Genomic DNA, 111,715 nt, shown 5'->3' on the forward strand with positions numbered 1-111,715 from the left:
TACGGTGTACGTTCCACCCATCACCCCCTGCGCCCCCCCCTCGGGTTTGGGGGACCCCCCCGCCCCGGCCCCCCGCAACCGTCCGGCCCCCCCCCGCGGTTCTCCGCGGGGGGCGACGTCCGTTCCGGCGGCGCGCGGGGTTCGCGCGTCCGGGTCAGTCCTCCTGGCGGGCGGGAGCCGGACCGGGGAGGGCCACGCCGGCGGGGGCGTCCTTACGGCCCTTCCCCTTCCCCCTCCCCGGCAGCGCCGCCCCCACGGTCCGCAGGGCGAGCAGCAGGGCCCCGACGTCGTCCAGGTACACCGGGTCGGGGACCAGGTCGGCCGGGAGCACCAGATAGGCGACCGCACCCCAGAACACCCACCGCGGCCCGGTCGGCAGCCCGGCCCGGCGCAGCGCGCGGCGGGTCCGCACCAGCCGCACCAGCAGCCGCACCGCGACGGCCAGCAGCACCACCGCGACCAGGGCCACGGCCACGATCAGCACCAGCGTCGTCCGCTCGTCCACCGCACACCTCCAGAGCGAGGAGGGCGTCGCGGGTGCGACGCCCTCCTTCTCCAGCTTCCCCGACCGGAGGCCCGTACGGCCCCCGGCGTGGCCGAGGTCACGCCACCCGGCCGCCCAGCGCCTCCAAAACCCGGTCCGGGCTCAGCGGCAGCTCCCGCAGGCGGACGCCCACCGCGTGATGGAACGCGTTGCCGACGGCGGCGGCCGTCCCGACGATGCCGATCTCGCCGATGCCCTTGCCGCCGACGGGGTTGAGGTGCGGGTCGTCCTCCTCGATCCAGTGCGCCTCGACCGACGCCACGTCGGCGTTGACCGGCACGTGGTAGGCGGCCAGGTCCCGCTCCGCGAAGTCGCCGAAGGCCGGGTCCAGCACGGAACCCTCGGTGAGGGCCATCCCCAGCCCCATCACCATCCCGCCGACGAACTGCGAACGGGCGGTCCGCGGATTGAGGATGCGGCCCGCGGCGTACACCCCGAGCAACCGGTTCACCCGGACCTCGCCGCTGACGGTGTCGACGCCGACCTCGGCGAAGTGCGCGCCGAAGGCGTGACGGGCGTAGTCGCTCTCCGCGTCGGCGGTGCCGGCGGTGTCCGCGTGCTCCTCCAGCCCTTCGTCGGGCAGCGTGCCCTGGTTCACGGCCAGCCTGCGGGCGAGCCGGGTGCACGCCTCGTGCACCGCCCACCCCCAGGACGCCGTCCCGGAGGAGCCGCCCGCCAGGGGCGCCGCGGGCAGGTCGCTGTCGCCGATCTCGATCCGCACCCGGTCACCGGGCGCGCCCAGCGCCTCGGCGGCCACCTGACCCAGCACCGTGCGCGCGCCGGTGCCGATGTCGGTGGCGTTCACCCGCACCAGGAACGTCCCGTCCGGCAGCGCCCGCGCGGTGGCGGTGCTGGGGGAGACCAGCACCGGGTAGGTCGCCGACGCGACACCCGTGCCGGTGAGCACCTGGCCGGCGCGGCGCACCCCGGGACGCGGGTCCCGTCCCGCCCAGCCGAAGCGGCGCGCTCCCTCCCGCAGGCACTCCACCAGGTGCCGGCTGCTGAACGGCTTGCCGGAGTCGGGCTCGACACGGCAGTCGTTGACCACCCGCAGCTCCACCGGGTCCATGCCCAGTTCCCCGGCGAGCTCGTCCATCGCCGACTCCAGGGCGTACATGCCCGGCGTCTCCCCGGGAGCGCGCATCCACGACGGCGACGGCACGTCCAGCCGCGCCACCCGGTGGACGGTCCGGCTGTGCGGGGAGGTGTACATCGTCCGGCCCGGCACGGCGGCCTGCTCCACGAACTCCTTGATCCGCGAGCTGTACGTGGTCACCTCGTGCGTCAGCGAGCGGATCACCCCGTCCGGCCCGGCCCCCAGCCGTACCCGGTGCAGGGTCGGCGCACGGTGCCCCACCAGGGCGGGAAGGTCACGGCGGGCGAACGCCAGCGCGACCGGCCGCCCGGTGTGCAGCGCCGCCATCGAGGCCAGCACCACGTCCGGACGGGGCGTCCCCTTGGAGCCGAAGCCCCCGCCGACGTGCTCGGCGCGCACGGTGACGGCCGCCTCCGGCACCCGGAACATCGCCGCGAGGGTCTGGCGGACCTTGGTGGTGCCCTGGCTGGAGCACCAGGCCTCCAGCCGGCCGTCCGTCCAGCGGGCGGTGGAGGCGTGAGGCTCCATCGGATGGTTGTGCAGCGGCGGCACCCGGTAGGCGGTGTCCACGCGGACCGGCGCGGCGTCGAACGCGCCGTCCGGATCGCCGTGCTCCCGCAGCGCCGGATGGCCGCCGTTGGCCTTCTCCGGCACGTACGCGTCGGGGCGGTCCGGCGTCAGCAGCACGTCGTGCTCCTGCGCCAGGTAGTCGACCCGCACGGCCGCGGCGCCCTCACGGGCGGCCTCCGGCGTCTCGGCGACCACCAGCGCGACCACCCAGCCCCGGTGCGGGACGTGGGCGTCCTGCAGGACCGCCAGGGTCGGGTCGTCGGGATCCGCCAGGCGGGGCGCGTTCTCGTGCGTGAGGACCGCCAGCACGCCCGGGGTCGCCAGGGCCGCGGAGTCGTCGACGCCCAGCACCCGCCCGCAGGCAACCCGGGCGGGAACCGGCCAGGCGTGCGCCAGGCCGGGCAGGCGGTGCTCGACGGCGTAACGGGCCCGGCCGGTGACCTTGTCGCGGCCCTCCCGCCGGACGACGGGGGCGCCCAGCGCGGCGGGGGCGTCAGCCATGGAATTCCTCCGTGAGGTGGTTCTGGGGGCCGCCGGTGCGACGCGCCCCGCTCACCCGGCGGACCGGGCGGCGAGACGGGTCAGGACGTCGACGGTCAGGGAGCGGGCCAGCGGCACCTTGTAGCCGTTGTCCCGCAGCGGTTCGGCCGCCGACAGCTCCCGCTCCAGCGCGTGCGCGAAGGCGGCGCCGGTGGGGGCGGCGCCGGTCAGCGCCTCCTCGGCCCGGCGTGCCCGCCACGGCCCGTGTGCCACGCCCCCCAGGGCGATCCCCACCCGCGCGACGACGCCGTCCTCGACCTTCAGGACGACCGCCGCGGAGGCCAGCGCGAAGGCGTACGAGGCGCGGTCGCGGACCTTCCGGTACGCGGACGGCAGCCCCCGGGTGGCGGCCGGCAGCACCACGGAGGTGACCAGTTCGCCGGGGCGGACCACGGTGTCCAGGTCCGGGCGGTCGCCGGGCAGCCGGTGGAACACGTCGGCGGCCACCTCGCGCGCGCCGTCCGGGCCGTCCAGTTCCACGCGGGCGTCCAGGGCGGCCAGCGCCACCGCCATGTCCGACGGATGGGTGGCGACGCAGTGGGGGGAGTGGCCCAGCACGGCGTGGTCGCGGTGCACGCCCTCGCGCGCCCCGCAGCCGCTGCCGGGCTCCCGCTTGTTGCACGGCTTGGACAGGTCCTGGAAGTACGGGCACCGGGTCCGCTGGAGCAGGTTGCCGCCGGTCGTGGCCGCGTTGCGCAACTGCCCCGAGGCACCCGCGAGCAGTGCCTGGGACAGCGCCGGCCAGCCCTCCCGGACCAGCGGATGGGCGGCCAGGTCGCTGTTGCGGACCGTGGCGCCGACGCGCAGCGACCCGTCCGGCAGCTCCTCCACCGTGTCCAGCGGGAGCCGTGAGACGTCCACCACCGTCGCCGGGCGCTCCACGCCCAGCTTCATCAGGTCGACCAGGTTGGTGCCCCCGCCCAGGTAGCGGGCGTCCGGTGCGGCGGCGTGCGCGGCGGTGGCCTCCTCGACCGTGCGGGCGCGGACGTACTCGAAGGTCCTCACGGGATCACGTCCTCCACGGCCTCGACGATGCGCGGATAGGCGCCGCAGCGGCACAGGTTGCCGCTCATCCGCTCCCGGATCTCCGCCGCGCCCAGCGGTACCGGCTCACCGGCCTCGGTGCCGGGACCGGTGACGGCCGACGGGTGCCCGTCCGCCGCCTCGGCCAGCGCGCCCACCGCCGAGCAGAGCTGGCCGGGCGTGCAGTAGCCGCACTGGAAGGCGTCCCGGTCCAGGAACGCCCGCTGCAGCGGGTGCAGCTCGCCGTCCGGACCGGCCAGGCCCTCCACGGTGGTGACCTCGCTGCCGTCGAGGGCGACGGCGAGCAGCAGGCAGCTGTTCACCCGCCGCCCGTCGACCAGCACCGTGCACGCCCCGCACTGGCCGTGGTCGCAGCCCTTCTTGGCGCCGACCAGGTCCAGGTCCTCCCGCAGCAGGTCCAGCAGCACCCGCCGGTTGTCGACGGTCAGCGTGTGCTCCCGGCCGTTGACGGTGAGCGTCGTACGGGAGGCGGGGGCGCCGGGCGTCGGGGGCGCCGGGTGTGCCGGAGGCGTAGGGGGCGTCGTCATAGCGCCCGCTCGTCCTCGTCCGGCACGCGGTGCACCGCGGCCTCCTCGGCGGAGGCGGCGCCGCCGCTGATGCCCACGTCCTCCGCGAGCATGTCCTTCTCGGCGTCCTCACGGGCGCCCTCGTCCGGGGCGACCAGGCGTCCGGCACGTTCGTCGCCCACCTGGTCGTCGAGGGGCTCGCCCTCCCCGCCCGGCAGGTCGCCCACCCCGTCGCCCTCGGCGGCCGCCTCGGCCGCCGGGTCGGGGCGCTCCTCGGCCAGCCGCTCGTCCAGGCTCTCGCCCTCGCGCTGCTCACGGGCCGTGGTGCCGTGCTGCTCCACCCCCAGCGGCCGCTCGGGGGGCGAGTAACCCTCGTCGTAGGGCTCGGTCTCCCGCTCGTTGAGGGTGTCCTCCGGGTCCAGGATGCCGTCGTCCTCGCGCCCCTCCGCGCCGTCCTGGGGCTGGTAGACCTCGTCACCGAAGTCCTGGCCGCCGGAGTTGCCGTCCATCGCGTCTTTCGGGTCAGTCATGGGACCCGCGTATCCAGCCCCGGTCGCCTGACACCCCCCGGCCCGGGCCGCCACCCGGACGCGCGGCCCGGGGCCCGATCGATCACGAAGCCGAAGCGATCCGAATACGTGCATGTTCCAAAGGAAAATGCCAAAGGCCCGAACCGGGGGCGGCACATTCCGTAGTCTCTGGTCGGATTCGCGGACAGGCGAGCAGTGGGGGAGGGGATACGGCGTGCCCGGAATCGACGAGAGCCTGCAGGAGGCCGTACGGCTGCCCGGGGCACGGGGCGCCGCACTGGTCGACTGGATCAGCGGACTCTCCCTGGGCTCGGTCGGTGAGGCGCCGGGCAAGGACCCGGAGACCGCGGCCGCCGAGATCGCCGAGGTCGCCCGGATCAGCGCCGAGCACCGCGTCTTCGCCCCGGCGGACGCCCTCACGGACGGGGGCCCGGGACGGCGGACACCGGGTGAGCCCGGGCACGAGCCGCCGGTCGAGGACGTGATCGTGACCACCGCCTCGGCCTACCACGTGCTGCGCTTCGTACCGACCGCCTTCGACGGCAGCGTCTGCCTGCACCTGTGGCTGGACCGGACCGAGGGCAACCTCGCGATGGCCCGGATCCGGCTGGCGGAGGTCGTGGAGCGGCTGGTGCTCGGATGAGGCGGCCGGGACGGCGTCGCACCGGCGGCGAACCCCCGGAGGCGGGTGCGGAAGCCGGCCCGGGGGCCGCGGTGAGTGACGAAGAGCTTGACGGGCGAGGCGAAGGGAGCGGGCCGATGACCGGCGCGGCAGGGATCGACGAGGCCGAGATCAGGGAGGAACTGCGCGGGCTGCGCTCCCGCGTGCCGGAGCTGACCGGGGCGCTGCTGGCCAGCGCCGACGGGCTGGTGCTGGCCCACGAGACCCCGCCCGGCACCGAACCCGAAGGGCTCGCCGCGCTCACCGCGGCCGCCCTGGGGGTCGGCGCCCGGCTCACCGACGCCGGGCGGCGCGGGGACTTCCGGGAACTGCTGGTGCGCGGCTCCGCCGGCTACGTCGCCACCTACGCCGCGGGACCGGCGGCGGTGCTCACCCTGCTCGCCGGCGACCGGGTCAACGTGGGCCGCCTCCACCTGGAGGGGCGGCGCGCGGGCATCCGCATCGCGGGCCTGATGCCCACCGCGCCCGTGCCGGCCGCCCCGGACCGGGCGCCGGCGGAGGCGGGGGCGGGGGCGGTGGAGCAACCGGCCGCGCTGCCGGTCCGCTCGCCGGGGTCGACGCGCGCCGGCCGCGCCCGCGGCAACGGGCCCCGCTCCTCCGGCTCGCGTTCCACCGCCTGAGGTTCGGCGCGTTCCGCCGGCTGAGCGCAGGCGCGCGTCCAGCCGCCCGAGCTCCGGCTCGCGGTCCACCGTCTGAGCCCTGGCGCGCGTCCAGCCGCTCCGTCCGGGGCTCCGGGGGCCCGGCTCGTCGTGCGCCGCTCGGGGTCAGCCCTCCTCGCCCGGCCCGGCCAGCCAGGACGCCACCGCGTCCGTGATGGGCTGCCCCGTGTCGAGCTCGACGAAGGCGAACTGCCCGGACTGGTTGCACTCCAGGAACCACCAGGTGCCCTCCGCGTCCTCGGCGAAGTCGAAGGCGCCGTAGGCGAGGCGGGCGGCGTGGAGGTAACCGCGCACGCCCGCCGCCACGGCGTCGGGCACGCCCACCGCCCGCCAGGCGTGGGCGGACGGGGCGAAGCGGACGTCCACGTCCTCGGGCGCGGCGTCGGGCGCGACCTCCTTCCGCGCGGCCAGCAGCCGGTCGCCGACCGCGGTCAGCCGTATGTCCGCGCGCTTGACGACCAGGCGCTGCAGCAGCGTCGGCCCCAGCGCCACCGCGTCGAAGTCGGCGTCCGGGCCCACCCTGCTGGTGGGCACCACCAGGGGCGGGTCCTGCGGGTGCGTCCCCGACACCGGCTTCACCACCAGGTCGCGGTGGCGGTCGGCGAAGGCACGGGCCGCGCGCGGCACCGTGGTGATCAGCGTGGCGGGCACCGGGAGCCCGGACTCCTGGGCCAGCCGCAGCTGCCACGGCTTGTGCCGGGCCATGAACGCCGCCTCCGGCGGGTTCATCCAGCGCGCCCCGGTGCCCCGCAGCATGCCGTACAGCGCCTGCGACGCCTCCTGGACGAGCCAGTCGGACGCCTCCTCGGCGGCGCTGCCCGGAACGCCGGGCCTGCGGACCCAGACCGACCGCAGGACGTCGAGCCCCACCCGCCGGCCGCCCACCGAGAGCGCGCCGCGGAGCCCGAACTCTCCGAACTCGCCGAATTCGCCGAACTCGCCGGAGAGCCCGACCGTGCCCGGAAGATCGGCCGGATCCATGCGGAGGACCGGAACACCGCGGGCGTCGAGCCGTTCGATCACCAGGTCCGCCGTCACATCCTGTGTACATGTCAGGATCAGAACGGTCATCGCTTCGCGTCCGCGGGGCGGCGTCAGTCGTCGAAATGCGTCTTGGAACCGGCGGTCGAGGTGGTCGCCCCCAACTCCCGCAGCAGGTCCCGGTCGTGGGCGGCTATGCGCCCGTCGTCGAGGACGTTGAGCTGCAGGAGCGGGTCGTATCTGTAGGGCGCGGTGGTGGTGACCTCGGACTCCTCCGCCGGGCGGGCGTATTCGAGGGCGAACATGCGCATGGGTCTCTCCCTGGGACGGTCCGTCACATACCTCGCTCGGACACGACCCGCCCGGCCCCGCGACGGGGTTGCCGGACGCTCCGCCTCCAGGGACTTATACGTGCCGGGCCGGTGATTGGTTTCCTCACGCTCCGTGACCACCCGAGGGGGTGGCGAGAAAAGTTGGTTTGACGTGGCGCGCACGGAACATCCGATGAAAGGACAGATAACCTGGATGACTGTGGAGGAATGGTGGGCATCATCGCCTGGATCCTGATCGGCCTGATCGCCGGCGCCATCGCCAAGGCGCTGCTTCCGGGGCGCGACCCCGGCGGCATCATCATCACCATGCTGATAGGCGTGGTCGGTGGTCTGCTGGGTGGCTGGCTGGGCAAGGTCATCTTCGGCGTCGACTCGATCGACGGCTTCTTCGACCTTTCCACATGGGTCGCCGCCATCATTGGCTCGGTGATCCTCCTGCTGATCTACCGTGCCTTCACCGGCGGTCGACGCACACACCGTCACGCCTGACCCGAGCGGTCACACCGCTACCAATCGTCGGCGCCCGCACCGGATTCCGGTGCGGGCGCCGACGTGTGTGCGGGGCACCGCCGGGGCGCAAGGCTGAACTCCCGCGCAGCCGCTCGGTGTTACGTGCCCTCGCGAGGGGAGCGGGGCGGGCCGGGTCGCGCTCGGCCTCGCGCGGGTGGTGTCGTGAAGGCGGATGCCGCCGCCGTCCACCGCGGCCCGACCCCCGTACACCGCCGACCTCTGCAGGCCGGCGTCACTCCGCGTGGCGGTGAAGCGGCAGGCGCCCACGTCGTGTAGCAGCCGGTCCGGGGGCCGGTCCGGTCCGGCCGGCCCGGCCGCGAGGGCAACCGCCAGGACGTCGGCGACGGTCGGCAGGGCCTCGGGCGGCGCACCGGCGGCCCCCTGACGGCGCCCCGGCCCCGTACCGACACCGGTGATTTTGCCGATGTACGCGCCCGGCGGGCGGCCCGACAGTGGCGTTGCCAGTCAGCGGCAGCACCGCCGGCGGCGCGGACACGTCAGGACGACGCGTGCCGCGACCGCGAGGGCGACTGCCTCGTCAGAGAGGACGACCCGTCGTGCAGCACTCGCAGAGCAGCCCGTCCACCGACGCTCTCCCCACGCCGGCCACCCGTCGGCGCCGCCTCGGCCGCGTCGCCGGCCTGTCCGCCTCCGTGGCCGCAGCCGTCGCCTTCAGCACCCTCGCCGCCCCGGGCGCCACCGCCGCGGACAACCCCTACGAGCGGGGCCCGGCCCCGACGAACTCCAGCATCGAGGCGCTCCGCGGCCCGTACTCGGTCTCCAGCACCTCCGTCTCCTCCCTGCTGGTGTCAGGGTTCGGCGGCGGCACCGTCTACTACCCGACCACCACCAGCGACGGCACCTTCGGCGCCGTGGTGATCACCCCGGGCTTCACCGCGTACGAGTCGTCCATCTCGTGGCTCGGCGAGCGCCTCGCCTCCCAGGGCTTCGTGGTGTTCACCATCGACACCAACACCACGATGGACCAGCCCGACTCCCGCGGCGACCAGATGCTGGCGGCGGCCGACTACCTGACGCAGCGCAGCTCCGTCCGCACGCGCGTCGACGCCACCCGGGTCGCCCTGATGGGCCACTCCATGGGCGGCGGCGGCACCCTGGAGGCGGCCAAGGACCGGCCGTCCGTCAAGGCCATCATCCCGATGACCCCGTGGAACCTGGACAAGACCTGGTCCGAGATCCGGACGCCCACGCTGATCTTCGGCGCGGAGAACGACAGCGTCGCCTCGGTCACCAGCCACTCCGAGCCGTTCTACACCAGCATCCCGTCGACCACGGAGAAGGCGTACCTGGAGCTGAACGGCGCCTCGCACTTCGCGCCCAACACCTCCAACACGACGATCGCGAAGTACAGCATCTCCTGGCTGAAGCGGTGGGTCGACAACGACACCCGCTACTCCCAGTTCCTCTGCCCGGGCCCCAGCACCGGTCTCCTCAGCGATGTTGAGGAGTACCGCAACACCTGCGCCTTCTGACCCGGGGGACCCTGACGGCGGCCGCGCCCCGGGCGCGGCCGCCGTTCGGCGTGCCCGCAACCGCCCCGCGCCCCCTTCCGGGCGCCGGGCCCCGCACCCGGAACGTACGGACGTGTGCCGCCGCACAGCCGGCCGCCTTGGCCCGTGGACGGGCACACACCCGCGCACCGGGCCCGGACCGGAGGCTTCCGGCAGGCTTTACTCCTCCGTAACATCGCGGGAATGACCGGACAGACGACCGTCATCAACCCCCCACGGACGCACGGCCGCAGCGAGGAACTGCGCGCGGCCGCCGCGACCCTGACGAACCGTCTGGAGGACGACAGCGCCGTCCTCCTCCTCGCCGGCGAGCCGGGCCTCGGGCGCACCACCCTGCTCGAGGACGTCGCCCGCTCCTTCACCGTCGGCCCCGTCCTGCGCGTCGGCGCCGCCGCCGCGGAGTCCCGCCTCCCCTACAGCGGCGTCCACGCCGTACGCTGCGCCGCCGCCCGCACCGTGGGCGGCCTCCCGCGCACCCCCAGGACCCCCGAGGGCCTGCTCGACCTGCTCGGAGCAGCCGCCGCGGGCGGCCCCCTCCTGCTCTGCGTCGACGACGCCCACCTCTGGGACGCCCCCTCCCGCGCCGCGCTCGGCTTCGCCGCCCGGCGCCTGCACGCCGCCGGCCGGGTCGGCCTGCTCGTCTCCGTCACCGGACACCGCGCCGCCGACCCCGACTTCGCCGGACTCCCCGTCCTGCGCCTCGGCCCGCTGTCCCGGCCCGCCGCCCAGGCACTGCTGGCCGACCTCCTGCCCGGCGGCGTCGACCCCGCCGTCCGGGAGGAACTCCTCACCGAGGCCGACGGCAACCCCTCCCTCCTGCACGCCCTGGTCCGCCGCCTGACGCCCGACGAGCTCTCCGGCGCCGCCCCCCTGCCCCGGCCCCTCGCTGACGCCGACGTGCTGGCCTGCGTGGTCGGCGAGAGCCTGACCGGACTGCCCGCCGGACTCGACGACCTGCTGCTCACCGCCGCCGCGGCCCACGAGACCGCCCCGCCCGACGGACGGGCCGGGGTCGACGCCGACCTGGTGCTCCGCGCCGCCGGCCGACTGGGCGGAACGGCCGCCCCGCCGCCCCGCGCCGAACGTGCCGTGGACCTGATCGCGGTCGCCGACGGCCGCCTCCGCTTCACCGGCACCCTGGTCCGCCGTGCCGTCCACGCGGCCGCCCGCCCGGCACGGCGCCGCGCCGCACACCGGGCGCTGGCCGCCGTCCTGACCGCGGACGGCCACCGCCTCGCCGCGCTGCTGCACCTCGCCCACTCCGTCAACGCCCCCGACGCCGCGCTCGCCGACGACCTGGCCCGCACCGCACTCGACCCGGCGACCGACGCCACCCACCTCCGGCGGGCCGCCGCCCTGGCCCGGGCCGCCGACCTCACCCCCGGCGCCACCCTGCGCGCCGAGCGCCGCACCGCCGCCGCCGAACAGGCCCTGCTCGCCGGACGACCCGCCCAGGCCCGCGGCCTCCTCGCCGACGCAGGCGGCCCCGAGGCCCGGGCCACCGTGCGCGGCCGCGCCGAGATGCTGCGCGGCGTGATGACCCTCGGGGACGGCCCCGTGGCCGACGCCCACGCCTCCCTGCTGTTCGCCCGCTCCCTGCTGGCCGGTGAGGCGCCCGCCCTGGCGCTCGCCGCCACCGTCGCCGCGGCGGACGCCGCCTGGGCCGCGGGGGACATGACGGGCTGCCTGTCGGCGCTCGCCACCGCCTCGGCCACCGCCCCCGCCCCCGAGCCGGGACGTCCCGACCCGGTCCGCGACTACCTCACCGGGATGCGCGCCATCCTCGAGGCCCGGCTCGCCGACGCCGCCCGCCCGCTGCGCCGCGTCCTCGACCACGGCTGGACCCAGGACGAACCCGATGCACTGCACCGCGCCGCGACCGCCGCCCTGCTGCTCGGCGAGGTGGACACCGCCTGCCGGGCCGGGGCCCGCGCCCTGGCGGCCGCCCGCGCCCGCGGCTACGACGCCTTCGTCCCGCAGACCCTCGAATACCTGGCCTACGCCGAACTCCGGGCCGGCCGCCACGCCCGGGCGCGCGCCCACGCCGAGGAAGGCCTGCGCTGCGCCCTCCACTCCCGGCGGCGCAACACCGCGGCCCATCACCGCGCCATCCTCGCCCTCGCCTCCTCCATCGAGGGCGACGTCGACGAGGTGACCGCGCAGGCCGCCGCGGCCCTCGAGACCGCGCGCAGCCACGGCCTGGCGCAGACCGCCACCCTCGCCGAATGGGCCGCCGGACGCGCCGAGCTGGGCCGCGGCCGCCCCTCCGAGGCGGCCGCCCGGCTCGGCCCGCTGGTCAGACCCGGCCGCACCGGGGGCCACTTCGCCGTCCGGGCCCTGGTGATGCCCTGCTTCGTGGAGGCGGCCGTCCTCGCCGACCGCGCCGACGAGGCCCGCATCGTGGTCGAGGAGTTCGAACTCTGGGCCGACTTCGGCGCCGACGCCCAGGCGCCCGCCCAGCTCGCCCGCTGCCGCGCCCTGCTGGTCCCGCCGGACGACCCCGGCACCGCCGACACCCTGTACCGGCAGGCACTGGAACTCCACGAACAGGCGGGCGGCGACTTCGAGCAGGCCCGCACCCAGCTCCTCTACGGCAAATGGCTGCGCCGCCGCCGGCGCCCCCGCGAGGCCCGCGGCCGGCTCCGCGACGCCCTGCACATCTTCGACCGCTGCGGCGCGCGGGTCTGGGCCGACCAGGCCCGCGCCGAACTGCGCGCCAACGGCGAGGCCCCGGCCGCGCCCCAGGACGGCGCGCTCGCCCGGCTGACGCCGCAGCAGCAGCGGATCGCCCGCTGCGTCGCGGCCGGGGACACCAACCGCGAGGTCGCCCAGCGCCTGTCCGTCAGCACCCGCACCGTCGACCACCACCTGCGGAACATCTTCGCGGCGCTGGGCGTCCGCTCCCGGGTCGAACTCGCCCGCCTGGTCGGTCAGGAGCTCTGACGGCGGGCGGCCTCCAGGGCGACCGGCGGCGGCAACCCGCCCGCCACACGCACGGCACCGCTCGGTAACAAATGAGCAACTGCCCGCACACCCCTAGGGACCGACCGGACGGTATGTCATTCTGCGTGGCAGGACGAGTCAGGCGACGGCCGCACCGCGGCCCCCGGACCCCGGGGGCCGCCGACACGGCCGCCGCGTGCGTACTGCCGGGGAGCCGACCTCGGAGGAGGAACGCGATGTACCAAGCCGTACGGTCACGAGGAGCCCTGCGCCCCGCGACACCCGCCGCACCACGGCCGCGCCCGCCACGCTTCCGTTCGCTGACCGACGCCGAGGCGCTCCGCGTACTGCACCGCGCGGCGCGGGTCATCCAGGACGACCTGCCGGACCTCACCGACCGGCTGGTGGCCGCGCTGCGCGAGCAGGAACCCGTCTACCGGGCGGCCATGGAGACCGAACCCACCGGCACCTGGCAGGAGGCCCACGGCTCCCTGCGGCACAGCGTCGCCTCCCTGCTCGACCCCCGCACCGCCCGCGAGGAGGCCCGCCGCTGCTCGTGGAAGATCGGCGCCACCCGCGCCGAACAGGGCTTCCCGCTCGACGCCCTGCTGCACGCCTTCCGCCTCGGCGGATCCCTGGTCTGGCAGGCACTCGTCGAGGAGACCTCCCGCACCTCCCCCGAGGAGGTCCGCCTCCTGGTCCACGTCGCCGCCGACGTCTGGAACTTCGTCGACGAACACTGCACCCTCGTCGCCGACGCCTACCGCCAGGTCGAACGACGCCTCGCCTGGCGGCGGGAGAACCGGCTGCGCCTGCTCACCGCCGCCCTCCTCGACGGCACCAGCCGCATCGCCGACCTCCCCGAGGCCGCCGAGGCGCTGGGACTGCCCGAACAGGGCCGGTACGCCGTCGTGGCGGTCAGCGCGGGCGCCGCGGCCGAGAGCGCCGCGGCCCGCGCCGCCGCCGTCCCGGCCGGCATGCGGGTGCACTGGCACACCGGCGTCGACCTCGACCACGGCATCGTCCTGCTCGAGGACGACCAGGCGCTGCGCCGCCTGGCCACCGGACCCGACGTGCCCGGGGACGCCCGCATCGGCGTCGGCCTCGCCGTCGACGGCCTGGCCGCGCTCGGCGACGCCCGCCGGCACGCCGACACCGCCCTCACCATCTGCCCCGACGAGGGCGGCAGCGTCCGCCTCCACGAACAACTCCCCTCCGCCCTGCTGCTCTCCCGGCCGGAACTCGGCCGGGCCCTCGCCGAGGAGGTCCTCGGCCCGCTGCTGCGGCTCGAACCCGCCGACCGCGACGTCCTCCTGGACACCCTCGCCGCCTGGCTGGAGTGCGACGGCTCGGCCCAGCGGGCGGGCACCCGCCTCTACTGCCACCGCAACACGGTCCTCAACCGGCTCCGCCGCTGCGAGCAGCTGACCGGCCGCTCCCTCACCCGGCCCGGCGACGTCGTCCAGGTCAGCCTGGCCCTGGCCGCCCGCCGCCTGCTGCGCCCCTGAGGGCCGCGGGCCCCCCGAAGGCCCCCGCGCGCCCCTGTGCCCCGGACCGCCCGACCGCGGTCCGGGGCACAGCCGTGTCCGCCGCCCGCGGCCGTCCCCGCGGCGGACTGGGCACCCGCACAACCCGCCGCCACCAGCGTTGGTGCACCGCCGCGAGCTCGGGTTTTCCGCTGTACCGCCCCCCTTCGCGCGTGTTGGTCTGAGCACCACTTCCGCACGGAACATCCAGGCGGATCCCCGCACGGACGAACGACGATCCCCGTGCCCAGGCCCCGGTCCCGACAGGGCCGGCCACCATCGGCCCCCGCCCCGGCCCCGGTCGCGCGGCACGCAACCAAGGAGCAGTGATGCCCCGAGCATCGGACGAGGCGTCCACCCTCAGGGTGGAGGACCTCGACGTGACCTACGGACGCGCGGTCTCCGCACTGCGCTCCGTGAGTCTGGACGTACCGCCCGGCAGCGTGGTCACCCTGCTCGGCGCCAACGGCGCCGGCAAGACCACCCTGCTGCGCGCCGTGTCCGGCACCCTGCGCCTGCACCGCGGAGCCGTCACCGCGGGCGGCATCCGCTACGGCGACACCGTCCTCGACGGCCAGGACCCGGTCGCGGCGGTGCGCGCCGGGGTCGTCCAGGTGCCCGAGGGCAGGCGGGTCTTCGCCGGCCTCACGGTGGACGAGAACCTGCGCTCCGGCGGCCTCGGCCTCGGGCGGCGCAGCCCCGAGCGGATCACGGAGGGCCGCGACCGCGTCTTCGCGCTCTTCCCGCGCCTGGCCGAACGCACCCGGCAGCAGGCCGGCCTGCTCTCCGGTGGCGAGCAGCAGATGCTCGCCATCGGACGCGCCCTGATGGCCGCCCCCAAGCTGCTCCTGCTGGACGAGCCCTCCCTCGGCCTGGCCCCGCAGATGGTCGAGCGGATCGCCGAGGTGATCCGCGAGATCAACGGCCAGGGCACCTCCGTGCTGCTGGTCGAGCAGAACGCCGGCATGGCCCTCGCCCTCGCCGACCACGCCCACGTCCTCGAGGTGGGCGAGGTCCGGCTCTCCGGACCCGCCGACGAGCTGGCCCGCACCGACGCCGTCCGCCGCCTGTACCTCGGCGAGACCGACGAGCCCGCCACGACCGACGGCGCCGCCCCGGGCGGCCCGGAGAGGGGCGCCGCGTGAACCCCAGGCCCTCCGGCACGTCCCCCGTGACCTCCGCGGCCCCCGAGCCCCTCGAGGTCGACGGCGTCACCGTCCGCTTCGCCGGCCTCACCGCGCTCGACGACGTCTCCTTCACCGTCGCCCCCGGCACCGTCCACGCGGTGATCGGCCCCAACGGCGCCGGCAAGTCCACCTGCTTCAACGTCCTCTCCGGCCTCTACCGGCCGGCCTCGGGCACCGTCCGCTACGGCGAGCACCGCCTCACCGGCCTCGCCCCGCACCGGATCGCCGCCCTCGGCGTCGCGCGGACCTTCCAGAACATCGTCACCACCGAGGGCACCGTCGGCGACAACCTGATGCTGGGCCGGCACGCCCTCACCCGCGCCGGTTTCGTCTCCTCCGCGCTGCACCTGCCGCACGCCGTCCGGGAGCAGCGCACCCACCTCGCCCGGGCCCGCGAGATCGCCGAACTCGTCGGCCTGGAGCGCCACTTCGACCAGCCCGTCGCCCTGCTGTCCTACGGCGACCGCAAGCGCGTGGAGATGGCGCGGGCCCTGTGCCTGGAGCCCCGCGTCCTCCTGCTGGACGAGCCCGTCGCCGGCATGAACACCACCGAACGCGCCGCGGCCGTCGAGGTCATCCGCACCGTGCGGGAGCAACTCGGCCTGTCCATCGTGCTGGTGGAGCACGACATGGGCCTGGTGATGCGGCTCGCCGACGAGGTCACCGTCCTCGACTTCGGCCGGCGCATCGCCCACGGAACCCCCGACGCGGTCCGGCAGGACCCCGAGGTGCTGCGCGCCTACCTCGGCACCGCCGCCGGGAGCCCCGGCCCCGAGGGCCCCGGCCCGGCCGGCCCCGGCCCCGAAGGCGCGGGCTCCTCAGCACCTGGAAAGGAAGCGGCATGACAGGCCTGCTCGACACCCTCCTGGCGGGCCTCGCCCTCGGAGCGGTCTACGCCCTGGTGGCGCTCGGCTTCGTCATCATCTTCAAGGCGTCGCACGTCATGAACTTCGCCCACGGCTCGATGCTCCTCTTCGGCGGCTACCTCACCGCCGTGCTCCACGAGGACCTCGGCTTCGCCGGCGCGCTGGCCGTGGGCGTGCTCGCCACCGCCGTGCTGGCCGGAGTCGTCGACCGGGTCCTGCTGCAGCGCCTGCCGCAGGACCCCAAGGCGGCCCACGTCGCCACCATCGTCACCATCGGCGTCGACATCCTGATCGTCACCGACCTGGCCCGCCGCATCGGCGGCGACCTGCTGTCGCTCGGCGACCCGTGGGGCGACAAGGTCCGCACCTTCGGCCCCGTGACCGTCCCCGACAGCCGGCTGGCCGCCATCGCGGTGTCCGCCCTGGTCATCGGCGGCGTCTTCGCCCTCTTCCGGTACAGCCGCTGGGGCCTGTCGCTGCGCTGCGCCGCCGAGGACACCGAGGCCGCCGCCCTGCAGGGCGTACGGCTCGGACGGACCCGGATGCTCGCCTGGTGCCTGGCCGGCGCCCTCGCCGCGCTCGCCGCGGTCTTCCTCGCCGCCTTCCCGGCCACCGGCCTGGAGCGCACCACCGGACAGATCGCCCTCAAGGCCTTCCCGGCCGCCATCCTCGGCGGCCTCGCCTCACCGGTGGGCGCCCTGGCGGGCAGCCTGGTGATCGGCCTGACCGAGGCCTTCGTCATCACCTACCAGAGCGACCTGCACGTCCTCGGCGACGGGCTCAGCGACGTCGCCCCGTACGTGGTGATGGTCCTGGTGCTGCTGGTACGGCCCAACGGACTCTTCGGAGCGAAGGGAGCGGCCCGTGTCTGACGCCGCCAAGCCCCTGCTGCGCCTCGGCGGGATCCTCGTCCCGCTGCTGATCCTCTGCGCGCTGCCGCTCTACCTGGAGGCGTACTGGCTGCGGATCGGGCTGTTCTCCATGGCCGCCGCCATCGGCGCCATCGGGCTGAGCCTGCTCTCCGGGACCGCCGGCCAGCTCTCCATGGGCCACGCCTTCTTCCTCGCCGTCGGCGCCTACGGGTACGTCTGGTTCTCCGGCGACCCCGGCCTCGGGCTGCCCCCGGTGATCGCCATGGTGCTGGCCGTGCTGCTCGCCGGAGCGGCGGGCGGCGTCTTCAGCCCCGTCGCCGGCCGGGTGAAGGGCATGTACCTCGGCATCGCCACCCTGGCGCTGGTCTTCATCGGCCACCACCTGATGCTCACCATGGACGGCGTCACCGGAGGCTTCAACGGCCGCTCGGTGGAGCCGATGGAGATCGGCGGACTCGTCCTCGACTCCGGCCACGACGACCTCGGCCTGTTCGGCGTCCCGTTCGGCGCCGAGGAACGCCTCTGGTACTTCGGACTGGTACTGCTGGCCTTCACCTGGTTCACCGCCCGCGGCCTGCTGCGCGGACGCCCCGGCCGGGCCCTGGTGGCCCTGCGGGACAGCGAGACCGCGGCGTCCGTGATGGGCGTGCCGGTGGCCCGCTACCGCTCGTCGGCGTTCGTGGTCTCCTCCATGTACGCGGGCCTCGCCGGCGTCCTGCTGGCGCTGTCCTTCCGGCGCGTGGTGCCCGACTACTTCGGGCTGGTCCTCTCCATCGACTACCTGGCCATGATCGTCATCGGCGGTCTGGGCTCGGTCGCGGGCGCGGTGGCGGGAGCGTTCTTCGTGACCGCCCTGCCGCTGGTGATGGCCAAGTACGCCGACCAGCTCCCACTGGTCGCCGCCCCCGGCTCCCCGGACGGATCGCTCGGTCCCACCGAGGCCGCCCGCTACCTGTACGGCGCCGCGATCGTCGTGATCCTGCTGTGGGCCCCCGACGGCCTGCACGGACTCGTCCGCCGGCTCCGGCTGCGGCTGCGGCGCAAGCCGTCCGCGCCGCCCCACGACACCGGGCTCGCCGAGCCCGTGACCACCGCACCGTCCGCCGTTCCCGTCGTCACCGTCAAGGAGCACACCCCGTGAACGCAACGCCTTCCGCGCACCGTCGCGCCACCCGCATCACCGTCGCCGCGGCCCTGTCGGCGATGCTCGTCGCGGGCTGCAGCACCAAGGCCGAGGACTCCAAGGGCAAGGAGGGCGCCGGCGGCATCAAGGGCGGCCCGGGCGTCACCGACACCACCATCAAGATCGGTTCGCTGACCGACCTCACCGGCCCGTACGCCACCCTCGGCGAGTCCATCACCAACGCCCAGAAGATGTGGGCCGACGAGGTGAACGCCGACGGCGGCATCTGCGAGCGCAAGATCGAGATCACCGTCAAGGACCACGGCTACGACGTCCAGAAGGCCGTCGCCGCGTACTCCGAGGTGGCGCCCGACTCCGTCGCCCTCTCGCAGGTCATCGGCTCCCCGGTCGTCGCCGCGCTGGTCGACGACATCGGCAAGGACCAGATCCTCACCTACCCGCAGGCCTGGTCCGCCTCCCTGCTGGGCATCGACCCCGTCCAGGTCACCGGCACCACCTACGACGTCGACATGATCGCGGGCGTCGACTTCCTGACCCGGACCAAGGGCATCGCGAAGGGCGACAAGATCGGCCACGTCTACTTCGAGGGCGACTACGGCTCCAACGCCCTGGAGGGCTCGACCTGGGCGGCCGGGAAGGCCGGCGTGGAGATCGTCGAGCAGAAGATCAAGCCCACCGACCAGGACCTGTCCGCCCAGGTGGCCGCCCTGCAGAAGGCCAAGGTCAAGGCGATCCTGATCAGCGCCGGTCCGGCGCAGACCGCCTCCCTGGTCGGTGTCGCGGCCTCCCGCGGCCTCCAGGTGCCGGTCGTCTCCAACATCCCGGGCTACTCGCCGCAGCTGATGGCCTCCGAGGCCGCCCCGGCCCTGGAGGGCATGCTGCACATGATCAGCGCCGCCCCCGCGGTCAACGCGGACATCCCCGGCGTCAAGGACATGGTGGCCAAGTACCAGAAGGCCTACCCGAAGGCCCCGGTCGACACCGGCGTGCTCTCCGGCTACAACGCCGCGCAGCTCCTGGGCCTGGCCCTGGAGAAGGCCTGCGAGAACGGCAGCCTGGCCCGCGAGGACATCGTCAAGGCCCACCGCCAGCTCACCGACGCCGACACCGGCCTGGGCACCCCGCAGGACTTCAGCAACGTCAAGCGCCCTGCCTCGGTCGAGAACTACGTGCTCAAGCCGTCCAAGGACGCGCTCGGCGGCGCCGAGATCGTCGAGGAGCCCCGGGTCGCCCCCGGCGTCGAGGAGTACCTGAAGGAGAAGGGCCGCGCCTGAGCCCCGTCCGCAGCGAACGGCCCGCGCCCGGGAGGGGCGCGGGCCGTTCCGCGTCGCGCGGGGGAGCGCCTTCACGTGCCGTCACACGGGTGCGGTCCCACGGCTGCGCTCCCACGCGTGCGGTCAGCCGGAGGCCTGGTCGGTGTCGCGGAACGAGCCCCAGCCGTGCCAGCGGTCGATCTCGATCCAGGCGTTGACCCGGCCGCGGCTCCGCTCGGAGTAGGGCCCGCCCATGTAGTGGCGGGACAGCCGGTCGATGCCGGACAGGTCGCTGTCGTCGCTCATCTCCACCACCCGCCCGATGAGGGTCACGTGGGTGTACCAGTTGGCCTCGTCCAGGACGGTGAGCGTCACCCGGGGGTCGTTGCGGATGTGCTCCAGCCGCTTGCGGCCCTCGTCCATGTTGACCAGCACCCGGCCCTCGTCCCAGGCGTACCAGGTGGCCGTGGAGACCGGCTGGCCGTCCGCCCGCAGGGTGGTGATCACCGCGGGGTTCGGCTTCTCCAGCATGGTGATCGCTGCTTCGGGAAGCGGCGGCTTCGACATCGTCTCTCCTCTTCTCCGCGCGACGGTCCGCCGGGCGGGGTCGTGTGACGGGGCGTCACCCGGTCACGCTGCCACATCGGGCCCCCGTGGTCCCGCACCGCCTGCCCCGAGTCCGCCGTCCGGACACGCCGAAGGGCCCCCGGCCCGAGCCGGGGGCCCTTCGTGGGGCGACGGGGCCCGCGAGGGAGCCTCGGAGCCCGCGAGGGAGCCGCGGGACGCGCCGGTGCCCGGAGCGGGCAGCGCGCCGGTGCCGTCAGGCGCCGCTGGCCCGCAGCATCTCCTCGCGTTCCACGATCTTCACGCGCTCGCGGCCCTGCGGCTCGCCGAGCGCCTTCTCGGCGGCGTCCAGCCGGTACCAGCCGTCCCAGGTGGTGAACCGCACCTGGCGCTGGGCCAGGAACTCCTCCACGGCCTCGGGGGCGGGGGAGGCGGGCGTCAGCAGCCGGCCGTTGGCGTAGTCGTCGAGCAGGTTCGCGACCGTCTCGTTGGCGTCGCCCTTGGTGTGCCCGATCAGGCCGATCGGACCGCGGCGGATCCAGCCGGTGACGTAGGTGGAACGCAGGTGCTCGCCGCTCTCGATCACCCGGCCGCCCTCGTCCGGAACGGTGCCGCTGACCTCGTCCCAGGGCAGCTTGGGCAGCGCGTCGGACAGGTAGCCCACCGCGCGGTAGACGGCGCCGATCTCCCAGTCCTTGTACTCGCCGGTGCCCTTGACGTTGCCGGTGCCGTCCAGCGCGGTGCGCTCGGTGCGCAGGCCGACGACCTTGCCGTCCTCGCCGAGGATCTCCACCGGCGACTCGAAGAAGTGCAGGAACAGCTTGTGCGGGCGGTCGCCGACGTCGCGGATCGCCCAGTTCTCCAGGGTCTTGGCGACCATGTCCGCCTGCTTGTTGCCCCGGCGGGTGGCGATCGAGCCCTCGTCGTAGTCGATGTCCTCGGGATCGACGATGACCTCGATGCTGGGGGAGTGGTCCAGCTCGCGCAGCTCCATCGGGCTGAACTTCGCCTGCGCGGGCCCACGGCGGCCGAAGACGTGGATCTCCTTGGCCCGGTTGGCCTTGAGGCCCTCGTGGACGTTGGCCGGGATCTCCGTCGGCAGCAGCTCGTCGGCGGTCTTCGCCAGGATGCGGGCGACGTCGAGCGCCACGTTGCCGACGCCCAGGACGGCGACCTTCTCGGCCGTCAGCGGCCAGGTGCGGGGCACGTCCGGGTGGCCGTCGTACCAGGAGACGAAGTCGGCGGCGCCGTAGGAGCCGTCCAGGTCGACGCCCGGGACGGGCAGTGCGCGGTCGGCCGTGGCGCCGGTGGAGAAGATCACCGCGTCGTAGAAGGCGCGCAGGTCGTCCAGGGTGATGTCGTTCGGGTAGTCGACGTTGCCGAAGAGGCGGATCTGGGGCTTGTCGAGGACCTGGTGCAGCGCGGTGACGATGCCCTTGATGCGCGGGTGGTCCGGCGCGACGCCGTACCGGATGAGGCCGAACGGGGCGGGCATCCGCTCGAAGAGGTCGATGGAGACGCCGGGACCGGCGGCCACCTCGGACTTGAGCAGCGCGTCGGCGGCGTAGATGCCGGCGGGACCGGCCCCGACGATGGCTACCCGCAGGGGGCGGGACATGTGCGATTTCCCTTCGAGCGATGAACTGACTCGTCGGGAAGCCTAAACTAAGGCAAACCTAACCATGAATACGGGTCCGCTTTATGGACCCATAAGCCGGCCTTATGCGAGGCGCGCCCACAGGGACGGCGTGATCATCCTACCGCCAGTCGGCCCGAGCGCGGCTCGAGCGCCGACCGCGTCCCGAGCGACCGCCGGCGCCCGGCGGATGGCTGCATGCGGAAATCATCTTGGGTGAATTCATGTTTTGGTCTGTCGCTCCGTGTCACCAGTTGAGGAGGTCCTGCCGCCTCCGGCGGCCCGCGACAGGCGAGAGCGAAGGAACTGACCAGGCATGAGCGAGAGCAACCCCCTCAAGAGGGCCGCCCAGAAGATCACCGGCGACGACCCCGCCGTCACCGGCCCGAAGGACGGCGTGCCCGGCAAGCCCGGACCGGAATCGCCGTCGGTGGCCGAGCCGACCGAGCCCAGGGAGCCGCTGCCGCCCAAGCCCGACCAGCGTGGCCCCGCCACGGTCTCGCCCACCGGGCAGGCCACCGGCGTGGACCAGGCCAAGGTGGCGCAGGGCGGCGCCTACCTGACCACCGCGCAGGGTGTGCGCCTCCACGACACCGACCACTCGCTCAAGGCGGGCCCGCGCGGGCCGGTCCTGCTCCAGGACCACCACCTGCGCGAGAAGATCATGCAGTTCGACCACGAGCGCATCCCGGAGCGCGTGGTCCACGCCCGCGGCGCCGGCGTGCACGGCGTCTTCCAGTCCTACGGCACCGCCGCCTCCGTCACCAAGGCGGCCTTCCTCGCCAAGGACATCGAGACCGAGGTCTTCGTCCGGTTCTCCACCGTCCTCGGCTCCCGCGGCTCCTCCGACACGGTCCGCGACACCCGGGGCTTCGCGACGAAGTTCTACACCACCGAGGGCGTCTTCGACCTGGTCGGCAACAACATTCCGGTCTTCTTCATCCAGGACGCGATCAAGTTCCCGGACATCATCCACGCCGGAAAGCCCCACCCGGACCGGGAGATCCCGCAGGCCCAGAGCGCCCACGACACCTTCTGGGACTTCGTCAGCCTGCACACGGAGGCCACCCACCACACCCTGTGGAACATGTCCGACCGGGGCATCCCGCGCTCCTACCGGATGATGGAGGGCTTCGGCGTCCACACCTTCCGCCTGGTCAACGCCGCCGGTGAGACCACCCTGGTGAAGTTCCACTGGAAGCCCAAGCTGGGCGTGCACTCCCTGGTGTGGGAGGAGGCGCAGATCGTCAACGGCGTGGACCCCGACTTCCACCGCCGGGACCTCTTCGACGCCATCGAGTCGGGCGCCTACCCGCAGTGGGAGCTGGGCATCCAGACCTTCCCCGACACCCCGGACCAGATGTTCGAGGGCATCGACCTGCTCGACCCGACCAACATCGTTCCCGAGGAGCTGGCCCCGGTCCAGCCGATCGGCCTGCTCACCCTCAACCGCAACACCTCGAACTTCTTCGCCGAGACCGAGCAGGTCGCCTTCCACGTCGGCCACCTCGTCCCCGGCATCGACGTCACCGACGACCCGCTGCTGCAGGGCCGGCTCTTCTCCTACCTGGACACCCAGCTCACCCGGCTGGGCGGCCCCAACTTCAACCAGATCCCCATCAACCGGACGCACGCCCCGGTCAACGACATGCAGCGCGACGGCTTCCACCAGACCGCCGTCCACCGCGGCGTCGCCCCCTACCGGCCGAACTCGCTCGACGGCGGCTGCCCCTTCACCGCGGGCGCCGACGCGGGCGCCTTCGTCGACGTGCCGGTCGAGCTGCCGGCCTCGGTCAAGGTCCGCGCCCAGTCGGAGACCTTCGACGACCACTACAGCCAGCCGCGCCGCTTCTGGCTGTCCATGACCCCCGTCGAGCGCGAGCACATCATCGCCGCGTACACCTTCGAGCTCGGCAAGTGCTACGAGCAGGCGATCAAGGAGCGCAACCTCCAGATCCTCGCCAACATCGACCCGGTCCTCTGCTCCAAGGTCGCCGAGGGCCTGGGCCTCCCCGCGCCCGAGCCGACCGTGCCGCTCGCCGACGTGCAGCCCAGCCCGGCGCTCTCCCAGGTCGGGCAGACCTGGCCGGCGGACGGCCGCATGATCGGCATCGTCGCCGCCCCCGACGCCGACCTCGAGGGCGTCGCCGCGGTCCGCGAGGCGGTCCTCGGCGCGGGCATGGTGCCGCTGATCATCGCCCCGACCGGCGGTCCCCTCGGCAGCGGCGGACTGAAGCCCCAGCGCACCTTCGTCACCGCCCGCTCCACCGAGTTCGACGCCGTGATGGTCGTCGGGACGCCCGCCGTCGGCAACGACGCCTTCGGCGCCCGGGACGCCAAGGCCACTCCCACCGCGGGGCAGGCCGGCCCGGTCGACCCGCGGGTGGTCCTGCTGCTCGCCGAGGCCTTCCGGCACGGCAAGGCGATCGGCGCGTGGGGCGGCGGCGACGCCGCCCTGGCGTCCGCCGGGGTCCCGGCCGACGCCCCCGGCGTCGTGGTCGGCGAGAACGGCCCCGCGACCCTCGAGAAGCTGAGCCGTCTCCTGGGCGCCCACCGCGTCTGGGAACGCTTCCCGACCACCGTCTGACCCTTCCGACGCGTGACGGCGGCGGCCCCGCGGCCCGCGGGGCCGCCGCCGCTCGTACACCGGCCGTGTACCCGCGCACCGTCCTCGCGGCCACCATCCCATGGTGGCCCACCGGAGGAAAACGGGACGAATGGGATCGCCCTGCCGGGGCACGAGGCCAGCATCACCCCACGATCACCAGAGGAGGCACCACCGCCATGGCCACCGTTCCCACCCCGAAGTACACCGTCCCCGGCCTGAGCACGGACGACGCCCGCACGCTGATCGACCTTCTCCGCCTGCGGCTGCACGCTCTCAACGACCTCCACCTGACGCTCAAGCACGTCCACTGGAACGTCGTCGGGCCGCACTTCATCGCCGTCCACGAGATGCTCGACCCGCAGGTCGACCGGGTCCGCGACATGGCCGACGACGTCGCCGAGCGCGTGGCGGCGCTGGGTGGTGTCGCCCAGGGCACCCCCGGCACGCTGGTCAAGGAGCGGACCTGGGACGACTACTCCATCGGCCGCGCCGACGCGATCGCCCACCTCGGCGCCCTGGACGTCGTCTACACCGGCGTCATCGAGGCGGTCCGCAAGGCCGTCGAGACGGCCGGCGAGATCGACCCCGCCACCGAGGACCTCCTGATCGAGCAGCTGCGCGACCTGGAGCAGTTCCAGTGGTTCGTCCGCGCCCACCTGGAGAGCGCCGGCGGCACCCTGGCGACCGCCGACGCCTCCACCGAGAAGGACGGCGCCTCCGCGGGCGGCGACGTCTCCTGACCCCCCGCCGCGGCGGCGCCGGCCCCCGCGGACGCCCCGCCGCTCAGCGGCGCGGCGTCCGCAGACGGGTCAGCAGCCGCCGCGCCTGCGCCCGGTTGCGCGGATCGGCCGCGGCCCGGCGCACCTGATCGATGGTCCGCCGTCCCTGCGGGGTGGCGGACCACTGCTTGAGCCGGCGCAGCATCGTCGACATAGCCATCACATGTCCTCCTGTACGGGTGAACCCGGGGGCGTCGCGCCCCGGACAGCGGGTACCCCGCCGCCACCACATCGACCTCACCCACCGTACCGCCCTGGTCACCGGCTCCTCCCAGGGCATCGGCGCCGCGATCGCCGCCGGTCTGGCGCGCTCCGGGGCGACCGTCGGCGTCAACGGCCGCGACGCGGAACGTCTGGAGCGCGCGGTCGCCGGACTGCGACGCCAGGTGCCGGACGGGCGGTTCGTGCCCGTGGCGGCCGACGTGGCCACCGAGGAGGGCGCGGAGACGGCCGCACGGGCCCTGCCCGACGCCGACATCCTCGTCAACAACCTCGGGATCTTCGGCGCACGGCCCGCCCTGGAGATCACCGACGACGAGTGGCGGCGCCACTTCGAGGTCAACGTCCTCGCCGCCGTCCGCCTCACCCGGGCCCTGCTGCCGGTCATGAAGGAACGCGGCTGGGGCCGGGTGATGTACATCGCCAGCGACTCCGCCGTCGCGGTCCCCGCCGAGATGATCCACTACGGCACGACCAAGACCGCGCTGCTCGCGGTCGGCCGCGGTTTCGCCAAGGAGGCGGCCGGCACCGGGGTGACCGTCAACTCCGTGATCGCCGGGCCGACCCACACCGGGGGAGTGGAGACGTTCGTGCGCGAACTGGTCGACCCCGCGCTGCCCTGGGACGAGGCCCAGCGCGTCTTCATGCGCGAGCACCGGCCGCAGTCCCTGCTCCAGCGGCTGATCGAGCCGGAGGAGATCGCCAACATGGTCGTCTACCTCGCCTCCGACCAGGCGTCGGCCACCACGGGCGGCGCGCTGCGCGTCGACGGCGGCTACGTGGACGCGATCCTGCCCTGACCCGCGCCCGCCCACCGCTCCTCCCGGAGGCCCACGAGGCCCACGAGGCCCGCGCAGCCCGTGAGGCCCCGCAGGACCCTCGCAGGCCCGTGTGGCCCTCGGGCCCGTGAGGCCCCCGGGCCCCGCGGGGCCCGCGGGGCCCGCGGGGCCCACGAAGGTCACGGCAGCGGCTGGGCCGCCCAGATGATCTTGCCCTCGGACGTCCACCGCGTGCCCCACCGCTCCGCGAGCTGCGCCACCAGGAACAGGCCGCGCCCGCCCTCGTCGAAGTTGGCCGCCTGCCGCAGCCGCGGAGCGGTGCTGCCCGCGTCGAACACCTCGCAGATCAGCTCGCGTTCCCGCAGCATCCGGACCCGGACCGGCCCGCTGCCGTGCCGCAGCGCGTTGGTGACCAGCTCGCTGAGGATCAGCTCCGTCGTGAACGCCTGCTCCTCGAGCCCCCACTCGGTCAGCAGCCGCGCGGCCGCCGCCCGGATCTCGCCCACCGCCGAGGGGTCCTGGGGCACGTCCCAGGTGCGGATCCGGTCCGGCCCGATCGCCCGGGTCCGCGCCACCAGCACCGCGATGTCGTCGGTGGGGCGCGGCGCCACGCCCTCCAGGACCCCCAGGCAGGTCTCCTCGGGCGACTCGCCGGCCCGCTCCAGCGACTCCCGGAGCAGGTCGAGACCGGCGTCGATGTCCCGGTCCCGTTCCTCCACCAGCCCGTCCGTGTACAGGACCAGCCGGCTGCCCTCCTCCAGCTCGACCTCGGCCGTCTCGTGGGGCAGCCCGCCGAGCCCCAGCGGCGGACCGGCCGGGACCTCCAGGAAGTCGACCCGGCCGTCCGGCCGCACCACCGCGGGCGGCAGGTGGCCCGCGCGGGCCATCACACAGCGCCGCGAGACCGGGTCGTACACCGCGTACAGACAGGTCGCCCCGGTGATCTGCGCGCCGGCGCCGGTGTTCTCCTCCTGGTCGATGCGCGCCACCTGCTCGTCCAGCAGCCCCAGCAGCTCGTCCGGGGGCAGGTCCAGGGCGCTGAAGGTATGCACGGCGGTCCGCAGCCGCCCCATGGTGGCCGCCGCGTGCAGGCCGTGGCCCACCACGTCACCCACGACCAGCGCCACCCGCGCCCCCGACAGCGGCAGCACGTCGAACCAGTCGCCGCCCACCCCCGCCTGGGCCGGCAGGTACCGGTACGCGACGTCCAGCGCGTCCTGGTCCGGCAGCCGGCGCGGCAGCAGACTCCGCTGCAGGGTCACCGCCATGCCGTGCTCGCGCGTGTACCGCCGGGCGTTGTCGATGGCCACCGCGGCCCGCGTCACCAGCTCCTCGGCGACCGCCAGCTCCTCCTCGTCGAAGGACTCCTTCCGGCGGTCGCGCCAGAACCCGACCACGCCCAGCACCTGACCGCCGGCCCGCACCGGCACCGCGATCAGCGAGTGCACGCCGTGCTCGAGCAGGTCCGTCCACTGTTCCCGTTCCTGCCCCCACCACTGCTCCGACTCCTCCAGCCGCGGCACCAGCAGCGCGTGGCCGGACCGCAGCACCCGCGCCTGCGGGGAGGAGCCGTCCGGCCGGATCTGGGCGTCCAGCGGGAAGAGCGGGGCCCGGTCGACCCCGGCCAGGGCCGTACGGCGCAGCGCCGCGCCCGGGTCCGGCCGCGCCGACGGCTCGTCGCCGTCCAGGACCGAGTCGAACAGGTCGACCGTCGCGTGGTCCGCGAACCGGGGGACCACCAGGTCCGCCAGGGCCTCCGCGGTCCGGCGCACGTCCAGGCTGGTCCCGATCCCCAGACCCGCCGCGTAGAGCAGGTCCAGCCGCTCCCGCGCGGCCTCCGCGCGGCCCGAGAGCGCCCGCAGTTCGGTGGAGTCCCGCAGCGTCGCCACCGAGCCCGACGGGCCGCCGCGCAGCCGGGTCGGCCGCTGGTTCACCACGACCAGGCGGTCCCCGACCGGGTGCACCTCGTCGGTGGCCACCCGCCCCGACAGCAGCAGGTCGGCCACGTTCGGGTCGAGGCCCATCTCGCCGATCCGGCGGCGCCCGGTGTCCTCGGGCAGGCCGAGCAGCCGCTGCGCCTCGTCGTTGGCGAGCAGCACCTCGCCGTCCGCGCCGACGATGACCACGCCCTCCCGCACGGAGTGCAGGACCGCGTCGTGGTGCTCGTACATCCGGGTCATCTCGCGCGGGCCCAGGCCGTGCGTCTGCCGCAGCAGCCGGCGGCCGGCCACCGCGGTGCCCGCGGTGGCCAGGACGAGCGCGGCCGCGGCGGCCCACAGCAGCAGCGGCAGCTGGCGGTCGGCGGTGTTGCCGACGTTCTCCACGGTGATCCCCGCCGAGACCAGCCCGACCACCCGGCCCTGCGGGTCTCGCACCGGCACAATCGCCTGGACCAGCCTGCCGATGGTGCCGGTGATCTCCTCGACCACCGGCTCGCCCCGCAGGGCGGGCCCGATCCTGCCGACGAACTGCTTGCCGATCCGGTCCTGGCGGGGGTGGGTGTAGCGGATCCCCTCGGTGTCCATCACGACCACGAAGTCGACCGGCACCGCCCGCCGCACCTCCTCGGCGCGGGGCTGCAGCACCGCCGTGGGATCGGGGGCGCCCAGCGCCTCCCAGGTCCCCGGCGCGTCGGCGAAGGAGACGGCGACCGCCAGCGAACGGTTGCGGGCCTCCTCCTCGCTCGCGGCCCGCCCCTGCAGCACCAGCGCGGCCACCGCGGCGATCACCAGCAGCAGGACGATGACCACGTGTACGACAAAGACCTGCGCGGCGACGCTCCGCCGCGCCAGAACGCCTGATCGGCCCAGTGGTCGCATAGGCCTCAGTTCTACCCGCAGCGTCCGGGAGCAGCCCACCCGACATGACGGTGGAACATCACGATTCCGCCCAGGTGTCGGGGCCTCCGCCGCGCCACTCGATCAGGTCGGAGCCGGCCACGTCCAGTTCGTCCCATCCCTGGAGGCCGGCCTCCTGGAGGAACGCCGTGACGTCGCGCAGCGAGTAGGCGGTGCCGAGCGCGCGCCCGTCCACCCGTACCCGCCGGCCGCCCGACGGACCGGGGGGCCCGACGACGACCCGCGTTGCCTCTTCGGACATGGGTCCAGCATCGTGCGCCGGGCCCCGGCCCGCATCCGGAGGGCGCCCGTTTCCGAGGCGGGCCGTGGGCAACCCGGACCGTGCCACCGAACACCGCGGACGGAAGGAGGCGATGACCATGGGTGACCGCCGGGATCCGGAACTGGACGCCCTGTGGAACGAGTTCCACAGCGTGGTCAACATGACGTCCCGAGAGCTCCAGGAGTGGCTGATGACGCGCTCCGCCGGCGAGCGGACCGAGGCGCTCCCGGACCAGGCCGGCACGGACAACGGCCGCCGGGTGCTGGAGATCCTGGGCAAGCGCCGCGTGGACCTCACCGGCGACGACCTCCGGGTGATGCGGAAGGTGGTCGACACGGTGACCGCCGAACGGGGCGTCGACATGGAGCCCACCGCGGGCCAGTCGAACTGGCGCCACCGGTTGATGACTCTGGGCCACGACCCGCTGAAGCCGGTCTCCACCTGAGGTCTTCACCTGAGGTCTTCACCTGAGGCGGCCCCGGACGCCCCGCGTCGTCGGGTCCCGGCGGACGGCCGCGCCCGGCCGTCGCGGCTGGTAAGCCCCGCGCCATGGGCGACGCCCGGCCTCCAGGAGGGGAGACCGGGCGTCGCCGCGCGCCGTGCGGCGGGGTGGGCCGGACGGCGGCGGGGTGGGTCAGACGGCCGCCCAGCCGCTGTCGACCGGCAGGATCGCGCCGTTGATGCCGGCGGCGGCGTCCGAGGCCAGGAACACGATCGCGGCGGCCTGGTCCTCGGCGGAGGTCACCGAGCCGATGTTGCCGAAGTACGGCGCGATGGTCGCCGGACCGTGGGCGCCCTGCTCCGCCTCGACCTTGATGTTGGTGGCGACGCCGCCCGGCGCCACGGCGTTGGCGCGGATGCCCTGACCGCGGTACATCACCGCGAGGTTCTTGGTCAGGCCGACCACGCCGTGCTTCGACGCGGTGTACGCGGCGCCGGCGGCACTGCCGCGCAGCCCCGCCTCGGAGGCGGTGTTGACGATCGCGCCCCCGCCGGCGGCCAGCATGTGCGGCAGCACGGCCCGGGTCAGCAAGAACGGCGCGGTCAGGTTCACGCGGATCACGCGCTCCCACTCGCCGTCCGTCACGTCCGCCGCGGCGGACATCCGGTCCATGATGCCCGCGTTGTTGACCAGCACGTTCACCGTGCCGAACTCCGTGACCGCCGTCTCCACGACCCGGTCGACCACGGCCTGGTCGCTGAGATCGCCGGTGACCGCGACGGCGGTGCCGCCCGCCGCGGCGACCAGTTCCACGGTCTCCCGCGCGGTCTCCTCGTTCAGGTCGGCGACCAGCACCTTTGCGTCCGCCGCCGCGAACCGCAGGGCGGTGGCCCTGCCGATGCCGGAACCGGCGCCGGTGACGATCACGCTCTTGCCGGCCAGGCCGGTCACGTTGCTCATTGCTTGGTGCTCCCTCACAGCGCACGCCGCCCCAGCGGCGACGCGCACGGAACGACCGTACAACTTCTTGGCGCGGTGTGCCATAAAGGCGTACGGTGCCAGAAAATGGTGACGTAAAGTGACAGCTCCACGACACGACCCGCGGCCCACGACCCCACCCGCGGCCCCTCCCCCCGCACGGCGAGGAAGGAAGCGATGGAGCCCACACGAGCCGCCGCAGCCGTCACCCGGTCCACGGCCCGGCGCACCGGCAGGCCGCCCCTGACCGAGCGCCGCAAGGCCGCCACCCGCCTGGACATCGCCCGGCAGGCCGTGCGCCTCTTCGCCGACCGGGGAGTGGCCGCCACCTCCGCCGAGGAGATCGCCGCCGCGGCCGGCCTCTCCACGCGGACGCTCTGGCGTTACTTCCCGTCCAAGGAGGAATGCGTCCGCCCCCTGCTGACCACCGGGCTGGAGGACTTCGTGGAGCGGCTGCGCGCCTGGCCGCCGGAGGCCGGCCTCGTCGAGGCCCTGGGCCTGGCCGGCGACGCCCCCGATCCCGCGGACAGCGCCGAGGTCGCCCAGCTGGTCCGCCTGACCCGAGGGGAGCCCGGGCTGCGCGCCGTGTGGCTCCAGATCCACTCCGAGGCCGCCGACGCGTTCGCCGCGATCCTCGCCGAACGCCAGGGGGGCGGTCCGCCCGACCTCGCCGTCCGGGTCCGGGCCGGCACCCTCAACGTCGCCCTCAGGACCGGCGTGGAGGAGTGGGCCGACCGCGCGGGCACCCCCGGCGCGCCCCCGCTCCGGGACGTCCTGCGCGCCGCGCTGGCGACGGCGGCCCTGCCCGGCTGAACCCCCGCTCCGCCGTCCCGGGCCACGCGGCCCTGTGCGATCGTGTCCGGCAACGACGATCGACCTGGAGTCCCGTGAGCACCGAACCCCTGACGGCCCCGGCCCCCCTGCGCCTGCCCGACGGACGCCCGGCGGCGTCCGCCTGGTCCCTGGACCCGCAGGTCCGGCACCTCAACCACGGATCGTTCGGCGCCGTGCCCCGCGCCGCGCAGGAGGCCCAGGCCGCCCTGCGCAGCCGCATGGAGGAGTCGCCCGTCGAGTGGTTCCCGGCCCAGCCGCAGCGGATCGCCGAGGCCCGCCGGGAGATCGCCGCCTTCCTGCGCACGGGCGAGGAGGAGACGGCCCTGGTGCCCAACGCCAGCGCCGGGGCCAGCGTCGTGTTCGCCTGCCTGCCCCACCGTCCGGGCGCCGAGATCCTCGTCACCGACCACGGCTACGGTGCCGTCACCATGGGCGCCGCCCGTCTCGCCCGCCGCTGGGGCGGCACCGTACGCACCGTCCACGTACCGCTGGACGCCCCCGCCGACGAGGCCTGCCGCGCGGTGACCGACGCCTTCACCGACCGCACGGCGCTGGCCGTCGTCGACCACATCACCTCCGCCACCGGCCGGCTGATGCCCGTGGACCGCATCGCCACCGAGGCCCGCCGCCGTGGCGTCACCCTCCTCGTCGACGGCGCCCACGCCCCCGGCATGCTCGCCGACCCGCTGGCCGGCCTGGACGCCGACTACTGGGTCGGCAACCTGCACAAGTTCTCCTGCGCCCCCCGCGGCACCGCCGCCCTGGTCGCCCGCACCGAGCGGCGCCAGGACCTCCACCCGCTGATCGACTCCTGGGGCGCCCCGGCGCCCTTCCCCGACCGGTTCGACCACCAGGGCACCATCGACGCCACCCACTACCTGGCCACACCCGCCGCCCTCGCGTTCGTCGAGGACACCTGGGGGTGGGACACCGTGCGCGCCTACGTCACGGCGCTCGCCGACCACGCCCAGCGGACCGTCGCCGACGCCTTCGGCCGCCTCACCGGCGAGGACCACACCGTCCGCGTCGCCATGCCCGCCCCGGCGCTGCGCCTGGTGCGGCTGCCCGAGGGGCTGGGAGCCACCCGCGAGGAGGCCGACGCCCTGCGCGACGAGGTCGCCCGCAAGCTCCGCGTCATGGCCGCCTTCACCAGCTTCGGCGGCACCGGCTACCTGCGCCTGTCCGCCCACGCCTACAACACCCCCGACGACTACGGGCACTTCGCGGAGACCTGCGTTCCCGCCCTGACCGACTGGGCGCGCGAACGCAGGCGTTGACCGAGGACGTCGACCGGGGGCCGCGCGGTCCGGTCCGCGAGGCCCCCGGGAGCCGCCCTACAGGCCGCGCGCCAACCGGTGGTAGGCCTGGTTCCAGCGCAGTTCGTCGCGGAAGCGGCGGGTGGTGGTCCCCGCGTCGATCAGCGCGAGCTCGACCCGCAGCATCTCGGCGAGGTCGTCCAGGTGCTCCGCGGTGAGGGCCGTGCTCAGCACGGTGTGGTGGGGTCCGCCCGCCGTCAGCCAGGACTCCGTGGACGTCCGCAGGTCCGGCCGCGGACGCCAGACGGCGCGGGCCACCGGCAGCGCCGGCAACGGCTGCGGCGGCGCCACCACGTCGATCTCGTTGGCGACCAGGCGGAACCGCTCCCCGAGGTCGGCCAGGCCCACGACGACGGCCGGGCCGGGGGCCGCGTCGAAGACCAGGCGGACGGGGTCCTCCCGGCCGCCGATGCCCAGCGGGTGGATCTCGCAGCTGGGCGTGTCACCCGCGATCGACGGGCACACCTCCAGCATGTGGGCGCCGAGGCTCAGTTCGGCACCGGGCGTGAGGTCGTAGGTGTAGTCCTCCATGAACGACGTGCCGCCCGGCAGGCCCTCGGCGGCCACCTTCAGTGCCCGCAGCAGGACGGACGTCTTCCAGTCGCCCTCGCCGCCGAACCCGTACCCGTCGGCCATCAGCCGCTGGACGGCCAGGCCGGGGAGCTGGCGCAGTCCGCCCAGGTCCTCGAAGTTGGTGGTGAAGGCCCCGAAGCCGCCCTCGCCGAGGAAGGCCCGCAGCCCGGCCTCGATCCGCGCCGCGTACCGGAGCGCGTCGTGCCGTTCGCCGCCGGAGTGCAGCCGCGGCGCCAGCCGGTACGCGTCCTGGTACTCCTCCACCAGGGCGGACACGGCGTGCTCCGCCACGCCGTCCACCACCTCGACCAGGTCGTTGACGCCGTAGGTGTTGACCGAGACGCCGAGCCGCAGCTGCGCCTCCACCTTGTCGCCCTCGGTGACGGCGACGTCGCGCATGTTGTCGCCGAAGCGGGCGACCTTCAGGGTGGCGAGCTCGGCGCGGGCGGCCGCGGCGCGCGCCCAGGTGACGACCCGGGCGACCGTGACCGGGTCGCTCACGTGGCCGGTCACGGTCTTGCGCGGCACCCCGACCCGGCCCTGGACGTGGGCGAACTCCCGGTCGCCGTGGGCGGCCTGGTTGAGGTTCATGAAGTCCATGTCGATGGTGTCCCAGGGCAGGGCCACGTTCGCCTGGGTGTGCAGATGGAGCAGCGGCTTGCGCAGGGCGTCCAGGCCGGCGATCCACATCTTGGCGGGGGAGAAGGTGTGCATCCAGGTGATCAGACCGACGCACCGGTCGTCGCCGTTGGCGTCCAGGCAGGCCCGGCGGATGGCGGCGGCGTCGGTCAGCACCGGCTTCCAGACGACACGGGCGGGCGTGCCGTCCGTGCCGGGCAGCGCGTCGGTGAGCGCGGCGGCGACCTGCCGCGACTGCTCGGCGACCTGCTTCAGGGTGTCCTCCCCGTACAGCCCTTGGCTGCCGGTGAGGAACCAGATCTCGCGGACGGAGGGACTAGGGCTCGGCACAGGGTGCTCCTGGTGGCGTCGGAGGGCTGACGGAAGCTGTCGGGAAGGCGGGCGGGGGCTGTGACGGGAAGGCGGGGGAGGGCGGGCCGAGGCGGAGGGGTTCAGCCCTCGGCGAGGGCCGTGTCGCGCAGGGCGCGCAGGCGGTGCAGCTGGTCGCCGTCGGCGAACCGGTCGTGCAGCAGCCGGTACTCGGCGAACAGGGCGTCGTAGGCGTCGGCCCGCGCGGCGTCGGGGCGGTGCACGTCGCGGCGCACCCGCCCCATGGCGGCGGTCGCGGTGCGCACGTCGGGGTGGGCGCCCGCGGCGACGGCGGCGTGGATGGCCGAACCGAGGGCGGGCCCCTGCCGGGAGGCGGCCACCGAGACCGGGCGGCGCAGCACGTCCGCGTAGATCCGCATCAGCAGCTCGTTCCTGGCGAGCCCGCCGGCGACGACGAACTCGCGCACCGGCACGCCGCCGCTCTCGAGGGTCTCGACGATCAGCCGGGTGCCGAAGGCGGTGGCCTCCAGCATGGCGCGGTACAGGTCCTCGGGACGGGTGGCGAGGGTGAGCCCCACGACCACTCCGGAGAGGTGGTGGTCGACCAGGACCGAACGGTTGCCGTTCATCCAGTCCAGCGCCACCAGACCGTGCGCGCCCACCGGCTGGGCGGCGGCCCGGCGGGTCAGCAGTTCGTGCAGGTCCTCGCCCCGCTCGGCGGCCTCCGCGTAGTACTCGCGCGGCACGCCCTGGCGCAGTACCCAGGCGAAGATGTCGCCGACCGCGCTCTGGCCTGCCTCGTAGCCGTAGGCGCCGTCAACGATGCCGCCGTCGACCACACCGCAGACACCCGGGATCTCCGCCAGCACCGACGCGTTGACTACGTGGCAGGTCGAGGTGCCCATGATGGCCAGCAGCGTTCCCTCCTCGACCGCCTGGGCGGCCGCCGCGGTGACATGGGCGTCGACGTTGCCGGCGGCCACCGCGATGCCGGGCCGCAGCCCGGTCCACGCGGCGGCCTCCTCGGTGAGGGACCCCACCCGTGAGCCCAGCGGGGAGAGCGGGAACTCCAGCCGGGTCCGGGCGAAGTCGGCGAACGCCGGGTTCAGGGCGGCCAGGTACTCCTCGTCGGGGTAGCGGCCGTCCTGGTGGATGCCCTTGTAACCGGCGGTGCAGGTGTTGCGGGACTCCTCGCCGGTCAGCTGCCAGACGATCCAGTCGGCCGCCTCGATCCACCGGGCGCACGCCGCATACACCTCGGGGTCCTCCTCGAGGACCTGGAGCGCCTTGGCGAACTGCCACTCCGCCGAGATCTTCCCGCCGTACCGGCCGATCCACGGCTCGCCCCGCTCGTGGGCCAGCGCGTTGATGCGGTCGGCCTGCGGCTGGGCGGCGTGGTGCTTCCACAACTTGGGCCAGGCGTGCGGACGTCCGGAGAGCGAGGTCCGGGCGAGGGGAGTGCCGTCGGCGAGGGTCGGCAGGACCGTGCAGGCGGTGAAGTCGGTGGCGACACCGATCACCGCGCCGGGGTCGATCCCGGCCGCCGCCACCGCGGCGGGCACCGCCTCCCGCAGGACGTCGACCCAGTCCTCGGGATGCTGCAGAGCCCAGTCCGGCGGCAACGGGGCGTCCGTGCCGGGCAGACGCTCCTCGATCACGCCGTGCCGGTACTCGTGGACGGCCGAGGCCAGTTCCTCGCCGTCCCGCACCCGCACCACCACGGCGCGGCCCGACAGCGTGCCGAAGTCGATCCCCACGGTGCACGGCTCGGTGCCGGGGGGCAGGCCGACGGGGGCGGAGAGGGAGACGGGGCGGGAGGCGGAGGTCACGGAGGTGCCTTTCGGACGGCCTTGCGGGGGCGACGGACCCGGCGAGGGTCCATGAGGGGCGACGGTGGCGGACACCGCAGTGTTAGCGCTCACAATCACTTGGCGCAAGAGGTGTGCGCCGAGCGGACCGCAGCGCGCCGGTGTGGTGTTGACAGGCCGACGGCGATCGGCCGATGACGGCCGGTAACGGAAAGATAACCCACGCATGGGGATTGAAGACCTGTCTTGTTAGCGCTCACAATGCGACGGCGCGCCCCCTCGGTGAGGGGGCCGCCCTTCGCGCGGCCGGTGCTCGGTCGCACCCACGGCACCTCCGTGCACTCGAAAGGACACTCACCATGGCCCGCAAAGCCGCTCTCGCGCTCAGCACGGTCCTGCTCCTCGCCTCCTCCGCACTGACGGCCTGCTCCACCCAGGCCCCCGACTCGCAGAAGCCCGGCGCGGGCGACGACGACGGCACCATCACGCTCGGCTTCGCCCAGGTCGGCGCCGAGAGCGGGTGGCGGACCGCCAACACCAAGTCGATCCAGGAATCGGCGAAGAAGGCCGGCATCACCCTCAAGTTCTCCGACGCCCAGCAGAAGCAGGAGAACCAGATCAAGGCCATCCGCGGCTTCATCCAGCAGAAGGTCGACGTGATCGCCTTCTCGCCGGTGGTCGAGTCCGGCTGGGACACCGTGCTCAAGGAGGCCAAGGACGCCGGGATCCCGGTGATCCTCACCGACCGCGCCGTCGACAGCAAGGACACCTCGCTCTACAAGACCTTCCTCGGCTCGGACTTCGTGAAGGAGGGCAGGTCGGCCGGCGAGTGGCTGACCAAGGAGTTCGCCGACGAGCAGGGCCCGGTCAACATCGTCGAGCTCCAGGGCACCACCGGCTCCGCGCCCGCCAACGACCGCAAGGCCGGCTTCGCCGAAGTCGTCGAGGGCGACGACAAGTTCGACATCATCGCCTCCCAGACCGGCGACTTCACCCGCGCCAAGGGCAAGGAGGTCATGCAGGCCTTCCTCAAGTCCCACAAGGACATCGACGTCCTCTACGCGCACAACGACGACATGGCGCTCGGCGCGATCCAGGCCATCGAGGAGGCCGGCCGGAAGCCCGGCGAGGAAATCAAGATCATCTCCGTCGACGGCATCAAGGACGCCTTCGTCGCCATGACCGAGGGCAAGATCAACGTCGTCGTCGAGTGCAACCCGCTCCTCGGCGACCAGCTCATGGACCTCACCAAGAAGGTCGCCGCGGGCGAGGAGGTGCCGCCCCGGGTCGAGACCGAGGAGGGCGTCTTCACCCAGGACCAGGCGGCCGAGGCCCTGCCCACCCGCAAGTACTGAGGCGCGAACCGGCGCCGGGGGAGGCACGCGCCACCGCCTCCTCCGGCACCCCGTCACGACAGTGAGAGGAGGGCGGATGGCAGCCCCGTCCACCCCGCGGAGCCCGGCCGCCGACCGGCGGCGACCGGTCCTGGAGGCCACCGGCATCCGCAAGCAGTTCCCGGGCGTCATCGCCCTGGACGGGGTCGCCCTGCGGCTCCTGCCCGGCGAGGTCCACGCCCTGATGGGCGAGAATGGTGCCGGCAAGTCCACCCTGATCAAGGTGCTCACCGGTGTCCACCCGGCCGACGAGGGCACCCTGCTCGTCGACGGCCGGCCCCGGACGTTCTCCGACCCCCTCCAGGCCCAGCAGGCGGGCATCAGCACCGTCTACCAGGAGGTCAACCTCTGCCCCAACCTCTCCGTGGCGGAGAACATCCTCATCGGACGCGAGCCCCGCAGGTTCGGCCTGGTGCACTGGTCGGCGCTCGAACGGCGCGCCGCCGAACTCCTCACCGAGCTCGACCTCGACCTCGACGTCTCCGCCCCGCTCGGCTCCCACTCGCTCGCCGTCCAGCAACTGGTCGCCATCGTCCGGGCCGTCGACGTATCCGCCAAGGTGCTGGTCCTCGACGAACCCACCTCCAGCCTCGACCGTGAGGAGGTCGCCCAGCTCTTCACCCTGGTCCGCCGCCTGCGGGACCGCGGCGTGGCCATCCTCTTCGTCACCCACTTCCTGGACCAGGTCTTCGACCTCTGCGACCGCGTCACCGTGCTCCGCAACGGGCGCCTCGTGGGTGAGTACGCCGTCGAGGAGCTCACCCCCGTCACCTTGGTGCAGCGCATGATCGGCGGCGAACTGGCCACCCTCGACGAACTCTCCGAGCAGGCCCACGAGGAGGCCGCCGAACGGGCCACCGGCGAACCGCTCCTGCGCGCCCGCGGCCTCGGGCGCAAGGGATCCGTCGAACCGTACGACCTGGACGTCCACCCCGGCGAGGTCATCGGCCTCGCCGGACTCCTCGGGTCGGGACGCACCGAGGCCGCCCGGCTGCTGTTCGGCGCCGACAGCGCCGACGCCGGCCAGGTGACCGTCGACGGCGAGGCGGTGGGCCTGCGCACCCCGCGCCACGCCATCGCCCGCGGGATCGCCTTCTGCTCGGAGAACCGCAAGGCGGAAGGCGTGTTCGCCGAACTGACGGTCCGCGAGAACCTCGTCCTCGCACTCCAGGCCGCACGCGGCTGGACCCGCCCCCTCTCCCGCGCCCGCCAGGACGAACTCACCCGGCGCTGGATCGACGCCCTCGACATCCGGCCCGCCGACCCCGAGGCCCAGCTCCGAAACCTCAGCGGCGGCAACCAGCAGAAGGTCCTGCTCGCCCGCTGGCTCCTCACCGAACCACGGCTCCTGATCCTCGACGAGCCCACCCGCGGCATCGACGTCGGAGCCAAGGCCGAGATCCAGAAACTGGTCGCCCGCCTCGCCGCCGACGGCACCGCCGTCCTGTTCATCTCCGCGGAACTCGAGGAGGTGCTGCGCCTCAGCCACCGTGTCGCGGTCCTCCGTGACCACCGCATGGTGGCCACCCTCGTCAACGACGACAGCGTCACCCCCGACCGCATTCTGGCCACCATCGCCACCGGAGCGGATTCATGACCCACCGGCCCCCGAAGGCCCCGGCGTTCGGCGCCCCGCCGCGGCCCGGCCACCTCAGGCGGCTCGCCGGCCACCGGCTGCTGTGGCCCGCGCTCGTCCTGATCGCCCTGCTGCTGGGCAACCTGGCCTTCACCCACGACTTCTTCTCGATCCGACTGCAGGACGGACACCTCTACGGCAGCCTCGTCGACATCCTGCAGTTCGGCGCGCCGCTGACCCTGGTCGCCCTCGGCATGACCATGGTGATCGCGACCCGGGGCATCGACCTCTCGGTCGGCTCCACCGTCGCCATCGCCGGCGCGCTCGCCTGCGAACACATCGCGACCTCCGACGACCCCGGCGGCGCCGGCACCGCGCTGACCGCCGTGGCCGTCGCCCTCGCGGTGGCGGTCGTCCTCGGCCTCTGCAACGGCCTGCTCGTCGCCCGGCTGGGCGTGCAGCCCATCGTCGCCACCCTCATCCTCATGGTCGCCGGCCGCGGCGTGGCCCAGCTGATCACCGACGGCCAGATCATCACCGTCAGCAGCGACGCCTACCACCTGATCGGCGGCGGGTACTGGCTCACCCTCCCCTTCGCCGTCCTGCTCGCCGCCGCCGTCGTCGCGCTCACCGCCGTCGTCACCCGCAGGAGCGCCCTCGGCCTGCTCATCGAGTCCGTCGGAGGCAACCCCGCGGCGGGCCGCCTCGTCGGGATCCGCGCCGCCGGCCTGCTCACCCTGGTCTACGTCTTCAGTGCCCTCTGCGCCGCCGTCGCCGGCCTGATGATCAGCTCCAACGTGAACGCCGCCGACGGCAACAACGCCGGACTGTGGATCGAACTCGACGCCATCCTCGCCGTCGTGATCGGCGGAACCGCCCTCACCGGCGGCCGCTTCTCCCTCGGCGGCACGGTCCTCGGCGCGATGATCATCCAGACCCTCTCCACCACCGTCTACACCCTCGGCGTCCCGCCGGAGACCACCCTCGTCTTCAAGGCCTTCGTGGTCATCGTCGTCTGCCTCGTGCAGTCCCCGGCCTTCCGGGCCAAGGTGTCCCGCCGGGACAAGGCGCCCACCCCACGCACCGACACCACGGCGGCCGCCGCCGGCGAGCACCAGGAGGCCCGCGCATGAGCACCGGCATCGCGAACGCCGCCGCGCGGTTCACACGCCCGTTCGGCCGCACCGGCTCCCGGCGCGCCGGAAACCGCGTCCCCCTCCTCGTCACGGCCGTCCTGCTGCTGGCGATGTTCACCGTGGGATCGCTGCGCTACGAGGGCTTCTTCTCCGCGCAGGTGGTCCTCAACCTGCTGATCGACAACGCCTTCCTGCTGGTCGTGGCGGTCGGGGCGACCTTCGTGATCCTCACCGGCGGCATCGACCTGTCCGTCGGCTCCATGGTCGCCCTCTCCACGATGATCACCGCCTCGCTGGTCGAGCACCACGGATGGTCGCTCGGCGCCGTGATCCCCCTCGTGTTGGCGATCGGTGCGAGCGGGGGAGCGCTCATGGGATGGATCATCCACACCTTCGAGATCCAGCCCTTCATCGTCACCCTGGCCGGCATGTTCCTCGCCCGCGGCCTCTGCTACACGATCAGCACCGAGTCCATCACCATCGACGACCCCACCACGGCCGGCATCGCCCAGGCACGCCTCTACGGCGCCGGAGGCCTCTTCGTCTCCGTCTCCGTGGTCATCGCCCTGGTCGTCCTGTTCGCCGCCTTCGTGGTGCTCCACCACACCCGGTTCGGCCGCGGCGTGTACGCGCTGGGCGGCAACGAGCAGTCCGCACGGCTGATGGGCCTCCCGGTCGGCCCGACCAAGGTCGCCGTGTACGCGATCAGCGGCCTCTGCTCCGCGCTGGGCGGTGTCCTGATGACCTTCTACATGCTGTCGGGCTACGCCCTGCACGCCATGGGCATGGAACTGGACGCCATCGCCGCCACCGTCATCGGCGGCACCCTGCTCACCGGCGGCTCCGGCTTCGTCCTGGGCACCGCCCTCGGCGTCCTCGTCCTCGGCATGATCCAGACGGTCATCAACTTCCAGGGCACGCTGAGCTCCTGGTGGACCCGGATCGTCATCGGGGGCCTGCTGCTGGTCTTCATCGTCCTGCAGCGCCTGATGACGGGGCGCCGCGCCGCCGACTGAGGCCACGGCTGCCTCCCCGGCCGGCCTCACGCCGCGCGGCCCACACCACAGCGGGCCGCGCGGCGCTCTGCGGTGTGCCGTTCGGTCCGTGCCCTTCGGCGCGCACTTCAGCGCCCCTTCAGTACGCTCTTCGGCGCGCTCTTCAACACGCCGGTCAGTCCGCCGCCGTTCTGCCGGCCGTCGCCGCCCGCCGACGCGCCGTGCTGGCGCGGACGATCAGCTCCGGGGCGAGCGTCAGGTGGGTCGTCCCCTCCGCCGTGCCCTCGATGTGCTCCAGCAGCAGCCCGATACTGCTGCGCCCGAGCGAGGCGAAGTCCTGCCGCACCGTCGTCAGCGGCGGTGGGAAGAACTCCGCCTCCGGGATGTCGTCGAACCCGGCCACCGCCACGTCCGCCGGGGTATCCAGCCCCGCCTCGCGGAACGCGCGCAGCACCCCGAGCGCCATCTGGTCGTTGGCGACGAACACCGCGGTGAGGCCGCCTCCCTGGGCCGGCGAGGCCAGCACCCGGCCCGCCAGCTGCTGGCCCGCCTGGTAACCCGACAGCGGACTCCAGTCGCCCCGCAGCAACGGCGGGACCTCCGCCCCGGCGTCCCGCAGCGCCGCCTCCCACCCGGCCGTCCGGGCCTCGCTCTCCAGCCAGTCGGCGGGACCCGCCACGTGCCACACGGTGGCATGACCGGCCGTCAGCAGGTGCTCGGTCACCATCCGCGCCCCGAGGTGCTGGTCCAGCGCGACGCCGGGAAGGTCGAGGTCGTGACCGCCCTCCACGGTGACCACCGGGCACGGCGCCTCGAGCGCCGCCAGCGCCCGCACCGCGTCGCGCCAGGGGGTGATGGCGACTATCCCCTCCACGCCCCACCCCACCAGGTGCTGCACCGCCTCGTTGAGCACCTCCTCGGTGGCCGCCCGCAGTGTCACGGCGGTGGTCAGGTAGCCCCGCTCCTGCGCCGCCTCCTGCACACCGGCCAGCGTGCTGGCGGGCCCGTGCAGCGTGGTGTTCACCGCGATGACCCCCAGCGTGTGCGTGCGCCGCGTGGCGAGCGCCCGGGCCGCCGAGTTGCGGCGGTAGCCCAGCCTCTCGACCACCTCCGTCACCGCGGCGCGGGTCTTGGCGCTGACGTTCGGGTGGCCGCTGAGCACACGCGAGACGGTCTGGTGCGACACGCCGGCGACCCGGGCGACGTCCGCCATGGTCGGCGCCTTGGAGCCGTCCGGTACCTGGAACAATCTCTTTCCTTCCTCAACTGCGGTTCGCCCGGGGGCGCCGTCCCGCGCCGTGCGGCCTCCCCGGGGTGCGGACAACGGCCTCCTGGGGTGTGAGCCGGCCCGCAGGCCACCGTGCGAACGCTCCTGCGAGCGTTCACATCATGATCTCAGCCAACCACGGCATCGCCCGGCCCCAACTTCGTCCTCACCCTTGAGTCCACGACATGTTAGCGCTCACAATTCTGGGGCCACCCATATCGGCGCAGCATTTCGTGTGATCGGCGGATCGCACCCGGGAAGCTGCCGCCGCCCCTGGAAGGACAGTGAGAGCCCAGTGCACGAGACTCCCCTCACGACCCTGCGCCGCGAGGTCCTGGCGGCCAACCTCCGGATACCCGAGGCCGGTCTCGCGACCCTGACCTGGGGGAACGTCAGCGGCGTCGACCGGGAGGCGGGGGTCTTCGTCATCAAGCCCTCGGGGGTCTCCTACGCCGACCTCACCGAGGAGGACCTGGTCGTCGTGTCGCTCGACGACGGCCGGGTGGTCGAGGGGCGCCTCAGGCCGTCCACCGACACCGAGACCCACCGGTGCCTCTACCGGGCGTTCCCCTTCATCGGCGGGGTCACCCACACGCACTCCACCCACGCCGTCGCCTTCGCCCAGGCCCGCCTGCCCATCCCCGTCCTGGGCACCACCCACGCCGACACCTTCAACGGCCCCGTGCCCGTCACCGAGGACCTCACGCCCGAACAGTGCGCCGTGGACTACGAGTTCAACACCGGGCAGGTGATCGTCTCGATGCTCGGCGACGACCCCCGGCGCGCCGAGGAGGTCCCCGGCGCCCTCGTCTCCCGCCACGGCCCCTTCACCTGGGGGCCGACGGCCACCGCGTCACTGGAGAACGCGGTCGTCTGCGAGGCCGTCGCGGAGATGGCCCTCCACACCCTCGCCCTCGGCGCCCGCCTCGGCGCCGCCCCGGAGCCCCCGCCCCACCTCCTGGAGCGCCACTACACCCGCAAACACGGCCCCGGTGCCTACTACGGCAACGCGCCGGCCACGCCCGTCGCCCGAGCCGCGGAGCCGGCGGGAGACGGCGTCGGCGGGTGACACCTGCCGCCGGTCCGGACCGGTGACCGCCCGCCGCCGGACGTCGTCGGGCGGTCCCGCACCCCCTCAGACCACCACCGCGTCCGGCGCCAGACGCAGCCCGGCGGCGGCCAGGAAGTCCCTGAGGCCGATCCTGCTCCGGCCCGTGCCGTCGTCCCACGCGACCAGCACCTCCGACAGGCACTCGTCCCAGGACTCCGCGGTGTCCTCGACGTCGGGGCCGGGGTGCCGCTCGACGCATCCTTCGCCGTGCCGGTACCGGAGGTACAAGTACTGGCCGTCCTCCGTCCAGGCGTCCCACTGGGACGGGGCGGCGGCACAGGTCTCCACGACCCGCACCAGCGCCGGGCCGCCCCGACGTGTCCCGGTGGCGGACACCCCGTCACCCATCGGAGCCCCACGGCCCGTCGGGAACCAGCTCCCGGAGCACGGACAACAGGCTCGGCGGCTCGACCGGATCCCGCAGGGAGTCCAGCTCCGACCGAGCGACCCAGGCGTACGACTGCAGGGCGACCTGCTCGTCCGGCATCAGCCCCGTCCGCACGGGCGCCGGTCGCTCGCCGGTGAACCGGGCGAGGAAGAAATGCTCGGTCCCCGTGTACCGCTTGCCGTTCCACCGCACGTCACGGTCGACCGGCACCGACCGGTCGATCACGGCCCCCGCATCGAGTCCCGTCTCCTCGACCAGTTCCCGCCGCGCCGCCGCCAAGGGGGTCCCGCCGGGGTCGATGCCCCCGCCGGGCGGCTCCCACAACCGGGCGCCGTCGAACGGGTCGCGCCACCGCAGCAGCAGCACGCGGTGAGCGGCGTCCAGGCAGATGACCCGTGCGGCGGGCCGGTGCGTCGAATCCACCCCTGATGCTAAGCACGCCGGGCTCCTGCCAGCCCCTGCCGGCCTCTGCCGGCCGCAGGGGACTTGTGTCACGCCGTCGTCGCGCGCCGCCGGACTCCAACTGGACCACCGCCGAGCTGAGTTCGTCGCGGCCGCCACGACGGCGGGCCAGGACTCGTTCGCTGTGTCGTGCCGGCCCTGGTCGCCGACATCGCCCTCTCACATCCGGAGAAGCGCGGTCACGGCGACCGCGGCCGCCAGGGACACCGGAAGCGGGGCCCGGCATCGGGCGAGCACCGGGACGACCGCGAGCCCGGCGAACAGGGTGAGGTCCACCGCACTCCAGCGAGGACCCAGCACGTCCACCACGACGAAGCCGGCGAGCAGCGCCGGTGCGGTCAGGGCGATCACCGCCCGCGTCCGCGCGGGCAGCGCGCGTCCGCCGAAGAGGGCGGGACCGAAGGCCTTGCAGGTGAAGCTGAGGACGGCGACGGCGCCGATGGCGAGCCAGAGGGTCATCGTGCACCTCCCTCGTCGGAAGGGACGGGCCGACCGGGTGCCTCGGCCGATGCAGGCGGCCGGACGACCGTCCGCCCGGTCCGCCGGACCAGGGCCACGAGCGCCGCCAGCGCCGCGCCGACGAGAGCGGGCCCGGTGGGCAGGAAGGCGACGAGACCGGCCGCGATCAGCGCTCCCAACAACGCCGGCAGCCGGTTGCCCCGCTCCCGGCGTACCTCCTCGTACAGCAGCGCCACGAAGAGCGCCGGCGTCAGCACGTCCAGCCCCAGCCGGTGCAGGAGATCGGGGTCGGGGGACACCGCCACCCCGAGCGCCGTCCCCGCCACCCAGGCCGGCCACTGCACCGCGGTGGCCCCGAACAGCACGTACCGGTCGAACCGCCCGCCGCCGCGATGGGCGGCGGCCCACGACCCGTCGACCACCGCCTGACCCTCCAGAGCGCGCCGCAACCGGCCGCCCCGCAGATCGCCGGCCACGGCGATGCCCATCGGCACGAACCGACTGTTGATCAACGCCGCCGAGGTCACGGCGCCCACCACACCGCCGCCCGACCCCAGGGTCGCCAGCAGGGCGAACTGGGCCGAGCCCGAGAAGACGACCATCGAGCAGATCACCGGCGCGAGATGCCCCCACCCCTGCGAGGCGCTGACCGCACCGAAACTGACGGCGAGGAGGAAGGCAGCGGCCGCCAGACCCGAACCCGTCCGTAACCCGGAGACGAAGCCGGCTCGTGCCGAAGCGGCGGCGTCCGCCGTGCGAGGACTGTCCATACCCTCCAACCTAACAGCCGTAACCGCTTATGGCTGTTAGACGGCCGACTACGATACGAGTGTGACGAATCAGCAGCCGACCGCCCTCCCCACTCCCGCGACCCGGCCACACACCGCCCCCGGCGGCCTCCACGGACCCGGTGTGACCCTGGTGGGCGGACACCCGGTGCTCGACTTCGCCAACACCGTCGCCTGGCGTCTGGACCCCGCCCGCACGGTTGACCGCGTCAAGGGCGCGGAGGGGTGGGCGCGTTGGGCGGTCACCGCCGGGCTGATCGGCGCCGGCGAGCACGCCGAGGCCGTACTCCGGGCCGCCGCGGCGGTTCCCGCACAGGCCGAGACCGCGACCGCGGCGCTCGTGGACCTGCGCGCCGCACTCCTGCCGGTCCTCGACGCCCTCGTGGACGACGCGGAGCCCCCTGCCGGGGAATGGGACGCCCTGCGCCGGGCCCTGACACAGGTCCGCCAGGCTTCCGCGCTGCCCCCTTCCTTCCCGCTGCGCTGGCAGCCCGATCTCGACAGCCTCGACGGCCTCCGGCACAAGCTGGCGCTGCGGACCGAAGCCCTCCTCGGCGGAGACGCCCTGGACCGGGTCCGGCGGTGCGAAGGCACCGGCTGCGGCTGGTTCTTCCTCGACCGCTCACGCAACGGCACCCGGCGCTGGTGCAGCGCGGGAGACTGCGGTAACCGGGACCGTGCGCGGCGCCACTACGCCCGTACCCGCCAGGGAAGTTGACCCTCCCCACCCGCCGCGCCACCTCCCGGACGTCCACCCAGGCCCAGGAGATACGGCTCCCCGCGGCTCCCGAAGCGCAGTCCGGGGGGCGAGGGCAGAGGCCCAGCATATTTCGCGACGGACGGCACACCTGGTCCGAACACGTCCTGCCCGAAGCCGCCAGGGACGGACCCGTCATCGGCAGCAACTGGAGCGCACGCCACCTCGTCTAGCAAGGGCGATCGCCCTTGCTACGCGGGGCGAAAAACCGGATCGATCGCTGCAAGCCCCTCGTGCAGCCGGCGGGCCCCCCGAGCAACACGAGCGTCGGCGTCGCCGGACATCTCCTCGCAGAGCCGCAGCGCCTCGTCCAGATCCTCAGAGAAGAGGCTGAAGACATCGACAACCGCGGTGTGGATCCAATCGGCTTGGTTGTCGTTGGCGACTGCCAGTGCGGACGCGACTATCGCCAGTCCGGCCCTGTCCTTTCGCCGGAGCAAGCCCTCCGCGGTCCGCCGGGTGACAAAGGTGTCACGAGGATCGAGCACGAGCTGCAACAGCGGTTCCACGGCCTCCTGCATCTCGGCGAACCCTGCCAGGCCGTGACCGGCATCCGCTCGGTCCCGCCAGTCATCGCTTCGCCCCAGTTCGCCAAGCGTCACGACGACCGCACGCCGCAGGTCCCTGTCCACGGATTCGCCTACCCCTCCCACGATTCCGGTCAAAGTAGCACCGAGCTGCCATACCAGATGATCGTCCGGGCAGGTTGGGGTGCCGCATCCGATCACGGGCAAGCACCGGAACTGGCGGTCTCTCTCGAAGGGGTGGGGAGGGCGCCGCCTCCGGATCGCGTTGAGCGGGCAGCTCGGCCAGGACTATGCGGTGTGCGGCGACCTGGCCCGCCACGGTCGGCGTGTACCCGGCAACGCCACCTCCGCCGGGGCAACCCACAGGACGGGCTTCGCGACCCCGCGCATCCCCGACATCCGCTTCACCCGAACAGGTCAAACAGGGTGTCAGCAGGTGTCCGGCCCGGACGCGGCGCGTAGAAGGCCTTTGCGGCAACGTCCGGAGGTGGCCGCTTCCGCCGTGCCTGCCGTGGTTGTCGTTCTCGCACCGACCGGAGCTGCACTCGATGACCGAACTCGATGAAGCAATCACCTGCCCGTTCGATTTCAGCGAGGCGCTGGAGTTCGACCCCTCGCTCGCGACACTCGCGGCCCGCCCTTCCCCCACCCCATCCGGCTCCCGTACGGCGAGGCCGACGCCTGGCTGGTCACCGGATTCGACGGCGTACGGCAGGTGACCACCGACCCTCGCTTCAGCCGGGCGGGGATCATGGACGGTGACTACCCGCGGCTGACACCGGAGCCGATCGTCTCACCGGAGTCCGTCAACGTGCTCGATCCACCCCGCAGCAGCCGGCTGCGGCGGCTGGCATCGCAGGCGTTCACCCCTCGACGCGTGGAACGGATGCGTGGTGCGATCACCGAGCTCACGGACGGCCTCCTCGACGAGATGGCCGCGGCGGGGCCGCCGGCGGATGTGGTGCGGCACCTGTCGGACCGGCTGCCGCAGGAGACCATCTGCGAACTGCTCGGCGTCCCCCACCCCGACCGGCCCCGGATGCAGGAGTACGCCCACCGGATGCTCGCCACCGGCCAGAAGAGCCGTCGGGCCGCGGCCGACGCCAAGGCCGCCCTGCGGTCGTACTTCGACGACCTGGTCGACGCACGGCGGCGAAGCCCAGGCAGCGACCTGGTCAGCGCCCTGGTCACGGCGAAGGACGGCGAGAGCGCGTTCGACGACGCGGAAGCATCCGTCATGGCGCTGACGTTGATGCTCAGCGGGCACGACACCGCGAGCTGCCAGATCAGCAACATCGTCTACCTCCTGCTGTCCCGCCCGGAGCTGATGCGCCGGCTGCAGAGCCGACCGGAAACCCTGCCCGTCGTCCTGGACGAGCTGCTGCGCTTCATCCCCTTCCGCAAGGGCGTCGGCATTCCCCGGCGGGCACTGGCAGACGTGGAGCTCGGCGGGGTGCGGATCCGCGCGGGCGACTTCGTCCACGTGTCGTACCTGACGGCGAACAGGGACCCGCAGCGCTTCGCGGACCCCGACACCCTCGACCCGGACCGCACCCCTCAGCCCCACATGGCCTTCGGCTGGGGCGGCCACCGCTGCATTGCCGTGCCCCTGGCCATGGCGGAACTGGAGGTGGCCGTCGGACGGCTGGTGGAGCGGTTCCCCGGGCTGCGGCTGACGATCCCCGCGAGCGACGTGCGCTGGGACTCGGCGACCATCCGGCGCTTCCCCGTCGGCCTCCCCGTCGCCTGGTAGGCCGGACGGCGGGGAGACGGAACGGACAGCCCACCGCGGCGACATCCTGGCCGGTCACGGGCGGTAGACGAGTTCCAGGAGGAAGGCCGCGATGAGCAGCCACGCGCCCGCGCCGAGCAGCCACACGCTGCCCAGCGCCAGCGCGAGGACGCTGGCCAGCGAGGCGCCGGCGAACAGCGCGACCGAACAACGCCGTACGCGGTGGTCGAACGGTAGACGTCCGTCGTGTCGGCTCATGGTCGCACTGTAAGGGTGCGGTCGGGCTGGTCGGCGGTTGCCGGGGAAGTACTGACGACACCCTGACGCCCGGCTGGTCGTGACCGCCCTCCCCGCGCTCGTCCCGGCCACCGAGACCGGGCGACCGTGCACAGCGCGGTGACCGTGGGGCACCCGGACGCAGGCCGACGCAGGCCGACGCCGGCCGTGCTCTGCCGGCCGAGGTTCCGCCTCGGACCCGGAGCCGGACGGCAGAGCACGCGGGCAGCGGCCTGGCCTAGGCTGCCGGTCGTGAAGCGGGCCATGACCAACGAAGTGACCAGCCGGAGCAGCGTGACCTGCGTCAGTGGCGGCGGCGGGGGTACCGAGCCGGCCGTCCTGGACGCCCTCGCGCTGGCCTCCGAGCCTGAGCTGGAGGCCCGGTTCGCGGAGTCGGCCCACCGGATCCTGGCGGACCTGGTCCGCGGAGGCGCCGCGCTGGGGTGGGTGGAACCGCCCTCGCGGGACGAGGTGGCGGAACTCCTCGGCCAGGTCGTCTCCGCGGTGCGGGCCGGGGACGCGGCCCTGCGCCTCGCGTACCTCGGCCGTCGGCTGGTCGGCCTGGGGTACTGGCTCCGCCACGCCCGCCCGACCCATAGGCCGCACGCCGACCTGGAGAAGATCGCGGTGGATGCCGCCGCCCACGGTCAGGGCGTCGGCCGGGCCCTCACCGCAGCCCTGATCGACGACGCGAGGGAGGCGGGGATCGAGGTCCTCACCCTGGACGCGCGCGGCGACAACGCCCATGCCCTGCACCTGTATCGGACGCTCGGCTTCACCGAGTACGGCCGTCTGCCCGACTTCGTCGCAGTAGGCGAGCACCGTTACGACAAGGTCCTCTGCATGCTCGACCTCCGCCGGCGCGGCTGACCTGCCGCGCCGCCGGGAAGGGTGCGACCGCACCACCGGGCGTCCGCCGAGGAGGCGGACGGACGCCCGGTGACCAGGCAGTGCGGCAGCGGGCCGTGCTACTCGGTCAGTGCCCGTTCGGTCGACGGAGCCTCGGCCGCCCGGTTCCCGGCCGAGCCCTTCCTGGCGAGGGCGCTCGGCCACCACGCCCGCTCGCCGATGTCGATCACCAGCGCGGGCACCAGCAGCGACCGGACCACGAGCGTGTCCAGCAGCACACCGAAGGCGACGATGAAGGCGATCTGCACCAGGAAGGCCAGCGGGATCACCATCAGGGCCGCGAACGTCGCGGCGAGCACCACACCCGCCGAGGTGATCACACCGCCGGTGGTGGTGAGGCCGCGGAGCACGCCCTTCCGGTTGCCGTGGGCGAGCGCCTCCTCCCGCACCCGGGACATCAGGAAGATGTTGTAGTCGACGCCGAGCGCCACCAGGAACACGAAGCCGTACAGCGGGACCGACGCGTCCGTGCCGCTGAAGCCGAGCAGATTCTCGAAGACCAGCGCGGAGACTCCGAGCGTGGCCAGGAAGTTCAGCCCGACCGTCGCCACCAGCAGCACCGGCACCAGCAGGGAGCGCAGCAGCGCCATCAGGATCAGCAGGATGACGGCGAGCACGATCGGGACGATGACCGCCCGGTCCCGGGCCGCGGTCTCCTGCGTGTCGTACTGCTGCGCCGTGTACCCGCCGACCAGCGCGTCGGCGCCGGAAACCGCGTGGACCCGCTCCCGCAGGCGCTCGACCGTCGCCTTGGCCGCGTCGCTGTCGGCGGTGGCCTCCAGGGTGGCGTCGATGCGCACCCGTCCGTCCACCACGAGCGGCTTGCCCGCCCCGGGGCGACCGGAGGCGGAGACGGCGCCGGCGTCCGCCACGCCGTCGGTGTCCCGGGCGGCGGCCGTCACCTCGGCGGTGCGGTCGGCGTCGGCGATGATGACGGCCGGGTTGCCGGAGCCGCCGGGGAAGTGCTCCCCGAGCGTGCGCTGCGCCGCGACCGACGGCGCGTCGTTGACGAAGATCTCGTCGAGCGGCACGCCCCGGGAGGACAGGGACGGTGCGAAGGCGGCGCAGGCGGTCAGGACGAGTGCCGTCACCACCCAGGTGCGGCGGGGCTTGCCGTCCACCGTCCTGGCGACCCGGCGCCACACGCCACTGCCCTCGGCGGTCTCCTCCGGCGGCTTCGGCCTGGACGGCCAGTAGGCGGTGCGGCCCATCAGCGCCAGCGCGGCCGGCAGGAACGTCAGCGTGGTGAGCACGGCACAGGCGATGCCGATCGCGCCGACCGGTCCCAGCGCGCGGTTGTTGGTGAGGTCGCTGGCGAGCAGTGCCAGCAGGCCGAGCGCCACGGTCAGGGCGCTGGCGGTGATCGCGCCGAACGAGCGGCGCACCGCGGCGGCCGCGGCCGCGAAGCGGTCGCCGCGCAGGGCGAGTTCCTCACGGAACCGGGCGGCCAGCAGCAGGGCGTAGTCGGTGGCGGCGCCGATCACCAGGATGGAGAGGATGCCCTGAACCTGGCCGTCGACCCGGAGCACGTCCCGGTCCGCCAGCGCGTACACCACGGCGCACGCGACGCCCAGGGCGAAGACCGACCCCAGGATGATCAGGAACGGCAGCAGCACGCTGCGGTAGACCAGCAGCAGGATCAGCAGGACGGCGCCCAGCGCCACGCCCAGCAGCAGTCCGTCGATGCCCGCGAAGGCGTCCGACAGGTCTGCCTGGCTCGCCGCGGGGCCGGCGATCTGCGCCGTGGTGCCCGGCACGCCCTCGGCCGCCTTGTCGATGGCGGCGAGGACGGTCGGCAGCTCGTCCTCCAGGTCGGGTGCCAGCTGGACGACGGCCTGCATCGCCTCGCGGTCCTCGGAGAGCAGCGCGGGGGAGGGGCGGTCCACCACTCCGGGCCGGCCGGCGAGGGCGGCGACGGCGCGGGTGGCCTCGGCCTGCAGGTCCTCCGACAGCCGCTCCCCGTCCGCGGTCCAGACCACGATGGCCGGCACGCTCTCGGACCGGTCGAACGCCGCGCCGGCGTCGAGAACGCGGGTGGACTCGGCGCTACGGGGCAGGAAGGAGGCCTGGTCGTTGGTGGCCACCTCGCCCAGCTTGCCTGCGTAAGGGCCGAGCGTGCCGCCCACCCCCAGCCAGACGAGCAGCAGGACGAGCGGGACGAGCCAGCGGGCCCGTCGCGGTGCGGTACTCATGCGAATCCCATCGTGGAGGAAGTAACTCACTCATAAAGTATCTCAATCATCGAGAGGTACTAAGGTGGGGGGATGAGCGGTTCCGGTGTGCCCCTTGCATCTCTTCCGGCGGACGACCCCACCGGGTTGCAGGCCTTCGCCGTTCTGTTGCGCCGGATGAACAGCGAGTTCAACCGCATCGCCCAGGAGTTCGCCCAGGCGCACGGCCTGCACCTCACCGACATGCAGGCACTGATCGCGATCCTGGACGCCGACGCGGACCCCGAGGAGGAAGCCGGCCCCATGACGCCCGGGCGGCTGCGCAAGCAGCTCAACCTCACGTCCGGCGCGGTCACCGCCTGCCTGGACCGGCTGGAGCGGGCCGGGCACATCCGCCGGGTCCGGGACGCCGGCGACCGCCGCGTGGTCCACCTGCACTACGCGGCGCCGGCCCGTGCGCTCGCGAGCGACTATTTCCGGCCACTGGCCCGGAGCACCGATGCCGCCCGGAGCCGCTTCAGCACCGAGGAGCTGACGGTCGTCGTCCACTTCCTGGCCGAGATGAACGCGGAGCTCGCCCGGCTGCGCCGCGACCCTCCGTGAGCGGCACCGCCCTTGCGCCGAATGTGCCGTCGCGGGGTCTTCCCGCTCAGCCGAGCCAGTGGTACGGCAGCCGCAGGACGTCGGCCACACGGGAGGCGACCGCCTCGGCGTGCGGGGGAACGCCCTCGTCCGCGATGCCCCGCGTCAGGTGCAGATGGAGCGACTGCAGGGTGGCGAAGGTGTTGAACGCCCAGACCGGCACGGGGCCCGGCCCACCGCCCTCGAAGGCCCGGGTGACGACGTCCAGCCATCCGACGGCCTGCTCGCGCCCCAGCCCGGGGCCCGCGAGGATCCGCGTGACCGCCCGGGCGAGACGCGCGTCCTCCAACTGCTCGTAGCGGTACGGGACGTCCGGCGCCGTCAACCGCCGGGCGCACAACTCGAGCAGGTCCGGACGGCGTCGGGGCAGGACCTTGGCGAACGCCGCGGCGGCGTCCGCGCCGTGCGCCACGGCGTGCAGCCACCCCAGCTCCGCGTCCCAGCCACGGGTGTCCGCCTCCACCGGGTACCAGGCCGCGAACGCCTCGTACCACCGCGTGACGGCCGCCGTGGTCAGGAGCCCCGGCACCACGGCCTCCCGGGACAGGACCAGGGAGAGCGTCAGCGGCGCGAACGTCCTGGCCTGCACCTCGGCATGCGCGAACCGGTCGGCGGCCGAGTCGCCCAACTCCTCGAGTACCTCGTCGAGATGCCCCTCCCTGATCCATCGCGCGGCCGCCGTGTAGGCGCGGTCGTCGCGGATCACCGGATCGGGCGAGGCCAGCATGACCGACACCTCGACGGCCAGCCGGGACGCCGGAACCCCGGCGGGCCGGCGGAAACCGTCCGCCGCGAGCGACGGCCAGTCGACCAGGTCATCAGTCATGCCGTCAGACTCCCACACGCCCGGCGCGGAGCCGTGATCGGGTTTCCGGCCGGAAATCACTTCCGGTGCCGGTCCCTTCTGCACGATGATCGAGTGCGCCCCAGTTGCCCCTCCGTCCCGATCAGGAAAGTGCCACCCGTGCCCGACTCGTCCAGCGTTCCCGCCGTCGAGATATCGGACCTCACCCAGCGGTTCGGCACCTCGCTCGCCGTCGACCGGCTCAGCCTGACCATTCCGGCGGGCATGTTCTACGGCATCGTCGGCCCCAACGGCGCGGGAAAGACCACCAGCTTGACGGCCGTGTGCGGACTCCGGCAGCCCACCTCGGGGCGGATCAGGATCGCGGGGCACGACCTCGCCACCGACCGGGAGGCCGCCCTGGCCCAACTCGGCGTGATGATGGACGGGTTGTCCCTGCCCGAGCGGCTGACCGCCACCGAGGTCCTGCGGTACGCCGCCGGGCTGCGGGGTCTGGACGACGGCTGGCGGGCCCGGGCGGCAGACCTGCTGGAGATCCTGGGGCTGGACGCCGTCCCGCGCACGCTGATCGTCGAGTACTCGACCGGCATGCGCAAGAAGATCAACCTGGCGCTCGCCCTGCTGCACCGGCCCCGCGTCCTGGTCCTGGACGAGCCCTTCGAAGCCATCGACCCGGTGTCCGCGCACTCCATCGAGCACGTGCTGAGGCAGTACGTCGAAGGCGGCGGCACCGTGGTGATGTCCAGCCACATCATGGACTTCGTCGAGCGCAACTGCCGCCGGGTCGCCGTGGTGGCCGGCGGACGCGTCCTGGTCGAGGGGACGGTCGAGGACGTGGCCGCCGGAACGACCCTCAACCGGCGCTTCGTGGAACTGGTGGGCGCCGACCCGGTCCGCGCGCTCGAGTGGCTGGCGTGACGCGGACGCTGCTCGCGCTGAAACTGCGCCTCCTCCGCAACGGCCCGCACGACGAACGCGGCTTCGGCCTGGTCGGCGGGCTGGTCCTGGCCGCCCTGGTCGTCGCGGCCGCCTGGGCCTCGGCGCGGGAACTGCTGCACGAGGGCTGGATCGCGATCGCGCTCACCGTGTGGGGCGGCATGTGGCTGCTCGGGCCCCTGGTCCAGCCCCGCCACGATCCCTCGGTCGTCCCCCTCGCGTGGCTGCGCGGGTATCCGGTCCGGCCGTGGCGGCTCGCCCGCTCCCTGTCGTGGACCGAACTCCTCGGCGTCGGGCCCGTCATCACCCTCGTCTGTCTGGCCTCCCTGCCGATCCTCGCGGCACCAGGCGGAACGGCCGCCACGGCGATCACCGTCACGTCCGTCCTGACCCAGCTCTACTTCCTCCTCTGGGCCGGCAGGACCGTGGCCGTGCTGACCGCCGGCCTGCTGCAGACCCGGGCGGGAATCACCCTGGCGGCGGTCCAGACGGCCGCCATGCTCGCCGTGTCGTTCGCCGGATGGGTGCCGGTGGCCGCCTGGCTGCTCCCTCGCCTCGGCGACGGCCGGACCACCTTCGTCGCACCGTCGCTCGGGGTCGTGCCCGGACCGGTGGTCGACGTCCTGGCCGCCCTGCCCACCGGCTGGGGGTACCGCGCCGCCCTCGCCGCCCGCGACGGCCTCGGGCCGGGCGCGGTCCTCGCGCCGCTGGCCGGTCTGCTGATCTGCGGCCTTCTGCTGCACCTCGCCTGGATCGCCCTCACCGCCCGCGCCCTGCGCAGACCGCCGCGCCGGGCCACCCCGCCCCGGCCCACCGCCCCCGGCAAGGGCCGGCGCCTGCCCCTGGTTCCCGCCCAGGTGTCCGCGGTCGTCTCCCGGGAGCTCGCCACCTGGTTCCGCGACCCCGCGCGCGGCGTGGAACTGCGCAGCGCCTGGCTGACACCCCTGCTGATGGCCCTCATCGTCGCGGCCACCGGCTGGTACTGGGCGCTGCCGGCGGCGGGTCCCGCCCTGGCCGTGTTCGGAGCCATGGTGGCGATCAACACCTACGCCCTGGACGGCACCGCACTGTGGCAACTACTCGTCACACCGGGCGCGTTGCGGGCCGACGTGCGCGGGCGGACGGTCGCGTGGGGGCTGCTGTTCGGGGTGCCGTCGGTCGTGCTGGCAGGCGTCCTGTGGGCCGTGACCGGCTCGCCCCTGGGGAACGCCGCGGTGTTCGGGGCGATCGCCGCCGCGGCGGTGGGGAGCGTGGGAGCGCCGCTGCTGGCCGTGGTGATGCCCGCCGTGGGCACCGACGCGCGCGCCCGTGTGTATCCGGGCCAGCGAGCGGGTGACCCGACCGGGGGCCAGATGACGATCTTCCCGGCGGTGCTCCTGGCCGCGGTCCTCCCCGGCGCCGTGGGCGCCGCCGCGGGGGCGTGGTGGGCGACCTCCCTCACCGGTCTCCTCCTGGCCCTGGCGGCGCTGTCCTCGGCCCCCGCCCTCACCGAACGCCTGCTGGCCCGGCGCGGCCCCATGCTGCTGAACGCCATGGTGCTGGGGGAGGCGGGTTCCCCGCGCGGACCCTCCGGGCGCGCCGCACGGCGGCACGGCGGCTGACGGCGGGCGCTCAGCCGCCCAGCATCCCGACGAACAGCTCCCGCAGGTCCTTCCGCAGCGCGTCCAGGTCCGGCGGGTCCGCGTGGTACGAGCCCGCGGCGCAGGAGAACATCACGCCGTCCGCCCAGGCCACCAGCGACAGCGCGTGCCGGGCGGGCTCCGGCGAACCCAGCCCCGCGACCAGGGCGGTCGCCACCTCCCGGAAGCGGGCACCGGCCGCGTCGAAGTATGCGCGCAGCTCGGGGCGGCGCGTCGCCTCCAGGGCGAGTTCGTAGCGGGCGACCAGCAGGTCACGGTTGCCGGTCAGGGAGCGGTGCACCGCGAGCGCCAAGGCATCGACGAGCTGCTCCCAGCCGCGCAGCGGATCCGGCATCTCGTCGACGGCCAGGACCCCGGCCTCCCGCTCGGCCAGCCGGCGGACCGCCAGCTCCAGCAGCGCCAGCCGGGTGCGGGCGACGTTCGAGGTGGAACCGTGCGGAAGGCCGGCCACCTCGTCCACCGCCCGGTGCGTCAGCCCTCGCATGCCGCGCTCGGCCAGCAGGGCGAGCGCGGTGTCGGCGACGAGCAGGGCACGGGACATCGGTGCGGGCATGCCGCCAACCTACCGGCCTCACTACTCCTGTAGTAACTTCGGAGTCGGGGCACTACGGATGTAGTTCCCTGCCGGTCCGGGTCCGGGTCCCGGTCCCTGTCCCGGCCACTGTCCGGGGGCCGGGACCGAGGGAGGAACAGCCATGTCACAGTCCTCGCGCGTACTGATCGTCGGAGGCGGAATCGGCGGTCTGACCGCCGCCGTCGCGTTGAGCCGGGCCGGGCGGGAGGTGACCGTCCTGGAGCGCGCCCCCTCCCTGACGCCGGTCGGGGCCGCCATCTCCCTCGCGCCGAACGCCCTGGCCGCGCTCGACGTGATCGGCGTCGGCGACGAGGTCAGGGCCCTGGCCGCCTGGCAGGGCGAAGGGGGCATGCGCACCCCGGCCGGCCGGTGGCTCGCCCGGACCGACGTCTCCGTGGTCACCGAGCGCTTCGGCGACCCCCTGGTCCTGCTGCCCCGCGCCGCCTTGGTCGACATCCTGACGGCACGGCTCCCCGCGGGCGTGATCCGCACCTCCTGCCCGGCCTCCCTCGCCGACCCGGGCGACGCCGACCGGCCCGCCCGCGTGACCACCCCCGACGGGGACCTCACCGCGGACCTGGTCGTGGCCGCCGACGGCATCCACTCCCGCGTCCGCGCCGCACTGTTCCCGGACCACCCCGGGACCGTGTACTCCGGCTTCACCACCTGGCGGGTCATGATCCCGGTGCCGGGCGCCCGGTTCGCCTCCCACGAGACCTGGGGGCGCGGCCGCCTGTGGGGAACCCACCCCCTCAAGGACGGCCGGGTCTACGCGTACGCCGCGGCCCTCGCCCCCGCCGGCGGACGCGCCGCCGACGACGAGAAGGCCGAGCTGCGCCGGCTGTTCGGCGACTGGCACGACCCGATCCCGTCCGTCATCGCCGCCGCCCGCCCCGAGGACGTCCTGCGCCACGACGTCCACCACATCCGGCGACCGCTGCCCGCCTGTCACCGGGGCCGGGTCGCGCTGGTCGGCGACGCCGCGCACGCCATGCCGCCGTCCCTGGGGCAGGGCGGCAACCAGGCCATCGAGGACGCCGTCGTGCTGGCCCACCACCTGGACGACCTCTCCGCGTACACGGCGGCCAGGCTGCCGCGGACGTCCGCCCTGGTGCGCAAGGCGGTCGGCGCGGGGCGTCTCTCCATGCTCCGCAACCGCCCCGCGGTGGCCTTCCGCAACGCCGTAGTCGCCGCGGTGTCCCGTACCGGGCCGGCCTTCTTCCTGCGCAGCTTCGAGGGCATCGCCGACTGGAGACCGCCGCAGACCGCCGAAGAACGATGCAGGAGTCCGCGACCTCCGCGCCCGTGACCGCCGTCCTCGACATCCCGGCGGGCCGCATCCAGCTCATCGCGGCCGACCGCGCCGACGTCACGGTCGAGGTCACCGTCCAGTTGCCGGCCGGCTCGCGGGTCGAGGCGAAGGCGGCCAGCGCCGAACTGCGGGGCGTCGGACGCCTCGGCGACGTCGCCTTCGACGGCCGGCAGGCGACCGTCAAGCTGGACGAGACCGCCGGCGTCCGCCTCACCGTCGTGGACGGCGACATCACCATCGGCCGCCTGGGCGACGTCGAAGGGCGACATCAGCGCCCGCAGCCTGTAGCGGGCGCCTGGCCTCGGAACGGTCGGTCGCGCATTCGATCCGTACGGCCGACGGGCTCAGGTGTTCAGTGCGATGCGGAGCTCCGGTAACAGGGTCGTGAGGGATCGGGGGAGGTGGGGTCATGCGTTGCCCCGCCTCCGGGAGATACGTTTCTGCCCCGGCGCCGGATGTATCGATGCATTCGGAAGGTAACTCCCGGTCTCACCCGTGTGAGTGAGATTGTGAGGCATATAGGGAAGTAACGCGAATATCCGTGATTGGTAACAGCGTCTGATACGGCCCTTTTTCGCCCCGATCGCGGCGGCAGGATGTGGGTCCTCGGCAGTCCCGCCGGGAACGCACACAGCCCCGGCCATCGGGTCGCCGCCCGTCGGCCGGGGCCAGCACGAAGGAGCGATTCTTGTCTCGTAACTTCCGCCGCCTGGCCGCCGGCACCCTCGCCGCGGCTGCCGCCCTCGGTGCCTTCGCGATGCCGGCCTCCGCCGACGACCACCGTGACCGCGACCACCGCGACCGCCGCGGCCCCTCGGTGAGCATCACCGGGGTGCAGGCCAACAGCCCCGGCCGTGACGACCACTCGAACCGCTCGCTCAACGGCGAGATCATCCGCCTCACCAACACGGGCCGGGACTCCGTCAACCTGCGGGGCTGGACCCTGCGCAACGACGAGCGGCGCACCTTCCGCTTCGGGGACGTCCGGGTGCCCGCCCGCTCCTCCGTGATCGTGCACACCGGGGTCGGCCGTGACGGCCGTGGCCACGTCTACATGGACCGCCGCAACTACATGTGGGACAACCACTCCGACACGGCCGTGCTGAGGGACTTCCGCGGCCGGACCGTCGACATCGAGCGCTGGGGCCGCGGAGGACGCCGCTGACCCCCAGGTCCGCAGTCGGAAGCGTCGGCCGCACCCCTCTCGCCCGGGGTGCGGCCGGCGCTTTCGCATGGCACGGGCCGACGTCAGCCGTACCGGGCGAGGAGCGCGTGCAGATACCGCTCCAGGCGCCGGGTGAGGACATCCGGGGTCAGGTCCTTCCGCCCCAGATCCCGCCAGGGCACGGCGACCTTCTCCGCGTCCGGTGCGAAGGCCAGGGCATCCAGCACGCGCCAGTACAGATGGCCGGCGGGGTCCTCGTCGAGGGTCCCGCCGGCCGCGGTGTAGTCGTCGGCCAGCCGCATCCCGGCCTCCACCCCGTGGAGTAGGGCGAGCGCGGTGGAGCAGTGGGCCACGTCCAGGTCGGCCGGGCCCCAGGAGGTCTCCACCCAGTCCACGACACCGGAGATCGCCAACTCGGCTTCGTCGCCCGTGAAGAGGACGTTGCCGGGGTGGAAGTCCCGGTGCAGGAAGCACGGGCCGTACGCGGGGGCCGAGCGCCGGATCACGTCCACCGCATGCCGCCACACCTCCGGTCGCGCGGGTTTCTCCGGGAGCCGCACCGACTTCGGGTCGGTCCATGCCTGATAGGTGCGAGGCCTGGCCCCCGCCGGAACACGCAGGGCGTGGATGCGGGCCAACTGTCGCGCCAGCAGCACGGATTGCCGCTCGATGTTCGTCCCGTGCACCCTTGGGCGTCCCGGAAGCGAGGTCATCAGCAGCGACGGGTGGTCGCAGTGCTCGGCTGCGGCGTCCACGGCCAGCAGGCGCGCGGCGGGCACGTCGGTGTCGGCGAGGAGCAGCAGGACGTCCGCCTCCCTCGTCAGGAGACCGAGCGCGTGCCGCACGAAGAACGGCTTGACGAAGGAGCGGAGCACGAGCGGCAGGGCACCGTGGTCGCCCTCGACGTCGAGGCGCAGCATCCGTGACGTCCAGCCACCCCGCAAGGGGCTCACCGCGCGGACGCGGTGCCCCGCGGGGAGGCTCCGCTCCACCCAGGCGCGGGTGCCGGACCAGCCCCGGTGGTTGAGGATGTCGTCCGTCATGCCCGGCAGACTAACGACTCGGTCCGCGGTTGAGGTCGTGGCGTGCTGGCCTGGCGGTTCGGCTGATGGTTGAGCAACGAGCTGCCTGCTGGGCGAGTACCGGTTCGGCGCTCGGCTTGCGGAGCCTGGGACCACAGCAGGCGCCCTGGCCGTCGGCCCCGGCGCGGGCGAACACGTCGGCCGGCGTGCGCAGCCGCACCCCGGGGCGGTCGGGGACCGCGAAGCCGCGTGCCGCCGGCAGCGGGCGGACCTCGCCGACGGCACGGGAGACCGTGGAGCGGCCGTGCCGTACAGGCGTGAGCGGCGAGATGCTGCGCGGCGGCGGGCGGCGGGCGGCGGGCGGCGGGCGGCGGGCGGCGGGCGGCGGGCGGCCGGTGCCGGGCCGAAGTACCGTCGCAGGTCAGGCTTCCCCCGCGGTGCCGGCCATCGCCCCCGGTGGGCGCACCATGAAGACGTCGATCGGATCCTGGGCTTCCACGACGAATCCGTGGCGCTCGTAGAGCCGACGGGCAGCGCTACCCTGCAGGACGTTCAGGCCCATGGTCTCGCCCTGCGCGTCGGTCCGCTCCAACACCGTGCGCAGCGCAGCGGATCCGAGCGGCGTTGCAAGTCCGCACGCATCACCGTGGCCCGCAACTCCGCGAGCACCTCGACGTCCGCTGACACCGCGGAACGCAGCCCCCAGCCCGCGGCGTGCGCCGGCATGCTCCCCGCAGGCGCCGCCACGCCCGAGCGCGTCCCGTTTCCCGTCACCCCGGCATCCATGGCCGGAGTATCTCAGTTCGCCTGCTCCGAACAGCCGGACGCGACCTCACATCGCGCGCCAGCGCGTAACGGTCAACCGGGGGCGTGATTGACATGTGCACGCACCTGGCGTGGGTAGGCATTGTTCGCCACCCCCCCCACCGGAAGAAAGGGAAGCCATGAGACTTCCTCGGACGTCGGGCGCAGCAGCCTTCGCCCTCTCCCTCGTCCTGGCCCTCGCGCTGTCGCTGACGTCCGCCCCCACCGCCGAGGCCGGGCAGACGGCCCTCCGCGGCGCGGACCCCAGCGTTCTGCGGGTCGGCGGAACCTACATCGCCGTCCAGTCCACCGGCGCGGGTATCGCCGTGCGGCAGGCCTCGTCCACCGGAGGGCTCGCTGCGGCCACCGCCCGCCAGGTCTGGTCGGACACCCGGAACCTCGGTGAGGTGTGGGCCCCCGAGATCGTGCGGGACGGCGGCCGCTACTACATCTACTTCACGGCCGGCCGCGGATCCGCCCACCGGATGTACGTGATCAGCTCCACCAGCCCCGACAGCGGCTACACCGCCGAGACGAAACTCGCCCTGCCCGAGGACAAATGGGCCATTGACGGGACGCTGTTCACCTTCAACGGTCAGCGGTGGTTCGTCTGGTCGGGCTGGGCCGGCGACACCAACGTCGAGCAGAACCTGTACATCGCCCGCATGAGCAGCCCGACCACCCCCACCGGTGGCCGCCACATCATCTCCCAGCCGCGGGAGGGCTGGGAGCGGGTCGTCGGCAATCCCTACATCAACGAGAGCCCCGAGGCGATCAAGGACCCCAACGGGCAGCTGCACATCGTGTACTCCGCCAACGGAAGCTGGAGCGACCAGTACTGCCTGGCCGACCTGAGGCTGCGGGCCGGCGGCGACCCCACCTACGTGTGGGACTGGTACAAGTCCAACGGCTGCCTGTTCGGCTCCAACCGGTCCACGATGATGTCCGGCTGGGACCCCACCCTCCACGTCGACGGGCCCGGCCACCACACCTTCGTCCTGCTCGACGGGGACATCGCGACCAGCCCGCCCGCCGGGCCCACGTTCCCCCTCATGTTCCACGCGGTGCCGAAGGGCACCCCGTACGCCTGGGAGAACCGGTACTGGTACACCGGCACGTTCTGCTGGTGGGGCAACACCACGTACCGGCGCGCCAACGTCCCCGGTCCGACCGCCGACACCGGGTGGAGCCTCAAGTTCTTCGAGTGACCGTGCCGGCCCGGCGGGCAGGAGGAGCTCGGCCGGCCACCGGACCGGGGTGACGGCCAGGCCCGCCTGCCCGCCCGGCCCCCGTGCGCCGGGCGGGCAAGCCGGTCACAGGGCGGGCAGGACGGCTCCCGGTCGGTAGGCGCGGACCACCACCCCGTCGCCGTCCGCCTCACGCAGCACCAGGTGGGCGCAACCGGCGCCCTCGACCCGGGCAACCGGAGCATGCGGGTCCGCGTCCGCGTCCCAGGCGACCCGCAGCGCCGTGTTCTCGTCCAGCGCGACCCCGCGCGTCGTCAGGCCCCGGCGGACGGCGGACACCAGCCGCGGCAGCGTGCCCCACTGGGCGGCGTGCACGTCGACGGTGAAGGGGACCAGCCCCAGCCCGGGCCGCACGTCGACCTCCTCCAGGTCCTCCGCGCAGTCCTCGGGGCATACCGGCACCCCGTCGTCGAGCCAGCCGCCCACCACCGCGTTCCGCGCCGCCACGGCGGCCCCCGCGGAGAAACCCGCGTACGGCACCGCGCGCCCGGCCAGCAGTTCCCGCAGCTCCTTGCCGCAGTCGGCCAGCGCCTCCTGGTAGGCGGGGGTCAGCCCGCCGCCCACGAACAACGCGTCCACGCCGTCCAGCAGGCCCGCGTCGAAACGTCCCCCGACCGGCACCAGGAGCGGCACCGGCACACAGTCCCCGCTCCGCGTCAGCACACCGGAGAACCGGGCGAACTGCGCCTCCCCGTCGCCGTCGCCCTCGTCGACCAGCAGACAGCCGACCCGCGCCCCGTCCCCGGCGTCCCGCAGGAACGGCCCGTACAGCACCGGCGCGAGGGCCTCGTCCCGGCCACCACCGATCAGATGGACCCGCGTCCCCGCCCGACCGCTCTTCATCCCCACACTCCGCTTCTCACGCCCGCCGTGGTCGGCGGGAAGGCGCAAGCGTAAGGGGCGGTCTCCAACAGGGTCGAAGCATTTCCCGTCGAACCGACGGCAGCGCCGGTCCCGTCCGCGCCGGATCCGGAGTCGCTTTCATGACGCTATGCGCGAAATGCCTGTTTGTATTACGTTCGAGGAAAGGTATGCGCAGACACCGGTAGAGCCCTCGTCGGAGGTGGCAGTGGATCCGCAGGACGAACGCTTGGACGTCCGGTTCCGACCGACCCAGCGCATCTCCCGGAGCCGGATGCTGGTCCGGGGCGTGGTCGCCCCCCTGCTCTGGGCGGGGGCGGTCTGGCTCGCGGTGGTCGAGCTCGACCACGGCCCCTTCCTGCGCGACATCGTCCTCGTCACCGTGGTGGCGTTCGTGCTCGCGTGCGTCTTCCTGCTGTCCGGGGTTTGGCTGAGGCGACACGAGGAGCGCCGTGACTCCTGGTGACCTGCTCTTCTACTTCGTCGTCTTCTACCCGGTCGTGACCGGGGCCTTCTGGATCGCGGGGGGCCTCCTCTTCTGGCTTCTGGACGAACGGCGCACCATCCGCGTCCCGAAGGGCGGCTGGCCCGCCGTCACCGTCCTCGTGCCCGCGTACAACGAGGAGGCGGTGATCGCCCGCTGCGTGCGAGCGCTGCGCGAGGTGGACTACCCCGCGCTCGAGGTGCTGGTCCTCAACGACGGCTCCAAGGACGGCACGGTGGCCGCGGCGGAGGAAGCCGCGGCCGGTGATCCGCGCGTGGTGGTGCTGGACGACGGCGTCAACCTCGGCAAGGCGGACCGGCTCAACACCGGCATGCGCACGGCCCGCCACGACCTCGTCGTGGTGACGGACGCCGACACGCACCTGCATCCCGACGCCGTCAAGTACCTGGTCGCCCGCATCGCGCGGTCCCCCCGGTACGCCGCCGTCGCCGGCTGCCCGTTCGTCACCAACCGCCGCAACGCGCTCTCCGCCCTGCAGGTGCTGGAGGCGGCCTCGCTCATCGGCCTGATCCGCCGCACGCACGCGCTCGCCGGGCGCGTCGGAACGGTCGCCGGCGTCCTCGGACTCTTCCGCCGCGACGCGGTCCTGGAGGTCGGGGGCTACGACCCCCGGATGGCGACCGAGGACATCGACCTCTCCTGGCGGCTGCTGGAAGCCGGATACCGGACCAGTTTCGAACCCAACGCCCTCGTCGGCATGGAGGTCCCCCTCACCCTGCGGTCACTCTGGAAGCAGCGGACCCGCTGGGCGCGCGGTCAGGGCGAGGTGCTGCGCACCCACGGCCGCAAGGTCTTCAGCGTGCGCAGCGTGGGCCTGTGGCCGATCGCCTGGGAGTCGCTGCTGTCGTTCGTCTGGGTGCTGGCCCTACTGGGCAGCACGCTCGTCGAACTCGTCCGGCTGGCCGTCTTCGGCAGCACCGGCGAACTGTCGTGGATGCTCAGCTGGGGCGTGGCGATCGCCCTCATCTCCACCCTCCAGCTCACCGTGGCCTCGTTCATCGTCATCGGCCGCGACCCCGGCCTGACCCGGGCCTATCTCCTGGGCCCGGTGTACCCGCTGTGCCACTGGGCGATCAACGCGCTGGCCGCCCTGACCAGCGAGAGCGTCGGCCTGCTCCGGGGCCCCCGCCGGCGCAAGGTGACCTGGGACATCCAGCGCGAGCCCGGCGACCCGGGCACCCTCGGCTGACTTGTACGGGCTCCGGCCGACAGGCCACTGGTAGCGCTCAAGGACAGCGACCGGCCACCTCGCACGACCCGACGCTCAGCCCCTATGCCCCGCGCAGAGCCCGTGCGATGTCCGTGTCGGTGCGGCCCCGCGTTTCCGGGACCGCGCGGGCGACGAAGATCAGGCCGAGCAGGCAGAGCGCGCCGAAGAGCCAGAACGTCTGGCCCTCGCCGATGCCGTGGACCAGATTCAGGAAGAACTGGTTGACCAGGAAGTTGCAGATCCAGTTCACCGCGATGCACAGGCTCGCCCCCCGCGCGCGCATCTTCGGCGGGAACAACTCGGAGACCAGCAGCAGGATCACCGGGCCCGCGCCGATCGCGAAGAAGGCGACGTAGCCGAGCAGGCAGAGCAGCGCGATCACGCTCTGCCCGGAGAGGTCCCAGACGAAGCAGGCGCCCAACGGGACCAGCGTGGCGAGCATGCCGCCGACGGAGAGCAGGAGCAGCGGCCGTCGGCCCCACCGGTCGATCAGATGGGCGGCCACGAAGGTCATGACCAGGTTGAGCGCGCCGATGAAGACCGAGTAGAGGATCGAGTTCGACGCCGACAGGCCGGTGGTCCGGATGACGGTCGGGGCGAAGTACAGCACCGCGTTGATCCCGCACAGCTGCTGCAGGGCGCACAGCACGACACCGATGACCAGGGCCGGACGGACGGCGGGGGTGAAGAGGTCGGACAGGGCGGCGGCGGGCTCGTCACCGCCGCCGGTCCGGGGCCGCTCCCCGGCCTTCGGCTTCCGCCGCCAGGCGGGGGACTCCCGCAGCGCGGGGGACAGGAGCAGGAAGACCGCGACCCCCACCGCCCCCGCGCCGAACATCCACCGCCAGTCGCCCGAGCCGGAGAGAACCAGCGCGACGACGTAGGACAGGAACAGCCCCAGGGTGAGGCCCAGCTGGTTGAGCAGACCCATGCGGCCGCGGTTGCCGGCGTCCGCGATCTCCGACAGGTAGACGGGGACGAGGGCGGAGGCGATGCCCGCCGCGAGCCCCTGCACGATGCGCCCCGCCAGGAACAGGCCGAAGCCGGGGGCGAGGGCGCAGGCGAGCAGTCCGGCACCGAAGAGCAGGCCGCCGAGCAGGAGCATGCGGCGGCGGCCGATCCGGTCACTGATCCGTCCGGCGGTGAGGGCGCTGAGGACGGCGCCGAGCAGGAAGGAGGAGACGGCGAAGCCCTGCTGACCCGTCGAGAGGTCGAACTGCGGCGTGTAGTAGAGCTGGGCGCCGGCCACGACACCGCTGCTGTAGCCGTAGAGCACGCAGGTCAGAGCGGCGGTCAGCCCCGCCAGGAACCATACCCGGCGGGGGACGCCTGCCCGTGCGCGGCCGGTGTCCGGTCCGCCGTCCGATGTTCCGTCCCCGGGGGAGTCGTCAGCGCTCACCCTGTGAGTGGTGCCACCGCGCCGGGACATGAACACGAGAAGCGTCCGTTCGGCCCAAGGACGCGCAGGCGTCGCGTGGTCCGCCGGGCGGTCCGATGCCCGCGGGCACACCCGCACCCGCGGGCATCGGACCGCCCCCGGCGCCCGCACGGGAGGCGGCGCCGTGGACGGGAAGCCGCTACGCCTCGGCCCGGCGCAGCGGTCGCACCGTCCGCCCGACCGCCCAGGCGACGGCGAGCGAGCCGAGGACCAGGGCGAGTCCGACCGGCGAGCCGGTCGGCAGGAGGATCCACGGGGCACCGGCGGCGAGGACGGCGACGACGTGCGCGGGCCGGCCGTCCGGGGCCGCGGTGCGGAAGGCGAGGACGGCCAGGGCCGGCAGCAGCAGCCCGACCATTCCCAGGCCCGGCGCCGACAGCCCGCCGAGCACGGCGGCGATCCAGGTCATGGAGGCGAAGGCCGCCGCCGCCCGCAGATCGGCGCGGGCGGGCGTGGCGGCCGGCGGCATCAGCAGGACGACCGCGAGCAGCGGGATCAGCCAGGCGGACGGCGGTACCTCCAGCACCGACCGGGCCAGGACCGACAGGGCCAGGGCCGGCACGCTCAGCCCCCGCGCCGCCCGCCAGCGGCCCGTCGCGGCCAGGACACCGACAGCCAGGACCAGGAGGAACACCGGTATCGCCCCCGCCGCGACGCCACCCGCCCCGCCGCCTCCCGTGGCCTGGAAGAGCGTGCGGGTCAGCTCCGTCGCGGCGATGGCGACGGCCGAGGCCAGCGCGTACGGGGCGGCGGTGAGGGCGAAGCGGCCGAAGACCTGCCCGCCACCGGTGCGGGTCCGGACCCGCAGCGCGTGCGCGGCGACGTCGAACTGCTCCAGGCGGCGCGCGACCGGGCCCGCGCCGTCGGTGGCCTCCCGGTACATCTCGAGGATCTCCTCGCCGTACCGCTCGCGGTAGGGGCGGGGGTAGAGGGCGAGCAGGCCGGGGAAGGGGCGGTGGTCGATCATGCGAGGGCTCCGGCCGGGTCGGTGGGAAGAGTGGTCGCGTTCAGACGGCGGGTGGCCTCGCGCGCGGTGGCGGTGAGGCGCCGGACCTCCTCGGTCAGCGTCCGCCGCCCCTCCGGGGTCAGGGCGTAGGTGCGGCGCAGCCGGCCCTCGACCTGTTCCTCGGAGTGGACCCGTACCAGCCCGTCACCCTGCAGACGCTCCAGGGCGCCGTACAGCGTTCCGGTCCGGAGGCGGACCCTGCCCTCGGAGATCTCGTCGACCTCCCGGGCCAGCGCGTACCCGTGCCGCGGGGCGTCGGCGAGGGCGGTGAGGATGAGCAGGGTCGGTTCCTGCATGGTTCTCCTGTGTGCAGCCATGATCCAACTATAGTCAGTTCAACTGACTATAGAAAAGTCGGGGTGGCGGCAGGGAGCGACCGGGCCCCGCCCCACGCACGCGGCGCGGAACGGGGCCCGGTCAGGGGGAGGAGTGTGCGACCGGCCGTCAGCCCACCGAGCAGGCCGTGCCGTTCAGGGTGTACGCCGTCGGCTTGGCGAACGACCCGGAGTACGTGCCCTGGAAGCCGAACGACTGGCTGGCGCCCGGTGCGATCTGCGCGTTGGACGAGGTGTTGGTCGCCGTCACGGCGCCGGACCTCGGCGAGACCGTGGCGTTCCAGGCGTTGGTGACGGACTGCCCGGACGGCAGGGTGAAGCCCACCCTCCAGCCGTTGACCGCCGTCGAGCCGGTGTTGGTCACCGTGATGTTGGAGGTGAAGCCGCCGGGCCAGGAGGTGGCCGTGTTGGTCACCTTGCAGGAGCCGGACGGGTTGGTCGGCGGGGGAGTGGTGGGCGGCGGGGTGGAACCGTCACCGGAGTTGACCGTGGAGGAGAACGAGTTCACGGCCAGACCCGCGCCGTTCTGCCATGGTTCGAAACCGGCCTGGATGCTGGTGATGTACCACGACCGCTGGGCGAGGCCCTTGGAGATCGTCTGGTTCACGAAGTCCATGACGTCGAAGCTCATGCTGCTCAGCGCGGACGGGGCCACGAAGGAGATCACGTCGTTGCCGCCGTTGTTGCCGGTCCAGACCTCCCAGGTGCGGCCGGCGACCGTGGCGGTCCCGGTCTGCGAGCCGATCGGCTGGATCGGGCCGACCCGGTTCAGCCAGATCATGATCTCGGTCGCGCTGACGCCGTCCTTCTTCGGCGACGGATCCAGCCAGATGTCGAAGGAGGCGTTGTACACCGCGTTGCTGACGTAGGAGTACGAGATGCTGCTCGGCGCGGTGGAGATCGTGCTGATCTGCTTCGGCAGGTTGGTGCCCGGTGAACAGTTCGTGTAATGGCAGCCGTTGAAGACCGACGGGTACGACTTCGGGGCGCCGTTCGTGGGGACGGAGCCGTTGGCGGTCGTCAGCTGGAAGCCGGTGTCGGTGACGTTGATGCACTGCTGCTCGCTGGTGCCCCAGCGGTTGTTCTGCACGACATAGCGGCCCTGGATCGTGGTGGAGCCGTACTGGTCGCATATCAGGGTGTCGGCCTGGGCCGACGTCGTCGCCAGGCCGACCGAGGTCAGCGAGGCGATTGTCAGGACTAACGCGGCCAGTGCGGGATGCAGGGCGCGAAGCCTGGACAACAGGGCGGACATGCGGGTCCCTTCATCGAAACGTGCTCGTGGGGGATGGGACAGGGCGTTTCGGAGTCGGTCGCGCATCACTCCTTGGGTGGGGGGTGCGGCGGCCCGAGCGGGGGCCGTGTGGGGGTGGTGCACCAGTGGGAGCGCTCCCATGGTGTGGGTGACGCCCGGAGTGGTCAAGGTGTGGGGAGGTTCGAAAAGATTCGAAGACACGTGGCGGTGACCGGCGGGCAAAATGGCTGTCACACATCTGTACGCGTACAGGAGTTGACCGCTACCGTCCTCCGTACCAGTGGGAGCGATTCCTTTTTCAGTCGACACGTCCGCCTGTACGTGTCCGGCCCGCCAGGAGTCGCTCCATGCGAACGTCCCGTGTTGCCGCTCGACGGCGTGACGCGGCGTACTCCCGGATGCCGGGCGGAGTCGAACCGCACGGACAAGGAGACCCGCACACGATGCGCCGTACCAGAACAGCCTTACTCTCCGCCTTCGCGATGGTCGCGGGGGCCGCGGGAGTGGCGACCGCCATGCAGCCCTCGACCGTGGGCGCCGCCGCCGCGGCCTGCACCGTGAAGTACCAGGTGCAGTCCTCGTGGAGCGGCGGATTCACCGCCAACGTGACCCTCACCAACAACTCGTCGGCCAAGTCCTCCTGGAAGCTCGGCTGGAACTGGGCCGGCAACCAGAAGGTCAGCCAGGGCTGGAACGCCAAGGTCGCCCAGAGCGGCACCGCCGTCACCGCGGCCAACGAGTCGTACAACGGCCAGCTGAACACCGGGGCGTCCGTGAGCTTCGGCTTCAACGCCACCTTCAGCGGCACCAACGCGGCGCCCGGCGCCTTCACCCTCGACGGCGTGGCCTGCGACGTCGACGGCGGAGGCACCCCGCCGACCACCCCGCCCCCCACCACCCCGCCGCCCACGTCGCCGCCGCCCACCACCAACCCGCCGGGCACCAAGGCGGACAACCCGTACACGGGCGCCAAGGTGTACGTGAACCCGGACTGGTCCGCCAAGGCCGCCGCCGAGCCCGGCGGCTCCAGGATCGCGAACCAGCCGACCGGTGTCTGGCTGGACCGGATCGCCGCCATCAACGGCGCCAACGGTGCGATGGGCGCCCGCGCCCACCTGGACAAGGCCCTGGAGCAGAAGGGCTCCGGCGAACTGGTGATCCAGTTCGTGATCTACAACCTGCCCGGCCGTGACTGCGCCGCGCTGGCCTCCAACGGCGAACTCGGCGCCACGGAGATCGACAAGTACAAGACGCAGTACATCGACCCGATCGCCGCGATCTTCAAGGACCCGAAGTACGCGTCCCTGCGGATCGTCACGACGATCGAGGTGGACTCGCTGCCCAACCTCGTCACCAACGTCTCGGGCCGTGACACCGCGGTGCCCGCCTGCGACACGATGAAGAGCAACGGGAACTACGTCAAGGGCATCGGCTACGCGCTGGACGTCTTCGGCGACATCCCCAACGTCTACAACTACATCGACGCCGGTCACCACGGCTGGCTGGGCTGGGACACCAACCTCGGCCCGACGGCCGACCTGTTCAAGACCACGGCCACCAGCAACGGCGCCCAGCTGTCCGACGTGCACGGCTTCATCGTGAACACGGCGAACTACAGCGCCCTGAAGGAGCCGTACTTCAAGGTCACCGACTCGGTGAACGGCACGACCGTGCGCCAGTCCAAGTGGGTCGACTGGAACCAGTACGTGGACGAGCTCTCCTTCGCCCAGGGCTTCCGGGACAAGCTGATCCAGTCCGGCTTCCCCAGCAGCATCGGCTTCCTGATCGACACCTCCCGCAACGGCTGGGGCGGCTCCGCGCGTCCCACCGCGGCCGGCCCGACGACCGGTGTCGACGCCTACGTCAACGGCGGCCGCGTCGACCGGCGCATCCACCTGGGCAACTGGTGCAACCAGTCCGGCGCCGGTCTCGGTGAGCGGCCGAAGGCCAACCCCGAGCCGGGCATCGACGCCTACGTCTGGATGAAGCCGCCGGGTGAGTCCGACGGCGCCAGCCAGGTGATCGACAACGACGAGGGCAAGGGCTTCGACCGCATGTGCGACCCGACCTACACGGGCAACGCGCGCAACGGCAACAGCATGTCGGGGGCGCTGCCCAACGCGCCCCTGTCGGGCAAGTGGTTCTCGGCGCAGTTCCAGCAGCTGATGGCCAACGCCTACCCGCCGCTGTCCTGACACCGGCGACGCACCAGGGCCGTCCGTCCCGCCTCGCGGCGGGGCGGACGGCCCTTCGCGTGCTGCCGGCCCGACGGCTCAGGCTCCTCCGCCCGGCCCTCCCGATGCTGTGGCTTCACCCAAGGTGAAGGTCAACCCCGGGGGGTTCCGCGGCTCGGGGAGGGCTTGAGGGGGAGGAACCGGCCGGTCACGGGCGGCGCCCGTCGGCCGCCAGCTGTCCGGCCACCGTGCTCAGGGTCGCCCCCAACGGCAGTGCCACCCGGGTGAGGGCGTACCGGTCGCCCCGGGTCGGGTCCCGGTTGACGATCACCACCGGCTTCCCGGCGTCGGCCGCCTGCCGGACGAACCGCAGACCGGACATCACCGTCAACGACGAGCCCAGCACCAGCAGCGAGGTCGCCTCCCGCACCAGGCTGCGGCAGTGCTCGACCCGCCCCGGCGGCACGTTCTCCCCGAAGAACACCACGTCCGGTTTGAGGACGCCGCCGCAGACGGTGCAGGGCACCACCCGGAAGTCGCCGACCTGCTCGTCGGTGAGGTCGGCGTCGCCGTCCGGGTTCAGGCCGGACGCCACCGGCGCGAAGCCCACGTTCGCCGCCTCCAGCCGCTCGGCCAGCTCGGCGCGCGGGCTGACCGTCCCGCACGTGAGGCACACGACGCGGGCCAGGCTGCCGTGCAGCTCCACGACGTCCTCGCTGCCCGCAGCCTGGTGCAGCCCGTCGACGTTCTGGGTGATCACGCCGGTGAGACGGCCCCGCGCCTCGAACTCCGCCACGGCGCGGTGCCCCGCGTTGGGGTGCGCGCGGCCGAACGTCCGCCAGCCGAGATGGCTCCGCGCCCAGTACCGCCGCCGGGCGCGGGCGTCGGCGACGAAGTCCTGGTAGGTCATCGGGGTGTGCCGGCTGAGGCTCCCGCCCTCGCCGCGGTAGTCGGGGATCCCCGACTCCGTGGAGATGCCGGCCCCGCTGAGCACCAGCACCCCGCCGGCGCGCAACGCGTCGGCCACCGGCCCCGGATCCGTCGTGCCCGGGGGCAGATCTTCCGGCGGGGTCCAGCTCAAGGTGGGACGCATGCGCATGCCGCCAGCGTACGGAAGCCCCCGGCCCGCCCCCACCCCGCCCCGCCCGCGGCACGGCCTCAGTCCTCGGCCAGGGCCCGCAGGAACCGTGTCCGCGCGTCGTCGCGCCCCGCGCAGAACCCGGGGACGGCCTCGAACGCGGCCAGGGCACGACACCACGCCAGCAGCCGCTCGGGGGAGCGGCCGGGCAGCAGCGACACCAGCTCGCCGATCCTCCGCTCCAGCGAGGAAAGGTCCGCGACGCCGGCCAGCAGCCAGTCCACGGTGTCGAAGTCGGGGTCGCCCCAGGTGGGCCGCGGGTCGATCGCCACCACGCGACCGTCCGCCCCGACCAGCACGTTGCCCGCGTGGAGATCACCGTGCACGAGCCCCACCGGACCGCCGCGGCACAGCTCCACGGCCCGCTCCCGGGCGGCGGAGAGCAGTGCCCGATCGAACCCCCGCCGGGCGCTCGCCGCCAGCCTGCGCTCCGCGAGGCCGCAGAGGAAACCGATCCGGTCCGCCAGCGGACGCAGCGCCGAGGACCCCGTGGGCCGCGGGGCGTGCCGCCGAAGATCCCGGAGGAGAGCCGCCACCTCCGGCATCCGCAGGCCGCACTCCACCGCCGACCGCCCCGGTCCGGCGTCCTCCAGCAGCAGCGCTCCGAGTTCGAGGTCCTGACCGAGCAGGTCCACCACGGCCGGGGTGTCCGCCCACAGCGCCAGGGCTTCCGCCTCCTCCGCGGCGACAGCCGCGTCCGGCGTGACCTTCAGCCACACCGTGCGGTCGTCGTCACGCCGGCGGCAACGGAAGACCCGCGAGGTGCCGCCGCCCCGGGCGTCGAGCACCCGCAGCCGCCACCGGCCCGCGAGCTCGCCGACCAGACCGGGCAGCGCGTCGCACCAGGCGACCACCTCGGGCCCGAACCGCACCACCAGCCGGTCCCTGGCCGCCGCGTCCACCACCGCCGCCCCGCTCACCGCACTGCTCACCGCCCCGCTCACCGCCCGGAGGGCCCGTGGAGGCCGGTGTCGGGGCCGGTGCCGGTGCCGGTGGGGGCGGTGGGGGCGTCGGGGACGCCCGCCCGCAGCTGACGGCGCACGTCGAGGAGGTGGTGCCGCAGCTCGTGCAGGGTGTGCACGGCGACCCAGCTCAGCGAGCGTTCCGCGCGCCGGGGGTAGGTGTACACGAGTGTGCGCTCCCAGTCGTCGGGGGAGAGGAGGTCCAGTACGTTGCCGAACAGCTGTGCCGCGGTCCGGACCTGGTGCGCCACGTCGGAGGGCCGCTGCCGGGCGTAACCGTCGTGCTCGACCCGCTCGTCGCGTCCCATCGGTTCGGCGAACGGCGTGTCGGCGCGCCGCGCGGCGAGCACCCGTTCCCGCTGGACCAGCAGCACGTCGCGGACGTGACACGCGTACTCCAGCGGCGACCACACCTCGGGGGCGGAGCGCGTCCGCAGGGTCACCGGGTCGCCCGCGAGCAGGTCCGCGAACTCCTCCGCGTGGGCCTCGGCCAGTGAGGGCACCGCGGAGGCCATGTCCAGGTCGTAGACGAAGCCGCACTCGCCGCACGCCGATTCGGCGCCCAATCCCCACCTCCCGCTCGTCGGCCCGTCCCGACGTCGAGGCCGCGAAAGCGGGGGCCTCGGCGCGGGCACGGGATCAGCCTAGGAGCAGACCGTGACCCGGTCACCCGACTTACGCGAACCCGTGGGCCGCTTACGCGAACCCGTGGCCGCTCATGCGAACCCGCGGGCCGCCCGGGACCGTCGCCGTCACCACGTCGCGAGCCGTGCCGCGTACCGCTCGTGCGCCAACCGGCTGAGCCCGGTGTCGGGATGGTCCGGGCCGAGCACCCAGGCACGGTCGACCACCAGCGCGGCCAGCAGCCGCAGGGCCTCCTCCAGGTCCCCGATGTCCCCGACGGCCGTGGCGTGCAGGTGCCGGCTGACGAGGGTGTCGGGGTGGTCGGCGCCGAGCACCCTGGTGCGGGCCTCGACCACTCCGGCGTGCAGCTCCGCCGCACTGACGTGCCGCCCGGTCCGCCCGAGCCAACGCGCGTGCTCGCTGCGGCTGACGAGGGTGTGCGGATGTTCCTCCCCGAGCACCCGGGAGCGGTCCTGCACGACGAAGGCGAACAGCAGGGCGGCGTGGTCGTACGCATGGTTCCTGCCCACCGCGTAGGCGTGGTTGTGCCGGCTCACCAGCGTGCCCGGGTGGTCGGGTCCCAGCACGCGCGTACGGTCCGCCACCACGGCCTCGTACAGGCGCACCGCCTCCCCGGTCCGCCACGTGTCGCTCAGGAAGGAGGCGTGGAGGTGGCGGCTCTCCAGGGTGTCCGGATGGTCGGGCCCCAGCACGCGGGCACGGTCCTCGGCCACCGCGGCGTGCAGCTCCGCGCCCGACCACGCACTGCCCGCATCGCCGACGCAGTTCGCGTGCTCGCCCCGGGTGAGCAGGGTGTGCGGATGGTCGGGGCCCAGGACACGCGCGCGGTCCTGCGCGACGAAGGCGAACAGCAGGGCCGCGTGGTCCTCGTCACCGGTCCGGGCCACCTGGAAGGCGTGCTCGTGGCGGCTCAGCAGCGTGTCCGGGTCGTCCGGTCCCAGCACCCGGGTCCGGTCCTCCACCACCTGGGCGAGCAGCCGCACGGCCTCCTCCCGGTCCCCGGCCAGGCCGACGGCCAGCGCGTGGGCATGCCTGCTCAGCAGCGTGTGCGGGTGGTCCGGGACCAGGAACCGGGCGCGGTCGGCGGCGAGGGCCGCGTGGAGACGCCGGGCGCCATCCGTGTCGCCGGACTCACCGGCGCAGTAGGCGTGCAGGTGCCGGCTGAGGAGTGTGTCGGGGTGGTCGGGCCCGAGCACGCGGGCGCGGTCGGCGGCGACGGCGGCGTGCAGGCCGGCGGCCTCGCGGGTGCCTCCGGCGTCGTCCAGGAAGTCCGCGTGGTTGTGGCGGCTCAGCAGCGTGTCCGGGTGGTCGGGCCCCAGGACCCGGGTGCGGTCCCGCACGAGCGGGCGGTACAGGCGCACGGCCTCCGCCGGGTCTCCCGCCTCCCCGACGCTGGACGCGTGGTTCTGCCGGCTGATCAGCGTGTCCGGATGGTCGGGCCCGAGCACCCGTGTCCGCCCGGCCACCACCGCGGCGTTGACCGCCACCGCCTCCGCCGCCCGGCCGGTCAGCTCCAGGAAGTAGCCGTGCTCGCCGCGGCTGAACAGGGTGTCCGGGTGGTCGGGCCCGAGGATCCGGGAGCGGTCGGCGGCCAGCGCGGCGTGGAGGCGCAGGGCCTCCTCGGCCGCCCCGGACGTGCCGGTGCAGTAGGCGTGCAGGTGCCGGCTGAGCAGAGTGTCGGGGTGGCCGGCGCCCAGTACCCGGGCCCGGTCGGCGGCGACGGCGGCGTGCAGGCCGGCCGCCTCGCGGGCGCCCCCGGCGTCGTCCAGGAGGTCCGCGTGGCAGTGCCGGGCGAGGAGGGTGTCCGGGTGGTCGGGGCCGAGGATCCGGCGGCTGTCGTCGACGATCGCCGCGATCAGTTCCACGGCCCGGGCAGGGTCGCCCTCCGCCGCCACCGCCTGCGCATGCTCGCGCCGCGCCGCGAGGCCGCTCGCCTTTCGGTCCTCCCGCACCACAGCCGTGCCCCCCATCCCCGGGCAGGGACGCCGCCCACCGATCCCGCACCCTTCGCCGGGGCCCCGTTCCCCTCGCACGATCAGATCCTACGACCGGCCGTGAGGGGGTGTGACCAGGGACTCCGTCACGTCACCAGCGGCGGAAACCCCCCTCCGTGTCGAGGACCTGTCCCACGACCCACTCACCGTCGTCGCCGACGAGCCAGCCGATCAGCCGGGCCGGGTCGTCCGGCGTGCCGAACCTCCCGCTCGGGAACCGCCGTCGCAGCGCGTCGAGGGTCCGGTCGTCGAAGCACACGCCCGGATCCAGGTAACCGGTGTTCACCGGGCCCGGGTTGACGGTGTTGAGGACGATGCCCCGGTCGGCGAGCTCGTCGGCGACCGTCGCGGTGACACCGGCCAGGGCCGCCTTCGCGGCGGCGTAGGCGACCTCGCCGGGCATGGGCCCCTACTGCTGGCCGGACGTCATCCAGATCACCCGCCCGCCGGGGCGCGCCGGGTCGTGCCGGGCTGCGAACGCCTTCGTCAGCAGCAGCACCGACCGCGCGTCGGCGGCCCAGTGACCGTCCAGCTGCTCGGCCGTGATGTCCGCGAGGGCTCCGTCCCCGCCCGAGCGGGCGTGGTTGCAGACCAGGATGTCCAAGGGACCCGCGGCCTCCACGGCCCGGCCGACCAACCCCTCGGGAGCGCCCGGCTCCGCCAGGTCGCCGGGCAGGTCGTGCAGCTCCGCGCCCGGGCCAGACTCTCCCGGACGGAGGCCAGGACCCGATCGAGGTCGTCCGCGCCCCAGGGCTGGTCGCTGTCGTGGGGGCGGTGGTGGTGGATCACCAGGCTCGCGCCCATCGAGGCCGGACGACGCGCCACCGCCGCGCCGATCCCGCCCGTCCGGCTCGCCCCGGTGATCAGGGCCGTCCGCCCTTCCAACGGCAGAGTGGTCGTCATTCCGGGCCGGCTCCTCGCAGGAAGAGGTCGACGACGTCCTGGGCCAGACGGTCGACGGCGGCCGGGGCGCAGTCGCCCTGCGGCGGCTGCACCGTGCCGGCCAGTTCCAGGAAGGCCGTGGCGAGGAACGCCGGATCGGCCTCCCGGAGCTCGCCCGTGGCCACCGCCCCCGCCATGAGGTCGGTGACGGGCTGGATGAGGCCGCGCACGTAGGCGTGCGAGACCTCGGCGCCCTGGTCGTCGTCGAGGTGGCGGATCGCGTAGTAGATCTGGTTGCTGAGCTGGGAGTTGTAGGTGCCCTCGGCGTACGAGGCGGCGAGCGCCAGGAGCTTGTCGCGCAGGGTGCCGGGGGTGGCGAGCGCGCTGTGCAGCAGGGCGGACGCCTCCTTGGTGTAGTGGTCGGCCACCTCCATGAACAGGGCCGGCTTCCCGCCGGGGAAGTGGTGGTAGAGGCTGGCCTTCCTGACGTCGACGGCCTTGGCGATGTCGTCCAGCGAGACGCCGAGGTAGCCGTGGTCGGCGAGCCGGCGGGCGAACTCGTCGCGCGCGCGGGCGCGCGTGTCGGTCTGGCGGGGCATGGTGGTCAGACTCCTGTCCGGGTACGGCGGGTCAGTGCGAGGCGGGCCGCGGCGGCGCCCACCCCCAGGATGACGAAGGCGACGAGGGCGCCCGGCAGCAGGTCCTGCTCGTGCCAGGGCGAGGTGAGCAGGCCGCGCATGGCTTCCAGCGGCGGGGTGAGCGGGTTGAGGTCGGCCGCGTGGGCCATCCATCCGCCGAGCCGCTCCCGCGGGACGAAGGTGGCGGTGAAGAAGGAGAGCGGGAAGAAGACCAGGGTCACGGAGCCGACAGCCGAGCTGTTGCCGGTGTGGAGGCCGACCGCGGCCGCCAGCAGCAGGAACCCGGTGCCCAGCAGCACGGTGGCGCCGACGAGGGCCAGGAGGGCCGGGGCGCCGGAGACGGGGTCCAGGCCGAGCAGCAGGCCGAGTCCGGTGAGCGCGGCGGCCTGGGCGGTCAGCACGACCACCCCTGCCAGGACCGGGGCGGTGACGAGGGTCCAGCGGCCGACCGGGGTGAGCCAGAGCCGCGCGTGGTAGCCCGAGCCGAGGTCGCTCACCAGCAACTGCCCGGCGGTCGCGCCGCCGGTGAAGGCGGTGGTGAGCAGGCACAGCGGCAGGACCACGTCGATGTACCGGCCCCCGGGCGCCGTCACGGCCGCGACCGAGGACAGCTGGCCCTCGTAGATGACGAGGAAGAACGCGCTGGTGAGCAGCGGCGACAGCAGCAGCGCGGGCGTCCGGAGGCAGGATCCGAGCGAACGGGCGGTCAAGGGGCCCAGGGCCGCCCAGGACCTCGGTGAGGCGGCCGGACCCGCGAGGGCGGTGGTGGCGGTGGCGGTCGTGCTCATGCGGCGAGGGAACCTTCCGGGGTGAGGGCCAGGCGGAGGAAGACGTCCTCCAGGGTGGGTTCGTCGACGGTCAGGGACGCGGCGTGCAGACCGGCGGAGGCCAGGGCGAGCAGCGTCTCGCCGTCCGCTCCGGGGCGCGCGAGCCGGATGCCCACCGCGTGCGGGGCGGTCTCGACCGTGTGGAGCCGCTCGCCCCTGGCGGCCAGCAGCTCCCGGGCGCGGCCGGCGGCCCGGGCGTCGCCGAAGCGCAGGGTCAGGACGCGCTCGCCGATCCGCTCCTTGAGGACGCGCGGGGCGGCGGAGGCGACGAGGCGTCCGGCGCGGAGGATGCCGACGCGGTCGCAGAGCTGGTCGGCCTCCTCCAGGTACTGCGTGGTCAGCAGGACGGTGACTCCGTGGTCGCCGGAGAGCGCGCGGATCTCGTCCCACAGGCCCCGGCGGCTTGCCGGGTCCAGCCCCGTGGTGGGTTCGTCCAGGAAGAGGACGTCGGGGCGCTGGACGAGGGCGACGGCGAGATCCACCCGGCGGCGCTGGCCCCCGCTGAGCTTGCCGACCGGAGTGTCCGCGAACTCCTGGGCGTCGAACGCGGTGAGCAGCTCGGCGCAGCGTGCGCGGGCCCGGCGGGCGGTGAGCGACTGGAGACGTCCCTGCAGGAGCAGCAGCTCACGCGCGGACATGAGCGGGTCGAGGGCGGTCCCCTGGAGGACGACCCCGGTGCGGCGGCGGACGGTTCCGGGGTCGCGGGTGATGTCGGCCCCGGCGACCAGGGCGGTGCCCCGGGAGGGGCGGAGCATGGTGGTGAGCATCCGGACGGTGGTGCTCTTGCCCGAGCCGTTGGGGCCCAGCAGTCCGTAGACCTCTCCGGGCTCCACCTCCAGGTCGAGGCGGTCCACCGCGGTGCGCCCGGCGAAGTCCCGGCCGAGCCCGACGGCACGGATGGAGGGGGTGATGACGTTGTCCATGCCATGAAACCTACCTATCGATAGGTAGGTTTTGCAAGGTGGCCCCGTGAAGCGGCTGCGGGCGGCCGAACCCCGTCTCTAGGCAGGCGACGTGCTGCCGTACCGCCGTACCACGTGCCGCCGAGGCCTGCGGCACCGGACATGGCGGCACGGGCGGTTACGCCCCCGCCCCGTAGGTGGCGAGCCGCGGAACCCCCGTCACCTCGTAGACGTGCACGGCGATGCCGCCGGGCGTCGTTCCGTGGTCCACCAGGCGCAGCCCGGCCGGTGCTCCGCCGTCCGGGAACAGGCGCCGCCCGCCGCCCACGACCACCGGCGCGATCGCCAGACGCAGTTCGTCGACCAGGCCGGCGGCGAGCAGGGACCGCCCGAGCCGGGCGCTGCCGTGGATCTGCAGCTCGCGGCCGGGTCGGCCCTTCACCTCGGCGACCTGGGCCGGGACGTCGCCGGACAGGATCGTGGTCGGCTCCCACCCGGCGTGCTGCAGCGTCCGGGAGGCGACGTACTTCGGCAGTCCGTTCAGCAGGCGGGCGCTCGGATGGTCGGTCATCCGCGGCCAGTCACGCGCGAAGTTCTCGTACGTGCGGCGGCCGAACAGGAACGCGTCCGCCCTGCCGAGCCAGCCGGCGGCCACCTGCTCGAACGCCTCGTCCAGGTGCGGCACGAACCAGCCGCCCCGGGTGAACCCGTCGCTGGTGTCCTCCTCCGGGGACCCGGGCCCCTGGGAGACGCCGTCCAGGGACACGAACTGCTGCAGTACCAGCCTCATCGCACACCACCCCTTCTCTCACCGAGGGGGATGCCTCCGCTCCCCACCCACGCAGACCGGGCGGCACGCGGCAACTCGTCGGGTCCCGGTCAGCTGTAGTAGGCGATCTTGTCGTCGAGGACGTCCATCGCCCGGTGCAGCGCCGCCACCCGCTGTTCCAGCGCGGCACGGCGTTCGCGGAGGAAGACCACGCGGTCCTCCGGCGAGCGCTCCGAGTGCAGCAGGGCGACGAACTCCCGCAGGTCCGCGATGCCGAGGCCCGCATCGCGGAAGCAGGTGACCAGGCCGATCCAGAAGACGTCGTCCTCCGTGTACTCCCGGCGGCCGCCGGACGAGCGGCGGATGGGACCGATCAGGCCCTCACGCTCGTAGTAGCGCAACGTGTCGATGGACACGCCGGTACGGTCGGCGGCCGCGGCCGGGGTGAACGTGGTCATCGGACTCCTCGCGCCTGCCTAGCGCGCCTCGGCGAAGCGCGCCAGGTGCTCGTCGTCGAGGCCCACCCGCCGCACGGCGAGCGCCTCCTCGATCTGCTCCACCCGGCTCGCACCGACGATGGGATCGACCCCCTGCCGGATCAGCCAGGCCAGGACCACCTGGTTCCTCGTGGCCGAGAGCTCGCCGGCGACCTCGTCCAGGACCGCGAGCACGCGGGTCGTCCCCGGGTGATCGTAGACCGACGGCAGGGGCTTGTCCGGGCGTACGTACGATCCCCAGAGCAGGGAGCTGTACGACCAGACGGCGAGCCCCTCCGACCGCGCGAGGTCGAGGTCCTCCGGCGTGAGCATGCGGTGGCCGGCCTCCGCGAGCGAGATGAGCGGCCGCGGCTGCGCGAGCGAATGCCGGAGCTGCAGGGCGCTCCAGGGCTCCACGCCCTGCTCCCGTGCGAAGTTGCGGGCACGTTCCACCCGCCAGGCGGCGTGGTTCGCCGCCCCGACCCGCAGGGCGAGGCCCTTCGCCACCAGCTCGCCGAAGGCGCCGACCGTCTCCTCGAGCGGCACGGAGCGGTCCTCGGCATGGGCCCAGAGCAGATCCACGTGGTCCACGCCCAGCCGCTCCAGGCTCCCGGCCAGGCCCTCCCGCACGGCACGGGGGGAGAGCCCCTCGGCGCTCTCCGGCCAGACGTGCGGCACGAGCGGGTTCTGCCGGACCTTGGTCGCGATCCGTACGCTGTCGCGGACCCCGGGACGGGCCCTGAGCCACTCGCCGAGCACGCGCTCGCTGGCGCCTCCGACACCGCTCGGGTCGGTCCAGAAGGTGTAGCAGTTGGCTGTGTCCAGCCAGACGCCGCCGCCGGCGACGAACGCGTCGAGGATCGCGAAGGAGTCGTCGCGGGAGACCCGGGTGCCGAAGTCCATCGTGCCCAGGACGATACGAGAGGTCGTGTGATTCATGACGACCATGCTGGAAGCTGGAGCGCGCTCCAGGTCAAGCGGAAGTGCTCGGTGACTCAGTAACTGTCGTAGGCGGGCTTTCCGTTCGTCCGGTAGACGCCGACGACGGTGCCGCCCTTCGTCGTGGAGACACTGACCGGCTCCAGCCCGGTCGGGACGGTCCCGTCGGCGAACAGCCGCTTGCCGGTGCCGAGGATCACCGGGTGGACGGTCAGCCGGTACTCGTCGACGAGGCCGTGCCGCATCAGGGTCTGGGCGAGGTCCCCGCTGCCGACGACGCTGATCGGGCCGCCCTCGGACGCCTTCAGCTCGCGTACGGCGTCGACGACGTCGCCCTCCAGCAGCGTGGAGTTCTGCCACTCGACCGAGGTCAGGGTCCGGGACGCCACGTACTTGCGCATGCCGTTCATCCGGTCGGTGAAGGGGTCGGCGGGATCGGCCTTCGGCCAGTAGGACACGAAGATCTCGTACGTCCTGCGGCCGAGCAGCATCGCGTCGAAGTCCTCGTACCAGCCGGCGACGGCCGCGCCGACCTCCTCGTCGTCCACCGGCTTCTGCCAGCCGCCGTGCTCGAAGGCGCTCTCGGGGTCCTCGTCCGGGCCGCCGGGCGCCTGCATGACGCCGTCCAGGGTCAGGAATGTGCACACGATGATCTCGCGCATGATGCGCTCCCTTCGTCGAAGGGTGGACCGCCCGGCCGGCCGGAACTCATCGGCCGGCCGGCGTGCGCCCGCGTTCGAGGAAGTACAGGCAGGCCCGCTTGTGGTCCAGCGCGACCTCGGCGCCCTCGGAGAACCCCGCCAGGCGCAGCCGCCGGCGGGACCTGGCGTTGCGGACGTCGGGTTCGGCCACCACCCGCAGGTGCGCGGGATCGGACCAGACGAAGTCGAGCACGGCTCCGAACAGGGAACCCCCGTGGCCGCTGCGCGGCGCGGTGGCGGGAGGCGCGAAGAGGAAGTGGATCCCGAAGTCGCCGGGGCGCACGGCGTAGTGCTCGCCCAGCGGGTCGTGCTCGGGGTCGTAGGTCTGCAGCAGCCCGGCGGGACGGCCGTCGTGCTCGATCAGGTAGGCGTGGTGGGTCTCCAGGGAGTCCACGAAGGCGTAGACGTCGCGCACCTGCTCCACCGTGTGTCCGACCATGCCCCAGAACCGGGCACGCTCGTCGTTCACCCAGCGGTGGACGACCGCGGCGTCACGCTCCGGGTCCAGGACCCGGAAGGCGACCGTGCCGAAGCCGGGCACCCGGGAGACGTGCGCGGGGCCGGGCCTGTCCGGTGCGGGCCCGTGGGATGCGGGTTCGGGGAATGCCGGTCCGTGGGGTGCGGCGGCTTCCTGGGGCGTCGGGGCCGGGGCGGGTTCCGTCATGCCGATGTCTCCTCGGTGAGCAGATGCCAGTCGGTGACCACGGGGACCAGCTCGCCGCGCAGCCACAGCGGAAGCTGGTCGTGGGCGTGGGTGTCGTCGGGGATCCCGGAGGCGCCCAGGGGGACGATCCAGGCACTGTCCTGTCTGCGCGCCAGGTCCCACACGAAGCGCGCGGCGGAGGCGCGGGCACTCAGATCGGTCAGTCCCGGCACGCTCGAGGAGGACATCACACAGTCGTGGTCCCCCTCCAGCGCGGGCGGCTCGGGGGAGGAGCCGTCGGCGGGCACCGCCCGCCAGGCGGCCAGACGGTGGGTGTCGCCCCAGCTCGCGGGTGCGCCGTCGCGCGCCACCTCTTCCAGGGCCGCCCGCGCGTGGGCGGGCACGTCCACGGTGGCAGGCAGTGCCCCCGGCGCGGTCAGGTTCTCCAGCGCGTGTCCGACCCGGCCGAGCAGGGACAACCAGGGCAGGAAGATCTCGGGGTCGTCCGGGCGGGGCGCCAGGGCCGCCAGCGCCGGGTCACCGGCCAGCCGGCGGGTGAGAGCACCACGCCACGCGGCGAACACGGCGGCGCCCCGCGAGCCGGCGCCCATGCGGCGGTCCCAGGCGTCCAGTTCACGCCGCAGCGACGCGGCCCGGGGCGTCAGCCCGTCCAGCGGTTCCACCAGCCGCGCCAGGAGCACCGCCGCGCTCCGCGAGAGGGTGTCGGTGTGCACGAGGGACAGGTCGGCGGGCGACCAACGCGGCCGGGAGTCCAGGAGTTCGGCGATCCGGCGCGCCCGGTGCGCGGCGGCGAACTCCGAGCCCAACGGCGTGGCGACGCCGCGGGCGTTGGCCATCACGGCCATGCCGTCGCGGACGTCGGCGCGCGGCATCGTCTCCCACCGGCCCGGCCAGGCGGCGCCCCGGTCCCACGCGGCGACGAGCCCCCGCCGGTTGGCGTCGGCGCGGACCGGGACGGCTCCGGCGACCCGGTGCAGCAGCCCACCCGCGGTGTCCGCGGCCATCACCACGTTGACCGGCTCCACCCAGGCGTCCCAGGCCGCGTCGACGTCGGCGACGGTCGTGGCCCGCAGCAGGGCGGGCAGGGCCTCGAAGCCGAGCGTGCCGAGCACTCTCGCCGGCAGGCGCAGGGCGACGGCCGCGCCACGGTCGCTCACGTACGACTCGGCGTGCCCGGTGTCGCCGGCCCGGGCAGCGGCCTCGGGGACCTCCTCCGAGGCGTCCGGTATCGCCCCCTGGAGCACGACGGGTCCTCGGGCGGTCTCCACCGTCTCGATCTCCACCGGATCGCCGTCCGCGACGAGGAGGGTCTCGGTGCGGACGTCGGCGGGCTCCCAGCCGTCCGGCCCCCACGCCTCCACCGCGGTGGTCCCGTCGGGTCGCCGGATCCCGCGCAGCCGTTCCCGGTAGAGGTCCTGGTAGTCCGCCATGGCGTTGGTGATGGCCCACGCGACCTGCCCGGTGTGACCGAAGTGCGCGATGCCGGGCACCCCCGGTACCGCGAGACCCACGACGTCGAACCGCGGGCACGCCAGCCGGATCTGCTGGTACACCCCCGGCGCCTCGATGAAGCGGTGCGGGTCGCCGGCGAGGAGTGCCGCACCCGTGGTGGTGCGCTCCGGGGTGAGGAGCCAGCCGTTGCTGCCCGCGGTGCCCGGGCCGTCGGTCGCGAAGGACGCCACCGCGTCGGGCCCGAGAGCCGAAGCGACGCGGTCGCGCCAGAGTTTCGCCGGGAAACCGGCGAAGAGCAGGTGATGGGAGAGCCACACGGCCATCGGCGTCCACGGCTCCCAGCGGCCCGGACGCAGACCGGTGCGGTCGAACTCGGGCGCCCGGCGGGCCGCGTCCGGCAGCGCGCCGTTCACTCCCTCGACGTAGGCGCGGACCCAGGCGGCGGTGTCCTCGTCGAGCGCCTCGTAACACCTCCGGGCCGTGTCGGCGAGTCGGGCACGGCGGGCGAGGACGTCCCACGACACGTGATCCGGGCCGAGGAAGGAGGCCGAACTGCCCAGAGCCCTGTGCCGCTCGACCTCGAGCTGCCAGCCGCGGTCGCGTGCGGTCACCACACCCTGGGCGTGAGCGAGGGCGAGTGCGTCGGGGGCCCAGACATGAGGGATGCCATACGGGTCGCGGTGAATGCGATGGCGCTCTCTGGGCAAGCCGGGCTCCTCGGGCTGTGTGCGCTCGTGATCCGTCAACCCGCCTCGAAGCACAGCGAGTTGCCGGGAGTCGCGGACTTCGCCGAATGCGGAAGGGGCCATTGACAAGCGATTAGGTGAGCCTAACCTTAGCCACGAGGTCATGACGGAGACAACCGCCCGGGCGGTGGCGGGAGGCGATGTCGACAGGTGGTGCAAGCAATGGTTAGGTGAGGCTACCCTAACTACGCCCTGTCGTTCCCACCAGAAGGCTGACATGACCATTGACGGCAAGACTGTCCCCACGCAGCGCTCCGTCTCCCCGCCCGGAGCCGAGGCCCGGCGGCACCTCTTCGGCGCGCCCACCGTGGACGCCTACCGTGAGGCCCTGTTCCTGGGCGTGGACGCGGCGGCGTCCCGCGTGACGGCCGCCAAGGGACCGTTCACCGGGATCAGTCCGGACACGCTCGGGCCCGAGGTCGAGCAGGTAGACCTGGACCGCCCGCTCGGCGACTCGGCGGCGGCGCTCGCCGAACTGGAGCGGCTCTACCTCCGCGACGCCGTCTACTTCCACCATCCGCGCTATCTCGCCCACCTCAACTGCCCCGTCGTCATTCCGGCCCTGCTCGGTGAAGCGGTACTCAGCGCCGTCAACTCCTCCATGGACACCTGGGACCAGAGCGCCGGTGCCACCCTGATCGAGCGCCGCCTGATCGACTGGACGGCCGGGCGGATCGGCTTCGGCCTGGACGCGGACGGCGTCTTCACCAGCGGCGGCACGCAGTCCAACCTGCACGCCCTGGTGCTGGCCCGCGAGGAGGCGTTCGCCCGCGCCGGAGCACGCACGTCCGAGGCGCGGCAGTCCCTGCTGCCGCGGATGCGGGTGCTCGCCTCCGAGGCGGCCCACTTCAGCGTCAGCAAGTCCGCCAAGATGCTCGGCCTGCCGATGGAGGCCGTGGTGGGCGTGGCCACCACCCCCGACCGGCGGATGGACGGGGCGGCGCTGCGCCGGGAGTGCGACCGCCTGCGCGCCGAGGGGCTGACGGTGATGGCCGTGGTCGCCACCGCCGGCACCACCGACTTCGGCAGCATCGACCCGCTCGCGGAAGCGGCGGACGTCTGCGAGGCGGCGTCCGCCTGGCTCCACGTGGACGCCGCCTACGGCTGCGGCCTGCTGGTCTCGCCGACCCGCAGGCATCTGCTGAAGGGGATCGAACGCGCCGACTCGGTGACCGTGGACTTCCACAAGTCCTTCTTCCAGCCGGTGAGTTCCAGCGCCGTGGTGGTCCGTGACCGCCGGATGATGTCGCACGCGACCTACTACGCCGACTACCTGAACCCCGCCCGGATGGCCGAGCGCCGGATCCCCAACCAGGTCGACAAGTCCCTGCAGACCACGCGCCGCTTCGACGCGCTGAAGCTGTGGATGACCCTGCGCGTCATGGGCGCCGACGGGGTGGGAGCCCTCTTCGACGAGGTGGTGGACCTGGCCGGCGTCGTGCACGACATGCTCGCCGACGACCCCCGGTTCGAGGTGGTAGCCCGCTCCCAGCTCTCCACCGTCGTCTTCCGCTACCTTCCCGCCGCGCAGGACGCGCACCTCGCCGACGAGGCCAACCTGCATGCCCGCGAGGCGCTCGCCACCTCGGGCGAGGGCATGGTCGCCGGTACCAAGGTGGACGGGCGGCACTTCCTGAAGTGCACCTTCCTCAACCCCGACACCACCCCCGACGACGTCGCCCACGTCCTGGACCTCCTCGCGGCGCACGCCGCCGAGTACGTCGAGGCCGCTCCCCGCGGCTCCGCCGCCGCGGACGACGTCGCCTGACGGCGCCCCCCACCACCAGTCCCCGCCACCGGTCCCCACCATCAGTCCCCGCCATCAGTGCTTTTGGGAGACACGCATGTCCCAGCCCGCAACCGAGCCCGTGCACGACTTCGTCGCGGTCGGCCTAGGCCCGTACAACCTCGGCCTGGCCTGCCTCACCGCGCCGGTCGACGACCTCGACGGCGTCTTCCTGGAGAGCCGGGAGCAGTTCGACTGGCACCCCGGGATGCTGCTCGACTTCGCGACGCTGCAGACCCCGTTCATGGCCGACCTCGTCAGCCTCGCCGACCCGACCTCGCCCTTCTCCTTCCTCCAGTACCTCAAGGAAAAGGGACGCCTCTACCCGTTCTACATACGCGAGAACTTCTATCCGGTGCGCGCCGAGTACAACGACTACTGCCGGTGGGCCGCGGCCCAGTTGCCGTCCGTGCGGTTCGGCCACCAGGTGGAGCGGGTGGAGTTCGACGAGGCGGAGGGCGTCTACGTCGTCACCTCCGCACGGCCGGGCGGGGACCGGGTCCGGCACCGCGGCCGGCACCTGGTGCTCGGCACGGGAACGCCTCCCCACCTGCCGCCCGCCTGCCGTGACCTGCCGGGTGACGCCCTCCACAACTCCCGCTACCTGCAGCACAAGGAGAAGCTGCGGGCCAAGGAGTCGGTGACCGTGATCGGGTCCGGCCAGAGCGCCGCGGAGATCTTCTACGACCTGCTCGGCGACATCGACGCCTACGGCTACCGGCTCAACTGGGTGACCCGCTCGCCGCGCTTCTTCCCGCTCGAGTACACCAAGCTCACGCTCGAGATGACCTCTCCCGAATACGTGGACTACTTCCACGCGCTGCCCGAGGCGACCCGCTACCGCCTGGAGTCGGAGCAGAAAGGTCTCAGCAAGGGCATCGACGCCGAACTGATCAACAACATCTTCGACCTGCTCTACCAGAAGAGCGTGCACGGCCCGGTGCCCGCCCGGCTGTTCACCAACACCTCGCTGCGCACCGCCCGCCACGACGAGGCGGAGGACCGCTACGAACTCGGGCTGCACCACGACGAGCAGGACCGGGACTTCACCCTCCTCACGCACGGGCTGGTACTGGCCACCGGCTACGCCTACCGGCCGCCCGCCTTCCTCGACCCGGTCCGCGACCGGCTGCGGTGGGACGGCCGCGGACGTCTGGACGTCGCCCGCAACTACAGCGTCGACGTCACCGGCCGCGGCGTCTTCCTGCAGAACGGCGCCACCCACGCGCACAGCGTGACCTCACCCGACCTCGGCATGGGCCCCTACCGCAACAGCTGGATCATCCGCGAGATCACCGGTCGCGAGGTCTACCCGATCGAGAAGTCGATCGCCTTCCAGGAGTTCGGCGCACCCGAGGGCGTGGTGTCGTGACCCGTCCCGCGACCCCCGCGCTCTACTCCCGGCCCACCCCCCTCGGCACGATGTCGCTGCATCCGCTGGACCCGGCCCGGGAATCCGCCCTGCTGCACGCCTGGGTCACCGACCCCAAGGCCGCCTACTGGATGATGCAAGGTCTCAGCACCGCCGAGGTCGTCGACGCCTACGACGCGATCGTCCGGCACCCGCACCACGACGCCTTCCTCGGCGCCCTGGACGGCGACGCGTGCTTCCTGGTCGAACGCTACGACCCGGCGCGGGTGGAACTGGCCGGGCTGTACGCGGCACAGCCCGGGGACGTCGGCATGCACTTCCTGTGCGCCCCGGCCGGCACCCCCCGTCACGGCTTCACCCGCGCGGTCATCACCACCGTCATGGCCTTCCTCTTCGACGACCCGTCGGCGCGCCGCGTCGTCGTCGAGCCGGACATCCGCAACACCGCCGTCCACGCCCTCAACGCCTTCGTCGGGTTCGTCCCCGAAGGCCCGCTCGCCAAGCCCGAGAAGACCGCCCTGCTCAGCTTCTGCACCAGGGAACAGTTCACGGCCGCCACCGAAGGAGCCGACGCATGACCGCCGCCCCGCCCCACCGGGACACGACCACCGCCCTCGAGCAGGTGGGCCACCTGCGCCCCGAGCTGTGGGCGGCAGCCAACCGGGCGCTGGTCCGCAAGGCGCTCGCGGAGTTCGCCCACGAGCGGCTGCTGACACCGGAGCCCGCCGGCGACGGCCACTACACCGTGCGGTCCGACGACGGCGCCACGGAGTACCGCTTCGCCGCCCGGACGATGGCCCTGGACCACTGGCAGATCGACGCCGGCTCCCTCACCCGGCACCGCTCCGGAACCGAAGCACCGCTGGACGCCCTCGAACTCGTCCTCGAACTGCGCACCACGCTGGGGCTGAGCGACGAGGTACTCCCCGTCTACCTGGAGGAACTCGGCTCCACCCTCTCCTCGACCGCCTACAAGCTCTCCCGGCCGGCGCCCACCGCGGACGAACTGGTGCTCGCCGCCTTCCAGACCATCGAGGCGAACATGACCGAGGGGCACCCCGGCTTCGTCGCCAACAACGGCAGGATCGGCTTCGACATCGCGGAGTTCCACGCCTACGCCCCGGAGGCCGGAGCGCCCGTCCGCCTGATGTGGCTCGCCGCGCACCGCGACCGCGCCACCTTCACCAGCTGCGCCGACATCGACTACGACACCCTGATCGCGCAGGAGCTCGGCCCCGAGGAGCGGGCGCGTCTCGAAGGAGTGCTCACCGGCCTCGGCCTGGACCCCGCGGACTACCTGCTCTTCCCCACGCACCCCTGGCAGTGGACCAACAAACTCGCGATCACCTTCGCCGGGGAGATCGCCACCCGGCACCTGGTCCCGCTCGGCGAGAGCACGGACCTCTACCAGGCGCAGCAGTCCATCCGCACCTTCTTCAACACCAGCCGCCCGGACCGGCACTACGTGAAGACGGCCATGTCCGTCCTCAACATGGGCTTCATGCGCGGTCTCTCGGCCGCCTACATGGAGGCGACGCCCGCCATCAACGACTGGCTGGCCGGGCTGATCGCCTCCGATCCGGTGCTGCGCGGAACCGGGCTGACCATCATCCGCGAGCACGCCGCCATCGGGTACCGCAACCCCCGGTACGAGGCGGCCACGGACCGCTACTCGCCGTACCGCAAGATGCTGGCCGCACTGTGGCGGGAGAGCCCCGTGCCCTCGCTGGCGCCCGGTGAGCGGGTGTTCACCATGGCCGCGCTCCTGCACGCCGACCGCGACGGCGCGTCCTTCGCCGCGGCGCTGATCTCCCGCAGCGGCCTGCCCGCGCGGGAGTGGCTGCGCCGCTACCTCGACGCGTACCTCGTGCCGCTGCTGCACAGCTTCTACGCCCACGACCTCGCCTTCATGCCGCACGGGGAGAACGTCATCCTCGTCCTGGACGAGCAGGGCGCGGTGGCACGTGCGGTGTTCAAGGACATCGCCGAGGAGATCGTGGTCATGGACCCGGGGACGGACCTGCCGCCGGCCGTGCAACGGGTCCGCGCCGACGTCCCGGAGGACATGCGGCTGCTGTCCATCTTCACCGACGTCTTCGACGGCTTCCTGCGCTACCTGGCCGCGCTCCTGGACGAAGCCGGCACACTCTCCGAGGACGCCTTCTGGCAGACGGTCGCCGCGTGCGTCGCCGACTACCAGGACTCCGTGCCCCACCTCGCCGAGCGGTTCCGTCGGCACGACCCGTTCGCGAAGACCTTCGCGCTGTCCTGCCTCAACCGTCTCCAGCTGCGGAACAACCGTCAGATGGTCGACCTCGCCGATCCCTCCGCCGCGCTCCAGCTCGTCGGCGAACTGACCAACCCCATCGCCCGTTTCGCCCCGGCCCGGTGATGCGCGCCGACCGACGGGCCGTGGTCCTCGGCGTGGTCTGCCTGGTGCAGCTCGTCGTCGTCCTGGACAACTCGGTGCTGAACGTCGCCGTCCCCACGCTCTCCCGGGAACTCGACGCGGACATGGCGGCGATCCAGTGGGTGGTCAACGCCTACCCGCTGGCCCAGGCCGGGCTGCTCCTGGCCGCCGGCGCGGCCGCCGACCGCTACGGACGACGCCGGCTGCTGCTGACCGGGCTCGCCCTGTTCGGCGTCTGCTCCCTGGCGGCCGGACTGAGCCAGGACGTCGGACAGCTCGTCGCCGCCCGCGCCGGCATGGGGGCGGGCGGCGCCCTGATCACCTGCACCACCCTCGCGGTGGTCGCCCAGGTCTTCCCCGAGGAAGAACGCGTCCGGGCCATCGGCATCTGGGCGGCGGTCAACGGCCTCGGCTTCGCCGCCGGGCCGCCGCTCGGCGGACTGATCCTCTCCCACTTCTCGTGGGGCGCGATCTTCCTGATCAACGTGCCGGTGGCCCTGCTGGGCCTCGCCGCCGCCCGCTGGCTCATACCCGAGTCACGGCGGGCGGGGGCGGGCCGCCCGGACGTCGCCGGCGCGGTGCTGTCCGCCGTCGGCGTGGTGGCCCTGGTGCACGCGGTGACCTCCTGGCCGGAGCACGGCGCCGGTTCCCTCCCGGTGCTCACCGCCACCGCGACCGCCGCGGTCGCGCTGACCGCACTCGTGGTGTGGGAGCGGCGCTGCGCCGATCCCGTGCTGGCCCCCCAGCTCTTCCGCAACCCCCGCTTCACCGGCGCGGTCACCGGGGTCCTGCTGATCAGCTTCGGCAGCGCGGGGGCGTTGTTCCTGCTCGCCCAGCAACTCCAGTACGTGCGCGGCTTCACCGCCCTGGAGGCCGGGCTGTACATGGCGCCCTTCCCGTTGAGCGTCGTGGTGCTCAACATCCGCGGGGTGGCGCCGAGGATGATCGCCCGGCTGGGCGAGGTCCGTGCCGTCGCTCTCGGCATGGGCCTGCTGGCCGTCGGGTTCGCGGTGGCCGGGGTGCTCGACCGGGGCGGCTACCCGGTGCTGCTGGCCGGACTGCTGCTGATGGGGGTCGGCTGCGCCCTCGCCAATCCGGCCATCGTCGCGGCGGTGATGGGGTCGATCCCCGCGGACCGGGCGGGGTCGGGCGCGGCCGTCGACGGCACCATGGGCGAGGTCGGAGGCAGTCTGGGCGTGGCGGTTCTCGGCGCGGTCGTCAGCAGCCACCTCGCCGCGCGGGAGCCGGGGACGGTCGGTTCGGCGTCCCTGGCCGAGGTGCTGGAGGGCGCCGGTCCGGCAGCCGGACCGGCCGTGCTGGACGCCTTCGCGGCGGCGGCGCGCACCGGGCAGGCCCTGGGGGCGGCGGCGGTCATGGCGGGAGGACTGGTCACCGCGTACCTGCTGCACCGCGCCCGGAGCGGCAGGGGACGGGCAGGACCCGCGGAGGACGGGGTCGCGGTCGGCGCGGTGGGCCACCCGTGAGGAGGCGCCCGCCGAGGAGGTGAGCAGGCGGCGGGCCCTTCCGCGGCGGCTGCCGCGGACCGCGCGGTAGCCACTTTTTTGTGGGTACTTGGCGGCGAGCGGCAGCCGGGGGAACCTGGTGGAGCGCGGTCGAGGGGCCGTCCGGTCCAGGGGGAAACGGAGGAGGAACGATGTGTCAGGAGGCCGGACTCTCCTCCGCGGACAGCCCCGCGGCGAGCATGTCCAGCCGTCGGTGGCCCCAGTCCGACAGGGGCTCCAGGGCCTCGGCAAGGTCCCGGCCGAACTCCGTCAGGGAGTACACGGTCTTCAGCGGAAGGACGTCGTGCACCTCCCGGTGCACGAGGCCGTCGGCCTCCATATCGCGCAGCGCCTGAGTCAGCACCTTCTCGCTCAGGCCCGGCAGCAGTCTGCGTAGCTCGCCCGGTCGCCTCGGACCGGATTCGAGCGCCCAGAGCAGACCCGTCTTCCATTTGCCGTCGATCACCGCGATCGCGGCGGTCACCCCGCAGACGTTCGGGTCCTGTGCCCGGCTGCGCACCATCACCACCACCCCGTTTCTTCGATTCGCCGATTCTATGCAGGAGTTGAGCCATGTCCGCAGTCACCGAGCCCACCCCCCGGCCCACCCCTCCGCCCACCGTGACCGTGCTCGGTCTCGGCCCGATGGGCCGGGCCCTGGCGGGCGCCTTCCTGGACGCCGGGCTCACCACCACCGTCTGGAACCGCACACCGGGGCGGGACCAGGAGCTGACCGCACGGGGCGCGGTCGGCGTCCGATCGGCCGAGGAGGCGGTGGCCGCGAGCGACCTGACCGTCGTGTGCGTGGTCAACTACGACGCCGCGGACTCCGTGCTGCGGCGCCCCGAGGTCACCACCGCGCTCAAGGGCCGCACCGTCGTCAACCTGTCCGCCGACACCCCCGCCCGGGCCCGCGGGACCGCTGCCTGGGCGGCCGAGCACGGCGTCCGCTACCTGGACGGCGCGATCATGACACCCGCCCCCACCATCGGCACACCCCACGCGGTCCTCATCCACAGCGGCCCGCAGGAGCTCTACCGCGAGCACAAGCCCGTCCTCGACGCGCTCGGCGGCACCCACACCCACCTGGGCGAGGACATCGGCCGGGCGGCCGCGTACGACATCGCGCTGCTCGACATCTGGTGGACCGCGATGACCGGCTACATGCACGCGCTGGCCGTCGCCCGGGCGGAGGGCATCAGCGCGCAGGAGCTGGCCCCGTTCGCCCAGGGCATCGGCGCGATCCTGCCGCCCGCCTTCGCGGAGGCCGCGGTCGAGGTAGACAACGGCACGTACGCGGCCAAGGTCAACCCGCTCACCTCGGCGGCGTCGACGATGGCTCACATCGTCCACACCTCGGAGGCGCACGGCATCGACGCGAGCGTGATCCGTGCGGCGGAGGGCCTGGCCCGCCGCGCCATCGGACTCGGCCACGGCGGCGACGAGCTCACCCGGCTCGTGGACCTCATGGGGCGCCGCGACTGAGGTCCCCGCGGGCCCGGACGGCCACGTGGTGCCGGGAGTGGGGGAGGGGCGCGCCCGCCGGGCCGCCCCGGCCCCTACCCCGGCGTCCGACCGCGTGCCGCCTCCCTCGCCCGCAGGACGGCGGCGGTCCGGTCGCACCAGTCACGGTTGCCCTCCTCGAAGGCCAGACCGCGCAGGCAGGTCAGGTACGGCCCGACGCGGTCGCCGTCGCGCAGGAACTCCTCCTCCGTGCGGTCGCCGCGCATCCCGCGCAGCAGCTCGGTGAAGAGGCCGGCCTTGGCCCGGGCGGCGGCGGAGCGTTCCTCGAGCCGTGCGATCAGTGCCCCGGTGTCGACGTGGTCGGCCGCCTGGACCTTGACGAGCAGGTCGTCGCGGACGAACGAGGGCTTCGCGGCGGCGGCCGTGAACCGCTCCAGCTCCGCCAGACCCGCCTGCGTCACCCGGAACAGGCGCTTGTTGGGTCGGCTCTCCTGGACCACCTCGCGGCCCTCGACGAGCCCGTCCCCCTCCAGCCGGGACAGCTCCGCGTAGAGCTGCTGCGGCTGGGCGTGCCAGAAGTTCGCCACTCCCAGGTCGAACGCCTTGGCCAGCTGGTAGCCGCTGAGCTCCGCGTCGAGCAGTGCCGCCAGCACGGCGTGCCGTAGCGCCATCGCGTCGCCTTCCCCCTGCCTCTGTCGTCCGGCTCGCCGCCTCTGTCGTCCGGCTTCGGCCTATGGTAGTCATGAAACTGACTAGTCAATTTCATGACTACCGGTTTCGGGAGCTGACCGCCATGAGCACGAGCACCGCCGACCTCTTCCGCGCCGCCGTGGACCGCCGTGACCTCGCGGCGCTCCAGGACCTGTTCACGGAGGACATCCGCCTGTACAGCCCGGTGAAGTTCACCCCGTTCGAGGGCAGGCCCATGGTCATGGGCCTCTTCGGGGTCCTGCTGCGGATCTTCGAGGACTTCCGCTACGTCGGCGAGTTCAGCGGCACCTCGCAGACCAGCGGCGACGGCGGCACCGCCGACTCCGCGGTGCTGCTCTTCCGGGCCAAGGCCGGCGGAAAGGACATCCACGGCATCGACCTGCTGCACTTCGACGACGACGGCCGCATCAAGGAGTTCACCGTCATGGTCCGCCCTCAGTCGGCCGTGCACGCCCTCGGCGAGGCGGTCCTGGCCGGGCTGGCCGAGGACGGACTGGTGCCGGCGCCCACCGGGCGGTGACCGGGGGCTGCGGACGGGCACGAGGCCGTGCCCGTCCGCGTGCCCGCGGGCCGCCCGCCCCCGGCGGCCTCGACCAGCAGGTCACCCGCCTCGGCCCGGTAGTACAGCACCGACCGCCCCGCACGGCGGCGCCGCACCAGTCCCGCGTCCAGCAGCACTTTCAGGTGCCGCCCCACCGAGCCCAGCGCCATCCCGGTCGTCGCCGACACCTGGGAGGTGCTCATCGGCGCCGCCAGCAGCGTCAGGACCCGGGCACGCCCCGCGCCCAGCAGAGCGCGCAGCGCCTCGGGCGCGGGCCGCTCCTCCGCCCCCGTCAGCACGCCCGAACACGGGTACACCACGGCGTACCGGTGCGGCTCGTCCCAGCTCACCCAGCCGCGTCGCGAGGACACCGGCACGAACAGGAGCTGGGAGCCACGGATGTCACGCGGCGGATTGTCGTAGGCGTTGATCTGCAGCCGGCCCTCGCCCAGCCAGCGCGTCCGGGAGCGCAGTCCGTCCAGGGCCACCGCCCAGCCGCCGTCGCCGAGCTGCCGTGTACGGGCGACCACATCGGCCTCCAGCACCTGCCTCCGCCGCTCCCACCCCGGCAGGACCGTCTCCGTCCAGACCCACTCCAGCAGGTCCGCCGCCCGTGCGGGCACGTCGTCGCCGCACAGCTCGGGCGGAAGCCGGCCGCCGCCCAGCGCGAGCGTCAGGTCGGCGCGTGCCCTGGCGGGCGGGGTGCCGCGGACCCGCCGGAGTTCCTCGTCGATGCCCGGGACGCCCTCGCCCACCGGGGTCGGGATGAGGAAGTCGGCCAGCCAGCTGGACCGGAGCCCGGCCACCACCGCCGCGGCGACCGGGTCCCGGGCCAACCGCCCACGGTAGGCGGGCAGATGAGCTGCCAGCCACCCGCGCTGCCCCGGGTGGAAGGCCACCGCCTCGTCCAGGTCCATCAGTGCGGCGACCGTCTCGGCCAGCGGCGACAGAACGAACCGGCCGCGCGCCAAGGTGTCCGCGTCCAGCAGCCACAGACCCATGCTTTCGCCTCCCCGCGAAACATTAACGCCGCCACGGCGGCGCCTCGGACACTCCCGCCATGCGCACCTACCGGGACCTCTTCCGCACGCCCGAGTTCACGCCGTTCTTCACCGCCACCGCCCTCTCCGTGGCCGCCACCACCGTGGCGGGCCTCGCCCTCGGCACCCTCGTCCACTCCGCCACCGGATCCCCCCTGCTCTCCGCCCTCGCCATGTTCGGGCCGTCCCTGGCCCAACTCGTCGGCGCCGCGACCCTGCTGTCGGCCGCCGACCGTCTGCGCCCGCGGGCCGCCATGACCGGCCTCCCCCTGATCCTCGCCACGGCCACGGCCGTCCAGGCGATCCCCGCCGTCCCGATATGGGTGATCTTCGCGGTCCTGGCGGCCGAGGGGCTGATCGCCTCCGTGGGCGGCGGGGTCCGCTACGGCCTGCTCACCGAGATCCTCACCAAGGACGGCTACCTGCTGGGCCGTTCGGTGCTCAACATGGCCGTCGGCACCCTCCAGATCTGCGGCTACGCCCTCGGCGGCGTCCTCGTCGCCCTGCTCTCACCGCAGGGCGCCCTGCTCGTCGCCGCGCTCCTGTACGTCACCGCCGCGGCGGTCACCCGCCTCGGCCTCACCGACCGTCCACCCCGAGCGACCGGCCGCCCGTCCGCCGCGGCCACCTGGCGGGTCAACGCCCGCCTCTGGTCCTCCTCACCCCGCCGCCACGTCTACCTGGCGCTGTGTGTTCCGAACGGGCTCGTGGTGGGCTGCGAATCCCTGTTCGTCTCCTACGACCCCGAACACGCCGGACTGCTCTTCTCGTTCGCCGCCCTCGGCATGCTCGCCGGCGACACGATCGCCGGACGCTTCCTCCCGGCCCGGTGGCGGGAACGGCTCGGCGCACCCCTGCGGCTGCTGCTCGCCGCCCCCTACCTGTTCTTCTTCCTCGAACCCGGGCTCCCCGCCGCGCTGGCCGCGGTCACCCTGGCCTCCGTGGGCTTCTCGGCGAGCCTGCTGCTCCAGGAACGCCTGATGCGGCTCACCCCCGACGAACTGAGCGGCCAGGCCCTGGGGCTGCACTCCTCCGGCCTGCTCGCCCTCCAGGGCATCGGCGCCCTCCTCGCCGGAACCGTCGCCGAACTCACCACACCCGCCGTGGCGATGACCGCCATGGCCCTCGCCTCCGTCGCCGTCACCCTGGCTCTCGCCCCCGGCCTGCGAGGACGCCCACCGGCCGCCGTGGCGACCTGAGCCGGCCATCCCCGCGGCTGCCAACCGCCCGTTGGGGGACGGAACTTCGGAGGTTCGTGTCCATGAGGGCGGCACAAGCCTGGATCGGCGGGCCCGCGCGGGGATAGGCTGCGCGCCCGAGCGGATCGTGCAGCCGCCGTGACGACCAGCCGTTCGGGTGACCGCAGTAACCTCGGTGCACCGGAGGTCGGAGCATGAACCCAGCAGCCTCCCCACCCGGAACCCGGGGGACCGGCGCGTCTCCCGTCCGGATCGGCCTGCTCGTCCCCCTCACCCGGCCCGGCTGGGTGGAGGCGGGCCAACACCTCCTGGCCGGGGCCGAACTGGCCGCCCGCGAGGTGAACGACGGGGGCGGCATCGGCGGGCGGCCGCTCGAACTGATCGTCCGTGACACCGCGGCCGACCCCCGGCGGGCCGCGGCCGCCGTCGACGAACTCGACCGCCTCGGCGTGGCGGCGGTCGCGGGGGAGTACCACAGCGTCGTCGCCCAGGCGGTCGCCACCACGGCGGACGCCCTGGGCCTGCCGTTCCTCTGCTCCTCGGCGGTCCTCGACGACCTCACCGAGAAACCCACGGACCGGATCGCCCGCATTGCCCCGCCCCAGTCCCACGGCTGGCGGCTCTACGCGGACTTCCTGCTCTCCGCGGGGCACAGCCGCATCGCCCTCGCCGCCGAACCGAGCGTCTACTGGGCGGCGGGGGCCCGCATCCTCCGCGACCACGTCGCCCCACGCGGGGGCAGCGTCACCGAGTTCGACACGCGCGCCCTCACCCCCGCCGCCCTGTGCGCCCAACTCGCCGCCGACGGCGCCACGGTCCTGCTGCTCCTCGTCGGCCATCCGCGACCGGCGGTGCCCATCGTCGAGGCGGTCCGCGGCGACCCGCGCCTGGCCGGCCTCACCCTCGGAGCCCCCGCGGGCCAGCCCGAATTCGCCGAATGGGCGGCACTGCTGGGCCCCTCGGGCACCGGTGTCCCCTTCCTGCGCTACCTGCCCGAGCGGCTCGGACCGCTCGGCACACGCGTCGGCGCCGCCCTGCGGGAACAGCTCACCGCATCGCCGTCGTTCGTGGCCTTCGAGGGCTACGACACCGTGACCGTCCTCGCCCACGCACTGCGCACCCACGGCACGGACCGGACGGACCTCACCGCGTCCTGGCCGCACCTCGCCGTCGAGGGCACCCGGGGCACGATCCGGTTCTCCCGCCCACCGGGCAGCGACGTCTGGCAGTGGACCTGGCCCCCCGTCGCGATCGCCGACCGCGACCCGCGGCGCCCCGGCCACTTCCGGACGCGCTTCACCGGCTGACGCGCTGCCAGGCCGCCCGACAGCCCTGCCCGCCCGCCGTCGTCGTCCCGACTGTCGGTGCCAAGGGGCAGCATGGGACGGGTGACGGCGCGTCGGAGTCGGCACGGACCGACGCGTCGGGCGACGAGCGGAAGGAGGAGCCGTGCGCAGACCGGTCACGGGCGATGTGTTCGTCGCCTACGGACAGATCTACGTCCAGAGTGATCCGGACGACACGGACATGGACCTGGCCGAGGCGTTCGCCGGTCAGACGGCCGGCCTGTGCGGGGCCGCCGTGCCGGGCGCGCTCTGGCTCACCACCGGAACGCACACGGGCAAGGTCGGCTTCACCGTCGAGGTCCACGAGCAGCCGCCTCCACCACCGGACCCCGCCTGGGAGGACGTGGTCGAGGTGTCCTTCCGCCCCGTCTCGGACCGCACGCTTCTGGTGCAGTGGGCGGGCGAAGCCGCGTGGGACCTCGGCCTCGCCCGGGCCGACCACCGGGTCCGGTACTGCGCCCGCGGCATGGACCGGGGCAGCGGGCGCGACACCGGACCGGGCGCGGAGCCGGAGACGGAGCGCTACCTGCTGCAGTTCTGGCCCGCGCCACCGGGGCCGGACCGCGTCCTGCGCGCAACGTCCCGCCAGGCCGCCCACTGGCACCGGTACGCGCGCGACCTTCCCCCGCCGCCCACGCCGCAGGAGCGGGCCGAGCGTGAACTCCTGGCGCAACAGGCCGCCGAGCGCGCGGCGAAGGAGCGGCAGCTGGACCTGGAACGGTGGGAGTGGGGCGGACGTCCGCCCAGCGCGAGGCCGCGCACCGAGGGCGGCGCCGCCCGACCGCTGCTCCGCTTCGACAGCGACCTGGTGCACACCCTCGACACGCTGGAACCCGAGGCCCAGCGCGCGACGGCACTGCTGGCCGCCCGGCGGGCCTGCGAGACGGCGGACCTGACCGAGGTGCCCTGGGTCGGCGAGGCGCTCACCGCGCTGACGCGGGGACAACCGCTGCCACCACCGTTCCACGACCCGGACCGGCTGCGTCGGACGCTGACCTCCGACCCCCGAGTACCGCACCGCCCCGCGAGCCCGGCCGAGCCGCCCGAGTGGCCGCCGTACCGGCCGGCCACGGACGGGCACGGGGTGACGTGGATCCCCGCCGCGCGGCTGGGAGAGGCGAGGACGACCCGGCCCGGTCTCGGCCGCCGGCTGGGAGCCTTCGTGCCGAACGGGCCCGCCGCGTCGGCCGCACACGCCGCACACGCCGCACACGCCCTCAACGAACCCGTCGTGGTGGGGCCGGGCGCGGACGGTCCGAAGACCACCGGGCGCGTCTCGCAGCAGCACCTCGCCGTCCGTGCCGTGCTCGCCGCGGCGGACGCCGACCCGCTCCGGGCGGCGCTGGGCGCGGTGTGGCACGCCGTGCACGCCTACGGCGAGCACCACCCGGACCTGCTCGCGGAGATCCGGGCGGCGTGTGCCCGGCACCGGGGCGCGTGACCAGCCCCGGACGGCGACGGTTCGGCGCTCCCCGAACCGTCCCTGCGGCATCATGAAGCCATGCCGCCGCTCGCCGAGACCGCCGCCCTGTTCGCCGACCGCACCCGCGCTGCCTTCTGCCAGGCCCTGCTCGACGGCCGGGCCTGGACCGCCGGTGAGCTGGCACGGCACGCCGGCGTGCGGCCCTCCACCGCCAGCGAGCAGCTCTCCCGGCTCATCGCGGGCGGCGTCCTGGCCGAGGAACGCCAGGGCCGGCACCGCTACGTCCGGCTGGCCGGCCCGGAGGTCGCGGCGCTGATCGAGACCCTGGCCTCCTACGGCGCACAAGCCCCGCGCCCGCCGCGGAACCTGCGGGAATCGGTCAGGCGCAGCGCCGAGGCCCGTGCCCGCACCTGCTACGACCACCTCGCGGGAGCCCTGGGCGTCGCCCTCACGGACGCGATGATCGCCCGCGGCCTGGTGTCCGTCGACTCCGGGCTCGCCGTCACCACCGCGGGCCGCGCGTGGGCGGCCGAGGCCCTGCGCTTCGAGCAGCCCCCTGGGACCCGGCGCCCGCTGGTGCGGAGCTGCCTGGACTGGACCGAGCGCCGCCCCCACCTCGCGGGCACCCTGGGCGCGGCGCTGTGCACGACGTCGCTGGAGCGCCGGTGGGTCCGGCGGATCGGCAGCGGACGCGCGCTGGCAGTCACCCCCGAAGGCGCCGAGGCGTTCCATGAGCTGCTCGGGGCCGACGTTCCCCCGTCCCAGGACCGGCAGCAGGCGGCCTGAGCGGACGACCCACGGGCCCGGCCCCGGCGGCGGCGCGGACCACGACGGCGCCGCCCACGATGGCGCCGCCCGGGACCGTCACCCGTGCCGAACGGGCCGGAAGTACCGCTCGAGGGCCCAGGCGGCGACCCGGTGCCCGACCCGGTTGCCGGCGGTGTCGGCCGAGCGGGTGTGGATGCCGGCGAACACCCGGGCGTCGACGACGTCCCGGTCGTACTGCCCGGCGTGCTCGTAGTGCCGCGTCGAACCACCCCGCACGGAACGGATGGTGAGGTCGATCCGGTCGTGGCCCAGCAGCCCCGTGAGCACGCCGGTCAGCGCCCCGGCGGTGGCGGCGTGACCGCTCAGGTAGTCCGGGTGGGCCGGAGTGGGCAGCAGTGGCTCCCAGCCGGGGTCCGCCTCGGTGGCCGGATTGCCGTCCTCGTCGGCCAGGTGGACGGCGGTGACCGGACGCCAGGTGCCGTAGTGCAGCTTGGCGTCCCAGGCGGCGACGATCGCGTCGGCCTGGGCGGCGTGCACCGCCGCGTACAGGCGGGCCGTGTCGGCGATGTCCAGGCGGCGCCGTGCCGCGTGGTCGCCCAGCGCGCCGGGCACGTCCAGTTCGGTGAAGAACCGTGCCGTGTCCGTCTGCTCCGGGGTGCGGACGGTGCTCTCCCTGGCGCCGTAGACCTTCACCTCCGCGAAGTCACGGGCATAACGCTCCGAGGTGAGCGGGGGCGGCGGTCCGGGCCGGAACTGGGCGGGGGAGTGGAGCAGCAGAGGCCGCATCCGCCCGAGCCAGGCGTTGGAGAAGGGCGCGAAGGACGGCGGGGCCGGTCGCCAGACCCCCGGTGCGGGCGGCGCGTCGAACGACACGGGAGCGCCTCGCCCGTCCCGCTCCCGCAGCCCGGCGAAGTGATCCGCCGCGCGCCTGCCGAAGGCGACGCCCTCGGTCTCGGCCCGGCCGTCGGGGATCTCCTCCAGGGTGGCGGAGTAGGCCGCGTCCAGCTTCGACGCCGAGCCGGGGAAGTAGTGACGCAGCAGCCGGTGGGCGGCGCTCGCGGCGGCGGCCGCCGAGGACGCCCCGCGCGGCCCGTGCGCCCGCCACCGGTAGGGCGCGTACCGGCCCTCGATCCCGGTCACCGCGTTGTACACGGCCGTCGCGGCGTAGGCCTCCCAGAACATCCGGTCCGGCGGTGTGCCGTCCACCTCGGTCTCGATCGTCTCCGCCGCGACGCGCATCCACCGGGCCACCACGGCCGGGTCCCGGGCGGCCGGGGGCGCGCTCGTCTCCGCGGCCGCTGCCGCCGCCACCGGGAGGGTGGACGCGAGCACCGCCAGGCCGACGGCCAGTCGCATCAAGGGGGCGGACGACGCCCGCCGGGCTTTCCTGCGCATCGTGAGGCTCCTCGCACGAGTTCCCCCGGCAGAACTCTGCGCCCCGCCGCGCCCCGCGGCACCTCGGACGGCCCGGTCGGAGTACGCGGCGTCGGCGCCCGTGGTGTCCGCGCCGACGCCGGCTCCCGATCGCGGCTCCGCACCGCGCGGGCCGGACGGCCGCGGCCCTCGCCCGCGCGCCCCTGCCCTCATCCGCAGCCCATCGGTCGTCAACCGACCCGCACGAGCGCCGAGTTCGCGTCCTTCACCAGCGAGATCGTGCCGTCGTCCCCCGGCAGGGGCACGATCCGGTACCCCTCGTCGCGGTAGAGGCGGATGTTCCGCTCGCTGCGAGCGCCGGTGTGCAGCACGAACCGGAGGCACCCGGCCTCGGCACCGGCTTCGCCGATCCGCAGCAGCTCGCGCCCCAGTCCCCGACCCCGCAGGTCGGGCACCACCGCCAGGCGGCCCACGTGCCAGTCCGTCCCGTCACGACGGCTGCGCACCATGCCCAGCAGGCGGCCGTCCCGCCACAGGCCCGTGGTCCGCCACGTTCCCAGCCACTCCCGCACCTGGTCCAGCGACTCGTGCAGGGCCGGAATGTCCAGGAGGTCGTTGGCGAGGGCCTCCTCCACCCAGCAGCACCGCTGCAGGACCAGCACCTCGCCGGCGTCGTCCGGGGTCAGCGGCCGCAGGTACGAGCCCGGCAGCGGTCCCGCCGGGAGGCCGGGGCGCGCCCGCTCACGGAGGGGCCGCAGCGCGTGCGACACCCGGACCAGCTCGTCCAGCAGGCCCACGGCCGACGCGGCGAACGCGGGGTCGGGGCGCATCTGTCCGCCCTCCACCGCGTCGCGGATCCGCAGCGCGACGGTTGCGCCCAGCGGCACCAGACGCAGCGTGGTCACCACCTGCTTGGCGTGCTGCACCGAGCGCGTGCCCGCGGAGGTGTGCCCGTAGCTGACGAAGCCCATCGGCTTCCACGCCCACTCGCGCGTCAGGTAGTCGAGGGCGTTCTTGAACGGCGCCGGCATCCCGTAGTTGTACTCCGGCGTGACCACGACGAAGCCGTCCGCGCCGTCCACCAGCGCGCTCCACCGCCGGGTGTGCTCGTGGGCGTAGACGCCCGAGGACGGCTCCTCCTCCTCGTCGAGGAAGGGCAGGGCCAGCTCGCCGAGGGTGACCGGGACGAGTTCGACGTCGAGCTCACGCGCACGGGGCTCGAGGACCTCGGTCAGCCATCTGCCGACCACCGGGCCGAGGGCGCCGGGACGGGTGCTGCAGACCAGGACGAGGACACGGATCGTTTTCGTTGACATGGAAATGAAAGTACCGGAGTAGATTGGTTCCATGTCAACGAATACGGCGAACCAGTCGGCCCGGACCGTGAATTGGCTGAATCAGGACGAGGAACGGGCCTGGCGCGCCTACCGCCGCATGGTGATCGCCGTCCAGGCCGCGACCGCCCGTGACCTGGCGGCCGTCGGGCTCTCGGAGCCCGACTACGAAGTGCTCAGCACGCTGTCCGAACGCCCGGACCGCACCAGCACCCTGCGGGAACAGGCCGCCAAGATGCGGTGGTCGCGCAGTCGGCTCTCCCGCCACGCCACCCGCATGGAGGCACGCGGGCTCCTGCGGCGCGAACCCGACCCGGCGGACGGCAGGGGCTGCCTCCTCGTGCTCACCGACGACGGCATGGAGACTTTGGAGGCCGCCGCCCCCGCCCATCTCGACTCGGTACGGCGCCACTTCGTGGACCGGCTGACGCCCGAGGATCTCCGGGCCGTCGAGCGCATCGCGGCGAAGGTCCAGGAAACCGAGGAGTGACCCCTGGGGGCCGGGGCCGCCTGGCGGGACACCCGCCGGGCGGCCGTCACCCTCGGTGCGGCGGCCGGACCCTCCAGGTCCGCAGCAATGCCGCGGTGGCGTACACGTCCATCCCGTACGTCCGGACCTGCCTGAGCAGATCGGGCAGCGCCCCCCGTGGCGCCTCGACCGGCTCCCCGGCCTGCGCCATGTACTCCACGGCCGCCAGCGCGGCGAAGAACGAGTTGCGGGCGGGCAGCGGCTCCTCCCGGGCGATGGTCACCAGCAGCGCCGCGGCACGCCAGGCGTTGTCCGGCTCGTAACCGATCCGCGGCGTGTTGACCCGGTGCCGCTGGACGGCGGCGGCCAGGGCGGAGTAGTCGGCCACGTCCAGTTCGTGCGGCATGAGCAGAGCCTGGCGCTCGAGCAGCCACGCCAGGTCGACGAGGAGTTCCATCAGGCGGCGTCGGCCTCGCCGCCGCGGGCGCCGAGGTGCGGCTCCTCGTCCGGGAACGCCTCGGCGAACTCGTGCGCGTGCTGCCGCACCCATGCCGCGGCACGGGCCAGCGACGCGGGGTCCGACAGCCGCGGGTCGCGCAGCGCCGCCTCGGTCAGGATGGCCGTCACGGTGCTGCCCTCCCGGGCCGCCCGCTCCTGCAGCCGGGCGTGCACCTCGTCGGGGACGCGGATGGTCACGGACTTCGACATGGGACCAGCGTACAGCGAACGCTGTACGTGGCCGAGGCACTCATTTCCGGCCGGGATCCGCAGGCCGGGACCGGCGATGATTTCCGGCCACCCGACGGGTCTGTACTGGTGAACCGCCGGAGCGGGAGCCCGGCGACCGCTGCCCGGACACGGAACATGACGGCACGAACCCACGGAGGACACCATGACCAGCCCCGGCGAGCTCCCCGGCCGCCCACCCGTCGTCGACCTGGCCACCTGGCAGACCGCCCGCGACGAACTGCTGGTCCGCGAGAAGGCCCACACCCACGAAGGGGACGCCATCGCGGCGGCCCGCCGCCGGCTGCCCATGGTGGAGTTCGACGGCACCGTCGAGGTCGTCGGCCCCGACGGTCCGGTCCCCTTCCTCGACCTGTTCCAGGGGCGGGAGGAACTCGTCGTGTACAAGCACATGTGGTACGACGGCGCTCCGCCCCAGGGCCAGTGCGAGGGCTGCACCACCACCGCCTGGCACCTGAAGGACGCCGTGTACCTCAACGCCCGCGGCGTCTCGTTCGCCCTGGTGACCACGGGTCCGTGGGAGGAGATCGCCTCCTACGTCGCGTTCATGGGCTACACCCAGCCCTGGTACTCGGTGCGCGGCCTGGACGAGCCGGTCGGCGGCGGCATGGGGTACCTCACCTCCTACCTCCGCGACGGGGACCGCACCTTCCTGACGTACGCCACCACCGGCCGGGGCACCGAGCGGGCCAACGGTTCCATGGGCCTGCTCGACATGACGCCCTACGGGCGCGGCGAGGCGTGGGAGGACAACCCCGAGGGACGGCCCGACGGGAACGAGCCGTGCTGGTACTGGCGCACGGACGCGGACGGCAACGCGACCTGGGGCCCGACGAGCCGGCCGGTGCCGCAGTGGACCCGCCCCGGCGCGACCCCCGTGGACACCCTCGGCCGCCACGGCCCCTACCACTGATCGACTCCACCCCCGTCCCCGCACCGCACACCGGCGAACCGCGCGCCCTCTGCCTCGCGCCGCGCGACCCGCCGGCGGACCGCGCGCCCCCGCCGCGCGCAGCGCCGAGCCCCGCGCCCGGCCGCCACGCCCGGCCGCCGCGCCCGCGGCGCGGATCAGGATGACTCCCGCACCACCAGCTCCGTCGGCAGCGTCACGTGCCGCCGCTCGGCGTCCGCGTCGGCGATCTCCGCAAGCAGGATCCGCGCCATCGTCCGGCCGACCTCCTCCACCGGCTGACGCACCGTCGACAGCGGCGGATTGGTGTGCCGGGCCAGCACGGAGTCCTCGAAGCCGACGACCGCGACGTCGTCCGGCACCCGCCGCCCCAGCCCGCGCAACTCGGCCAGGGCGCCCACCGCCATCAGGTCGGACGCGGCGAAGACGGCGTCCAGATCCGGCGCGCGTTCGAGAAGTGAACGCATCGCCCGCCGACCGCCCTCCTCGGAGAAGTCCCCGGCCTCCACCAGCGACTCGTCCGCCCGCAGGCCCGCCCGCTCGTGCGCCAGGCGCCAGCCCGCGAGCCGGCCCACGCCCACGTCCATGTCCAGCGCGCCGGTGATCGTGGCCACCCGGCGCCGCCCCCGGTCCAGTAGATGGCCGACCGCCGCCGTGGCCCCGCCGACGTTGTCCGAGGTGACGTAGCTCAGCCGCTCGTCCTCGCCGCGGCGGCCGGCCAGCACCGTGGGCAGCCGCATCTCCTCCAGCATCGCCGCCACCCGCTCCTCGGTGCGCACCGACACCAGCAGCACCCCGTCCACGCGGCGGGTGGCGATCGAGGCGGTCAGCTGATCACGCTCCAACTGATCCCGCACCAGCACCAGTTGGAGCTGGGTTCCGGTCTCGGTGAGCGCCCCGCTGACGCCGCGGATCAGCGCCGCGAAGAACGGCTCGGAACCGAGCCGGCTCTCCGACTCGGGGATCACCAGGGCCACCGACTCGGTCCGGCTGGTCACCAGACCCCGGGCGACCGAGTTGGGGACGTAGTTGAGTTCCTCGATCGCCTTCAGGACCCGGGCCCGCGCCTCGGTGCTGACGAGCTCCGAGCCGTTGAGGACGCGGGAGACCGTGGTCCGCCCCACTCCGGCACGGGCGGCGACGGTCTTGATCGTGGGCGGGCGGCCCTCTGACATGCACTTCTCCCTCGGCGGCCGCGGCATCGGCCGCGAGCATGATCGCCGCAATTGTGGCAGACGCCCGGGGGCCCGAACGGCCACCGGTGCGAGCACGCTCCCATGAACCCGGAGCACGGTCCCGGCAACAAGTTGGTTTCACGATATTGACATGAGCGGTCGCACGTACGAGTGTTCCATCCGCCGGTGGGAACGTTCCCACCACGCGTTGGGAACGTTCCCACCCGGCGATTCAGACGCGTTCGCCCTGAACCGTCCCGCTTGCCGTGGCTCCTTACAGACCTCGTAACTCCGGTGCGTCAGCGCCGTCGCTTGGAGGAAGAAACATGACCCTTGTTCACAGGTCGTTGCGTACGAAAGCGGTCGCGCTGGTCGCGGCCGTCGGCGCCATGTCGCTCCTCGCCGGCTGCGGCGGCGGCGACGAGTCGGTCACCGGCGGCGGCAAGAAGGACGGCAAGGTCGTCATCACCATGGGCATGTACGGGGTGATGGGCTTCAAGGAGACCGGCCTCATCGAGCAGTACGAGAAGGAGAACCCCGACGTCGACATCCAGGCCGAGGTGGCCGGCGACGAGCAGACCTACTACACCGCGCTGCAGACCAAGCTGGCGGCCGGCAAGGGCCTGAAGGACATCCAGGGCATCGAGATCGGCCGCGCCAAGGAGATCGTCGACACGCAGGCCGACAAGTTCGCCGACTTCAAGGGGATGGCGGACACCGACCACTTCCTGCCCTGGAAGCAGGCGCAGATCACCACCAAGGACGGCAAGGTCCTCGGCCTCGGCACCGACATCGGCCCGATGGCCGTCTGCTACCGCAAGGACCACTTCGAGGCCGCCGGTCTGCCCACCGACCGCGAAGAGGTCGCCAAGCTGTGGGAGGGCGACTGGGGCAAGTTCGTGGAGGTCGGCAAGACCTTCAAGAAGAACCACAAGGGCGGCAAGGTCTCCTACATCGACGCCTCCAGCGGCCTGTTCAACGCCATGATCTACGGCCACTCGGAGCAGTTCTACAACGCCCAGGGCGAGCTGATCTACCAGGACAACCCGGCCGTCGAGGAGGCGTGGAACCTCGCCACCGACGCGGCGGAGTCCGGCCTGTCCGCCAAGCTGCCGCAGTTCCAGCCGGGTTGGGACCCGGGCCTGTCCAACGGCACCTTCGCCACCACCGTCTGTCCGGCCTGGATGCTCGGCCACATCGGTGAGAAGGCCGGCGACAAGCACAAGGGCAAGTGGGACGTCACCAAGGCCCCCAAGGGCGCCAACTGGGGCGGCTCCTTCCTCGGCGTGGTCGAGGCCAGCCCGGTGAAGGAGGAGGCCAAGAAGCTCGTCGCCTGGCTGACCGCCCCCGAGCAGCAGGCCCACATCTTCAAGCAGCAGGGCAGCGTGCCCTCCTCGCAGGTGGCCCTCGAGGACCCGGCCGTCAAGGACAGGACCTCGGAGTACTTCAGCGGCGCCCCGATCGGCCGGATCTTCGGTGAGGCCGCCCAGGAGATCCCGGACGAGCAGGTCCTGGGCCGCAAGGACGGCTCGATCAAGGACATCTTCTCCCAGGGCCTGGCCCTGGTCGAGGGGGGAACGCCGCGGGACGAGGCGTGGCAGACCACCTCGGAGCGCATCGAGAAGGCGGTCGGCTGACCGCAGCTCCTCCCGGCAGCCCGGGCCCGCCGGTGACGCACACCGGCGGGCCCGGACCCCGGCTCGTACCTCTGCTCTCAGGAAGGAAGTCCGGTGGCCACCTCCACCACCAAGGCTCAGATCGGCGAGGGACGCGAAGGCCCTGCCCCGAAGGCCGGCGACGGCGGCCGGCGCCGTCGCGGCGCGCTGCTGCACCGGCTGGACGTCAAGGGCGCGCCCTACGTTTTCGTGGCGCCGTTCTTCGTCGTGTTCGCCGCGTTCAGCTTCTACCCGCTCGTGTACACCTCGTGGATCTCCCTGCACCGGGTGGAACTGGCCACTCTGGACATCATGGAGTGGGTGGCGTTCGACAACTACGTCGCACTCTGGAGCGACACGCGGTTCTGGAACGCGCTCGGCAACACCATCACCATCGGCATCATCTCCACGGTGCCGCAGCTGCTGATGGCGCTCGGCCTCGCCCATCTGCTCAACTACCGGATGCGCGGCTCGCTGTTCTTCCGGGTCGCCTCGCTCGTGCCCTACGCCACCTCGGTCGGCGCCGCCGCCCTGGTGTTCACCATGATCTTCGAGCGTGACTTCGGCATGATCAACTGGGGTCTCGGACTGTTCGGCGTCGACCCGGTGAACTGGGAGGGCGACAAGTGGCCCGCCCAGCTCGCCATCTCCACGATCGTCATCTGGCGCTGGACCGGATACAACGCCCTGCTGTACCTGGCCGCCATGCAGGCCATCCCCGCCGAGCGCTACGAGGCCGCGGCCATCGACGGAGCCTCGCGCTGGAAGCAGTTCATCCACGTCACGGTGCCCGGCATCCGCTCCACCGTGGTCTTCACCATCGTGCTGTCCACCATCGGCGCCACCCAGCTCTTCGGTGAGCCGCTCATCTTCGGCCAGGGCCCCAACGGCATCTCCGGCGGCGTGGACAACCAGTACCAGACGCTGGGCCTGCTGCTGTACGAGGAGGGCTGGAAGAACTACCAGATGGGCCGCTCGGCCACCGTCGCCTGGGCGATGTTCCTCCTCCTCATCATCGTCTTCGCGGCCCAGGCACTGATCAAGCGCCTGCGGTCCCGCTCGTCCTGACCAGGAGAGACCTCCATGACCACAGAAAGCCTCCCGGTCCCGACGAAGACGCCGGCCCGGACCGCCGACCCGGCGAAGCCGCCCACCGGCCGCCTGTTCCTGCGCCAGGGCGCCGGCCGCCAGCACCACGCCGGCCCGCTCGCCTACATCCTCCTCGGGATCACGGCCCTCCTGTCGATCTTCCCGCTGTACTGGACGATGGTGGCGGCCTCCACCGACAACACCCGGGTGAGCGAGACGCCGCCCCCCTTCCTGCCGGGCCCGAACCTCTTCAGCAACCTCGCCCGCGCCTGGGACGAGGCGGCGATGGGCCAGGCCATGATCAACAGCCTCATCGTGGCCGGCGTCATCGCCATGTCCACGGTGATGTTCGCGACGCTGGCCGGCTTCGCCTTCGCCAAACTGCGCTTCAAGGGACGCAACATCCTGCTGATGCTGGTCATCGGCACCATGATGGTGCCGCCGCAGCTCGGCGTGGTCCCGCTGTTCATGATGATGGCCGAGCTGGGCTGGTCGCAGCGGCTGCCCGCCGTCATCTTCCCCACCCTGGTCAGCGCAGTCGGCGTCTTCTTCATGCGCCAGTACCTGTCCGAGGCGCTGCCCGACGAGCTCGTCGAGGCCGGCCGCGTCGACGGCGCGCACTCGCTGCGCATCTTCTGGAGCATCGTCCTGCCCATCGCGCGCCCCGCGATGGCGGTGCTCTTCATGATCACGTTCGTGCACGCCTGGAACGACTTCTTCTGGCCGTTCGTGGCGCTCGACATGACCAACCCCACGGTCCCCGTCGCGCTCACCCAGCTCAGCGCCGGCTACATCCGCGACCAGTCCCTCATCATGGCGGGCGCGCTGCTCGGCACGCTGCCCCTGCTGCTGATGTTCATCGTCTTCGGACGCCAGATCGTCAGCGGAGTCATGGCGGGCGCCGTCAAGGGCTGACGGAGAACGCACACCAGGCAACCCCCACTCGTCCCCCCAACGCGAAAAGGAAACACATGGGCACCGCCGCACAGGCCGCCGCCTCCACCCCCGGCACCGGCCTCACCTTCCCGCAGGGCTTCCTCTGGGGCTCCGCGACCGCCTCCTACCAGATCGAGGGCGCCGCCGCCGAGGACGGGCGCACGCCTTCCATCTGGGACACCTACTCCCGCACCCCGGGCAAGGTCCGCAACGGCGACACCGGAGACATCGCCACCGACCACTACCACCGCTGGCGCGAGGACGTCGCCCTCATGGCCGACCTCGGCATCGGCGCCTACCGGTTCTCCCTGGCCTGGCCGCGGATCCAGCCCACCGGCCGGGGCCCGGCCGTCCAGAAGGGGCTCGACTTCTACCGGCGCCTGGCCGACGAGCTGCTGGAGAAGGGCATCAAGCCGGTCGCCACCCTCTACCACTGGGACCTGCCCCAGGAGCTCGAGGATGCCGGCGGCTGGCCCGAGCGCGCCACCGCCGAGCGGTTCGCCGAGTACGCGGGCCTGGCCGCCGACGCCCTCGGCGACCGGGTCAAGACCTGGACCACCCTCAACGAGCCCTGGTGCAGCGCCTTCCTCGGCTACGGCTCCGGCGTGCACGCCCCCGGCCGCACCAACCCCGTCGACGCCCTGCGCGCCGCCCACCACCTCAACCTCGGTCACGGCCTCGCCGTCCAGGCGCTGCGCGCCGCGCTCCCGGCGGACGCCCAGTGCTCGGTCACACTGAACATTCACCACGTGCGGCCCCTCAGCCGGACCGAGGACGACAAGGACGCGGTCCGCCGCATCGACGCGCTGGCCAACCGGGTCTTCACCGGCCCGATGCTCGAGGGCGCCTACCCCGAGGACCTCCTCAAGGACACCGGCACGCTCACCGACTGGTCCTTCGTCCGCGACGGCGACCTCCAGCAGATCCACCAGCCCCTGGACTTCCTCGGCGTCAACTACTACACGCCCACCGTGGTCTCCCGCGCCGACGGCTCGGGCACCCACACCTCCGACGGACACGGCCGCAGCACCCACACCCCCTGGCCGGCCGCCGACGAGGTCGCCTTCCACCAGCCGCCCGGCGAGACCACCGCCATGGGCTGGGCCGTCGACGCCACCGGCCTGTACGAGCTGCTGCGACGCTTCGGCACCGAGTTCCCCGACCTCCCGTTGATCATCACGGAGAACGGCGCGGCCTTCGACGACTACGCCGATCCCGAGGGCAACGTCAACGACCCGGCCCGGATCGACTACGTGCGCGACCACTTGGCCGCCGTCCACCGCGCCATCGAGGACGGGACGGACGTCCGGGGCTACTTCCTGTGGTCCCTGCTGGACAACTTCGAGTGGGGCTACGGCTACAGCAAGCGGTTCGGCGCCGTCTACGTGGACTACCCGACCGGCACGCGCATCCCCAAGGCCAGCGCCCGCTGGTACTCCGAGGTCGCCCGCACCGGCGTCGTCCCCGGAGCCTGACCCGAGACCTGGTGCGGCGGCCCACAGCCCGCACGCCGCCGCACCGCGGACCCGCCCCCGAACGCCCGCTCCCCCGGGCCGGGGGCGGGCCCGTGTCCCCTGGGCCCGGGGGCGTGCGCCGGTCCCCGTCGCCTCACTCCAGCAGGCCGAGCTCCGTGTCGGGCCGGCACTGGGGGCAGGGCTGGATACCGTCGGCCAGCGCACGGCGCGCCTGGTCCCGGGCGACGGCACGACTGCGCCTGCCGCCGCTCCAGCAGCCGCCGACGTGCACGTAGACGGGGGACCGGCCGGTCAGCCCGTGCTCGATCAGCCACTCGGGCTCCGGAGCGCCGTCGGTCCGGCGGTCGCGGTCCGACGCCACCCGCCGCTCCTCCTGCGCGATCCACCGCCGGGTGCGCTCGAGGTCGCGCTGCTGCACCCGCTCGAGGAAGCGCAGAAGGGCGAGCCGTGAGGG

Annotated in this window: 104 protein-coding genes and 4 pseudogenes (1 of these 108 cut by a window edge); 52 read left to right on the plus strand and 56 right to left on the minus strand. The window is 73.5% G+C overall.

Annotated elements, in window-relative coordinates; all coding sequences use genetic code 11:
- Positions 1-154: 154 nt before the first annotated feature.
- The 5 genes from ACWD3O_RS24920 to ACWD3O_RS24940 form a co-directional block, all read right to left on the minus strand.
- Positions 155-505, minus strand: a complete 351-nt coding sequence (locus tag ACWD3O_RS24920; RefSeq protein ID WP_451412363.1) for a YkvA family protein — start codon at positions 503-505, stop codon at positions 155-157.
- Between the two features lie 97 nt (positions 506-602).
- On the minus strand, positions 603-2,711 hold the full coding sequence (locus tag ACWD3O_RS24925) for a xanthine dehydrogenase family protein molybdopterin-binding subunit (RefSeq protein ID WP_451417405.1): 2,109 nt from the start codon (positions 2,709-2,711) through the stop codon (positions 603-605).
- Positions 2,712-2,762: 51 nt separating this feature from the next.
- The gene (locus ACWD3O_RS24930; RefSeq protein ID WP_451417406.1) at positions 2,763-3,755 is read right to left on the minus strand and encodes an FAD binding domain-containing protein; all 993 of its coding nucleotides are present in this window, start codon (positions 3,753-3,755) and stop codon (positions 2,763-2,765) included.
- Positions 3,752-4,321 (minus strand): 2Fe-2S iron-sulfur cluster-binding protein, encoded by a 570-nt coding sequence (locus ACWD3O_RS24935; RefSeq protein WP_451417407.1) that lies wholly within the window; start codon positions 4,319-4,321, stop codon positions 3,752-3,754. Before ACWD3O_RS24935 ends, ACWD3O_RS24930 begins: the two co-directional genes overlap by 4 nt.
- A complete protein-coding gene (locus tag ACWD3O_RS24940) occupies positions 4,318-4,809 on the minus strand; it encodes a DUF5709 domain-containing protein (protein WP_451417507.1) in 492 nt (163 codons plus the stop codon). The genes ACWD3O_RS24935 and ACWD3O_RS24940 overlap by 4 nt, the downstream gene beginning before the upstream one ends.
- A 235-nt stretch (positions 4,810-5,044) precedes the next feature.
- On the opposite strand from ACWD3O_RS24940, the gene ACWD3O_RS24945 reads away from it, so the two are divergent.
- Both ACWD3O_RS24945 and ACWD3O_RS24950 read left to right on the plus strand, forming a co-directional pair.
- Positions 5,045-5,473, plus strand: a complete 429-nt coding sequence (locus ACWD3O_RS24945; protein WP_451417408.1) for a hypothetical protein — start codon at positions 5,045-5,047, stop codon at positions 5,471-5,473.
- A gap of 116 nt (positions 5,474-5,589) precedes the next feature.
- Complete coding sequence (locus ACWD3O_RS24950) at positions 5,590-6,132, plus strand: roadblock/LC7 domain-containing protein (RefSeq protein ID WP_451412358.1); 543 nt, start codon at positions 5,590-5,592, stop codon at positions 6,130-6,132.
- 144 nt (positions 6,133-6,276) lie between these two features.
- On the opposite strand, the gene tgmB is transcribed toward ACWD3O_RS24950, so the two are convergent.
- Positions 6,277-7,242, minus strand: a complete 966-nt coding sequence (gene tgmB / locus ACWD3O_RS24955; protein WP_451417409.1) for an ATP-grasp ribosomal peptide maturase — start codon at positions 7,240-7,242, stop codon at positions 6,277-6,279.
- A 23-nt stretch (positions 7,243-7,265) separates the two neighbouring features.
- The gene (gene tgmA / locus ACWD3O_RS24960) at positions 7,266-7,463 is read right to left on the minus strand and encodes a putative ATP-grasp-modified RiPP (RefSeq protein WP_451412356.1); all 198 of its coding nucleotides are present in this window, start codon (positions 7,461-7,463) and stop codon (positions 7,266-7,268) included.
- 231 nt (positions 7,464-7,694) lie between these two features.
- On the opposite strand from tgmA, the gene ACWD3O_RS24965 reads away from it, so the two are divergent.
- The 9 genes from ACWD3O_RS24965 (at position 7,695) to ACWD3O_RS25005 (ending at position 19,338) form a co-directional block, all read left to right on the plus strand.
- Positions 7,695-7,973 carry a GlsB/YeaQ/YmgE family stress response membrane protein gene (locus tag ACWD3O_RS24965; protein ID WP_451412369.1) on the plus strand — a complete coding sequence of 93 codons (279 nt, stop codon included), beginning with the start codon at positions 7,695-7,697 and terminating at the stop codon, positions 7,971-7,973.
- A 578-nt stretch (positions 7,974-8,551) separates the two neighbouring features.
- Complete coding sequence (bdeA, locus tag ACWD3O_RS24970) at positions 8,552-9,487, plus strand: bis(hydroxyethyl) terephthalate hydrolase (protein ID WP_451417410.1); 936 nt, start codon at positions 8,552-8,554, stop codon at positions 9,485-9,487.
- Positions 9,488-9,709: 222 nt separating this feature from the next.
- Entirely contained in the window at positions 9,710-12,469 is a 2,760-nt protein-coding gene (locus ACWD3O_RS24975; protein WP_451417411.1) for a helix-turn-helix transcriptional regulator, read from the plus strand.
- 236 nt (positions 12,470-12,705) lie between these two features.
- Positions 12,706-13,977, plus strand: a complete 1,272-nt coding sequence (locus ACWD3O_RS24980; RefSeq protein ID WP_451412353.1) for a PucR family transcriptional regulator — start codon at positions 12,706-12,708, stop codon at positions 13,975-13,977.
- Between the two features lie 347 nt (positions 13,978-14,324).
- The gene (locus ACWD3O_RS24985; RefSeq protein WP_451417412.1) at positions 14,325-15,140 is read left to right on the plus strand and encodes an ABC transporter ATP-binding protein; all 816 of its coding nucleotides are present in this window, start codon (positions 14,325-14,327) and stop codon (positions 15,138-15,140) included.
- Entirely contained in the window at positions 15,137-16,027 is an 891-nt protein-coding gene (locus ACWD3O_RS24990; RefSeq protein ID WP_451417413.1) for an ABC transporter ATP-binding protein, read from the plus strand. The genes ACWD3O_RS24985 and ACWD3O_RS24990 overlap by 4 nt, the downstream gene beginning before the upstream one ends.
- Positions 16,024-16,920 (plus strand): branched-chain amino acid ABC transporter permease, encoded by an 897-nt coding sequence (locus ACWD3O_RS24995; protein ID WP_451412350.1) that lies wholly within the window; start codon positions 16,024-16,026, stop codon positions 16,918-16,920. Before ACWD3O_RS24990 ends, ACWD3O_RS24995 begins: the two co-directional genes overlap by 4 nt.
- The gene (locus ACWD3O_RS25000; RefSeq protein WP_451412349.1) at positions 16,913-18,061 is read left to right on the plus strand and encodes a branched-chain amino acid ABC transporter permease; all 1,149 of its coding nucleotides are present in this window, start codon (positions 16,913-16,915) and stop codon (positions 18,059-18,061) included. Before ACWD3O_RS24995 ends, ACWD3O_RS25000 begins: the two co-directional genes overlap by 8 nt.
- Complete coding sequence (locus tag ACWD3O_RS25005; protein ID WP_451417414.1) at positions 18,058-19,338, plus strand: ABC transporter substrate-binding protein; 1,281 nt, start codon at positions 18,058-18,060, stop codon at positions 19,336-19,338. Before ACWD3O_RS25000 ends, ACWD3O_RS25005 begins: the two co-directional genes overlap by 4 nt.
- Positions 19,339-19,461: 123 nt before the next feature.
- Here the strand turns inward: ACWD3O_RS25005 and ACWD3O_RS25010 are convergent, their stop codons facing one another.
- Positions 19,462-19,884 (minus strand): PPOX class F420-dependent oxidoreductase, encoded by a 423-nt coding sequence (locus ACWD3O_RS25010; protein WP_451412347.1) that lies wholly within the window; start codon positions 19,882-19,884, stop codon positions 19,462-19,464.
- 253 nt (positions 19,885-20,137) lie between these two features.
- Positions 20,138-21,499 carry an FAD-dependent oxidoreductase gene (locus ACWD3O_RS25015; protein WP_451417415.1) on the minus strand — a complete coding sequence of 454 codons (1,362 nt, stop codon included), beginning with the start codon at positions 21,497-21,499 and terminating at the stop codon, positions 20,138-20,140.
- A gap of 334 nt (positions 21,500-21,833) precedes the next feature.
- On the opposite strand from ACWD3O_RS25015, the gene ACWD3O_RS25020 reads away from it, so the two are divergent.
- On the plus strand, positions 21,834-24,104 hold the full coding sequence (locus tag ACWD3O_RS25020) for a catalase (RefSeq protein WP_451417416.1): 2,271 nt from the start codon (positions 21,834-21,836) through the stop codon (positions 24,102-24,104).
- Between the two features lie 197 nt (positions 24,105-24,301).
- Complete coding sequence (gene dps, locus ACWD3O_RS25025; protein WP_451417417.1) at positions 24,302-24,865, plus strand: DNA starvation/stationary phase protection protein Dps; 564 nt, start codon at positions 24,302-24,304, stop codon at positions 24,863-24,865.
- Between the two features lie 43 nt (positions 24,866-24,908).
- Here the strand turns inward: dps and ACWD3O_RS25030 are convergent, their stop codons facing one another.
- Complete coding sequence (locus ACWD3O_RS25030) at positions 24,909-25,064, minus strand: hypothetical protein (protein WP_451412371.1); 156 nt, start codon at positions 25,062-25,064, stop codon at positions 24,909-24,911.
- Positions 25,065-25,083: 19 nt separating this feature from the next.
- Here ACWD3O_RS25030 and ACWD3O_RS25035 point away from each other — a divergent pair, with 19 nt between their 5' ends.
- Positions 25,084-25,923, plus strand: a complete 840-nt coding sequence (locus ACWD3O_RS25035; protein ID WP_451417418.1) for an SDR family NAD(P)-dependent oxidoreductase — start codon at positions 25,084-25,086, stop codon at positions 25,921-25,923.
- Positions 25,924-26,081: 158 nt separating this feature from the next.
- Here the strand turns inward: ACWD3O_RS25035 and ACWD3O_RS25040 are convergent, their stop codons facing one another.
- A complete protein-coding gene (locus ACWD3O_RS25040) occupies positions 26,082-28,721 on the minus strand; it encodes a SpoIIE family protein phosphatase (RefSeq protein ID WP_451417419.1) in 2,640 nt (879 codons plus the stop codon).
- 58 nt (positions 28,722-28,779) lie between these two features.
- Positions 28,780-29,001 (minus strand): hypothetical protein, encoded by a 222-nt coding sequence (locus ACWD3O_RS25045; protein WP_451412341.1) that lies wholly within the window; start codon positions 28,999-29,001, stop codon positions 28,780-28,782.
- A 112-nt stretch (positions 29,002-29,113) separates the two neighbouring features.
- On the opposite strand from ACWD3O_RS25045, the gene ACWD3O_RS25050 reads away from it, so the two are divergent.
- Positions 29,114-29,467: a DUF3140 domain-containing protein gene (locus tag ACWD3O_RS25050; RefSeq protein ID WP_451412340.1), complete on the plus strand. Its 354-nt coding sequence runs from the start codon at positions 29,114-29,116 to the stop codon at positions 29,465-29,467.
- Positions 29,468-29,656: 189 nt separating this feature from the next.
- Here the strand turns inward: ACWD3O_RS25050 and ACWD3O_RS25055 are convergent, their stop codons facing one another.
- Entirely contained in the window at positions 29,657-30,424 is a 768-nt protein-coding gene (locus ACWD3O_RS25055) for an SDR family NAD(P)-dependent oxidoreductase (RefSeq protein WP_451417420.1), read from the minus strand.
- A 195-nt stretch (positions 30,425-30,619) separates the two neighbouring features.
- Between ACWD3O_RS25055 and ACWD3O_RS25060 the strand changes: the two genes are divergently transcribed.
- Positions 30,620-31,255, plus strand: coding sequence for a TetR/AcrR family transcriptional regulator (locus tag ACWD3O_RS25060; protein WP_451417421.1), 636 nt, complete (start codon positions 30,620-30,622; stop codon positions 31,253-31,255).
- 74 nt (positions 31,256-31,329) lie between these two features.
- Positions 31,330-32,553: an aminotransferase class V-fold PLP-dependent enzyme gene (locus ACWD3O_RS25065; RefSeq protein ID WP_451417422.1), complete on the plus strand. Its 1,224-nt coding sequence runs from the start codon at positions 31,330-31,332 to the stop codon at positions 32,551-32,553.
- 57 nt (positions 32,554-32,610) lie between these two features.
- Here ACWD3O_RS25065 and araA read toward each other — a convergent pair whose 3' ends face one another.
- Both araA and araB read right to left on the minus strand, forming a co-directional pair.
- Positions 32,611-34,134 carry an L-arabinose isomerase gene (gene araA / locus ACWD3O_RS25070; protein ID WP_451417423.1) on the minus strand — a complete coding sequence of 508 codons (1,524 nt, stop codon included), beginning with the start codon at positions 34,132-34,134 and terminating at the stop codon, positions 32,611-32,613.
- A gap of 101 nt (positions 34,135-34,235) precedes the next feature.
- The gene (gene araB / locus ACWD3O_RS25075) at positions 34,236-35,942 is read right to left on the minus strand and encodes a ribulokinase (RefSeq protein WP_451417424.1); all 1,707 of its coding nucleotides are present in this window, start codon (positions 35,940-35,942) and stop codon (positions 34,236-34,238) included.
- A 338-nt stretch (positions 35,943-36,280) separates the two neighbouring features.
- On the opposite strand from araB, the gene ACWD3O_RS25080 reads away from it, so the two are divergent.
- The 4 genes from ACWD3O_RS25080 to yjfF all read left to right on the plus strand — a co-directional run bounded on the left by ACWD3O_RS25080 (position 36,281) and on the right by yjfF (position 41,043).
- Positions 36,281-37,276, plus strand: coding sequence for an ABC transporter substrate-binding protein (locus ACWD3O_RS25080; RefSeq protein ID WP_451417425.1), 996 nt, complete (start codon positions 36,281-36,283; stop codon positions 37,274-37,276).
- Between the two features lie 76 nt (positions 37,277-37,352).
- Positions 37,353-38,912, plus strand: a complete 1,560-nt coding sequence (locus ACWD3O_RS25085) for a sugar ABC transporter ATP-binding protein (protein ID WP_451412333.1) — start codon at positions 37,353-37,355, stop codon at positions 38,910-38,912.
- Entirely contained in the window at positions 38,909-40,024 is a 1,116-nt protein-coding gene (locus ACWD3O_RS25090) for an ABC transporter permease (protein ID WP_451417426.1), read from the plus strand. The genes ACWD3O_RS25085 and ACWD3O_RS25090 overlap by 4 nt, the downstream gene beginning before the upstream one ends.
- Positions 40,021-41,043: a galactofuranose ABC transporter, permease protein YjfF gene (yjfF, locus tag ACWD3O_RS25095; RefSeq protein ID WP_451412331.1), complete on the plus strand. Its 1,023-nt coding sequence runs from the start codon at positions 40,021-40,023 to the stop codon at positions 41,041-41,043. Before ACWD3O_RS25090 ends, yjfF begins: the two co-directional genes overlap by 4 nt.
- A 154-nt stretch (positions 41,044-41,197) precedes the next feature.
- Here the strand turns inward: yjfF and ACWD3O_RS25100 are convergent, their stop codons facing one another.
- Positions 41,198-42,235 (minus strand): LacI family DNA-binding transcriptional regulator, encoded by a 1,038-nt coding sequence (locus ACWD3O_RS25100; protein WP_451417508.1) that lies wholly within the window; start codon positions 42,233-42,235, stop codon positions 41,198-41,200.
- 349 nt (positions 42,236-42,584) lie between these two features.
- On the opposite strand from ACWD3O_RS25100, the gene araD reads away from it, so the two are divergent.
- Positions 42,585-43,358: an L-ribulose-5-phosphate 4-epimerase AraD gene (araD, locus tag ACWD3O_RS25105; RefSeq protein ID WP_451417427.1), complete on the plus strand. Its 774-nt coding sequence runs from the start codon at positions 42,585-42,587 to the stop codon at positions 43,356-43,358.
- A gap of 66 nt (positions 43,359-43,424) precedes the next feature.
- On the opposite strand, the gene ACWD3O_RS25110 is transcribed toward araD, so the two are convergent.
- The 4 genes from ACWD3O_RS25110 to ACWD3O_RS25125 all read right to left on the minus strand — a co-directional run bounded on the left by ACWD3O_RS25110 (position 43,425) and on the right by ACWD3O_RS25125 (position 45,479).
- Positions 43,425-43,748 carry a hypothetical protein gene (locus tag ACWD3O_RS25110; RefSeq protein WP_451417428.1) on the minus strand — a complete coding sequence of 108 codons (324 nt, stop codon included), beginning with the start codon at positions 43,746-43,748 and terminating at the stop codon, positions 43,425-43,427.
- Positions 43,741-44,211, minus strand: a complete 471-nt coding sequence (locus tag ACWD3O_RS25115; protein ID WP_451417429.1) for an NUDIX domain-containing protein — start codon at positions 44,209-44,211, stop codon at positions 43,741-43,743. The genes ACWD3O_RS25110 and ACWD3O_RS25115 overlap by 8 nt, the downstream gene beginning before the upstream one ends.
- A gap of 198 nt (positions 44,212-44,409) precedes the next feature.
- On the minus strand, positions 44,410-44,709 hold the full coding sequence (locus ACWD3O_RS25120; protein ID WP_451417430.1) for an AzlD domain-containing protein: 300 nt from the start codon (positions 44,707-44,709) through the stop codon (positions 44,410-44,412).
- Entirely contained in the window at positions 44,706-45,479 is a 774-nt protein-coding gene (locus ACWD3O_RS25125) for an AzlC family ABC transporter permease (protein ID WP_451417431.1), read from the minus strand. Before ACWD3O_RS25125 ends, ACWD3O_RS25120 begins: the two co-directional genes overlap by 4 nt.
- 61 nt (positions 45,480-45,540) lie before the next feature.
- On the opposite strand from ACWD3O_RS25125, the gene ACWD3O_RS25130 reads away from it, so the two are divergent.
- Positions 45,541-46,215: a CGNR zinc finger domain-containing protein gene (locus ACWD3O_RS25130; protein WP_451417432.1), complete on the plus strand. Its 675-nt coding sequence runs from the start codon at positions 45,541-45,543 to the stop codon at positions 46,213-46,215.
- A gap of 230 nt (positions 46,216-46,445) precedes the next feature.
- On the opposite strand, the gene ACWD3O_RS25135 is transcribed toward ACWD3O_RS25130, so the two are convergent.
- Positions 46,446-46,886: a hypothetical protein gene (locus ACWD3O_RS25135; protein ID WP_451417433.1), complete on the minus strand. Its 441-nt coding sequence runs from the start codon at positions 46,884-46,886 to the stop codon at positions 46,446-46,448.
- 443 nt (positions 46,887-47,329) lie between these two features.
- On the opposite strand from ACWD3O_RS25135, the pseudogene ACWD3O_RS25140 reads away from it, so the two are divergent.
- A pseudogene (locus ACWD3O_RS25140) lies at positions 47,330-48,534 on the plus strand (cytochrome P450).
- Positions 48,535-48,588: 54 nt separating this feature from the next.
- Here the strand turns inward: ACWD3O_RS25140 and ACWD3O_RS25145 are convergent.
- Complete coding sequence (locus ACWD3O_RS25145; protein WP_451417434.1) at positions 48,589-48,771, minus strand: hypothetical protein; 183 nt, start codon at positions 48,769-48,771, stop codon at positions 48,589-48,591.
- 282 nt (positions 48,772-49,053) lie between these two features.
- Between ACWD3O_RS25145 and ACWD3O_RS25150 the strand changes: the two genes are divergently transcribed.
- Positions 49,054-49,659: an N-acetyltransferase family protein gene (locus tag ACWD3O_RS25150; protein ID WP_451417435.1), complete on the plus strand. Its 606-nt coding sequence runs from the start codon at positions 49,054-49,056 to the stop codon at positions 49,657-49,659.
- A 98-nt stretch (positions 49,660-49,757) separates the two neighbouring features.
- On the opposite strand, the gene ACWD3O_RS25155 is transcribed toward ACWD3O_RS25150, so the two are convergent.
- Positions 49,758-51,890 carry an MMPL family transporter gene (locus ACWD3O_RS25155; protein WP_451417436.1) on the minus strand — a complete coding sequence of 711 codons (2,133 nt, stop codon included), beginning with the start codon at positions 51,888-51,890 and terminating at the stop codon, positions 49,758-49,760.
- Between the two features lie 72 nt (positions 51,891-51,962).
- Here ACWD3O_RS25155 and ACWD3O_RS25160 point away from each other — a divergent pair, with 72 nt between their 5' ends.
- Positions 51,963-52,472, plus strand: coding sequence for a MarR family winged helix-turn-helix transcriptional regulator (locus ACWD3O_RS25160; protein ID WP_451412321.1), 510 nt, complete (start codon positions 51,963-51,965; stop codon positions 52,470-52,472).
- A 46-nt stretch (positions 52,473-52,518) separates the two neighbouring features.
- Here ACWD3O_RS25160 and ACWD3O_RS25165 read toward each other — a convergent pair whose 3' ends face one another.
- Positions 52,519-53,337 carry a DUF2785 domain-containing protein gene (locus ACWD3O_RS25165; RefSeq protein ID WP_451417437.1) on the minus strand — a complete coding sequence of 273 codons (819 nt, stop codon included), beginning with the start codon at positions 53,335-53,337 and terminating at the stop codon, positions 52,519-52,521.
- 138 nt (positions 53,338-53,475) lie between these two features.
- On the opposite strand from ACWD3O_RS25165, the gene ACWD3O_RS25170 reads away from it, so the two are divergent.
- Positions 53,476-54,234 carry an ABC transporter ATP-binding protein gene (locus ACWD3O_RS25170; protein ID WP_451417438.1) on the plus strand — a complete coding sequence of 253 codons (759 nt, stop codon included), beginning with the start codon at positions 53,476-53,478 and terminating at the stop codon, positions 54,232-54,234.
- Complete coding sequence (locus ACWD3O_RS25175) at positions 54,231-55,853, plus strand: hypothetical protein (RefSeq protein WP_451417439.1); 1,623 nt, start codon at positions 54,231-54,233, stop codon at positions 55,851-55,853. Before ACWD3O_RS25170 ends, ACWD3O_RS25175 begins: the two co-directional genes overlap by 4 nt.
- Positions 55,854-55,863: 10 nt before the next feature.
- On the opposite strand, the gene ACWD3O_RS25180 is transcribed toward ACWD3O_RS25175, so the two are convergent.
- Positions 55,864-56,445, minus strand: a complete 582-nt coding sequence (locus ACWD3O_RS25180; RefSeq protein WP_451417440.1) for a TetR/AcrR family transcriptional regulator — start codon at positions 56,443-56,445, stop codon at positions 55,864-55,866.
- 142 nt (positions 56,446-56,587) lie between these two features.
- Between ACWD3O_RS25180 and ACWD3O_RS25185 the strand changes: the two genes are divergently transcribed.
- The 3 genes and pseudogenes from ACWD3O_RS25185 to ACWD3O_RS25195 all read left to right on the plus strand — a co-directional run bounded on the left by ACWD3O_RS25185 (position 56,588) and on the right by ACWD3O_RS25195 (position 58,943).
- Positions 56,588-57,775, plus strand: a complete 1,188-nt coding sequence (locus tag ACWD3O_RS25185; RefSeq protein WP_451417441.1) for an FAD-dependent oxidoreductase — start codon at positions 56,588-56,590, stop codon at positions 57,773-57,775.
- Positions 57,745-58,029: pseudogene (locus tag ACWD3O_RS25190) on the plus strand (hypothetical protein); the annotation flags it as partial. The gene ACWD3O_RS25185 and the pseudogene ACWD3O_RS25190, both read left to right, overlap by 31 nt.
- A gap of 437 nt (positions 58,030-58,466) precedes the next feature.
- Positions 58,467-58,943, plus strand: a complete 477-nt coding sequence (locus tag ACWD3O_RS25195; protein WP_451417442.1) for a lamin tail domain-containing protein — start codon at positions 58,467-58,469, stop codon at positions 58,941-58,943.
- 83 nt (positions 58,944-59,026) lie between these two features.
- On the opposite strand, the gene ACWD3O_RS25200 is transcribed toward ACWD3O_RS25195, so the two are convergent.
- From ACWD3O_RS25200 to ACWD3O_RS25210, 3 genes and pseudogenes are all read right to left on the minus strand, one after another.
- Complete coding sequence (locus tag ACWD3O_RS25200; RefSeq protein WP_451417443.1) at positions 59,027-59,986, minus strand: phosphotransferase family protein; 960 nt, start codon at positions 59,984-59,986, stop codon at positions 59,027-59,029.
- 148 nt (positions 59,987-60,134) lie between these two features.
- A pseudogene (locus tag ACWD3O_RS25205) lies at positions 60,135-60,266 on the minus strand (transposase family protein); the annotation flags it as partial.
- Between the two features lie 120 nt (positions 60,267-60,386).
- Positions 60,387-60,560 (minus strand): hypothetical protein, encoded by a 174-nt coding sequence (locus tag ACWD3O_RS25210; protein ID WP_451417444.1) that lies wholly within the window; start codon positions 60,558-60,560, stop codon positions 60,387-60,389.
- Positions 60,561-60,909: 349 nt separating this feature from the next.
- Between ACWD3O_RS25210 and ACWD3O_RS25215 the strand changes: the two genes are divergently transcribed.
- Positions 60,910-61,977 (plus strand): glycoside hydrolase family 43 protein, encoded by a 1,068-nt coding sequence (locus ACWD3O_RS25215; protein ID WP_451417445.1) that lies wholly within the window; start codon positions 60,910-60,912, stop codon positions 61,975-61,977.
- A 105-nt stretch (positions 61,978-62,082) separates the two neighbouring features.
- On the opposite strand, the gene ACWD3O_RS25220 is transcribed toward ACWD3O_RS25215, so the two are convergent.
- Positions 62,083-62,859 (minus strand): Type 1 glutamine amidotransferase-like domain-containing protein, encoded by a 777-nt coding sequence (locus ACWD3O_RS25220; protein ID WP_451417446.1) that lies wholly within the window; start codon positions 62,857-62,859, stop codon positions 62,083-62,085.
- Positions 62,860-63,106: 247 nt separating this feature from the next.
- Here ACWD3O_RS25220 and ACWD3O_RS25225 point away from each other — a divergent pair, with 247 nt between their 5' ends.
- Complete coding sequence (locus tag ACWD3O_RS25225; RefSeq protein WP_451417447.1) at positions 63,107-63,343, plus strand: hypothetical protein; 237 nt, start codon at positions 63,107-63,109, stop codon at positions 63,341-63,343.
- Complete coding sequence (locus ACWD3O_RS25230; protein ID WP_451412309.1) at positions 63,330-64,571, plus strand: glycosyltransferase; 1,242 nt, start codon at positions 63,330-63,332, stop codon at positions 64,569-64,571. The genes ACWD3O_RS25225 and ACWD3O_RS25230 overlap by 14 nt, the downstream gene beginning before the upstream one ends.
- Before the next feature lie 82 nt (positions 64,572-64,653).
- Here ACWD3O_RS25230 and ACWD3O_RS25235 read toward each other — a convergent pair whose 3' ends face one another.
- From ACWD3O_RS25235 to ACWD3O_RS25250, 4 genes are all read right to left on the minus strand, one after another.
- Positions 64,654-65,991, minus strand: coding sequence for a sugar porter family MFS transporter (locus tag ACWD3O_RS25235; protein WP_451417448.1), 1,338 nt, complete (start codon positions 65,989-65,991; stop codon positions 64,654-64,656).
- A 178-nt stretch (positions 65,992-66,169) separates the two neighbouring features.
- Positions 66,170-66,997, minus strand: a complete 828-nt coding sequence (locus ACWD3O_RS25240; protein ID WP_451417449.1) for a hypothetical protein — start codon at positions 66,995-66,997, stop codon at positions 66,170-66,172.
- On the minus strand, positions 66,994-67,332 hold the full coding sequence (locus ACWD3O_RS25245; RefSeq protein WP_451412306.1) for a PadR family transcriptional regulator: 339 nt from the start codon (positions 67,330-67,332) through the stop codon (positions 66,994-66,996). Before ACWD3O_RS25245 ends, ACWD3O_RS25240 begins: the two co-directional genes overlap by 4 nt.
- Positions 67,333-67,480: 148 nt before the next feature.
- The gene (locus tag ACWD3O_RS25250) at positions 67,481-68,626 is read right to left on the minus strand and encodes a GH12 family glycosyl hydrolase domain-containing protein (protein ID WP_451417450.1); all 1,146 of its coding nucleotides are present in this window, start codon (positions 68,624-68,626) and stop codon (positions 67,481-67,483) included.
- 443 nt (positions 68,627-69,069) lie between these two features.
- Between ACWD3O_RS25250 and ACWD3O_RS25255 the strand changes: the two genes are divergently transcribed.
- Positions 69,070-70,821, plus strand: a complete 1,752-nt coding sequence (locus ACWD3O_RS25255; RefSeq protein WP_451417451.1) for a glycoside hydrolase family 6 protein — start codon at positions 69,070-69,072, stop codon at positions 70,819-70,821.
- A gap of 187 nt (positions 70,822-71,008) precedes the next feature.
- Here the strand turns inward: ACWD3O_RS25255 and ACWD3O_RS25260 are convergent, their stop codons facing one another.
- From ACWD3O_RS25260 to ACWD3O_RS25325, 14 genes and pseudogenes are all read right to left on the minus strand, one after another.
- Positions 71,009-71,899: an NAD-dependent protein deacetylase gene (locus tag ACWD3O_RS25260; protein ID WP_451417452.1), complete on the minus strand. Its 891-nt coding sequence runs from the start codon at positions 71,897-71,899 to the stop codon at positions 71,009-71,011.
- A 59-nt stretch (positions 71,900-71,958) separates the two neighbouring features.
- Positions 71,959-72,870: an aminoglycoside phosphotransferase family protein gene (locus ACWD3O_RS25265; protein WP_451417453.1), complete on the minus strand. Its 912-nt coding sequence runs from the start codon at positions 72,868-72,870 to the stop codon at positions 71,959-71,961.
- A gap of 8 nt (positions 72,871-72,878) precedes the next feature.
- Positions 72,879-73,466, minus strand: coding sequence for a DinB family protein (locus ACWD3O_RS25270; protein WP_451417454.1), 588 nt, complete (start codon positions 73,464-73,466; stop codon positions 72,879-72,881).
- A gap of 186 nt (positions 73,467-73,652) precedes the next feature.
- Positions 73,653-75,497, minus strand: coding sequence for a tetratricopeptide repeat protein (locus ACWD3O_RS25275; protein ID WP_451417455.1), 1,845 nt, complete (start codon positions 75,495-75,497; stop codon positions 73,653-73,655).
- Positions 75,498-75,630: 133 nt separating this feature from the next.
- Positions 75,631-76,442, minus strand: a pseudogene (locus ACWD3O_RS25280) (SDR family oxidoreductase).
- Positions 76,439-77,020 (minus strand): TetR/AcrR family transcriptional regulator, encoded by a 582-nt coding sequence (locus ACWD3O_RS25285; RefSeq protein ID WP_451412298.1) that lies wholly within the window; start codon positions 77,018-77,020, stop codon positions 76,439-76,441. The pseudogene ACWD3O_RS25280 and the gene ACWD3O_RS25285 overlap by 4 nt, the downstream one beginning before the upstream one ends.
- A gap of 5 nt (positions 77,021-77,025) precedes the next feature.
- Positions 77,026-77,847: an ABC transporter permease gene (locus ACWD3O_RS25290; protein ID WP_451417456.1), complete on the minus strand. Its 822-nt coding sequence runs from the start codon at positions 77,845-77,847 to the stop codon at positions 77,026-77,028.
- A complete protein-coding gene (locus tag ACWD3O_RS25295) occupies positions 77,844-78,809 on the minus strand; it encodes an ATP-binding cassette domain-containing protein (protein WP_451417457.1) in 966 nt (321 codons plus the stop codon). Before ACWD3O_RS25295 ends, ACWD3O_RS25290 begins: the two co-directional genes overlap by 4 nt.
- Positions 78,810-78,966: 157 nt before the next feature.
- Positions 78,967-79,578, minus strand: coding sequence for a dihydrofolate reductase family protein (locus tag ACWD3O_RS25300; protein WP_451417458.1), 612 nt, complete (start codon positions 79,576-79,578; stop codon positions 78,967-78,969).
- Between the two features lie 89 nt (positions 79,579-79,667).
- Complete coding sequence (locus tag ACWD3O_RS25305; RefSeq protein ID WP_451417459.1) at positions 79,668-80,015, minus strand: MerR family transcriptional regulator; 348 nt, start codon at positions 80,013-80,015, stop codon at positions 79,668-79,670.
- A gap of 18 nt (positions 80,016-80,033) precedes the next feature.
- A complete protein-coding gene (locus ACWD3O_RS25310) occupies positions 80,034-80,981 on the minus strand; it encodes an aldo/keto reductase (protein ID WP_451417460.1) in 948 nt (315 codons plus the stop codon).
- Between the two features lie 47 nt (positions 80,982-81,028).
- Entirely contained in the window at positions 81,029-81,634 is a 606-nt protein-coding gene (locus ACWD3O_RS25315; protein ID WP_451417461.1) for a dihydrofolate reductase family protein, read from the minus strand.
- 46 nt (positions 81,635-81,680) lie between these two features.
- The gene (locus tag ACWD3O_RS25320; RefSeq protein ID WP_451417462.1) at positions 81,681-82,337 is read right to left on the minus strand and encodes a GNAT family N-acetyltransferase; all 657 of its coding nucleotides are present in this window, start codon (positions 82,335-82,337) and stop codon (positions 81,681-81,683) included.
- Positions 82,334-84,598, minus strand: a complete 2,265-nt coding sequence (locus ACWD3O_RS25325; protein WP_451417463.1) for a penicillin acylase family protein — start codon at positions 84,596-84,598, stop codon at positions 82,334-82,336. The genes ACWD3O_RS25320 and ACWD3O_RS25325 overlap by 4 nt, the downstream gene beginning before the upstream one ends.
- A 154-nt stretch (positions 84,599-84,752) precedes the next feature.
- On the opposite strand from ACWD3O_RS25325, the gene ACWD3O_RS25330 reads away from it, so the two are divergent.
- The 5 genes from ACWD3O_RS25330 (at position 84,753) to ACWD3O_RS25350 (ending at position 91,587) form a co-directional block, all read left to right on the plus strand.
- Positions 84,753-86,303 (plus strand): pyridoxal phosphate-dependent decarboxylase family protein, encoded by a 1,551-nt coding sequence (locus tag ACWD3O_RS25330; protein WP_451417464.1) that lies wholly within the window; start codon positions 84,753-84,755, stop codon positions 86,301-86,303.
- A 76-nt stretch (positions 86,304-86,379) separates the two neighbouring features.
- Positions 86,380-87,693 (plus strand): lysine N(6)-hydroxylase/L-ornithine N(5)-oxygenase family protein, encoded by a 1,314-nt coding sequence (locus ACWD3O_RS25335; RefSeq protein WP_451417465.1) that lies wholly within the window; start codon positions 86,380-86,382, stop codon positions 87,691-87,693.
- Between the two features lie 50 nt (positions 87,694-87,743).
- Positions 87,744-88,271, plus strand: a complete 528-nt coding sequence (locus ACWD3O_RS25340) for a GNAT family N-acetyltransferase (RefSeq protein ID WP_451417509.1) — start codon at positions 87,744-87,746, stop codon at positions 88,269-88,271.
- On the plus strand, positions 88,268-90,085 hold the full coding sequence (locus tag ACWD3O_RS25345) for an IucA/IucC family protein (RefSeq protein WP_451417466.1): 1,818 nt from the start codon (positions 88,268-88,270) through the stop codon (positions 90,083-90,085). The genes ACWD3O_RS25340 and ACWD3O_RS25345 overlap by 4 nt, the downstream gene beginning before the upstream one ends.
- Positions 90,085-91,587 (plus strand): MFS transporter, encoded by a 1,503-nt coding sequence (locus ACWD3O_RS25350; RefSeq protein ID WP_451417467.1) that lies wholly within the window; start codon positions 90,085-90,087, stop codon positions 91,585-91,587. The genes ACWD3O_RS25345 and ACWD3O_RS25350 overlap by 1 nt, the downstream gene beginning before the upstream one ends.
- 175 nt (positions 91,588-91,762) lie before the next feature.
- On the opposite strand, the gene ACWD3O_RS25355 is transcribed toward ACWD3O_RS25350, so the two are convergent.
- Positions 91,763-92,128 (minus strand): winged helix-turn-helix transcriptional regulator, encoded by a 366-nt coding sequence (locus ACWD3O_RS25355; protein ID WP_451412285.1) that lies wholly within the window; start codon positions 92,126-92,128, stop codon positions 91,763-91,765.
- Positions 92,129-92,178: 50 nt separating this feature from the next.
- On the opposite strand from ACWD3O_RS25355, the gene ACWD3O_RS25360 reads away from it, so the two are divergent.
- Positions 92,179-93,090 carry an NAD(P)-dependent oxidoreductase gene (locus ACWD3O_RS25360; RefSeq protein WP_451417468.1) on the plus strand — a complete coding sequence of 304 codons (912 nt, stop codon included), beginning with the start codon at positions 92,179-92,181 and terminating at the stop codon, positions 93,088-93,090.
- Between the two features lie 74 nt (positions 93,091-93,164).
- On the opposite strand, the gene ACWD3O_RS25365 is transcribed toward ACWD3O_RS25360, so the two are convergent.
- Positions 93,165-93,740: a PadR family transcriptional regulator gene (locus ACWD3O_RS25365; RefSeq protein ID WP_451412283.1), complete on the minus strand. Its 576-nt coding sequence runs from the start codon at positions 93,738-93,740 to the stop codon at positions 93,165-93,167.
- A 122-nt stretch (positions 93,741-93,862) separates the two neighbouring features.
- Between ACWD3O_RS25365 and ACWD3O_RS25370 the strand changes: the two genes are divergently transcribed.
- Positions 93,863-94,300, plus strand: a complete 438-nt coding sequence (locus tag ACWD3O_RS25370) for a nuclear transport factor 2 family protein (RefSeq protein ID WP_451417469.1) — start codon at positions 93,863-93,865, stop codon at positions 94,298-94,300.
- On the opposite strand, the gene ACWD3O_RS25375 is transcribed toward ACWD3O_RS25370, so the two are convergent.
- Positions 94,216-95,322 (minus strand): ArsR/SmtB family transcription factor, encoded by a 1,107-nt coding sequence (locus ACWD3O_RS25375; RefSeq protein WP_451417470.1) that lies wholly within the window; start codon positions 95,320-95,322, stop codon positions 94,216-94,218. The two genes, ACWD3O_RS25370 and ACWD3O_RS25375, sit on opposite strands and share 85 nt — an antisense overlap.
- Before the next feature lie 59 nt (positions 95,323-95,381).
- On the opposite strand from ACWD3O_RS25375, the gene ACWD3O_RS25380 reads away from it, so the two are divergent.
- The 4 genes from ACWD3O_RS25380 (at position 95,382) to ACWD3O_RS25395 (ending at position 100,115) form a co-directional block, all read left to right on the plus strand.
- Positions 95,382-96,560 carry an MFS transporter gene (locus ACWD3O_RS25380; protein ID WP_451417471.1) on the plus strand — a complete coding sequence of 393 codons (1,179 nt, stop codon included), beginning with the start codon at positions 95,382-95,384 and terminating at the stop codon, positions 96,558-96,560.
- Between the two features lie 194 nt (positions 96,561-96,754).
- On the plus strand, positions 96,755-97,867 hold the full coding sequence (locus tag ACWD3O_RS25385; protein WP_451417472.1) for an ABC transporter substrate-binding protein: 1,113 nt from the start codon (positions 96,755-96,757) through the stop codon (positions 97,865-97,867).
- Between the two features lie 142 nt (positions 97,868-98,009).
- Complete coding sequence (locus ACWD3O_RS25390; protein WP_451417473.1) at positions 98,010-99,347, plus strand: hypothetical protein; 1,338 nt, start codon at positions 98,010-98,012, stop codon at positions 99,345-99,347.
- A gap of 60 nt (positions 99,348-99,407) precedes the next feature.
- Positions 99,408-100,115 carry a helix-turn-helix domain-containing protein gene (locus ACWD3O_RS25395; protein WP_451417474.1) on the plus strand — a complete coding sequence of 236 codons (708 nt, stop codon included), beginning with the start codon at positions 99,408-99,410 and terminating at the stop codon, positions 100,113-100,115.
- A gap of 78 nt (positions 100,116-100,193) precedes the next feature.
- Here the strand turns inward: ACWD3O_RS25395 and ACWD3O_RS25400 are convergent, their stop codons facing one another.
- Together ACWD3O_RS25400 and ACWD3O_RS25405 are read right to left on the minus strand one after the other, a co-directional pair.
- Positions 100,194-101,492 (minus strand): vanadium-dependent haloperoxidase, encoded by a 1,299-nt coding sequence (locus ACWD3O_RS25400; RefSeq protein ID WP_451417475.1) that lies wholly within the window; start codon positions 101,490-101,492, stop codon positions 100,194-100,196.
- A 209-nt stretch (positions 101,493-101,701) separates the two neighbouring features.
- The gene (locus ACWD3O_RS25405; protein WP_451417476.1) at positions 101,702-102,787 is read right to left on the minus strand and encodes a GNAT family N-acetyltransferase; all 1,086 of its coding nucleotides are present in this window, start codon (positions 102,785-102,787) and stop codon (positions 101,702-101,704) included.
- Positions 102,788-102,818: 31 nt separating this feature from the next.
- On the opposite strand from ACWD3O_RS25405, the gene ACWD3O_RS25410 reads away from it, so the two are divergent.
- Positions 102,819-103,295, plus strand: a complete 477-nt coding sequence (locus ACWD3O_RS25410; RefSeq protein ID WP_451417477.1) for a MarR family winged helix-turn-helix transcriptional regulator — start codon at positions 102,819-102,821, stop codon at positions 103,293-103,295.
- A 46-nt stretch (positions 103,296-103,341) separates the two neighbouring features.
- On the opposite strand, the gene ACWD3O_RS25415 is transcribed toward ACWD3O_RS25410, so the two are convergent.
- Both ACWD3O_RS25415 and ACWD3O_RS25420 read right to left on the minus strand, forming a co-directional pair.
- Positions 103,342-103,731, minus strand: coding sequence for a toxin Doc (locus ACWD3O_RS25415; RefSeq protein ID WP_451412273.1), 390 nt, complete (start codon positions 103,729-103,731; stop codon positions 103,342-103,344).
- A complete protein-coding gene (locus ACWD3O_RS25420) occupies positions 103,731-103,982 on the minus strand; it encodes a ribbon-helix-helix protein, CopG family (protein WP_451412272.1) in 252 nt (83 codons plus the stop codon). The genes ACWD3O_RS25415 and ACWD3O_RS25420 overlap by 1 nt, the downstream gene beginning before the upstream one ends.
- Before the next feature lie 184 nt (positions 103,983-104,166).
- Between ACWD3O_RS25420 and ACWD3O_RS25425 the strand changes: the two genes are divergently transcribed.
- A complete protein-coding gene (locus ACWD3O_RS25425; RefSeq protein ID WP_451417478.1) occupies positions 104,167-104,934 on the plus strand; it encodes a DUF899 family protein in 768 nt (255 codons plus the stop codon).
- Between the two features lie 155 nt (positions 104,935-105,089).
- Here the strand turns inward: ACWD3O_RS25425 and ACWD3O_RS25430 are convergent, their stop codons facing one another.
- Positions 105,090-106,106: a LacI family DNA-binding transcriptional regulator gene (locus tag ACWD3O_RS25430; RefSeq protein ID WP_451412270.1), complete on the minus strand. Its 1,017-nt coding sequence runs from the start codon at positions 106,104-106,106 to the stop codon at positions 105,090-105,092.
- A gap of 326 nt (positions 106,107-106,432) precedes the next feature.
- On the opposite strand from ACWD3O_RS25430, the gene ACWD3O_RS25435 reads away from it, so the two are divergent.
- The 4 genes from ACWD3O_RS25435 to ACWD3O_RS25450 all read left to right on the plus strand — a co-directional run bounded on the left by ACWD3O_RS25435 (position 106,433) and on the right by ACWD3O_RS25450 (position 111,261).
- Positions 106,433-107,743, plus strand: a complete 1,311-nt coding sequence (locus tag ACWD3O_RS25435) for an ABC transporter substrate-binding protein (RefSeq protein ID WP_451417479.1) — start codon at positions 106,433-106,435, stop codon at positions 107,741-107,743.
- Between the two features lie 93 nt (positions 107,744-107,836).
- Positions 107,837-108,829 carry a carbohydrate ABC transporter permease gene (locus ACWD3O_RS25440; protein ID WP_451417480.1) on the plus strand — a complete coding sequence of 331 codons (993 nt, stop codon included), beginning with the start codon at positions 107,837-107,839 and terminating at the stop codon, positions 108,827-108,829.
- Between the two features lie 15 nt (positions 108,830-108,844).
- Complete coding sequence (locus ACWD3O_RS25445; protein ID WP_451417481.1) at positions 108,845-109,765, plus strand: carbohydrate ABC transporter permease; 921 nt, start codon at positions 108,845-108,847, stop codon at positions 109,763-109,765.
- 56 nt (positions 109,766-109,821) lie between these two features.
- Entirely contained in the window at positions 109,822-111,261 is a 1,440-nt protein-coding gene (locus ACWD3O_RS25450) for a GH1 family beta-glucosidase (protein WP_451412266.1), read from the plus strand.
- A gap of 133 nt (positions 111,262-111,394) precedes the next feature.
- Here the strand turns inward: ACWD3O_RS25450 and ACWD3O_RS25455 are convergent, their stop codons facing one another.
- Positions 111,395-111,715, minus strand: the 3' portion of a protein-coding gene (locus ACWD3O_RS25455; protein ID WP_451417482.1) for a DUF6233 domain-containing protein. 21 nt of this gene lie beyond the right edge of the window; 321 of the gene's 342 nt are visible here — the last part of the coding sequence; its start codon lies off the right edge, out of view — the gene reads right to left on this strand; its stop codon occupies positions 111,395-111,397.

The organism is Streptomyces sp. NPDC002640 (genome assembly GCF_053592575.1).

Excerpts from the sequence above, each read along its gene's own strand:
- ACWD3O_RS25330 (WP_451417464.1), top strand. The coding sequence starts at position 84,753 with ATGACCATTGACGGCAAGACTGTCCCCACGCAGCGCTCCGTCTCCCCG.
- ACWD3O_RS25050 (WP_451412340.1), top strand. The coding sequence starts at position 29,114 with ATGACCATGGGTGACCGCCGGGATCCGGAACTGGACGCCCTGTGGAAC.
- ACWD3O_RS25300 (WP_451417458.1), bottom strand. The coding sequence starts at position 79,578 with ATGAGGCTGGTACTGCAGCAGTTCGTGTCCCTGGACGGCGTCTCCCAG.
- ACWD3O_RS25350 (WP_451417467.1), top strand. The coding sequence starts at position 90,085 with ATGCGCGCCGACCGACGGGCCGTGGTCCTCGGCGTGGTCTGCCTGGTG.
- ACWD3O_RS25215 (WP_451417445.1), top strand. The coding sequence starts at position 60,910 with ATGAGACTTCCTCGGACGTCGGGCGCAGCAGCCTTCGCCCTCTCCCTC.
- ACWD3O_RS25160 (WP_451412321.1), top strand. The coding sequence starts at position 51,963 with ATGAGCGGTTCCGGTGTGCCCCTTGCATCTCTTCCGGCGGACGACCCC.
- ACWD3O_RS25335 (WP_451417465.1), top strand. The coding sequence starts at position 86,380 with ATGTCCCAGCCCGCAACCGAGCCCGTGCACGACTTCGTCGCGGTCGGC.
- ACWD3O_RS25405 (WP_451417476.1), bottom strand. The coding sequence starts at position 102,787 with ATGTCAACGAAAACGATCCGTGTCCTCGTCCTGGTCTGCAGCACCCGT.
- ACWD3O_RS25410 (WP_451417477.1), top strand. The coding sequence starts at position 102,819 with ATGTCAACGAATACGGCGAACCAGTCGGCCCGGACCGTGAATTGGCTG.
- ACWD3O_RS25155 (WP_451417436.1), bottom strand. The coding sequence starts at position 51,890 with ATGAGTACCGCACCGCGACGGGCCCGCTGGCTCGTCCCGCTCGTCCTG.
- ACWD3O_RS25360 (WP_451417468.1), top strand. The coding sequence starts at position 92,179 with ATGTCCGCAGTCACCGAGCCCACCCCCCGGCCCACCCCTCCGCCCACC.
- ACWD3O_RS25060 (WP_451417421.1), top strand. The coding sequence starts at position 30,620 with ATGGAGCCCACACGAGCCGCCGCAGCCGTCACCCGGTCCACGGCCCGG.
- ACWD3O_RS25165 (WP_451417437.1), bottom strand. The coding sequence starts at position 53,337 with ATGACTGATGACCTGGTCGACTGGCCGTCGCTCGCGGCGGACGGTTTC.
- ACWD3O_RS25085 (WP_451412333.1), top strand. The coding sequence starts at position 37,353 with ATGGCAGCCCCGTCCACCCCGCGGAGCCCGGCCGCCGACCGGCGGCGA.
- ACWD3O_RS24950 (WP_451412358.1), top strand. The coding sequence starts at position 5,590 with ATGACCGGCGCGGCAGGGATCGACGAGGCCGAGATCAGGGAGGAACTG.
- ACWD3O_RS25080 (WP_451417425.1), top strand. The coding sequence starts at position 36,281 with ATGGCCCGCAAAGCCGCTCTCGCGCTCAGCACGGTCCTGCTCCTCGCC.
- ACWD3O_RS25015 (WP_451417415.1), bottom strand. The coding sequence starts at position 21,499 with ATGTCCCGCCCCCTGCGGGTAGCCATCGTCGGGGCCGGTCCCGCCGGC.
- ACWD3O_RS25365 (WP_451412283.1), bottom strand. The coding sequence starts at position 93,740 with ATGGCGCTACGGCACGCCGTGCTGGCGGCACTGCTCGACGCGGAGCTC.
- ACWD3O_RS25400 (WP_451417475.1), bottom strand. The coding sequence starts at position 101,492 with ATGCGCAGGAAAGCCCGGCGGGCGTCGTCCGCCCCCTTGATGCGACTG.
- ACWD3O_RS25295 (WP_451417457.1), bottom strand. The coding sequence starts at position 78,809 with ATGGACAACGTCATCACCCCCTCCATCCGTGCCGTCGGGCTCGGCCGG.
- ACWD3O_RS25325 (WP_451417463.1), bottom strand. The coding sequence starts at position 84,598 with ATGGCCCCTTCCGCATTCGGCGAAGTCCGCGACTCCCGGCAACTCGCT.
- ACWD3O_RS25285 (WP_451412298.1), bottom strand. The coding sequence starts at position 77,020 with ATGCCCCGCCAGACCGACACGCGCGCCCGCGCGCGCGACGAGTTCGCC.
- tgmA (WP_451412356.1), bottom strand. The coding sequence starts at position 7,463 with ATGCGCATGTTCGCCCTCGAATACGCCCGCCCGGCGGAGGAGTCCGAG.
- ACWD3O_RS25200 (WP_451417443.1), bottom strand. The coding sequence starts at position 59,986 with ATGACGGACGACATCCTCAACCACCGGGGCTGGTCCGGCACCCGCGCC.
- ACWD3O_RS25375 (WP_451417470.1), bottom strand. The coding sequence starts at position 95,322 with ATGGGTCTGTGGCTGCTGGACGCGGACACCTTGGCGCGCGGCCGGTTC.
- ACWD3O_RS25445 (WP_451417481.1), top strand. The coding sequence starts at position 108,845 with ATGACCACAGAAAGCCTCCCGGTCCCGACGAAGACGCCGGCCCGGACC.
- ACWD3O_RS25430 (WP_451412270.1), bottom strand. The coding sequence starts at position 106,106 with ATGTCAGAGGGCCGCCCGCCCACGATCAAGACCGTCGCCGCCCGTGCC.
- ACWD3O_RS25435 (WP_451417479.1), top strand. The coding sequence starts at position 106,433 with ATGACCCTTGTTCACAGGTCGTTGCGTACGAAAGCGGTCGCGCTGGTC.
- ACWD3O_RS25150 (WP_451417435.1), top strand. The coding sequence starts at position 49,054 with ATGACCAACGAAGTGACCAGCCGGAGCAGCGTGACCTGCGTCAGTGGC.
- ACWD3O_RS25395 (WP_451417474.1), top strand. The coding sequence starts at position 99,408 with ATGCCGCCGCTCGCCGAGACCGCCGCCCTGTTCGCCGACCGCACCCGC.
- ACWD3O_RS25250 (WP_451417450.1), bottom strand. The coding sequence starts at position 68,626 with ATGTCCGCCCTGTTGTCCAGGCTTCGCGCCCTGCATCCCGCACTGGCC.
- ACWD3O_RS25185 (WP_451417441.1), top strand. The coding sequence starts at position 56,588 with ATGTCACAGTCCTCGCGCGTACTGATCGTCGGAGGCGGAATCGGCGGT.
- ACWD3O_RS25145 (WP_451417434.1), bottom strand. The coding sequence starts at position 48,771 with ATGAGCCGACACGACGGACGTCTACCGTTCGACCACCGCGTACGGCGT.
- ACWD3O_RS25100 (WP_451417508.1), bottom strand. The coding sequence starts at position 42,235 with ATGGCGGACGTCGCCCGGGTCGCCGGCGTGTCGCACCAGACCGTCTCG.
- ACWD3O_RS24995 (WP_451412350.1), top strand. The coding sequence starts at position 16,024 with ATGACAGGCCTGCTCGACACCCTCCTGGCGGGCCTCGCCCTCGGAGCG.
- ACWD3O_RS25320 (WP_451417462.1), bottom strand. The coding sequence starts at position 82,337 with ATGACGGAACCCGCCCCGGCCCCGACGCCCCAGGAAGCCGCCGCACCC.
- ACWD3O_RS25030 (WP_451412371.1), bottom strand. The coding sequence starts at position 25,064 with ATGGCTATGTCGACGATGCTGCGCCGGCTCAAGCAGTGGTCCGCCACC.
- ACWD3O_RS25245 (WP_451412306.1), bottom strand. The coding sequence starts at position 67,332 with ATGCAGGAACCGACCCTGCTCATCCTCACCGCCCTCGCCGACGCCCCG.
- ACWD3O_RS24940 (WP_451417507.1), bottom strand. The coding sequence starts at position 4,809 with ATGGACGGCAACTCCGGCGGCCAGGACTTCGGTGACGAGGTCTACCAG.
- ACWD3O_RS25260 (WP_451417452.1), bottom strand. The coding sequence starts at position 71,899 with ATGCGCATGCGTCCCACCTTGAGCTGGACCCCGCCGGAAGATCTGCCC.
- yjfF (WP_451412331.1), top strand. The coding sequence starts at position 40,021 with ATGAGCACCGGCATCGCGAACGCCGCCGCGCGGTTCACACGCCCGTTC.
- ACWD3O_RS25345 (WP_451417466.1), top strand. The coding sequence starts at position 88,268 with ATGACCGCCGCCCCGCCCCACCGGGACACGACCACCGCCCTCGAGCAG.
- ACWD3O_RS25010 (WP_451412347.1), bottom strand. The coding sequence starts at position 19,884 with ATGTCGAAGCCGCCGCTTCCCGAAGCAGCGATCACCATGCTGGAGAAG.
- ACWD3O_RS25340 (WP_451417509.1), top strand. The coding sequence starts at position 87,744 with ATGTCGCTGCATCCGCTGGACCCGGCCCGGGAATCCGCCCTGCTGCAC.
- ACWD3O_RS25315 (WP_451417461.1), bottom strand. The coding sequence starts at position 81,634 with ATGCGCGAGATCATCGTGTGCACATTCCTGACCCTGGACGGCGTCATG.
- ACWD3O_RS25240 (WP_451417449.1), bottom strand. The coding sequence starts at position 66,997 with ATGATCGACCACCGCCCCTTCCCCGGCCTGCTCGCCCTCTACCCCCGC.
- ACWD3O_RS24925 (WP_451417405.1), bottom strand. The coding sequence starts at position 2,711 with ATGGCTGACGCCCCCGCCGCGCTGGGCGCCCCCGTCGTCCGGCGGGAG.
- ACWD3O_RS25055 (WP_451417420.1), bottom strand. The coding sequence starts at position 30,424 with ATGAGCAACGTGACCGGCCTGGCCGGCAAGAGCGTGATCGTCACCGGC.
- ACWD3O_RS25305 (WP_451417459.1), bottom strand. The coding sequence starts at position 80,015 with ATGACCACGTTCACCCCGGCCGCGGCCGCCGACCGTACCGGCGTGTCC.
- ACWD3O_RS25020 (WP_451417416.1), top strand. The coding sequence starts at position 21,834 with ATGAGCGAGAGCAACCCCCTCAAGAGGGCCGCCCAGAAGATCACCGGC.
- ACWD3O_RS25385 (WP_451417472.1), top strand. The coding sequence starts at position 96,755 with ATGAACCCAGCAGCCTCCCCACCCGGAACCCGGGGGACCGGCGCGTCT.
- dps (WP_451417417.1), top strand. The coding sequence starts at position 24,302 with ATGGCCACCGTTCCCACCCCGAAGTACACCGTCCCCGGCCTGAGCACG.
- ACWD3O_RS24975 (WP_451417411.1), top strand. The coding sequence starts at position 9,710 with ATGACCGGACAGACGACCGTCATCAACCCCCCACGGACGCACGGCCGC.
- ACWD3O_RS25125 (WP_451417431.1), bottom strand. The coding sequence starts at position 45,479 with ATGGACAGTCCTCGCACGGCGGACGCCGCCGCTTCGGCACGAGCCGGC.
- ACWD3O_RS25180 (WP_451417440.1), bottom strand. The coding sequence starts at position 56,445 with ATGCCCGCACCGATGTCCCGTGCCCTGCTCGTCGCCGACACCGCGCTC.
- ACWD3O_RS25420 (WP_451412272.1), bottom strand. The coding sequence starts at position 103,982 with ATGTCGAAGTCCGTGACCATCCGCGTCCCCGACGAGGTGCACGCCCGG.
- ACWD3O_RS25255 (WP_451417451.1), top strand. The coding sequence starts at position 69,070 with ATGCGCCGTACCAGAACAGCCTTACTCTCCGCCTTCGCGATGGTCGCG.
- ACWD3O_RS25450 (WP_451412266.1), top strand. The coding sequence starts at position 109,822 with ATGGGCACCGCCGCACAGGCCGCCGCCTCCACCCCCGGCACCGGCCTC.
- ACWD3O_RS25120 (WP_451417430.1), bottom strand. The coding sequence starts at position 44,709 with ATGACCCTCTGGCTCGCCATCGGCGCCGTCGCCGTCCTCAGCTTCACC.
- ACWD3O_RS25380 (WP_451417471.1), top strand. The coding sequence starts at position 95,382 with ATGCGCACCTACCGGGACCTCTTCCGCACGCCCGAGTTCACGCCGTTC.
- ACWD3O_RS25040 (WP_451417419.1), bottom strand. The coding sequence starts at position 28,721 with ATGCGACCACTGGGCCGATCAGGCGTTCTGGCGCGGCGGAGCGTCGCC.
- ACWD3O_RS25045 (WP_451412341.1), bottom strand. The coding sequence starts at position 29,001 with ATGTCCGAAGAGGCAACGCGGGTCGTCGTCGGGCCCCCCGGTCCGTCG.
- ACWD3O_RS25370 (WP_451417469.1), top strand. The coding sequence starts at position 93,863 with ATGAGCACGAGCACCGCCGACCTCTTCCGCGCCGCCGTGGACCGCCGT.
- ACWD3O_RS25110 (WP_451417428.1), bottom strand. The coding sequence starts at position 43,748 with ATGGGTGACGGGGTGTCCGCCACCGGGACACGTCGGGGCGGCCCGGCG.
- ACWD3O_RS25415 (WP_451412273.1), bottom strand. The coding sequence starts at position 103,731 with ATGGAACTCCTCGTCGACCTGGCGTGGCTGCTCGAGCGCCAGGCTCTG.
- ACWD3O_RS24935 (WP_451417407.1), bottom strand. The coding sequence starts at position 4,321 with ATGACGACGCCCCCTACGCCTCCGGCACACCCGGCGCCCCCGACGCCC.
- ACWD3O_RS24985 (WP_451417412.1), top strand. The coding sequence starts at position 14,325 with ATGCCCCGAGCATCGGACGAGGCGTCCACCCTCAGGGTGGAGGACCTC.
- ACWD3O_RS25310 (WP_451417460.1), bottom strand. The coding sequence starts at position 80,981 with ATGGTCGTCATGAATCACACGACCTCTCGTATCGTCCTGGGCACGATG.
- ACWD3O_RS25290 (WP_451417456.1), bottom strand. The coding sequence starts at position 77,847 with ATGAGCACGACCGCCACCGCCACCACCGCCCTCGCGGGTCCGGCCGCC.
- ACWD3O_RS25090 (WP_451417426.1), top strand. The coding sequence starts at position 38,909 with ATGACCCACCGGCCCCCGAAGGCCCCGGCGTTCGGCGCCCCGCCGCGG.
- ACWD3O_RS25425 (WP_451417478.1), top strand. The coding sequence starts at position 104,167 with ATGACCAGCCCCGGCGAGCTCCCCGGCCGCCCACCCGTCGTCGACCTG.
- ACWD3O_RS24980 (WP_451412353.1), top strand. The coding sequence starts at position 12,706 with ATGTACCAAGCCGTACGGTCACGAGGAGCCCTGCGCCCCGCGACACCC.
- ACWD3O_RS25355 (WP_451412285.1), bottom strand. The coding sequence starts at position 92,128 with ATGGTGCGCAGCCGGGCACAGGACCCGAACGTCTGCGGGGTGACCGCC.
- ACWD3O_RS25220 (WP_451417446.1), bottom strand. The coding sequence starts at position 62,859 with ATGAAGAGCGGTCGGGCGGGGACGCGGGTCCATCTGATCGGTGGTGGC.
- tgmB (WP_451417409.1), bottom strand. The coding sequence starts at position 7,242 with ATGACCGTTCTGATCCTGACATGTACACAGGATGTGACGGCGGACCTG.